The following is an 85983-nucleotide window of genomic DNA, read 5'->3' on the forward strand; positions in this document are numbered from 1 at the left end:
TTTTTTGCACGGGGGAGACCAGGGGATGCGAGAGCTTTTTTTGCACGGGGGAGACCAGGGGATGCGAGAGCTTTTTTTGCACGGGGGAGACCAGGGGATGCGAGAGCTTTTTTTGCACGGGGGAGACCAGGGGATGGGGGAGCGTTTGTTGCACGGGGGAAGCCAGAGGATGCGGGAGCTAGGTTTTTCAACTTTGCCAACCGGATCATTTATTTCCTGGCGATACAAGTCAGCCATATTCCTATAGGAGTCAGCGAAATTCAGCTTAAGTGAAACAGCGCCGACTTTGGAGTAATCTTATGGTTCAGTCAATAATAATCTGGTTTCATGAATACCAGCAAACCCCCCCGGACGAGAGCGCAACGGATTGACTATATCATCGAACAGCGTCAACCGCTAGCCCAGGAAATACAACGGATAGAAAGCCATCTCGCTCAGCTTTCTTGTGCCCTGGGAGAATTAGAACTGTATCGCCAACGGCTGGAGGTATCTTTCGGTGAGAGTGAAATGCAAGAGAAATTAAATACCGTTCATCTATCTTATCTGCTCCAACAGCTTCAAATTGAATCAGAGAATCTGAATAATCTGCAAAAACGCTTCTCTAGTCCTACCTTAAATATTGGTGTTGTCGGATTGATGGGACAGGGGAAAAGTACGTTACTTAAAACCTTGAGTGGACTCACCGATAATGAAATTCCAGCACTAGAAGGAGGCGCTTGTACGGCGGTTCGCAGTACAATTGAAAATTGGCAAGGGGAATCCTTACCTAACCAAGCTTCAGAGGAAACAACGATTCAATTTAATGGGGTTAGCTCTAGTTTATATGGTATTCAAGACCAAATGGTTTTACCTAAACCCAAAACCTCTGTTCAAGTCGAAGTTACGCTGCATTCTGAATCATCATTTTTAAACGAAGTCATTTATCCTTATTATGACGAACTCGGTTTGACGGAGAAACCCCCTAGTTTAGATGAGTTTGCCAATCAGATATTTCCCGAACAAGAACTAGGAGGGGCAAGTGATGAAGAGATGTACAAACGCCTGTGCTATGATTATCATCGAAATCTCAGTCAGTATCGATCGTTGATTCGGTCAGGGAATCCGCGATCGCTAAAAATTAAGGCTGAGGAAATTACCGATTATGTGACGCAAAAACGCGATGGTACTCAGCAGAATAACTTAACCACGTTCAAACACCTAGCGGTGAAAGAGGTTAAGATAGTTTGTCCGTTTAAAAATCCTGATGTTGGCAAAATTGCGCTAGTGGATGTTCCGGGTTTAGGCGACTCCAAGTTAGGCGATGAAACGCTGATGCTAGAAACTTTGGGCAATGAAGTTGATGTGGTTTTATTTATCAAACGACCTGATCCTCAGCGTTATCAATGGCAACGCCTCGATACCCAACTGTATGATAAAGCAGCCCAAGCTCTGAATGATCTAGAAAAACGGTCATTTATGATTTTAAATTATAGTCGGAGAACGGAGAATCTGAGAGCTTGCCAACGTCTTCAGCAAAATATTGATACGATTCAGGTAGTACAAACAGAAATTGCTGATTGCTCTGATCCAGAAGACGCCAACCGAGTATTTAATCAGGTTTTGGATTATCTAACGGTTAATATTCAAGACTTAGATAGGCGATACGCGAGTCGTTGCCAAACTAACCTGCAACAACTGCATGAACAGATTAATCGTGAACTGGAAAAATCGACTCAAGCCTTGGGTTATTATTCGGGAGAATCTCGCCAATTTAGGCGATTATTCGAGCAACTGTCTCAGGAACTTATCCAGGGACTTTTAGAACTGAGAAATCAACTAAAAGAGCAATGTGAAGCGATTGCTCCAGATTTTCAGGTAGCGGTGCAATCGGCGTTGAAAAACTGCCAAATGGATAAAGGGATTCCAGAGACGGATCAGGAGATTATCAGCCGGAGTTGTGAGTTTGAGTTTAAGGAATCCTATCAAGCTATCTACCGAGTTTACATTCGAGAACTGCGAATTCATTTGTCTCGGCATTTTTTACAAGTCGATAAGGGATTGAGGTTGTCGATTGATAAAGTTAAATCGTTGGTTACTGATGTTTTGGTGAATCAAGGCAGGTTGGGTGAATTAACTCCAACTAGAGGGGCGGAGTTTCTCAAAGATATGGCAGATTTACTGGCACAACGGGGAAACCAACTGGAGTTAGGGTTTAGAACGCTTTGGGAGTTCGAGTTTTCATACGGGAGTGTCCTTTTACATTTAATTCGGAAACAATTGGATGAGATACTGCAATCGGATATTGATTTAAGTATTGCGGAAGTTATCGGTATTTTACCTGATCCGTCTAATGCTTCAGATGTGCTAAGAAATTTGGAAAAGTTGCATGAGCAATCGGTTGCGGCTTGTCAGGAGACATTAAATAGTTGGCTGACGGCGCCGAGTCAAGCTCGTTATTATATGGTGCAGGAATTTATTGATTTGGTAATTTATGCGAGAGATATGAAGCGGGAGTGGGAAATTTTTCTGAGTGATGAGGATATTCGCGCAAAGGTTTGGGTGGAATTTAAGGAGTTAGAAACACGGCAGCAAGATCAACAGATGTGGCGTTATGCGGTGGCAAAAGTGGCGAGGATGAATCAGGCGTCAGCGATGGTGTTTTTAAGGTAGGGTTTGCTGAATAAGTCTTGTGGTGAGGGGAGCGAGGCAGAGCCTGGGAAACGATACCGTAGGGTGGGCATTGCCCACCAGCAATACCGTAGGCATTGCCCACCAGCCTTTAGCTGAAGCTATCCACAGTTCCCAACTTAAAATTAAGACTTCAATCAATAAAAATAAGCAATAGACAAGAATTAACGATAAAGCGGGAGACGCGAATGGCAAATTTAGAGCATCTGAGATTACTTCAACAAGGTGCAGTTGGCTGGATTAAATGGAGAAATAAACATCACACCATAGAACCAGATTTGAGCGAGGCTAACCTAGAAGGCGCTAACCTCAGAGGCGCTAACCTCAGAGGCGCTAACCTGAAAGGGGCGCAGTTAGAGTCGGCTAATCTAATCACCGCCAACCTAACAAAAGCCAACCTGAGCCTTGCTTCTCTGAGTCTGGCTTGTATGATTGACGCTAATCTGATCGAAGCTTCCTTAGTCAGCGCTCATTTGATGCAAGCGGAACTCAGTTATGCTGATCTAAGCCATGCTAACTTAATCGGCGCTGATCTCAGAGGCGCTAAGTTGATGAACGTTAATCTGAGTCATGCTAATCTGATTGGCACAGACTTGAGAGAGGCAAACCTGAAAGGCGCAATGCTCAATGAAGCCAATTTGAGACGCAGCAACCTCAGTGAAGCCAGCTTGATTCATGCCCATCTTAACCGGGCTAATTTGAGTCATGCTAACCTCCATGAAGCCGAATTGATTGATGCTTACCTCTACCAAGCTGACTTGGAAAAGGCTAACCTGAGTCAGGCTCATTTGGGTAGTGCTTATCTGTTTGGGGTAAACCTCATCGCCGCCGATTTAGAGGGAACAGATTTGAGATGGGCGAATCTCACAGCAGCAAATCTCCAAGCCGCTAACCTCAAAGGCGCTAGATTGGAAGGCATCCATCTTGACAAAGCAAATCTGACAGGGGCAAATTTAGATGATTGTAACCTAGACGGTGCTAGTCTCCAAGGGACAATTCTGCCCGATGGGACGATTCATAGATAGGGGAGGTATTACATCAGGGTGACAACAATAGCGAAAAGAGCCCCTACAGATTAATCACCTCTTCCCCAATGTCTGATCGAGTGCATCCCAGACACGCTACGATGATTGACAACCGGGATAATTGGGAAACTACTATGCCACGAACACAGCGTAACGATAACTTTGTTGACAAAACCTTCACGGTAATGGCAGATCTAATCCTTAAGGTTTTGCCAACCAACAAGAGAGCGAAAGAAGCATTTGTCTATTACCGAGATGGTATGTCTGCTCAGGGAGATGGCGAATATGCCGAAGCTTTGGATAACTACAAGCAAGCGTTGGAGTTAGAAGAAGATTCCTATGACCGCGGCTTGATTCTATACAACATGGCGTTAATTTATACCAGCAACGGTGAGCATGAGACAGCATTAGAGTACTACCATCAAGCCCTCGACTCTAATCCCCGTCTCCCCCAAGCGCTGAATAATGTTGCTGTCATTTACCACTTCCAAGGTGAGAAGCAGAAGGAAGCAGGAAATGATGAAGCCGCAGAAAAGTTGTTTGAGCAAGCCGCCGAGTATTGGAAACGAGCGATTCGTCTGGCTCCTAATAACTACTTGGAAGCCCAAAATTGGCTAAAAACTAGCGGACGTTCAGCTATTGATATCTATTTTTAGTGATCGTCATTTGTCATTTGTCCTTGGTCATTGACTAGGGAATAATCAAAAATTAACAATCAACAATCATGATTGACCTAGAACAAGTTCGCAAAGTCGCTAATCTGGCGCGTTTGGAATTGACTTCTGAAGAAGAAGAGCAATTTTTGCCGCAGCTTAATAGCATTTTGGATTACTTTCAACAGCTTAGTGAATTGGATACAGAAAATGTTCCGCCAACGACTAGAGCTATTGATGTGAGTAATGTGACCAGACCTGACCAACTTCAACGATATCCGGAGCGGGATGCTTTATTGGCAGAAGCTCCTGACCAAGATGGGGACTTTTTTAAGGTGCCGCAAATCCTCAGTACGGAAGAGTAACGCTGAATTTGTCCTTCGTCTTTGGTTATGTGCCGTTTTTTTTGAGAATAACCAAGGGCGAAGGATGACAAAGGGAAACGGTTTTATGGTCGGGGCGGGTTTAGCTACTCAGAAAAGTTGGTCACTACTACCTTTTCAACAAAACCCGCTCCAGAGTCAACGGATAAGGGGGTGTGTCTCGGGACGAATAAATATTAATTTTTTTTGAAGAATATAAATAAAATGATGAAATAGAGAATTGCATAACAGAAATTGGGGATAATTAAAAAAGCGTTGGAATAGGGAGAAAATATGGCAACTGGAATGCTGGTGAATGGACAATGGACAAAGGAACCTTACCAGCAAGACCCTCAGGGGCGATTTATGCGAAATCCGACCAAGTTTCATAACTGGGTGAGTGCTGATGGTTCTACAGGGTTTAAAGCTGAGTCGGGACGCTACCATCTCTATGTGTCTCTCGCTTGTCCGTGGGCGCACCGCACGCTGATTATGCGGAAATTGAAGGGTTTGGAGGAGGCAATTAGCCTCTCAATTGTTGACCCGTTTATGGATGAGGACGGATGGGAATTTTCTGATGCTCCCGGTTGTATCCCAGATACGGTTCATGGAAGTCGTTATCTGCGAGAAGTGTATCTAAAAGCTGACCCGAACTGTACCGGACGAGTGACAGTCCCAGTGCTTTGGGATAAACAAAAGAATACGATCGCGAATAATGAATCCCGTGAGATTATCCGCATGTTTGATACTGAGTTTGAGGCGATCGCGAAATCTCAGGTTAGCTTCTATCCCGATCATCTGCAAGCAGAAATCGATCGCGCGATTGACAGAATTTACCAACCGATAAACAATGGTGTATACCGTGCTGGGTTCGCCACGACTCAGACGGCTTATGAGGAGGCGGTAACAGAACTTTTTGCAGAACTAGACTATTGGGAAGCAGTTCTATCCCAGCAACCTTATCTGTGTGGCGATCGCATAACGGAAGCCGATTGGTGCATGTTCACCTCCCTGTTTCGCTTTGACCCCGTTTACTACGTGCATTTTAAGTGCAACTTACGCCGAATTAGCGATTATCCCCATCTGGGAAATTATCTCAAAGATCTCTATCAGCAACCGGGCGTTAGTAATACCTGTAACCTTGACCAGATCAAGCAACACTATTACAAAAGCCATCCCCACATTAACCCGACTCGCATTGTACCCAAAGGGCCAGCGATTGATTGGGTGATGGGGGAAGTGTTGAGTGTGTAGGGGCGGGTTTTACAGATACCATTCAGAAGCAAACCGTTAACTTAACTCGCGCCCGCCCTGACTGAGTGTTGAGTCAACTCCCCCAGCTTCAAGCAGCGCCTGTGTTCCCCCATCTCCCTCATCTTCACAAATTTTCACCGATAGGGTGAAATATATTCAGGAGCATACATAATTTAGTATTATTGTCAATACTATTTGTCTTACGATCTTGAGATCGGTAGAGTCTAATTTAAGCCATCGGTGAGGTAGCATCTGAGATAGTCCCAATGGATTGCTCACGGCTCCTGATCCCCAATCACCACCCGACTAGCGAGAGAAGGCAAGCTGCCAAGGCGTTTACACCAGGTTGCACTATGATTTCTAATTTATCTGAACAGTCCCATTATCCAGAAAGTGCCAGTAGCGGATTACAAATTGCCAGAGGATTAAAAGCTAAATCACAAAACTATAAACGATTGCTGGTGGAGGTGTTGAAATGGACAGGAGGACAACCCTTCCTCACCCAGCAGCTTTGTCGATTGATCGCTCAAGCGCCTGATGCACCGTCGAAAGGAGCAGAAGCGCCATGGGTGGAAAACTTAGTGCGATCGCGCTGGATCGAGAATTGGGAGCAGCAACCGGAACTGATGCATTTGCAGACGATCCGCGATCGCTTGCTCAGACGCAAACACCGCAGTCATAAGCTGTTGCTGGTGTATCAGCGCATCCTCCAACAAGGAGAAGCGATCGCTAATGACAGTTCCGAACACAAGGAACTGCGGATGATGGGGTTAATCCTCAAGCATCAAGGGAAAGTTAGGATTCACAATCGCATCTATGAATCAGTCTTTAACCAAGAATGGGTGAATCAGGCTTTAAAAACCATCCAAGCGGATTTAGAACCAGGGGACTCGGAATTTCTCAAAGCCTTAGCAGAATTAGAACGAAAACTCCTGGTTTCCCAAGTGGAAATCTTATCAAAAGCCGATACCGAATCCGAGGATGAAGGTTCGGCGCAAGCCCTTTATGAGGTGCTGCGCGATGTCACCTCTAAAGTCGGCGAATTACTCGGTGCCGATCGCGCTACCATTTTCTTACTTAATGACGAGAAGACAGAACTCTGGTCATTAGTGGCGGAGAATGAAGAAGGGGAATTCCTGGATATTCAAGTGCGAGTCGGGGAAGGAATTGCCGGTCAGGTGGCTCAGACGAAAAAGGTGATCCATATTCCCGACAATGTTTATGATGATCCACGCGCCGCCCTGGTTAAAGAATTTGACAAAAAATATAGTTACCGCACTGAAAACATCTTGGCATTTCCCATCTTAAGTGAAAGCCACGAAGTGATTGCGGTGATTCAGCTACTGAATAAATTACCCACCGATGAGCAATCTGACAAGCGACCCAAAGGATTCACCACCTTAGACTTAGAACGGTTGGCAAAATGTGTGGTTCCAGTGCGGCGGATTCTGGAAAGTTGCCAATCCTGCTATAAGGTAATGAAAAAACTGCGGGCGACAGCAGCGTTAGCCGAAGCCACGCGATCGCTCGATCAGATTAACTTAGATACCAAAGCCATTTTGCAACGGGTAATGAATACCGCCAAGAAGCTGCTGAACGCCGATCGCAGTACCTTGTGGTTAGTGGATCGCGATCGCGGAGACTTATGGACTGAACTTCCAGGTAAAGGAGAGGTGCGCTGTGATATTGGGGTGGGCTTTGCGGGTCAAGTAGCACAAACCCGCCAACCGATGATTATCCCCTTCGATCTCTACGATCATCCCAGTGCGGAAAATGCCAAAAAAACGGATGAACAAACCCGCTACCGTACCTGTAGCCTCCTCTGTATGCCCGTTGTTAGTCCAGATGGGGAATTATTGGGCGTAACCCAACTGATTAACAAGCGCAAACCCGGAGATCATCCAGAGTATAACAAAGACGAGTGGCCCCACGTTCCCAGTTACTTTAAAGCGAGTTTTGATAAAAATGACCGCCAGTCCATGCAAGTCTTTAACGAACGAGTGGGCGTAATCCTGCAATTTGTCAAGACCCATGAGACACTAAAACAGCTTGCTCAAATTGAGCCAAAAGAATCCGTTTATAACACCCTAGCAATTCTCAGTAATTCCGTTGCCGATCAGAGTGATGAAGCGCTCTACAATGCGCTGTATTATATGTTGAGCTTTGTCACCAACTCGATTAACAAACTCTTGGGCGCAGAACAGACCACGATTTTCCTAATGGATGCCGAACAAAGCATCTTTTGGTCATTAGTCTGGAACCCCAGAACCCTAAATGCTCAAGAGATTCGGGTGTCCGCCACCCTAGGAATCGCCAGTAAAATTGTTGAGTCTCGTTCAGTCAAAGCCAGCAAAAACCCCAGTAAACTGAATGATCTGTTAATCCATATTGGCTTAGAACCTGACGCGATCAAACACATCGAAAACCTGTTGTTATTCCCGGTTGTAGACTCGAAAGGGAAAGTGATTGCCATTATTCGGTCATTTAACAAATTCATATTTACCTATGAACCGGGAGGGACGTTATCAGAAAAAATCGAAATCAATGGCTTTACCCAAGCCGATGCCCAGAAATTGCAGGAACGCATGACATCCACGTTACCCATTCTGCAAGGGTTCCAAGCATTTCACCGGGAAATCCGCAATATTCAGGAACAACGCAAGGCGATCGATCCGCTCTATCAAGCCATTAGTTTAGTTAGTAGCAGTAGTGGCGGAAATGCCGAAGAAATCATCCAAACGGTGATGCAAGCGGCAAAACAACTGACCCATGCTGATCGCACCACCCTTTGGTTAATTGATTACCAAACTCAGGAATTATGGACAAAAATTCCCCAAGCCGATGGTTCTTTAATGGAAACGCGAGTACCTTTAGGAGAAGGGTTTGCTGGCAAAGTTGCCCAAACCGGTCAACCGTTAAACATTCCCTTTGACCTCTACGATCACCCCGATTCTGATATCGCCCGCAGAACAGACGCCAAAACCCATTATCGGACATGCAGTCTGTTATGTATGCCTGTTTTAAGTTGTGATGGTGAGTTACTTGCCGTTACCCAACTCGTGAACAAACGTTATGGTGAGGATACGACGGAGTATGATCCATCCAATTGGCCCCAGGTTCCTGACTATTTTAAAGCCAGTTTTGATGAAAATGATCAACGGGACATGGAAATTTTTAACAATCAAGTGGGTGTTGTGCTTCCAGGTATCATTCGTTGAGTGAGTAGAGACGTGGAATGGTGCGTCTGTTTTGAGTTTTGAGTAACCTACGAACAATTTTTACCTGCTAAATTCCTGAGCCAACACTTCTTCGGACATTCCAAAAATGCGTGCCAATCGATTCAGTTCACTATCACTGAAGCCATCACGTACTTCTATTATCTCGTCCACGGATTTTCCTAAAATCCGGGATAACGACTTCAGTTGGCTATCGGGAATATCCTTACCTTGGAATATATCTTTAAGCTGTTGTGGCGCTAATTTGTAAGAAGCACAAAACCGGACAAATTCTCGATTACTGATATCCAGGGCTTGCTGTCTTTCCCGCAGCAAAAACGCGATCGCACGAGTTCCATGTTCCGGACGTTTAGCTCTGTCTAGATAGTCCTGGACGCGCCTGTCGAGATGATTTATGCTAATCCCAGCTTGTTTAAGCAAATCGATACAGGCTAATTTTAAGGCTTTGTTTAACATTTCATTTTCTTCATGGAGTCTTTCGTACTCATTAAAGATTTCGACCATCTTCGTCGCAAATTCTGGCGTACAAAACCCAACTTCCATATCCTCGCAGGAAATGGCAATATAGGAGCGGTAGTGGTTTAGCTGCAAACGCAATGTCTGGTTATTTTGGCGCATAAGTCCAACGTTTTTAGTAAAAAAACCATTCTAGGGGAGTTATTTGACCAATTGTGCCAAAGTATAGTTCATAAGGATAGTGGCGTAGAATGCAAGAGTTTATAATATAGCGCCTCCGCCAAAAAATTGGTGATCTTGCTCTCCCACCTGACTCAGGCTGAATACGATATTTTAGTACACCCTGTTTATCGACATTTTGACATACTACCCCGCTAGACGACTGTTAGCAGGGGTGTTTGGGAAGCGGAGGAAGCTAGGTGAGGGGGTGATGGGGGTGATTCAATGTGTAGGGGCTCTTTTCACTATTACCTTTTCGATTGCACCCATAAGTGACTAAACCCGCTCCGATTTTCGCAGGTTTCCAGACGTCCCGTGAAAAGTCAGCCCCTGCACATTGGTCAGGGCGGGTTTTGTACAAACGTTATTATCAATCGTGACAAGAAAGTCCCATTACCCGCCCCTACATAGGGCTTGCTGAATTAATCGGGAAGCTATACTAATTCAGCAGAACCTACATACTCAATACTTATGCGGGAGAGTCTTGATTGCAGAGACGTTGTAAGGTGGTGGTAAAGTCAGGATAGGAAATGGTTGCCGCTTCCGCACCGTGGATAGTGGTGATCCCTTGGGCGTTGAGAGCCGCGATCGCAAGACTCATGGTGATCCGGTGATCCGTATGACTGTCAACCTCTGTACCAGTTAGGGGGGTGTTTCCAGTGATTTCTAACCCATCGGGGAGTTCTGTAATCTTTGCGCCCATCCGGTTTAACTGAGACGCCATAACCGCGAGGCGATCGCTTTCTTTAACCCGAAGTTCTGCGGCGTCTTGAATTACGGTGGTTCCCTGGGCGAAAACAGCCGCAACTGCCAAAATGGGAATCTCATCAATTAAACGGGGAATTAAATCCCCAGCGATTTCACAAGCGTTGAGGCGACTATAGCGAACTCGGATATCAGCAACCGGTTCTCCCGCCACTATCCGTTGATTTTCCAACTGAATATCCGCATTCATCATCGCCAGGGCGTCTAAAATACCCGTGCGGGTGGGGTTAACACCAATATTTTCAATCAATAAGTCAGAATCTGGAACAATCGCCCCAGCGACTAACCAAAACGCGGCGGAACTAATATCACCCGGAACAATCACCGTTTGTCCCTGGAGTTGCGCCGGACCCGTGACTGTAGCACTGTGGGTTTCTGGGTCAACGGTAATCTTAGCACCAAAAGCCTTAAGCATCCGTTCGCTGTGGTCACGAGACAGGGCGGGTTCTGTTACTGTTGTGTCCCCTTCTGCCATTAACCCCGCTAATAGGATACAGGATTTAACTTGGGCAGAAGCGATGGGGGAATGATAGTGAATTGGCTTGAGGCGTTGTCCCTGAATTGCTAGGGGGGCTAATGAACCATTCCCACGCCCCCAGATTTGGGCACCCATTTGTTGCAAGGGTTGCACCACACGAGACATAGGGCGCGATCGCAAGGATTTATCTCCGGTTACAGTAAAAAAGCGTCCGGGGTGAGAGGCTAAAAGTCCCATCATTAGCCGCAGGGTAGTCCCAGAGTTACCCGCATTTAAGATATCCAGAGCTTCTTGTAATTCTCCCACGCCCACACCCTTAACAATAACCTCTGCGGCGTTAAGTTCAGAGATGTTTGCACCCATAGCTTGGAAACAAACGGCGGTACTGCGGGGATCATCCCCCAGTAGGAGTCCCTGGATGCGGGTTTCCCCTTGCGCGATCGCACCCAACATTAAAGCACGGTGGGAGATAGATTTATCACCGGGAACCTGGAGATTTCCTTTCAGGAACAATCCCGATGGCGGGCGGGTGATGATCAAATCAAGTTGCGTTTCGATTTGCTTCAGGGTGACAACCGTAACGGGCATAGGTATGGAGGGGTTTAACAGAGGGACATAGAATTGTATCAAAGATAATTGTATCGGGGGAATGGGGGAGATGATGAATGATCCATGATTATGTAGGGGCGGGTTTCACAACTATCGTTTTTTTAAGGAGAATTTATGATTAGCGATGAACTCCTGCAAAATAAATTTGTTTTAGGCTATTACGATAAAAATCAGAATCCTTGGTTTGATGTAAATCCGATATTGATTGAAGACTTACAGCGATGGCAAGGGACTCAAGAGTGATTTGTCATTTGTCATTTGTCATTAATTCGTTATTCGTAGGGTGGGTTAGGCGGTGTTAAATTTAGGAGACAACCATTCAATTCAATATCCGCCGGGGAAACATCAATGTCTAAATCTCAGCAATATCCTATCCTTCATACATCCCAGCCTAGTGCTGAATTTTACTCGATTTTCTCAGACACCGAAATCTTAGATATGATTCAAATATTAGCCACCAGACGCGAAATTAGCCTCAAATATTCCTACAAAGGTCAAGGCGCAAACATCTGGGATAAATTTTATCTCAACTATCTGCGTCCACGCTGGTATCGACCCGCTAATCGGGAAATTGACCTGTTAAGAGCTAATTTTGAATTCATCACCCGCAAAATCCAAGCCGTCAACACCGTTAATCTTATCGATGTCGGCGCGGGTAATTCCTATCCGGTTAAAGATTTTATCCGTCGGCTGAATCGCTTGGGCAGAATCAATCGATATATCGCCTTAGACATTAGCGAAGACTTACTCAAGGTATCCCAGCAAAATATTAAAAAATGGTTTGCTAATATTGAGTTTATTGGCGACAGGATTGATATAGAAAATAATTCATTATCCCAAACATTGTTAAACCATCAAATTAATCTAAAAACTGACGATACCGCCCAAATTATTTTACATTTAGGCGTTACTATGGGTAATCATCACCATAGAACGGAAGTCCTGAAAAATTTCAGAGACAGCATGGGAAAGCATGATGTCCTCGTATTCACTAACGAAATTGGTTCTAACTCTGAATGGGATGGAACGGTGAGAGGGGGTTTAAAGTATCATGTGGATCAAGTCTATGCTTGGGTGAAAACTGCGCTGGGGATTCAAGCTGAAGATTGTGAACTGGTGCGAAAGTATGAGCATAAAACCGATAGTATTGTGGCGACGATTAAATTTCGTCAGAACTATCGGATAAATTTCAGGTTAATGGGAGGGGATAGGAGTATTGAAATGGCTGAAGGGGAAGAGATTACGATTTGGAGACAGCATAAGTTTGAAATCCATGAACTGGTGCAAGAAATAGAACAGGCTGGACTCCGACTTGTTCACTACAAGACTGACCAATATTTATCGAATATTATGGTAATTTGTGAAAATGAGCAATAGATTCCTGGAAGTCACAGCTACACAAAAAAAGTCTACCTGCACTGACTAGATTATAAAGGGAGAAATAAATCTGGATAGGGACAAATGACCAAGGACGAATAACGAAGGACAAAAAACGAATGAAAAATCGCCAAAATGCTAAATTTTTCTACCAACTGGCTAAATTACTCAATTCTGGTATAAATCTACAGCAAAGCTTAACCCTAGTGGGAAACGATTTAAACCCAGCGGTTAAACGCTATTTACAAAAAGTCAGTCTCGCCGTGGGTTCGGGTCAAGATTTCGCCACCGCCTTAACCTGTGAACGCGGTTATTTTAACCGTTGGACGATTAGCTTAATCCGTTTAGCTGAATATAGCGGTTCTCTCCCCCAAACCTGTCAAATGATCGCCCAAGACGCTGAAACGCAAGGGAGACAAGAAGGATTATATGGGTCGGTAAAACGTTCAGCTATGGCGACAATTTGGGGATTTTTGGTGTTAACGGCGGCTATTTTTAACCCCAATGCAACCGGAATTATTAAACCGGAATTCTGGTTAAGAGGGTTAGCGATCGCGCTGCTATTATGGGTGATGATTGTCCTGGGATCTCGCTTCTCTAGTCCCTTGTGGCTGCAACTGGTGAGGCGGCTACCTATTTTCGGCAAAATTGTGCAGGCGCGATCGCTCCTGTATCTAGCTAAGTTACGATTACCGTTAAGTTGTGGGGTTTCTCTCCTCACCGCTTTGGATTTACTGCGAGAGCATATCCCAGATACGGTAATGAAAGCCAGACTCTCCTGGGCTACAAGGCGCGTCCGCATGGGTCAACCTTTGAGTCAGAGTCTCCAGGGTAATTTACCCCCTACAGCGCTACAGATGATTAGCACCGGGGAAGAAAGCGGAACCTTAGATCAGACGCTGGAAACCTTAGCCCAACACTATGACAGCGAGTTGGAACAACGACTGCGATCGCTACAAGTTAGTTTACGACTTTTAAGCCTTGTGGTGATGGGGAGTTTGGTGGCGGTGGTGGGTGTGCGAGGGATATCTGTGTTGCTGGATTCTTTCCCAGAGTGAATGTTTCAACGCAGAGGTACGCAGAGGGAAGCGCAGAGGTACGCAGAGGGTTTCGGGGGATTGGTGGAAAGGCGCGATCGCATCGTCTGAGGTCAAGAACTTTATCGTCCTAGAATAGTTAGCTGTAAGAACCATGAACAATAAACCCTAAAAAAATATATAATCCGCCTCGGCCATAAGATAGGCTGTATCTGGACAGATGCAGCACCGTGATGACCAGCGCTTACATCCTGATCGTGGCAATATTACTGTTGGGAGGAGTCCTCGCCACCTTAGGCGATCGCATTGGTACGAAAGTTGGCAAGGCGCGGCTGAGTTTATTTAACTTACGTCCTCGCAAAACGGCGACGGTGGTTACGATTATGACCGGATGTTTGATTTCTGCCTCAACTTTGGGTATTCTATTCGGTTTGAGTGAATCCCTGCGGGAAGGGGTATTTCAACTGGATAACATCCTGCGACAACTTAGACATGCGCGTCGGGATGTGGAAACTCTAAATGCCCAGAAACAGCAAGTAGAGAACGAACTCGCTCAAACCAGAGCCGAGCAAGCTAAAGTGCAACAGCGTCTGAATGAACTCAACAGCAATTTTCAGCAGGCTCAAGCTCAACTGCGAGATATCTCGAAACAGGCAAGTAATCTACGTTCCGAAATTCAGTCGCTGTTGGCTGAACGTCAGCAGTTAATTGAGCAACGAAATCAACTTAAGGCAGAAATTAGTCAGCTTAAAGAGTTAGTGGCTCAACGGGATCAGGAACTGGAGGAAACTAGCCAGCAACTGGCGCTAAAAAACCAGCAACTCCAGCAGAGAAATGAGCAATTGAGGGAAAAAGAGAAGGAACTCGCCCAAAAAGATAAAGTTATTCAAACCATTGCTGAACGACAAGCTCGTCTCCAAGAGGCGATCGCACAACGGGAAGCCCGTCTTCAAGAACTGCAAGCCGAACTCCAAGAGGCGATCGCACAACGGGAAGTTCGCTTGGCTCAACTGGAAGAGGAACTTGCCCAACGGGAACTCCTCATCGTCCAACGCAACCAACAACTACAAGATCAAGAACAACAACTGGCGTTTTTAGAACGGCAAGTTGATATTCTGGAGCAGTATTATCAGAACTATCAAGCCCTGCGTCAGGGCAATGTGGCAATTTTGCGTGGTCAAGTGCTGGCATTTGGCGTGGTGCGTATTGTTGAACCCTCAGCCGCATCTGAGGCGGTTGATCAACTCCTGCGGGAAGCTAATCGAACCGCCACTGACATTATTTTGCCGGGATCTGAGGAACCAAAGGAACCCCTGATTCAAATTACTCAAGCCCAAGCTGAACAGTTAATCGACCAAATTCAAAATGGTGAAGATTATGTGGTGCGAATTCTCTCCGCGGGAAACTATGTGGTTGGGGAAAAACCCATTCAAGCCTTTGCTGATGCAGCGCTCAATCAAGTGGTGTTTGAACCAGGGGAGGTGTTAGCCGCAATTTCTGTCGATGCTTCAACCCTGACGAATAAAGCGATGCAACAGCGCATTGACCAGTTACTCGCCGCCTCTCAGTTTCGCGCCCGTCGGGCTGGAGTCCTCGGTCCGATTCAAGTTGCAGATGGTGATTTTTCTACCCTGATTCGTTTTATTGAACAGTTGGCGGAATCTGAGCAACCTCTGGCGGTGAGAGCTATTGCCCAAAACCAAACCTCTACCGCAGGACCGTTGAAAATGCAGTTAGTCGCGATTCAGAATGGACAGATCCTGTTTAGCACTTAAGTTCAATGGTTATGACTGGCATGCTGGTGGGCGATGCCCACCCTACAGCTCCCAGACTAGGCATTCCTTGTCTCTACTGATGCATTTTGCCATCTGGCAAAACAGCGCCTGTGAGTATGGCGGCTTTAAAGTTAGCCCCCATGACAATTGCCCCTCGCAGATCAGCAACCATCAAAATTGCCTTGGATACATCAGCGCGAATCAAACAGGCTTGAGAGAGATCAGCGCCCCTCATATCCGCCCCTTGCAAGATTGCCCCAATTAAATCGGCATTCTTTAAGCTTGCCCAATGTAAAATAGCTTGGTGCAGCATTGCGCCGTGTAAATCGGCTTGATAAAGACAGGCTTGGGCAAGATTGGCAAACATCAAGCTAGCTTCCCGCAGGTGCGCTCCCGTCAAATTAGCCCGTTTTAAGTTGCATTCAATCAATGTGGCTCTGACTAACTCAGCCCCTGTTAAATTGGCATCGTTGAGTTCAGCTTTGCTTAAATTAGCGACGCTTAAGTTGGCTTGACTCAAATTGGCTTCGCTCAGGTTCGCTCCTTTCAAACTAGCGCCACTGAGATTAGCACCGCTCAAGTCGCTGTGTCTCAGATTCGCTCCATTGAGAATTGCTTCAGTCAGATAGGCTCCCCGGAGTTCAACTCCCTCAAAATCTCGCTCTCCGGCAGCATAACCCTTTAGCAATTCAGCAGCATCCATAAAAATTCCCAGGTCTTAGCCTCTCGCTAACGTCCTAATTCATCGGTGATTTGAGGCAGTTGCACCTGGTCGGGATGGGATTATCCTTGATTTACCCCCTATGAATAGAGTAATCACGATAACTCACCTTAGTAATGATACGCACCCAAGTTAGATACTATATCGTATTTTTGACACTCCTCTGGAACATCTGGTGACGTATCGTTGGGAAATTGGTTGTCAAGCAATCCTCATATAATTTAATCTTTCTCATCTAGAAGATAAAAATAAGTTGAAGCCGCCACTCTTTACCCTGACGAATGAGTTCGACTTGCCGAATAAATTCTCGAAAATAAAATCGGCGCTCAGATTCCGATAAATCTGACCAGAATTGGGGAATGGATACGGTTTGTGCGATCGCGCCTAAATTCACAGGGGGCAGGGAGGCAAGCTGGGAAAGGAGTTGAGACTGTTCCGTGCGGAGTTTATAGGCGCGGATCTGGGCGGTTTCGGTATCCAGGACACCTGTGGCGGTTAAGTGGTTAAGCTGGTCTAATACCGCTTTTTTCTCAGTAATCTGGCTGATTAGAGATTTTTTGACATCATCCAAGTTGGGCAGGTTCATCCCGGCTACGGCACGGGGTAACTCTTGACAAATGGTTTGAATTGTGGTTACTAAAACCTGTTGATAGGGAATACTACGGCATTTAGGGCGCTTGGGACAGTTAACCGGACGCAGGTAAACATATTCCCAGTTCTGGCGGGGGCGAGTGACGCTGGTGACACTCATCTGAGATTGACACTCACCACAGACGACTAAACCGGCTAAGGAACGGGGGGCGCTGGCTGTTCGAGACGGGAGGCGACGGTTGCGACGCAGCAGACGGTCAATTTGGGCGGCTTCTTCGCGGCTGAGAATCGGGCTATGGGTGTCACAGAGAACTTCTCCGTTGCGATAGGCGAGATCACCCCGATAAACGGGGCTGGTTAGCCAACGTTTACCTGTTGCCACTGAGATTTTTTTACTATACTTTTTTTCCAGATACCGCACCGCACCGCGTAATGAGCCGTATAGCAGAAATTGGTCAAAAAAATCTTTGACTAAAGGGGCGGTACTGCGATCCAAAATATAGCGGTCTTTGCCCCGTCGATAGCCGTAGGGGGCTTTTCCCGGTGGAGGTAAGGCGTTGAGACGATTACGGGCATGTCCTTGACGCAGGCGGCGAGAATTGGCTTCTTGCTGGACTTCACTGAGAAGTTTGAGTAAGTTGGTTTGGGAGTTGGTGTCATGGGAGGAGTAGGATTGTTCAGTCGCTATGACAATCACACCTAGGGCTTGGATTTGAGTGAGGCGATCGCTCACTTGTGTAATAGAATCGCCTAGTTCCTCTAAACGGCGGATCAGCAAATAATCAGTCGGTTCAGTTTGACAATCAGCGATGAGTTGTCGCCACTGTTGACGCCCACCCAAGTCTTGATAGACTTGATCCACCTCCCAACCCCAGATCACTGGATCAGGAGGAGATTCTAAGAGGGGATCGCTGTAGAGGTAGGCGACGATTCGCATTTTTGAGTTTTGAGTTTTGAATTATGACGAATGACAAATGACGAATAACTAAACTTGACTTAGTTCAACGATGTTACCATCGGGGTCTTGGGTGAATAAAGCCGCACGACCAGACGCACTCATTTGGATCGGGCAGTTATTTGCTAGTAGCTTGGTTTTGGCGTCATCTAAGCTAGCAACCGAGAAGGCGACGTGAGGGTTGCGCCCCCATCTTTCGGGGTTTTGCCGGTGAGTTGAAAGTGTAGTGTCAACGATGAGGTGGAGTTGAACATCGCCAATCTGATACCAGACACCTGCATATTTTAGCGATCGCTCGACTTTCGATAACCCTAAGATGTTGCCATAAAACTGTTCAGCGTCCTCCAGGTTAGAGACGAGAATAGCCGTATGAAGACATTGGGTAATTTGCATGGGAGTTAGCTGTTGAATGCGATTCTAGCTTTCATTGTGCCGGATAGATGGGTGGATGCCATTGTGTTTGAGTCAGTCATCGTCCATAAGGTGAATAGCACGCTCCTTAAGCAGAATGTCGCCAATTTGGACGCCAGGAAATAAATGTCCGCGTCAAAGCTCAAGTAAGAATCGAGCTTACTAGGTAGTGCTGTGCTTTATGGCGGCTATGAGTTCATCAAGGGTGCAGTTCAACACCTCCATCAACAGTTTCGTTTGCTCAAACGTCAGCTTAGGCTCAACCGAACCTTTTTCCCAAATGGAGATTGTCTTTTGCGTCACTCCGATGGCACTGGCAAGTTCTTGCTGAGTTAAGCCAGCTCTTTGCCGCAACTTCGTTAGTGTGAGTCGAGCATTTTTTTCAGGCATTATACTTTAGAGTATATTGTGGCAAGCAATATACTCAGACATTATCAGCAGATTGCGATCGCGGTGATGCTAAGTCATCAGGCAAATCATCAATCGTCCACTGCAATACTCGACAAAGTGCTTTTACTTGCGGCAAAGTCAGCTTGGCTTCCCTGTACCGTCCCGTTTCCCAGTTACTTACAGTTTGCACAGATACATTGACAGCTATAGCCACATCCCTTTGAGTCAAACCCAACTGATCTCTGCGGCTTTTTAGGGGGGATTCCTGCTCGATTTGTTGTTTTTTGATCATGTTTAATCACGATACACCCTTTAACTCATCTGTTCATGGCTATAGTGTCTCACTTGGAACACCTGTGACATCAAGACCCATCGCCCCACAAACAGTCTGAAGCGAAACGCCTAACTCACGCGCTAGAGCAACCGCTCTGTCAATTCGTGGCAGCTTAATTCCATTTTCCCAATCGTAAATTTGGCGTTCAGAAACTCCGATGCGCCTTCCTAGCTCAGAACGGGTCAGTGCCGCCGCTTCTCTAAGGAGCCTTAATTCAGATTTGCTTTCGTTTGAGTCGGTCATTATAGAACTTAAGTTCCGGAACTTTAGCTCTTGACAAGCTCAATAAACAGGAGCTAAAGTTCATCTTGGTACACAACATCAAAGACCAGACAACTTAAACAGCTCCGTCAAGATACGGCGTGGCTGACTGGTCTTTCCTTTTCAGTGTCTCATCTTAACCAAATATCCATGAAAAAATCCCCAGCGACGGAAGCTCATCGCGTCGCCACAGATATTGCTGCCATAAAATCCGCCCTCCAACAACAGGGCTACACCACCCGCAAGCGACCCAAACAAGCCGCTTGGACAATTATTCCGCTCAATCAGCGCGGAACTGGCAGAAAACCTCAGGAGTGCTATCTGCTGACCTATCAGCCTGCCCCTGTCAGCACCTGGATACTCCACCTCCAAACTCTCTTGACTCTGATTCACACTGCTTTAGCCAAACAACCTACAACGAGGAAAATCTCATGAGTTATAAGGATCAACTCAAACCTTGGTGCATCGTTCATCGCCTTCCCAAACTGCAAAATGCGATTATCCTGCGCTGTCGCCGTCGCAGTGATGCCGAAGCCTACCTGCGTATCTTTCAAGCCAATAACCCCACAGGTAGTTATCAAATTGTATTTGACGTCACCCCAGAAACCATAGCAAATCAGCGCCTAATCCTGAAATCTTACCCCAACAGTTAATCATCAGATCCCCCAAACTCCCCATAACCCATGTTTGGACGAAGGGCGGGTTTTGCCTTTGAAGTTATCGGTAGATACCAAAATTAAACGGCTAAACCCGCCCCTACAACTGACATGCCATGGTATGTCTCTACCTATTGCGATCGCTAAATCTAGTTACTAGACCGATGCTTTAGGGGGATCGAAAACTCGAAAACTCGCCAAATCAGCAAACTGATATCATGACACCTTTATTTCGCCGCCTCCAACCCGCCCAGAAATTCCGCATCAGCCTCGCCACGATCGCTCAATTCTTAAAAATTCCTAAACACCTAATCGTGCGTGTGGAATCCTGGGCATATATCGTCTTTGTTCATCGCCGTGACAAAGGCGGACAATTCATCAGTTATCGCCAATTACGCCATTGGTTCACCGCGATCGCCTGCCAAATTCAACACTGCACCACCTGCCAACAACTGCGGCAATTGTGGCTTGCAATTGAGAGCGATCGCAAACGACACCATAAGCAATACAATCACCAGCATGTCTCCTGGTTATGCAATCTCTGGACACAGCACTGGCAAAGGCTTGGGTATGAACAACCGATGATCTCCTAACCTGGAGACACTTGCATCGCGATATCCCTGGATATTTGCTCAAAACACTCGTTCATTAGGAATTTTAATCTGATCTACAGTGCTATTGATTAAACTCAAAGACTCAATAGCTGGTAATCGTAGATCCTCACGAATCTCGTATACTTGCTCTATAGGGCTTATCTATCGTGTAAAATCATCAGGTATAATCGCACCTGTGAGATCTGTACTCTCAAGCTGAGTATCTGTTAGGTTTGCCGCCGTTAAATCAGCATTTCTTAAGTAAGCACCCCTCAGATCTGCATCAATCAAATTCGCCTCTGTCAAATTGGCATTTTCTAAATTAGCACTTTGCAAATTCGCCCCTTGGAGGTTAGCTTCACTCAGATTAGCCTCTCTCAAATCAACTGTTCTCAGATCCATTTCCCTCAAATCAGCGCCACTCAAATTACATCCAGCACATGCACCCGTTTGCTGCAATTGCTGTATTTCAGGTAGAGACGCGCCATGGCGCGTCTCTACTAACTGCACAGGATTGGTAATCCGAGACGCGATCGCGAAACCCGTACCAATCACCGCCAATACCCCAACTTTCAACACTAACATCGGCGTAATCCCAGACTGGAGTCGCTGAAACTGATCCGAAGTTTGCGAATTCCTCACCACATCAATCGGTAACAATTCCGCCAGCGCCGTCGCCGCATTAGGGAAGCGATCGCTCAATTTAGGGGCGACCATTTTATCCAGCCAAGTGATAAACTGAGAATTCAGACCCGATACCAGAGATTTATAGTTAATTCGACAGTCCTCATCCATTAAATTGCCAATATCAGCGGATTTGGTCTGAGTTAGTAAACAAATCAACGTTACCCCTAAACCATATAAATCAGACGCTTCCGTGAGTTGCCGATTAAACATCTGTTCCGGTGGCATAAATCCTAACGTCCCCTTCACCACACTACTCGCCGCCAAATCATCCCCAAAAGCACGCGCTAAACCAAAATCGACTAAATAAACTTTAATCTGGGGGGAACGCTCGACTAAAATATTTTCCGGCTTAATATCTCGATGGATAATCGGCGGAACTTGCTGTTGTAGGTAAACCAACACCTCCAAGAGTGCGATCGCAATTTGTTTAACTTCCTCTGGGGTAAAGGATTGGGGAACGGCTAAAGAGGGGGCTTGCTTGTATTCCTGAATTAAGCAAAAACCATCAGGAGTTTCAAACGCATCCATGTACTGAGGGATACTGGGACAATCCAATTGTTGCAGCAGGGTAATTTCCCGTTCATGTGCCTCAAAATCTGACCAATTCGCACCCGTTTTGGCAAATTGAAATTGTTTAATCACCACAGGTTGTTCTGTGGAGTGATGAGTGGCTAAATAGGTTACTCGTCCACTACTACGGTTGTGTCCCAGTTCCCGCTGAATCTGATAGCCTTGCTGAGAAAATTCGGCAAAATTGTTATTGGAGTTTTGAATAATAGAATTCATGGCAATAATCAATTTCTTTCTTAGGTTTTGATAAAAGTCGGGTCAGATTGAACTTTGAAGGGAAGTATGTCACCTTTAATTCTCTTGTAAGGGCACCATCCTTGCGCCCTTACAATTTACCTCATCAGACGGTAAATGGCTATAATTAGAGCTAAAATATTAGCAAAATCAGTCCGTTTGAGTCGAGGGCGACCCGATATTATTGAGTAGATTTCAATTGTTAGTTTGTGCAGCGGATCGCCCCGAGGAGGATTCCAATTTTTGGTTTAGGCTAGCGGCTCATTTACTTGTTTCCTCCACCCCACCCATTCAGCCGATTGTCTCTACAGCGATTTTGCCTGCTTCACTAACCGAATAAACTCGGCTCGGTATCCATCTAAATCTGCCCCCTGAGATTGACTAGCCAGCTGCAAAACGTGATCAAAATTTCCATTACCTTTGTACTGAGACTTTCTCAATACCATACCAAATTCAGCAACAGATGCCGAGAATTTAAAGTTATCCGAGGCTTGTGCTAAGGTTAATTCCTGATCCAAAACGGGTGATATAATCAGTTGAGATGTATCCTGATCCGGCTGCTTATACCGTAACTTCACCTGCATTAAGTCATTCGCCGAAAACGACATGGATTCATCGGTTTTCTGTTGAGAGGTGACGAGATCAACATCCGATAACGGCACATCACTCTTCACTCCCAGGGGAATAATTTCATAGAGGGCGGTAACGGAATGACCAGCGCCTAATTCACCCGCGTCTTTTTTATCATCCTGAAACGCTTCATTTTGCAGCCGCCGATTTTCATAACCAATCAGCCGATACCCTTGGACTTTTTCCGGGTTAAATCCCACCTGAATTTTCACATCTTTTGCAATGGTGAGTAAAGTTCCGCCGATTTCATTAACCAGGACTTTATTCGCTTCCAGGATATTGTCGATGTAAGCATAATTGCCATTGCCTTTATTGGCAATTTTTTCCATCTTGGCATCTTGTAAATTGCCTGTGCCAAATCCTAGCACGGTAAGGAAAATGTCTTGCTCTCGTTTCTCTTCAATCAGGCTGACTAATTGCTCATCGCTAGAAATGCCGACATTGAAATCCCCATCGGTGGCAAGAATGACACGGTTATTACCAGATTCGATAAAATTCTCTTGAGCCAGTTTATACGCTAGCTTGATTCCCTCACCTCCAGCCGTTGAACCCCCGGCTTCGAGTTTATCAATTGCTGCTAATATGGTGTCTTTTTGGTTTCCAGGTGTTGGTGGTAGTACTGTCCCCGCCGCCCCCGCATAGACAACGATACTAACCTGATCTTCATCTCGCAATTGGTCAACGAGTAACCGTAATGATTCTTTAAGTAAGGGGAGTTTATTAGCGTCCGACATGGAACCGGAAACATCTAACAAAAAGACCAGATTACTGGCGGGTAAATTTTCAGTGGAAATGCTTTTCCCCTGCAAGCCAATGTGAACTAATTTGTGTTTTGGATTCCAAGGTGCTTCGGCAACTTCTGTAGTGATAGAAAAGGGTTTATCGGCTTCCGGTTGCGGATAATCGTAAGTAAAATAGTTAATTAATTCTTCAAGCCGCACCGCATCGGGTGGTGGAAGCTGACCCTCATTGATAAAGCGCCGCATGTTACTATAAGAAGCAGGATCGACATCAATGGAGAAGGTAGAGAGAGGATTACTGCTAGCGTTTAAAAAGGGATTTTCCGGGATAGAACTGTAGGTTTCGCGGTTAGATTCTTCGGGAACTTGAGGATTAGGGGTATCGGCTTGCGGTGCTAATTTAGTCCCTGGGGGAGGAGCTACCTCTGGCGAGACTTGAATTTGAGCCTGGTTGCTAAGAGATTCAGATGTAGAATATCCTCCATCCTCCCCTTCGCAAGCAACAGTAAGCGCTCCCAATATAGCGGCGAGTCCTAAAGTTGCGATCGCTCTATGTATAGTTTTCATGATTTCCCCTTACAACTGATATTTAGTCGGTTGGATAAAAAACTTAATTGCTAACTATTAGTTTCTGTAACTCCCTAGTTTTACCATCGGTGTTTGTCATACAACCCATGGTTGCCAAAACTGTAACGGTAGCGAAGCCTATCTCGTTCTAATATCAATAGGATCGTTGCGTCAGTTTGGCTTTCTAGAAGGATTACAGCTCTTAATTATGTAGCATATCCTATTTATCTCTCACGGCTTCCCTACTTATGCAAGTTAGTCAAGTGTCCTAGAATACCGATTCACTTACAAGGGGATTGGACGAAGGGTAGTAAGGCTTGCGATCGCGCCAGAGTTGGGGTGTCTCTTTTGATTGCAGCGCTTTTGCTAGTAAGCGAGGTACACAGATCCCCGACTTCTTTAAGAAGTCGGAGATCTTGCTTAGATAGACTGTACTTCATTCACCGGACAAATGACGAATCACTTATTCGCTGCACTAGCCGACGGTAGCGAATGACCCGCATTCGGATCGAAGGAAGGAAATGGTGCAGTTCCACCTAAATATGTGGGTAAAATTCCATCCCATTTCTTAATCATTTCCTCTTGCAATTCTAACTCCCGCAAACGAATCGTTAAAGGTGAAACCGTTGAGGCTTTAATCCGAGAGGCTTCGGCTTCTCCCCTCGCTTCGGCAATTTTTCGCTTGGATTCGGCTTCGGAAACTTCAAGTTGTGCTTTGGCGGCTACGGCTTGCTGTTCAGCTTGGAAACGAGCCGTTATTTGGGCTTCAATTGATTCATCAAATCGAGGCTTACTGACAAAACCTATCGAATCAAATGTAACACCAACCGGACTAAATTTATTATTCAAGCAAGTTTGGACATCTTTGAGTAATTGTGCCTGCTTGTTTCCCACAATTTCTTCAGGTTTCAAGCCAGTGGCTGACTCGTTAAAGCAATTACGGGTTTCGCTGCGAACTAAGGTGGCTTTAAACTGTTCCGGCTCTTTCAGATACTTCCCGTAAAAGTCTTTAATTTTCTGGGTGTTGAAAAAATACGACAGGGAGACATCAGCATTAACTGTTGTACCACCAACACCAAAGCTGATGCTTTCATCAACTGGAGAGCCTTCTTCCGTTGAAGCCGTTAAGATATAATACTGAACGTGGTCTGGAAAAACGACAATTTCTTCAGTATAGCCATTATACCAAACCTTACCTGTACTAATTGTCGCATTTTGTACTCCACGGTTTTCACCATAAAGCTCGACTTTGAGTCCGACATAGCCAGCAGGTATCCGCTTGACGCTGGTTCCAGGAACAGCACCACAACCCGATGCAATAATTGCTAAAGCAACCGTTATTCCAGTAAGTTTTGAGAAACGATGAGGTCGATTTTTCATGGTCTTAAATTCTTGACTAAAATTATCCAAAACCTAAGTGCTATTTGACCCAAGATTGCGTTAATTTTATAACACAAATATTGGTTAAAAGATCACTTTATGGGTTTCTGCATATTGTGCAACTAATGAAGAGATAAAACTGATAATTTATTCAGTTTGTATCCAAAAGTTCAACGAAGGAAACATCACAATCAGGAAAAGCGTCTTTTATCTGCTTGTGTCGGACTTGAGCATTATGAAGTCTCGCGGTAACATGACTGACAGAAGCTCCCGGTACAATGAGTAATCCGACGACGTAATAACTTACGCCCAACCAAACTTTTTGGTCACTGGGAGAACTAACGAGGTTTGCGGCATTACCTAAAAGCCAAAAACAGAAAATAAGTTCTATAGTTCCTACTGCTATCCATTTTGTCAGGGTTTTCATGAGTTTTGAAGGAGATAATCAATTCTGGTATGAGAATGAAGTAACAGCGGCTAGGCTGTCTTCTTTAACAACCAAAACAATGTTTGATTTAATTCTTATCTTAATTATCTCTACTCAGTCATACACAACGAAGGCATGTGTATGAACACTCACAAGTCGGTGTTGCATCCACAGACGTGTATCGGTAGAAGTCACGCGAAAAAAATAGGGGCAATTCGTGAATTGCTCCTACAGATGGTGATTTAATGGTAAGGCAAGGTCTTCTTCGCGCCTTTGTAACAGAAGTTGTCAATCTACAGGCTGATTAATTCGTCTTACTCGCACAAGGATTCTCTTTCCCCGCACAAGGATTCGCTTGAGTTTCAGTCGCACCTTCAGGCTTGGGTTTGGCGGCACAGGGATTCCCACAGCCCGTTGCTAACCCCAGACTTAGAATAGAGGCAATGGTGAGTGATTCACAGTATGGTGAAACCTGAACAAAAAATAATTGCCGCTGATTATACTCTAGTTGTAAAATAAATGATGGAAAGTAGCGATTGGTTAGTAACAGATAATGGAGACTGTCTAGGCTGTAAGGTTCAGGAGAGTGAAACATCTACAGGGTACTATAGACTTTATCGCTTTCTAACCGATGTAGAAGATATTCTGGAAACTATCAAGGATGATCGCCAACGCCTAGAAAAAATTCGCCCGTTAGTCCGCCGTTTACTGACAAGTTCCGATTGGCTACAAGGTGAATATCGCGAGCCCAATCCCGATACAGGGTGGTCTGTCCTGATGCTTTATGATGAGCCAAAATTTCCCTTAACCGTACAGACTGTAGTTTGGTTACCTGGACGAGTCTCTCCGATTCATAATCATGCCGCTTGGGGAGTTGTAGCATTGATCAGTGGTGAAGAAAAAAATACATTTTGGCGACGGACTAGGGATTCAGAAGGTCGCGATCGCATCGAAAACAGAGGTGAACAGGTTCTAGTTCCTGGCGATATTATCAGCTTTATGCCGGATGCGATTCACCATGTAGAAGCGATGGGAGAGGAACCGACAATTACCTTTAATCTTTATGGAGAAACGGATTATCAGCAGCGATTTGAGTTCGATCCGATTACCCACACGGCGAAAAACTTCTAATCTGGCGTGGCACAGCTAAAATAGTGGCATGGATTTGACGGTTAAATCAGGCGCAAGCAACCTATTGTAGGGGCTCTTTCATTGCCGTGCCCCTGCTTTGTGCCTTTTGCTATACAATGTACGTTCTCTAAAATTTGGCTAGGTGATTATCGATGAAACCACCAAGTTCTAATGGTGTCGTGCTTAGAGAGGATTTCTGGATTGACCCCATTCACAGGAGGACAGGAGTCCCGATCAAGAGATAAGTTTTCCCAATAACTGATGTTAGCATTTATCTTTGAAGTTAATGAGTCAGAGTCAAACCGATTAAATACCGTGGTTTTGGAGTCGCGATCGCAAAGAAGTCACCCGCTACCATCATCGATATTCCCCCAGTCGCCGTGAACAGAATTGAGAGGTTATTCGCCATGTCTAATTCCCCGACAAGTTTAATTGTGGCAGAACCGAAAGCAACCTATCAATCCGGTGATGATCAGAATCGCTGGGTGGAGACGCTGGTGGATTGTCCGGGACTCGAAGGACTGTTGACGTACCGCATCCCAGCTGATGTGTCCGTTAAACCGGGGGATATTCTGACAGTTCCATTGAATAGCCAACAGGTGGGTGCAATCGCGATTCGCTTACTGGCTTCTCCCCCTGCTGATGTGCCATTGGCGAAAATCCGGGAGGTGGAGGATGTGATCGGTACGGGGTTTTTTGAGAACTCCTATTGGCGAGTATTGGAACGAGTGGCGCAGTATTATTGCACACCTCTGATATATGTAGTTCGGGGGGCGTTACCGCCAGGATTGTTGATGCGATCGCAGCGGCGAGTTCGTTTGCATCGAGAGGCGATTCCTGATGGTGCAGATACGTTTGTCGGTCGAACAGCGCGTCAGATTTTAGCACTCCTAGACGCCCAACCGGAAGGGGATTACAGTGTCGCCTATCTACAACGCCAGGTAAAAGGGGCGCGGCGCGGGGTGAAGGAGTTACTCAAACGCGGCTGGGTGGAAAGTTATTTGAAACCGCCTCAACCTTCACGCCCCAAGCTAAAGAAAGCCGTCACCCTAGTCGCAGATCGCTTTGACGCTGATTTAACCGAACGACAACGGGAAGTGCTAGATGTACTGCGGCGTCGGGGTGGGGATATGTGGCTCAATGAGTTGTTGCAAGTCTGTCATGCCACGTCTTCTATTGTCAACAAGCTGGCAGAAAAAGGGTATGTGGTGGTTGAGTTGCGGGAAATTCTCCGGACACTGGATCAGCCAAATGTGGCAGACGATCGCCCTAAAGTATTGACAGAGGCACAAACTCATGCATTGCAAGGGATTCAAAGTTTGAATGAGTATAATCAAGTGCTATTGCATGGGGTAACAGGGTCGGGGAAAACCGAGGTTTATCTGCAAGCGATCGCGCCGTTGTTAAGGGCGGGAAAATCTGCCCTGGTGTTAGTTCCAGAGATCGGTCTAACGCCTCAACTCACCGACCGATTTCGCGCCCGCTTTGGCAAAAAAGTGAATGTGTATCACAGTGGGTTATCCGATGGTGAACGTTATGATACCTGGCGACAAGTCTTAAGTGGAGAACCCCAGGTCGTTATCGGGACGCGATCGGCAGTTTTTGTTCCCTTACCCAAATTGGGTCTAATTATATTAGATGAAGAACACGACTCCAGTTTCAAGCAAGACAGTCTTTCTCCTACCTATCATGCCCGTACCGTCGCCCAGTGGCGGGCGGAATTGGAAAATTGTCCTCTAGTTTTGGGTTCAGCTACCCCCTCTTTGGAAACCTGGGTGTCTGTCAAGGGTCAACCCACCAATCTCGACCATAAAACCTATTACCTTTCCTTACCTGAACGCATCCAATCTCGCCCCTTACCCCCTGTGGAAATTGTGGATATGAGACAGGAGTTAAAACAGGGGAATCGTTCAATTTTTAGCCGTTCTCTCCAAGCAGGGTTGCAGCAGTTGCAACAAAAGCAGCGACAGGGGATTTTATTTATTCCCCGTCGTGGACATAGTACCTTTGTTTCCTGTCGTAGTTGCGGCTATGTGATGGAATGCCCAGACTGTGATGTTTCCCTGTCCTATCATTATGCTTATGAGGGGGCGAATCAACTCTTGCGGTGTCACTATTGCAACTATACAACCGCCCATCCTAGTAATTGTCCTGAATGTGGTTCACCGTACCTCAAGTTTTTTGGTAGTGGTACTCAACGGGTGGAACAGGAGTTGGCGAAGGCGTTTCCCGATTTACGGGTGATTCGCTTTGATAGTGATACCACCCGTAAAAAGGGGGAGCATCGAACCTTGTTAACTCGTTTTGCCAATAGAGAAGCAGATTTATTAGTCGGGACGCAAATGTTGACCAAGGGGTTAGATTTAGCGGGAGTAACTTTAGTCGGAGTCGTTGCTGCTGATGGATTATTACACTTATCCGATTATCGGGCAGCAGAACGAGCATTTCAAACCTTAACCCAAGTCGCCGGGCGGGCGGGGCGGGGGGATGAACCAGGTCAGGTGATTGTCCAGACTTATTCGCCTCAGCATCCGGTGATTCAGGCGGTGCAAACTCATGGGTATGAGGTGTTTACCGAGGCGGAATTGGTACAACGGGAATCGTTGAATTATCCTCCCTATGGGCATTTGATTTTGTTGCGGTTGAGTGGGTTAGAGGAGATGGTGGTTGAGAAGGCGGCGGAGGCTTTAGCGGATTGGTTGAGTCAGGCGGGTTCCGGGTATGAGATATTAGGACCGGCGCCTGCGGGGATTATGCGAATCGCCCGTCGTTATCGCTGGCAGATTTTACTCAAGTTTCCCCCAGAGGTGGCGGTAGGATTACCGGATGTGGCGGCGTTGCAGGGGATTTGTCCGCCAGATGTGAGTTTGACGATTGATGTTGATCCGCTGAATATGATTTGACATCCTCACCGCCCTATAAGGACGGTGATTCCCTACCAGTCAAACGCCATTGGTTTGGTTACCAAACCCCTACTGAATGTACTCAAGGGTGGGTTGACAGCTCATCACACACTGCCTCATCCGAGGTCTTACACGCGCTCCCTGTCCGTTTATAGTCGTGGATATGCCCTACCCCGACTCTTTCTATATTTGTGGATGCATTATCATCCCTGTCGTGTTCTTTTCCACAGTTGACACAGACAATTGTCCTGACTGATAAGTTCAGTTTCCCCCAGCGATAACCGCATTCAGAGCATACCTGACTGGTGGGTTCCCATCGGCTAATCACCCGAAAATCCCGGTTGTGCTTATCGGCTTTAGCCTCACACAATAATCGGAACTCACGCCACCCAGCCTGACTGATTGCCCGTGCCAGTTTGCGGTTTTTCAACATCCCAGAAACGTTTAAATCCTCCAAAGCAATCACTTGGTTTTCGTTGATTACTTGGGTGGATAACTTATGTAGGAAGTCCTTGCGTTTATCCCGTATCTGGGTATTAAGCTTGGCTACCTTAACCCGCATCCGTTCACGTCGTTTACTCCCTTTTTGCCGTTTGGCTAACCGTCGTTGGCAACGCTTCAGCTTGCGGTAAAACCGTGAATAGTCTGGACTATCTACTTTCTCTCCATTGCTACAGCAGGCAAAGGTTTTTAGTCCTAAGTCTATCCCGATGGATGGGTTAGGAGCGGGTTTAATCTCCGGTTCCACCTCAACCACAAAGCTGAGGAAGTACCGACCCGCGCAATCCTTAATCACCGTGACTGAACTCGGTTCGGATGGCAAAGGACGTGACCATTTGGTCTTAACTTCCCCAACCTTTGCTAGGTAAACCTTAGCTGCTTTGACTTTGAATCCACCTCTGGTAAACCTGGCAGTTTGGCGGTTGGTTTTTCGCTTAAATCGTGGGGGATTAACCTTGGGTCCTTTGCGCTTACCAGCTCGGGACGAGAAGAAGTTCTTAAACGCTACCCCTAAGTCTGCAACCGATTGCTGGAGAGGAATAGCTGATACTTCGCCTAACCATTCCCGTTCTTCAAATTTCTTAGCTTGGGTGATACAAACCTTCTGCAGTTCACTATTTTTTGGTAACTTCTCTGACTGCTTGCACAAAGCCAAGGAATCATTCCAGACTACCCGTACACAGCCAAACAGCCGCGCCAATGACTGACGCTGACTGGGAGTGGGATAAATTCGGAACTGATACCTAGACTTCATGCTAATATGATAGCATATTGATAATGCTGCTGCCCAGATGAAACAGGTATTGATTAGATGTTCTGATGCTGAGTTCAAACGGCTCAAACAATATTGCGTCCAAACTGAAAGGACGCAAAACGACGTATTGAGGGAACTAATCCGAAAACTAAAGATCGCAAGCAACGAGTCGCCCTAGAAGGGCGAGGCTTTAAACCCTTTATTTCCGGTAAGGGGTTATTGGTCATTCGTCTTTTGTGCTTTGCAGTCCGCGTAGGCGGACTTTGTTTGTGTAGCTGCGATTTCAATCGCCCTAGCAAAAGAGTGTTCCTGTCATCAGATTTGGTATCAAACGGTTGGGGAAATAACTTATTTTGTTTAGGTAGTATTATTAGAGTATAAATTCCCGATAAAGCTCCTTGTAAATGTAACAAAATTAGTAAAATCATTAAGAAAATGGATCATTATATTGCCAAAAAATAAACAATAAAAATATGCTGGATCTATTGCTGATTTCAGCAAGGAGAAGGTTTTATGAATATTTCGTCGAAAGGTGTAGCCCTGATTAAACGGTATGAAGGGCTTAGATTAGAAGCTTATCCTTGTCCTGCGGGAGTTCCTACTATTGGTTACGGCACGATTCGCTATCCAGATGGCAGCCCGGTTCAGATGGGAGACCGGATCTCTGAGCAGCAAGCTGAGTTATTTTTGATTGAAGAGTGTAATGCGATCGCTAAGCAACTGGCAAAACTGGTTACAGTTTCTCTGAACCAGAATCAAATCGATGCTTTGATTTCTTTCTGCTATAACCTAGGTTGTGGGGCTTTAAGTCGCAGCACTTTACTCAAGAAGCTCAATCAAGGGGACTATCCAGGTGCAGCCCAAGAGTTCTCTCGGTGGGTGTACATCACAGAGAATGGGGTGAGAAAATCCCTGGAAGGTCTGATCAAGCGCCGTGCAGAAGAAAAACGCTTGTTTGAAACGGTGGGGGATGAAGGAGAACCTACCTTAGTTGAGCCATCGCCCCAAGAGCAAGTCACTTGGTTGGAGGCGTACCGCAGTAATCAAGGTCAGACAATCATTGCAGCTTGGAAGGATTCAGAACTGGTCGAACTGGTTACCCTAGATCGTGCTGTTAAGGAGGATTTGATTTCAGTTCTTTCACTGTACAAGAATGCACGGAATCTGCATGTTGCTCCACCGGAGAAACGGATTCCTGAAGGAGAAATAATCAAGTTTTTGGGAGCAGAATCCGTAACGTCTAAACCGTTTGCACCTCAACCCGCACTCGATTCGCTCTTAGTTCGTGGGAGTGAGGGCGAAGAGGTTAAGTGGCTACAGAAACGACTACAGGAACTGGGTTGCTATGACGGTGAAATCGATGGTTGTTTTGGTCTAATTACAGACAACGCCGTCAGAGTTTTCCAGGCGCGTGTATTTGGCTCACCGGAAGCTGATGGCAAAGTCGGTCCTCTAACCTGGAAAGCCTTAAGCGGAGACAGTTCAATAGTTCCATCAAAACCATACACAGATCCGGGGGGAGGAACCTATCTGCGTCTGACGAAAACCAATGACATGGATCAATTTGGTCTGCGTAAACTCCATTTAGCCTATATCAAGAATGGACAGGAGGTTGATTCTATATTTGTTTGCTCCGGACTTGAAGGCAAGCAAAACTTCCGAATTGGCAAATATAGCCAGTCCGGCTCCAATGAACCTCTACCTGAAGGCAAGTGGCATATTCATGATATGCTATGGGTTAATGGAAAGGACAACTACAATGCAAGTTGGTCAGACGGACTAGGACCAGTCAAGATTAATTTAGACTACCAGGGTCCTGAGTATACAAAGCGCCGTTATATTCAGATACACATCGATTGGAACCGCTTTAAACGTTATTCCGGTATGGCTGTGTATCCGGGGACAGCGGGATGTATTGGTGTTTATGATGAGGCAGATTTCAAGCGCTTAGCAACCTGGCTACGGGAGAGTGATCCTCGTGATCTCTATGTTGATTGGGGACTAGGCACTTGTCCAAAACCAACCGTTTCCGCCCAACCGGTTATGACATAGCGTCAGTAAAGTTCTCAAAAGAGGATGTCCGAAATCAAGACATGAGTATAAAACGGCTGAGAGTGCAGTGTTTTGATGATTAGGAGTAGAGCGATCGCGTCACACATAAGAGCGATCGCTCTTAACTTAGGGCTTGCTGCACAACGGCAAAACCCTTATCTATCAACTGTGCAGCGACTCGCCCCTACAACCGCCAAAATTCCCACAATCTCTATGAGCTGCAAGATGTGAGGTGAATTCCTTTGGATTAGTACCGCTTGGTTTTCTGTACCCCGTAAATAACTCCTGTAGCAATCGACAGTAAAATTAATAACCACAAAATACCTCCGGGAATAAAGCTGAGGATTCCGAAACCGCGCAAAATATAAACCACAAACGTAACGGCTACAGAAATGGAAAAAATATAAGCATAAATTAGGGTATCCGATGGGGGAAGTGGACTCATAAGATGTCAGGGTTTATTCTAGATGAGTAACTTTATAGAGCCAAAGGCAGAAGGCAGAAAGTTTATGATGGGTACATCGTCATTCCAGCCATCAAGAAAGTCCTAACCTTTATGACGACAGCTATCAAGGAGTCGGACAAAATTAAAGGTGATGGCTAAGGTTGGGAAACAGGAAACTCTTAACCGGGAATACCCAATTTAAATGCACATCAGCTAATCCACTCAAAACATCAAAATTTACCGCCTGATACTAATACCGCTGAGGATACCGATACCAATGGAAAAAAGAACGATCGCCCAGACAACAGCCGAGGGAATTTGCTTAATTACACCAACTCCCGTGAGTAGCAAAACAAATGCGGCGAGTAACAGACCCACACCCAGGGAAATGCCAACAATATACAAAAAGGTTTTTGTGCCTTCATTTGGGGATTGATTCACAATCGAGTTCCTTGAGATTGAGACAACGACAGAATTACCGGACTTATTTTTGCATAGAATGGCACAATCCCCCACTTTAGGGGGATTAACCTGTCCTAGATTCCCTGGCTGTCGAGGAATTAATTTGATTGCGTCGTCAACAACTCCGCAGGTAAGCGCTTGAATGTCAGCCGTTCGTTCTCCACATCGACAAAGATGGTATCGCCATCGCTGAACTGACCCCGGAGGATGGCTTTGGCAAGTTGGGTTTCTAATTCCCGTTGAATCGCCCGCTTCAGGGGACGTGCGCCGTACACCGGATCATACCCCACTTCGGCTAAGTAATCGATCGCGTCTTCCGATAGCTTCAGCGACATTTGCCGTTCGGCGAGGCGTTTCTCCAGTAGCTGCGTTTGTAGGGAAACGATATGGCGTAACTGGTGTTTTTGCAGGGCGTGGAAGATAATCACTTCATCAATCCGGTTCAAGAACTCTGGACGGAAGCTAGTCCGCATCGCATCCATTACCCGTCCCCGCATTTCGTCATAGTGGGTATCATCGCCCGCTAAGTCGAGAATGTACTGCGATCCAATATTGCTGGTCATGATAATTACGGTATTCTTGAAGTCTACCGTATGCCCTTGAGCATCAGTAACCCGACCATCATCAAGGATTTGCAGCATGATGTTAAATACATCATTATGCGCCTTCTCGATTTCGTCGAAGAGAATGACCGCATAAGGGCGTCGTCGAATTGATTCAGTTAACTGACCCCCTTCTTCATAGCCAATATATCCTGGAGGCGCACCAATCAGGCGAGAGACGGCGTGTTTTTCCATGTATTCGGACATATCAATCCGCACCAAGGCGTCTTCGGTGTCGAATAGATAGGCGGCGAGGGCTTTTGCCAATTCGGTTTTACCCACACCCGTCGGACCTAGGAAAATGAAGCTAGCGGTGGGACGATTGGGGTCAGCTAATCCTGCACGCGATCGCTGAATTGCATCGGCTACAGCGGTAACGGCTTCTTCTTGTCCGACGACTCGTTGATGGAGTTCCTCTTCGAGTAGCAGGAGTTTCTCTTTCTCGGATTCGACTAGCTTGCTGATGGGAATTCCTGTCCACTTGGAGATAATTTCAGCAATATCAGACTCGGTGACTTCTTCCCGTAACAGGGACTTACCACTGGTTTGGGTTTCGTTTAACTGTTGTTCAGAAGCTTGCAGCGATCGCTGTAACTCGGCGAGTTTCCCGTATTTAAGTTCAGCCGCCCGATTCAGATTGTATTCCCGTTCGGCTTGAGAGATTTCTATATTGACGCGATCAATTTCTTCTTTAATCCCTTGAATCCGATCCAGAACGTCTTTTTCGGATTGCCATTGGGCGTTTAAGGTGCGTTGTGCTTCTTTTAGATTAGCCAGTTCTTGTTCCAGGCGATCTAAGCGTTCCATGGAGGCTGGATCACTGTCTTTTTGCAGAGACAGTTTCTCCATTTCCAGTTGTAGGATTTTGCGATCGATTTCGTCAAGTTCTTCTGGTTTGGAGGTAATCTCCATTTTCAGTCGGGCGGCGGATTCATCGACTAAATCAATGGCTTTATCCGGAAGGAAGCGATCGCTAATATAACGGGTGGATAGTGTGGCGGCTGCAACTAAAGCACTATCGGAGATTTTAACGCCGTGGTGGACTTCGTAGCGTTCTTTTAACCCTCTGAGGATGGAGATCGTATCCACGACACTGGGTTGATCCACGAAGACTTGTTGGAAACGCCGTTCTAATGCCGCATCTTTTTCTAAATATTTGCGATACTCATCTAAGGTTGTCGCCCCAATACAGCGCAACTCCCCTCTAGCCAGCATGGGTTTGAGTAAGTTCCCCGCATCCATCGATCCTTGTGTCGCCCCTGCGCCGACAACGGTATGGATTTCATCAATAAACATGATGATTTGTCCCTTGGAGTCGGTAACTTCTTTGAGAACCGCTTTCAGGCGTTCTTCAAATTCCCCTCGGAACTTCGCCCCGGCGATTAACGCCCCCATATCCAGGGCGATTAATTTGCGATCCTTGAGGGATTGGGGAACATCGCCAGCGACAATCCGCTGTGCTAATCCCTCTGCAATGGCAGTTTTACCCACTCCTGGTTCCCCAATCAAAACTGGGTTGTTTTTGGTGCGACGGGAGAGAATTTGTACCGTGCGGCGAATCTCATCATCTCGCCCAATCACGGGGTCAAGTTTGCCTTCTCTAGCGGCTTCGGTTAAATCCCGTCCATATTTCTCTAGGGCTTCGTATTTGCCTTCTGGGTTTTGATCAGTCACAGTTTGGTTCCCCCGAATTTGGGTAATCGTCGTTCTCAGCGTTTGTTCGTCTAGTTTAAATTCCTGAAATAGGCTTTTGCCAAAGCGATCGTCTTTAACATAAGCTAACATCAGATGCTCGACGGAGATGTAGTCATCGTTAAATTCTTTGCGGTAGCCATCAGCCCGATCTAACAAGGTATCCAGGCTACGCCCCATATAAATAGAGGAACTACTCCCAGAAACCTTAGGTTGACGCTGGATAAAGGCGTCGGTGGCTTCCCGGATTCGCTGCACCGGGATTTGGGCTTTATTGAGAATGCTAATCGCCAGCCCTTCTTGATCCAGCAGCGCTTTCATCAAATGTTCACTTTCAATTTGTTGTTGCTGGGCGGCTTTAACTACATCTGGGGTATGGGCGAGGGCTTCCCAGGCTTTTTCGGTAAATAGATTGGGATTATTGGGTTGCATAGTCAGTCGTTAACATAGAGAATTTGTTTAACTGACCTTATTGTAAGATGTGGGCTTATCTGTCATTAAACATACTCCTTAACTCATCAATATACTACGGCATGGCAATGCCAACCCTCCTGAAACGACATGTAGGCATAATTTAGGGGCGGGTTTAGGGATAAACGTTGGATGCAACACCGCTAACCTATGTTCAAAACCAGCCCTACCCCTACCTAAAATTGCTAACCTATGTTCAAAACCCGCCCTTAATCCTTGGCATCTCACCCCTCACCCTTATGCCAAACATTATTTATAACCGTCATCCCTCAACGCTAAAATGAATGTAACCGTTAGCGATTACATTTAGAGAGTGCCAGATGTCAATCAGTCCCACCGTTTCTATTCCTCCCTTAGAAAGTGGCGATCGCCTCACCCGAATAGAGTTTGAGCGTCGCTATCAGCAAATGCCAGACAATAAAAAAGCCGAGTTAATTGAAGGAGTGGTTTACGTGGCTTCACCCGTTCGCGCTAACCGTCACGGTAAACCCCATGCTCAAATCGTCGGTTGCTTGTTAGCTTACGAGGCAGAAACTCCGGGTGCATATCTGGCAGATAATACCACAGTACGTCTGGATGCAGATAACGAACCTCAACCCGATGCTTTACTGCGAATTGAACCGGAGGTAGGAGGGAATTCTCGGATTACTGAGGATGATTATATTGAAGGCGCACCGGAGTTAATTGTAGAAGTAGCGGCTTCGAGTGCCTCTTATGATTTAAACGATAAACTGAATGCCTATCGTCGCAATGGCGTACAAGAATATATTGTGTGGCAAAGTTATGAAAATCGCATCGATTGGTTTCGCTTAGAAGCGGGGAGATATGTTTCCTTAGAACCCGATGAAGCAGGAATTATTCGCTCTGGTGTTTTTCCGGGATTATGGTTAGCAGTGAATGCATTGCGCGAGGGAAACTTAGCTGAAGTTTTGGCAGTGTTGCAGCAGGGAATACAGACAGCCGAACATAAGGTATTTGTCCAGCGTTTAAATCCAAAGGTGTAATAATGTAGGGTCGTGTTTAGGGATTAACGTTGAATCAACACCGCTAACTTTTGTGCAAAACCCGCCCTTCATCATTGGTGTCTCACCCATCATTGTGTAGGGGCGGGTTTAATCATTATTGCCGTAGTTTTTTCAGTGTCTTGATCACTTCCTGAGATGACTTCATATCCCCTTGCTCATAAAACACCTTCGCTGCTTTCTGAAAATCGGCAATTGCTCGTGGTTTATCTCCCAGACGACGATAAGCAAATCCGCGACAGGTTAACGCCGTGGCATTATTTGGATTATCCTGTAAGACATAATTAAACGCTTCAATAGCGCCGTGGAAGTCTCCCTGATTCAACTTTTCTACGCCGATATTATGGTACTCTTGAGGAGTTAGTTTATCCCTCGCCACGGATACAGGTTCTGGGGATAAGGGAGTCGCCAGGGAGAGCGTTTTCACCATGTCTAAATCCGCGATCGCACCTTGGTAATCCCCCATCGCCGAACGCACGGTACTGCGTTGGTTATACGCTTCTGTATGATTAGAATCGATAGTTAAAACCTGATTATACGCATTCAGCGCCCCTTGATAATCGCCTAGTTGATAGCGTAAATTCCCTTGAACCATCAACCCTTGAATCAGTTTTGATTCATTATCCTCAACGGCGTCTGGTTCTTCGTTCAACGTATTAGCAATCTGTTGAAAAAATGCCTTCGCCGCCACGGGTTCTAGGCGCATCGCTTGGTCAAAATCCTCAATACTTGACCAATTTTCCCCTAACTGCAACCGCACATAACCGCGATTTAGATAAGCTTGAGCATCATTGGGATTCAATTCCAAGACGTGGTTAAAATCCGCGATCGCCTCCTGATACGCCCCCAAAGCGATTTGATTCATCCCCCGGTTAAAATAAGCCGCCGCTAGATTCGGATTAATCCCTAAAGCGCGATCGCAATCGGCTATGGCGTCTTGATACTCTTCTAGTTCAAACCGGGCAATTCCTCGATTCAGATACCCTTCAGCGAGATTGGGATTAATCCGAATCACTTGATCACAATCTGCGATCGCGCCAGTATAGTCTTCTAGTGTCAACCGCAGCATACTGCGATTTAGATAACCCTTAGCATAATTTACGTCAATTTGCAAGGCTTGATTATAATCCTGCATCGCGCCCCAGCGATCATTAAGCTGAGCCAGAATCAAACCGCGATCGCTGTAGACTTCAGCATAATAAGGATTAATCCGTAGCACCTCATCGAAGTCTCCAATCGCCCCCAAAGCATCTCCCTGACAATAATGACTCATCGCGCGATAACGATAAGCCTCCGCCAAATCAGGATTAATCCGTAAGGCTTGGTTAAACGCCGCGATCGCACGCCGATAGTCCTTTTGCTGAAACCACGCCAATCCTTGGTTAAAAAAGTTGTCGGCTTCAGCTTGCACAGTCTCTATCCCAGTAGAGGGTTTCCTGGATACTTGAGAATTCCCTGATATCATAGTCTCGTCCTGCTGATGCTTGTCGCTACTCATGTCCGTCAACCGAACAGTTTCTCCTTTTCTTGTTTCGCAGGTGCTATAGCCTCATCCGGATTTGTCATTTGTCATACTCGCTTTCCGAAAAGAAGCAAGCTACGTCATTTGTTTACTTCCTTAGTGAAAGAAAGCAGAAACCACTGAACAACTAACAGCTCCCCCCAGAAGGGCGGGCGCGAGTTAAGTTATCGGTTTGACGCCATAAGTTATCCGTCAAACCCGCCCCTACACCCCCGGCTTCCCCGGCTCCCCTCTCACGGTATCAATTTCCTAACACTAAGCGTTTGCCACGTAGAGACGCGCTTTTGAAGCGTCTCTACAATGGTGACGAAAGTCCTAATCGATGTGTCTACTGCTATATCACGTCTTGTCGCATTATTCTCATTAGTCAAACTGTTCCCCGTTCCCTTTGAATTCATAACTCATCGTCTGAAAAATCTGACAAGTTCGGCGGAACCACAACCCGATCAACAGTAACTTTATGGCTTTCCCGTTCACTGTCTAAATCTACAGTAATCGCTTCAAACCGGATTTCTACTGTACCAAAGGGTACAACTAACTGGGTTAATGCTTCTAATTCTCCCGCTTTATTTGGACTTAAATCCATTAACCAACGAGGTCCATCTAACAGGGAGCGACTTTGGCGATCTTGAACCCATAATTTAACACCCAAGCGAGCCGAATCAGGGGTCACTTTAACTCGTACCAGTACAGGTTCCCCAGCCGCTAGTTCCTGAGTCGGGATAAACAGTTCTGGGGTGGGTAATAATGGTGTTTCTAAGTCAAGTTGAGCCATGTCAGCGGTTCTCAGGTGCGATCGTTGTGTCTCAATGGTTCTCGAACCAATTGGTTGAGACTCTGATGGTTCACTCGCCTGGGGTTCATCCTCATCAACCACAATTTCTCGCTCCAGCAATTCCTCACGATTCAAGGGAGGAGGATCTGGTTGGACAGGGGGTTCGAGTTTTGGGATATTCTCATGACTTAGACTCCCTACCTCCTCGGTGTCTTCATCCCACATCGATTCATCAAAGTCATTTAAAGGGGTGTCTTCCTCTGAGGATGGGGGGATTTCTTCGGGTTGAGCAAATAATGGATCAACTTCTGGCTCTGAGAGTCCCCCTTCCAACTCAACGAGGTTCTCCCTAGAAGGTAACTCGATTTTCAGCCATTCTGCCAAATCTGTATCTGTCATTAAAGCATTCAAACGCCCCCAGAATCGGTCATCCAGATTGAGCTGGGTAAAAGCATGATCGACGGCGAGAGGATCTTGATTGATGGCTGCAGCACTTGACATGGCGGCTGTTTTCCACTCGGATAGCTCTGGATTCGATATCTCCTCTTTCTGGAAAGATGAGGGTTCAGGATCGGGTGTTGATGTCCAAACATCGGATATCTCGGTTGACTCTATTGCCGCCTCCTCAGATGTTTCGGCTAACGCGGCGGGATTGTCCTCTAAGGGCTGTGTTTCGGGTTTTGAGGGTTCAGAGGCGTCCGTCACAGTTTCCGTCTGCACTGATGCTTCAGAGAAAGCCTTGCTAGGAATAGGAATATCCTTGTTGGTTTCCCCGTCGGTTGTTTCCTGCACCGGAGACTCAGTGACGGATGAGTCTATAACGAAGTCTTCTGTCGTATCGTCAGGTGCTGAAGGCGTGGTTTCGGTTGTCTGTTTCTCGGCGGGTTCAACTGATGGCGATCGCGCCTCGGTTTCTGGTTCTATTTTCTCAAGGGATTCAGATGCTCTTGCTGTTGTTAGTTTGGGCTGAGAAAACGTAGGCAGCTCCAGGGATTTTGTTAACCCTGGCTGGGATTGGGGTTGGTAAAGCTGTGGGGGTAAAGGTTGATTGGCTGAGGGTTTGTAGATGAAAGGCTGACGGCTTGGCGGATTATTGATTAGCTCAAGAAATGTCTGATTCAGGGGAGTTGACTGTGACTTGGGGTTTAGGATAGAAACCACAGGAGTCGTGTCTTCAGATTTCATCCAACTTCCCGATTGAACAGCAACTAACAATTCATCTAAATCCACTGTCACGGTAAACGGTTGACTGGCTAATGCTGTCCCCGTTGATCTGTACAGGTTAACTTTTCCTAGTAATAAACAGGTTTTGCTGTCTGAGGGAATGTCTAAACTCTGGCTAAATGCTACAGGAAAGGTTGGTGTGGTGATGGGTGTTTGCACATCTACGACAACCTGTCCGGTTTGCGGATGACGTAATTCATAGTGTAGGATGCCCTGAAACTGATGAGTCTCACTCTGGACGGTTGACCTTTGGTGTAACTGATGAATATTTAACCGATCCACCTGTCCCGCGACAGTGAGGGATTCTCCCCGTTGTGCGACTAAGGCTTCCTCCTCTAAGGTTAAAATTAATCCTTGCCAGGGGGTATCCTGGGTATCCTCCTCTGAGGGAAACTCAGATTCTGTGGTGATGGGAATGGGTAATTCTGAAGACTCAGATTCTTCAAACTCTTTAATCACAGGATCAAGTACCTGTTGCAACACTTGCTCTAGCACTTGCAGGGATTGATCCAAGATGGGATTGGAGAGAGGAAATGGGAAAGGGTTAGAGGTTTGTGGTAATGCTACTATCTGAGCTAGGGTAGGCAGCTCAGTTGGCGAGGGGGATGGGGCGGGTTGGGCGATAGGGTGAGATGAGTCTGATGAACTATTATCTGCGATCGGGGATTCTTGTTGTGTGGGGTGAACCTCTTGTGTCTGTTGGCTATGGAGGGAAGCCATCAATGGTGGGTGAAGTTCCTCCGGATGCGTGGACTCACTATTGACCGTTTCACGAGTGATATTATTTTCTTGTTCCTTGCATCCTTCTTTGAAGTCTCTGCCTTCTGCCCGGTTTAAAACCTCACGCGCTTTGGGTGCAACTGATAACTGTACCATTTCCTGCCAAGAATTGCCCAGAAAATCGGACATAATATCACCACAGCAGCGTAGTTCCCACAGACCGGGCTTAAGATAGGTAAAGGGAATAATCACCATTAACCCATCAGGGTTGGTACGGCGCGATCGCTTTTGATACCGTCGCTTGGGTGGTGTTTCATTGGTATCGGTATGAGTCACGCAAATTTCTACGTCTGTATTGGCGCAACTTGAATGAGCCACCACCCGGTATCGACCCACCTCCAAGTCTAGCTTGGGGGATTTAATGGGTAGCCAAGTGCGATCGCCCTCTTTTTGGAGTAGAAATTCCCAATAGTCCATAATGGTTAACGATTCTTAATTAAGTTATGAGTAGGTTATAGTGGGTCAAAATTTGGTTAACTCGTTCTCGACTCACCGCATCAGAATCATCAGCATGGTGAATCCACAACCCCTCTACTTGACTTTGATTGTAATCAAACCTCTGGGACTTTTGGCATATTAGCTCAACGTCTACTCCTTCCACTTGTCGTAAATGAGCAGCCACCTCTCGATAAACGGCTAAAGGTAATCTCGAACAAGATACATAGTATCGTAGTGATTCGTTTGCCACAGGTTGTACGTTTCAATCAATCGTTGACATTCTCCCCTATTAACCTTATCGTGTATAGTGGTGGATTTGTACCCATGACAGCGGCAAACTCCATACTATTCCCAGACAGATCACAAACAGACGCGCCATAGCGCGTCTGTTCTGTCGCAGGTATACCAAAGATCACGCAGGTGGCGGTGGCAAAGAACCTGTAGAGGATTCCGCTTGTGCTGGAGTTCCCGCAGGTTGTTCGCCAACTTGCCTAGCCACCTCTTGACCATATTGCTCTAGCACAACCACTGGCGTCGGACCCCGATTCACCTCAATCCGCTTAACCAGGACTTGTCCGTTGGAAATCCTTTGTCCTTCTTTGACGTAACGACTCGGTTCATTGGGAACCTGAACAATAGCTTGAGGCACATTGCCTACTTGGACTACGCCCTTAACTTCCACTTGCCTAGCCAGTATAGGGTCTGGTAATTTGGGTAGTTCAGGAATAAAGGGAGGTGGCTCAGGAATCGGAGAGCCACTTGCTGTTTGGCTACCGGGTTTCCTCCCATTATCCCCATTGGCACTTGCTCCCCCATCCCCATTGGCACTCGCTCTCCCGGGTGGCGTGGGGGGTTTGGGTATGACATTGGGTCTATTTGGACTTGTTCCCGTTCCTCTGCTTTGATTGCCACCCCCTGGGCGAGCATCACCATTTGTCCCCCTCCTGACTTGAGGAGGCGAGGGGACTTGAGGAACGACAGGTACAGGTCTAGAGCGCACTTCTGCCTGTGGGTTAGGTGATACAGTTACTTCTACTGATGGGATAATAGTAGCAAATGGATCGTTGCGTCCTTTTTCTACTTTTCTCACTTGCTCTTGGGGTGGCACAGACGTGATCAACTCTGATGCGGCAGGAGGTATCTGCTGCGCGTCTACATTAGGATTTGTAAAGGGAACTGCCTCTGGTGGACTTGGTGAGGGGCTTGGCGATGCCCCAGACGTTGGATCGGCGGGAACGTCGCCCACTTCTACACTATCTTCACCTTGACAACCTCCCATAGATAGGGCTAGTACTGTGATCAACCCAACTAATAATTTTTTATCCATGATGATATAGTCCCCCTATATTTTTCCAGAAGACACCACACAGAACACCCCAATTGGAAATAAATTTCAATTATTCTCTCTACTTAACTATTATAGTGAAAGCTTTGGGGGGTTTGTGCCGCCACAGCTACTCGCGATCGCATCATTATCCTTGACCGTTACCGTTCCCCACCGTTCATGAGATTTTTCATGGTGTCGAGTCCTTTTTTCATGCGGCGAGACACTGTTACCACGCTAATATCCAACAGATCTGCCACCTCTTTCTGAGTCAAGTCATGTAAAAAGACAAATTCTAAAACCTCACGAGTCCGTTTTTCCAGGTGAACCAGGGCTTGTTGCAGGCGAATTTGGTCTTCTTGTGCCAATTGAAAACTGCGATATCGTGGATCGGGGACTATATCACCCAAACTCGTTGTGCCGTCTTCTTCATCACCAACAGGTGTATCTAGGCTCAAGGGTTCTCGATTCTGATGCGCCAGCTTAATTTCCTGCCATTCAACTAGGGGAATGTCAAGAGCCGCGGCTACTTCAGCATCAGTCGGTTGACGATTTAATTTCTCTCGTAACTGGCGAATAATCGCGATAGACTGCTGTTGTAGAGCCAGCCAGCGTCGGGGGATACGAACACAACAGCCGCGATCGCGCAAATAGTGCTGAATTTCACCGCGAATGTAGGGAATAGCAAAGGAGCTAAAGGCATTACCCTTAGTTGGAGAAAATCGCTCAATAGCTCGAATCAGTCCAATACAGCCGATCTGTAGTAAGTCTTCGTAGCTTTCGGTGCATTGATTCACCCAATAATGAGCTTCTCGTCTAACTAGTCCAATATTGAGAGACACTAACTGATTTCGAGTCTCTGCCGATTTGGATTGCTGATACTCTCGCAGCAATCGCAGGCTTTGGTGTTTTAGTTCTTGTTCGTGGGTAATCGGGGTCAGCATAGCAAAAGTAAAGGGGGTAGAAGCGTGCTTTTAGTGAGAACCCTTAACTCAAGCCAGCGGTTTATAGGAAAAGTTGCTGCTGGAATCTAGAGGTTCGGATCACTACTATAGGTCAGGAGCATCCTTAGATTAGCCAGTTACAGCCGTTTTTCACTACGGCTACCACGACGCTGGAAAGCCGGGGAAGGGGAAACCCAAATGAACAACGTTTTGGCTAATCTCCAAGATGGCAGTCAGTACACCCTAATATTCCTCGCACTATCAGGCAGAACTCCTTTTTTTAAAAGATTTTCACCTGAAGTCTAGAGTTTTTACAACAGTTTACTATCAAGCATACCCCATTCAGTTAAGTATAACCCACAATCCTGATAGCTCAACAGGAGCGGGGGAGCAGGGGAGAAGAGGAGGATAAATTAACTTTTTTCCCCCATCCTACACCCCCACCCTACACCCAGTCTCTTTCGAGTTCTTACCCCTCCATCAGTGTGGCTAATTTCTTGCCAACCATTTCTGAGCATTCAATCGCTGTATGGTATAAAACACCAGCAGATCCAGAGACACCTTACGTTCGTCAATCATAAATGACTCAAGGGTACTGGGTTTGGCTCCCTTGGTCGCATAGGAGAAGGCTTTCTGCTTTTTTATATCCTCATCGGGGAAATAAACGTTAAATTGACGCTGACCGTTGGCGAAGCGACCAATGACTTGCCAGCAGTCTGGCTGGCTACTTAAACCGGGAATCGGAATTTTTTCCTTGACAAAATTTACCTCTACATCATCGACACCTTGTTCGCCAAAGGCAGTCTTTAACGCGGGCAGGTATTCTTGTTCGATAAATTCCGAGAAGGGTTTGTCTTCAGGTGATGGCGGTTTCTCTTTTTTCGCTTTAGGGGGTTTAGACTTAGCGTCTTGAGCGTCTGGGTTAGATTTGTTTGATTCTGGCATAACGACATTGATATCAGTTATTGCTCTTTATATCTTTACAGAAAACGTCCATTAATTAACCTGTTGCCCATCCCTTTGCTTGCATTCCTGGGATTAACCCCCACTGACAGGGGGAATCAATACAATCTCATCTCCCTGTTGCAAAATCGTATCCGGTTCAACAAATTGGAGATTGATGCCAAAACGAGTCAGATCCCGCCAGGGTTTCAGTTCAGGATGTTCGGTGAGCAGGCAATCCAGAAGGGCTGATACAGGAGTTTGGGCGGGGAATTCCCGTTGAAGTTCAGGGACACCGTAGGCGTCTTGATACGCGGCGAACAGTTTGATGGTGACACAAATCAAAGGTTCTGACATTTTTTTGTACTAGGCTGGGTGACGCACTTTGATGACTGTCTGAGGCAAGACTCCCACCAACAGAGCAAAAGCCTCATTGGGTAATTTAGCAATTGTTTCTGCATCAAAGAAGCCCTCAAACTGCTCTAGCATCTTTTGGGCACGTTGCAGGGGAAGTGGGTTATCAGTAATTTGCATCGTTAATCTAACCCACTGTCGTCGAATCAGATACGCCCGCTTTCGCTCTTCTGATGATTCGGGAGAGAGTAAAGAAATATTTCCTACAGGTAGCACCTGTTGACAATCGAGATCGAACAAGCCTCCCACTCCTGAACCGGGACCTGCAAATTCAGCATGATAGCGCTTGAAGAGAATTAAGCCATTCCGACGCCGAGGATTAACGATCAGCAACTGTTGATCGTGAAGCTGCTGAAGAATTCTCCCTTCAGGTGAGTCTTGGGAGTTTGGGCTTTCTTTATTCATGCCACTAGAGCCTTGAGCGTTGGCGAAACTATTGGGGCGAGTAAGCACCTTCTCTTGTTCGTAAAGAGCTGTTTGGCAACGCTGGTTATTTTCGCTCTCCATTTCAACTCGTATTGCTTAATTTCAAGGGAGCAGGGATGCACCCAGGTTGAACCCACAACTAGGCAACTCAATAGGTTATCAGTCTTTGATAATAACCAACAAGAGCAGTTTTGTTGACCATCTATGTTTAATTCCCCTCTCAAACCAACTCAGATCGGTGTCATTTGTTGCTTCTCGACAAATTTATAACTCTATTTTATGGCATACGGTTACAGGTATAGGTCAGGTCAAGTCCCTACAGATGCCTGAATTGAGACACAATACGCCTATTTATCAAGAAATTTTATGAAGATTCTGTGAAGAAGCGGGAATGTTTTTTAAAGAAATGATGAAGCCCGCTCAGGACCCTTGATTCCCAAAGGCGGCATAATTGGATTGTTTCCCCAACGAAAGCAACTTGCCCCAGGGAGGAGAAATTTCGCCACCCAGACGGGTGGGGAACGGAGGGCAAGTTAGGTTAAACGCTTGTGTAATAACAAACGTTGAGGACAGCGTCGCCAGAGACTGTAACTCGGCTCCATATGATGTAGCTGATAGCCCATTTTTAGGTAAAGTTGCCGAGCTTGATCGTTACTATCTAGGACATGAAGGTAGAGATGGGGAAAACCCCATGCTAAGGACTGACGCTCACAGGCTAGCAGTAATTGAAAAGCCACACCCTGTCGCCGACAGGACTTTCTGACCGCTAAATTAGAAATGTAAGGATAGTGGTGACCTTGAAGTTGCCAGGATGGGGGGGAACGGAGGGCAATTTCGACAGTGCCGACGAGTAGCCCGTCAGCACCATCGACAGAAGTATCAGAGTTGAGGGCAACAAAACAAGCATAATGGGGAGAATTGGTACGCAGCCGATTCCGCAAATCTTCATAAATTCCTAATCGCCAAATTGGATAAACCAAACGCCAGAGTCCCTTTTGAGAGTGAAAGCTATCCGCGAGAATGTCCGAGAGCGGAATCAGATCTTGGTCTTTTGCCCTCCGAATTGTCAAGCGGGAAGCATCAACACTCAGCGTCTGTTGAGCTTCAGAGGCAACTTCGTGGGGCGTCACGAAAGAAAAGCAGGGGTTCACCATCACACAAACCTAAACAGTGCCATCACTACTCCAGTGGGATAAACACTTAAGCTCAAATCATCGTCTTTCGTTTCTAGAACGATAGTATTGTACAAGTAGAGCATTGACGAATCACTTCGCTTTATTCAGCGCTTTCCCAGGGGCATGACACCATCATAAGCCGATCAAGGCGCAGCGCTTTGCCTCCTCAAGGTAGGCTCGATCTCCTAAATTTCATGATTCGCCAAAAATAATGGGAGAAGTGAGGCGCGATCGCACGACTCTCAGGCTCAACCCAAGACCAAGACGTCACAAAAAACATGACAAGTAGGCATCTTGAGGCAGAATACAACCATACGGGAAAACAAAAATTAAAATCAATTGGGGTGTACCACTAACTACCGTCACAACAGCCAAATTGCCGCAGGACAAGTAACATGCTTCCTTTAGCCAGTCGTGATAATCGAACCACACTTCCCCGGAGTCAGAGATTTCTCACCGAGCCAGTCATTGCCAGCCGTAAAAACTTATAACGTGCGTGCAAACTGTTTTTATTCGCAAAAGCTCTGGCAGCAGGAGAGCGGTGCATGAGATCTCAATCCACAAGTAAGCCTAAACTTCTGGTTGTCGATGACGAACCCGACAACCTGGACTTGCTGTATCGAACATTCCATCGCGAGTATAAAGTCTTGCGGGCAGAAAATGGTCCGAGAGCACTAGAAGTCTTGGAAGCCGAAGGAGACGTCGCTGTCATTATCTCCGACCAGCGCATGCCATTAATGAGCGGTACTGAGTTTCTCAGCATCACCGCTGCTCAATACCCAGACATTATCCGGATTATCTTAACAGGGTACACCGATGTTGAAGACCTTGTTGAAGCCATCAATGCGGGTAAAGTCTTTAAATACGTAACCAAGCCCTGGAATGCCGAGGAACTCAAGTCAGTGGTGCGGCAAGCCATGGATACTCATAACGTCCTCAAGTCCCGCACCAGCGAACTCTGTCGGGCGTTGCGTCGGGAAACCCTCCTGAATACGGTGACCAATACCATTCGCAATGCCCAGTATGACAAAAGTGGTAGTTCCCCGCTTAAGGACGTTCTGCAACGGATTGTCGAAACTGTAGGTCACTTGCTAGAGGTTGATGTATGCATCCTCCGTCCCTTTCAGCAAGAGCAGTTGGTCGATGAATGGTTCGTGTATCAACGGCAACTGAGCGACTCAGGTGGGGAAACTTCACGGTTTAGAGACAATGGCAGGCAACCCCTATCACCGAGCCATCCGCCATTAAACCTAGCACAAGTGCAACCCAACTCCTGTACCATACAAACCACAGGTGAAAATGCAGATGGTACGGCGTCGCTACCCCCACTTTTAACTCAGACGGTTTGGCAAACCAATGAAGTCACCGTTATTCAAGATGTATTGACTGATGAACGATTTAATCAGGATAGCCCTGAGAGCAAAGCACGGATACAGGCTTATAAACACGCTAATATTCGCTCTAGCTTAGTCGTTCCCTTGATCAGTCAACAGGAATTAGTGGCGGTCATGGCTTTACACCAATGTGTAGAACCTTATAGCTGGCAAGATGACGAAATTCAGCTCGTTGTGATGGTGGCTGACCAAGCCGCCATGGCGATTTCCCAGGCGCGGGCTTATGAACAGCTACATGCATTAGCTACCCAGCAAACCTTAATCAATACAATTACCAGCGCTATCCGTTCGACCCTTGACCCCCAAGAAATTTTCACCGCGATTACTCAACAATTAGGCGTTGCTCTCAAAGTTGATGGTTGTGTTCTTTCCCTGTGGAGTGAAGATGATGAGTTTGTACAGTGTGTGGGCTTGTATGATGGGAAATCTACAAAAGTGGTGGGAACGTCGGTTAATCATCAATATCAATCCCCAGACAATAATCAAGTCCCTCTAGCTCATTCTTTTGCCCCCTCAACTCAACTGCCCTCGTCAGCCGTTCCTATTGTCGGCAATCCAGTATTGCGGCAGCTTCTTGATACTCAAGCCCCAGTGGTTCTCAATGATTTGGCAGCCAATTCCCCAATGAGTGGATCTGACCTGCCCCTGCGCCAAAATGCCCGTGCCCTGTTGGTGGTGCCTTTATTAGTTGATGGCAAAATTATTGGTAGTATTAGCCTGCGGCAAACGGATACCCCACGCCACTGGTTACCATCCGAAATTGAACTTGCCCAAGCTGTGGCATCCCAAGCCGCAATTGCGGTTCAGCAATCGCGACTTTATCAAAAAACTCGACAGCAAGCGGAGCGGTTAATGGAATTAGACCGCCAGAAAACGGAATTTTTCCAAAATGTTTCCCACGAATTCCGCACACCCCTGACCCTGATGATTGGACCACTGGAATCGGCAATTAACCAACATCAGGGATTACCTTATGAACAAAGTGCGATCGCTCTGCGGAATTCGCGCCGCCTGTTGCGATTAGTCAATCAGCTATTGGATTTACAGCGATTAGATGCTGGACGGATGCAACCCAGCTTCCGTCCCTGTAATTTAATTGAATTTATTAATCAAATTGTTGAAACCTTTAGACCTTACTGCGAGAAAAAAAATATCAATCTCTTGACCCAGCTCATCCATTGTCCTGAGATTTATTTAGATGTAGAAAAGTTTGACAAAGTATTGTATAATCTTCTGTCAAATGCGATGAAGTTTACTAATGCTGGGGGAAGCATTACCATCACCGTAAAATCGACGGAAAATAAAGTTTGTCTGAAAATTTCCGACACGGGTATTGGTATTAGTAAAGAACAACTTCCTTTTTTATTTGAACGGTTCCGACAAGCAGAAGGATCAGTAAACCGCAGTTATGAAGGTAGCGGTTTAGGATTAGCTTTGGTGAAAGAATTGGTAGAACTCCATGGGGGACAAATTGAGGTTTCCTCAGAACAGGGAAAAGGCACAACATTTACCATTCTTATGCAACAAGGAAAGGCTCACCTCCCCTTAGACCAAATTGTGAATGTTGCCACTGAAATCCAGTCAAGCCGCGCCTCTGTGGAACTGGCGGACTTGGAAATGGAACCATTGGGGGAACAACAGGAGCAAGGGGAACCGGAAGCGGAACAAGTTGGAGAAACCCCTTCTATTATTAAATCTATTTTACCTGGAAGAACGTCTGTCTCGCGTATTTTGGTGGTCGATGATAATTCCGATTTAAGGGCTTATGTGGGGAGTATCTTAAGGCAATCCGGCTATCAGGTGTGGACAGCACGGAATGGCGAGGAGGGATGGCAGATGACGCAGAAGTGCTATCCTCAACTTATTGTGACTGATTTGATGATGCCAGTGATGTCAGGACTGGATCTGATTCATACAATTCGGGGTTCACAGGAATTTAAAGGAATACCAGTTATATTGCTAACGGCAAAAGCAGATGAAGCCAGTCGGATTGAGGGAACGGAAAAGGGTGCAGATGCCTATCTATCGAAACCATTTAATGACCGGGAATTATTGGCAGAAGTCCGGAATTTGTTAGCGCTAAAAGAACAAGAACAGCGCGTGGTTGAGTTAAATCGATATCTAACCGAGTCGGTACTGAAACGCTTTTTACCCCCAGCTATGGTACAAAAAGCAGCACGGGGGGAATTGGTACTGGATTTACATCCAGAACCCCGCTTGGTTACCTCTTTGTTTAGTGATATTGTTGGCTTTACCGAGTTGTCGAATACCTTGCGATCGCGCCGAATTGCGGAGTTGCTTAATGAGTATCTGGCAGCGATGACTCGTGCAGTGTTTGATAATGGGGGTACGGTGGATAAGTTTATGGGGGATGGTATCTTAGCAATTTTCGGCGCTCCCGAAGAATTGAGTCCTCACGAACAAGCCCGACGGGCAATTGCGGCGGCACGACAAATGCTGCGATCGCTGGATCAGCTGAACCAACAGTGGCAAGCTAGAGGGCTGGTGGGCAATGGGGGACCCCCGCCTGTACGATTCCGCTGTGGTATTCATCAAGGAACCGCTGTAGTGGGCATGTTTGGCGGAGATGAACGAACAGACTATACCGCGATCGGTCCTTCGGTGAATATCGCCGCACGACTACAAGAAGCCGCTGAACCGAATTCAATCCTGGTTTCGGCGTCAGTTGCAGATTGGTTAGACGATGATGCGATCGCAAAATATCGTTCTCTTAAGCTTAAAGGTGTCGATGAGACAGTCTTAACCTTTACCGTCAACCCTGTATCAGTGAATTCCAATTCACCCGATAATAGGAGAAGCTAGTGCGGGGAAGTTGGAGAGCAGGGGGAGCAGGGGGAGCAGGGGAAGTATGAGCGCCATCGGTTTGGTTCCCAAACCCCTATCGGTAGAAATCCCTGTGCGTTCAAACCGGGGAGGATGTCAAATCCTAGATTAGGAATCTTTCGAGCGATTCACTACGTCTATTTTTGAATGTAGAAATTTTCGGCTACTACGCTAACTATGAAACCTTTACGATGGCTCAACATTGGAGTTCTAACGACGGCATTTCTACTCACCGTCGGATCTTCAAATTCCCTAAAGGCAGGCACATTTGATAGTCAAGAAGTAAATTCTGATAATTTTATTGCCGTTGCTGCCCCTTTCGGGGATGATCAGTATCAATTGCTGATTATCGAGCAGCGCTCAAACCAACGCGCGTGCTGGCAAGAGGTGGGAAGTAATCCCGCGATCGTTGATCCGTTACTTCTTAATTTTGACTTTACAGGCATTTGCGGACGTAGCACCGATAGTAACGGCTATTCGATTCGCATGGAGGGTCAAGATTTAGGATTAGACTATTTGCTGAGAATTGTCGAGCGTAATGGCGAGTTAGTCCTCGTTGGTACAAATCGGATGAATCGTCAAGCCCCCAAGGTGGAAATTGGCACAACCCAAGGCTTGAGTAATGGCAATTTCCTGAAAATTCAACTCAATCCCGGTTGGCGGTTCACTCGACGTGCCTATCAAGGTCGAGAATTAGGTCATATCTATCTAACTAGCGATACGGCGGCTCCCGTTGCACCAGCAATGAGTACTCCCCCAAACCCACTACCGCCAGCAGCACCCGAACCTGCACCTGTACAAACCGAGAGGGAGTTTATTTTTACTAAGCCAACCGAGGAAAATACTCCACCATCAGTCACCGTACCAACCCTAGAAAATCCAGCAACCAGTCCTCAAACCCTACCCCCTCCTTCTTCCAATCAGACTGTGCCAGTTTTGGAACAGTTAAGGTGAGTTCTGTGTAGGGGCTCTTTTCACGACTATCGTTTCTTGCCTAACCCAGATGTGACTAAACCCGCCCCAATACTGTTCGCTGCAAGTTTTAATGTTACTTATTCTCCCCCAGCTCCCCCAGCTTCCCCAGCTCCCTCTGCTAATCCCTAATCCTCTTTGACTCTCCCCCTTTATAAATTAAGGGGAATTCTAAGCGGATGTTCCGCGATGGGTTGAAACCACATCGCTACACTTTTTCCTCTTAGCTGACCAAAGAAAAATTCTTTGGGGTGCAGTCAAAGACACCCTAGACAGTCCGCTCAGAACGATACTGAGCCTTCCGCTTACTTTCCTCAAAATATTGGCACTACCGTTAGCATCAGCGTTGATGTACCAGTTGAGAGCAGTTCGATATAAACCGCGTTTTACTCGTTTACCTGAAGGCTTCCAATCCTTGGGTCTTTCACCATATTGAGGAAGATAATCGCCATCGACAAACGAGGCTTTGGAGGTATAACTCTCCTCAGTTTCTACGAATCGAATTCCATATTGTTCACACAATTGGGCAATTCTATCTTTGAGTCGAGCCGTAGGAATCTGTACCCATTTCTGGTTGTTTCTGGAGCCAAGATTAGATAATTGTTTCTGACCTTGGTTCCAACCAAAAACGATAGTTCCAATCTTGTGGGACAGACAGTGATTAATTACTATCCTCGCTGCTTTATTAACAGCATCACGCATTTGACGGTTCCGGCGTTACGTGAGATGCGCTAATTTTTTAGACCAAAACCCTTTTGGTTCTCCCTGCTTAATCGTGGCAACTTTTTTGTTGTACCAGCGGTTTAAGGACTTGATGTGTTTCCCATCAACAATAAAACTGGTTCCTCTACTAGAAACACAAGTTAGCCAATTATCAAGACCTGGGTCAATACCTAAGGCGTTATCGGGATTAAGATATGTTTCTACAGTACTCAACTTGTATACAAACTCGGCATAGAAGCAACGATTCCTGGGAAAGATTCGCAGTTCTCTGATGTTTTTAAACTCTAAATTACTCGGCATGAGAATTGTGAAAGAGTCAATCCCAGACCAGGCTTTGACCTGGCTCCCAAAAGGAATTCGGATGTTGCCATCTATCAGCCTCAAAGCTTGTTTGGGATAGCTGACAACGTTTAATCCACCTCTACGGTATTTTGGGGGTCTGGGCTTTTCTATTAACTTTTCTTGCCTAAACAGTTTATTGAGTGCCTTAAAAGATTTGAAGGACTCAAATACACTATGGCAAGTTTGTTGAGCAGCTTGAGAGTACATGGCTTGAAAGTGTCGATTACTCTTTAGCTGTTCATCCAACTCCGCTTTGGTGACATATCGATGCGCCTTAAAATATACTTGGCGAGCATAATATACAGCACAGTTAAACACTTTGTTTGATTCACTACAAATATACTCAAGTATGGCTTGATTATCTGGGGCTGCATGAATTAATACTTGTTGACATCCAAACAATAAAATCACCTCCTTTGATGTTATTGATTGTATCATGAATACTAACAAAAAAAGCGGGATTTATCCCGCTGTCTGCACGACTCGTTCGTTTCATCCCCCGCTTAAAAGACGGGGGCTTTCACCATCACTTATCCTGTAACTGCGTTCTTTGTCGCCTACGCCGCTGAGGTGGTGATTGGCGACGAGCTTGTAAGGAAACGACTTGAGCCTCACTACTTTCTCGGGCTACCCGAATCAACAATCCAGCAGAACACAAATTGGCAATCATGGAACTACCCCCATAACTAAAAAATGGGAAGGGTAAACCCGTGGTGGGGAGAACACCTGTGGCGACGCCAATATTCAACAGCGATTGACCGACAATTAAAATCATCGCTCCGATCGCGACCAACCGATGTATGGGGTGACGGGTTTTCAGTGCCACGATTGTTGCCAGGGTAGCATAAGCCACGATCAGCAGCAGTAACAATGTAGTGCCCACAAAGCCAAATTCTTCCGCGAATACGGCAAAAATAAAGTCGGTATATTGAATGGGTAAATAAAATAGCTTTTGTTGGGATAGACCAAACCCTGAACCCCATGTACCCCCTGATCCCACCGCCAGCAGACTTTGAATCAATTGATAGCCGTCATTCATCGGATCAGCCCAGGGATTGAGAAACGACATCACCCGACGCCGCTGATATTCTTTGATGCTGATACTAATTGTTGCTAGTAATACGCCCCCTAAAGCGGTACCTCCTAAGTGGGAAAATGGCAACCCCGCCGCGAGTGCTATCAACCATAAAGTCATACCGCATAGCGCCGTTGTACTCAGATTTGGCTGGAGCAAAATTCCCAACAGCACCAGGGCAAACATCCCTAACCAGAACAGGCGTACTCGCAGGGAAATCTGTTGCCATTGCCCAAAGATGCAAGCACTCTGGAGGATCAGAAACGGTTTAATTAATTCCGAGGGTTGTAGGGGAACAGGACCCAGGGATAGCCAACGGGTTGCGCCATTAACTGTCGTCCCGACACCGGGAATCAGGATGATCAGGATCAACCCCAATAACACCAGCATTATCCAATGGGCAATTTTCAGGATATACCGTAAAGGCGATCGCACAAAAAAATTAAAAGCGATCATGCCTAGGGTAATCCAGATGAGCTGTCGTTTGAAGTAGTATAAACCATCCCCAAACTCAGCATCGGCACTGGGATAAGATGCGGAGAACAGCACCGCTATGCCTACAAATAGCCACAGAAAGGTTAACCAGCGCAATAGGCGGGCATCAATTGCCCAGTCCTTAGCCGAAGGATGAATCCATGAAATCAGATTGCGTAGAGTCACTAATCGTCAATGATTACTCTAAATAAGGGTAACGCAAACAGACACTTACACCCAGCTTCTGTGAGGAGAATACCTTGAAACAACCACGTAGCAGGAATAAACCTTCTGCCTTTTGCTATACCTTCGACAATCTTCAATCAAAAAGGGGTCATCATGACCCCTCCACCTTTGCCGTAGAAGCTATTTTTTAAAGCAACCCCGTATTCGTACCGGGTTTGCCAGTGGCTAGCTTTACCTTGATAATTTTGCCGCCCATTTTCATGATCCGCTGTTGTTCCCGAAACCAGTTGTCGTAGGGAACTAACTTGGTGAAATAGGTGTTTTGCAACTCCCGTTGGGTTCGGGTTCGGGTTTGGCTAGGGACACAAGCGGTCACCTGAAACATTCGCATGATTGAAGTTCTCCTAATTAAAACTCAAAAACTTTAAATTTAAATCAGGTTTGGGACTCAACTGTCAATACCAGATTGTCAAAACTCATCTGCTTAAGCAAAAAGTCAGACTTGCCTTCAACAAGCTAGCACTCACAATTGACTTCCCAAACCTTGAAAAAATGACCGACTACAGGTTCACAACGGAACGTTCAATAATTCCCTAGCTCAAGCCAGAGCAAATGTAGTCGAAGTAAACACCCATTTCCTTACCAGCATCAGCACCAACCAGACTGGCGGTAACTTCTTTCATGGCTTGGATGGCTTGTACAGTTGCACCAACGGGAACACCTAAAGAGTTATAGGTTTCCTTGAGTCCATTCAGTACCCGCTCATCCAGGATGGAGGGATCACCCGCCAACATGGCATAGGTGGAGTAGCGCAGATAGTAGTCCAAGTCCCGGATACAAGCAGCGTAGCGGCGAGTGGTGTACATATTGCCACCCGGACGAGTGATATCCGAGTAGAGCAAAGACTTGGCAACAGCTTCTTTAACGATAGTTGCTGCGTTAGCACTAATTGTGGTTGCCGCACGCACCCGCAATTCACCCGTGGCGAAATAGCCCTTGAGCTTGTCCATCGCAGAGGCGTCCAGGTATTTTCCTTGAACGTCGGAAGAGTTGATAACAGAGGTAATTGCGTCTTGCATCGATTCTATTTTCCTTATTTCACCTAGTCTCTCAAATCCTTAAGACAGACGCGCACCTTCCCGGTGTGGAAGCGTCATGCTACGTCTTTCCCAGTAGGATAGGGTCTACTGCATTGCTCCGATTACATAGTCGAAGTAGGAGCCAGCTTCAGCCGCATCTTCCCCAGTCATCATACCGGTAGCAGCGCTTTTCATGGCACGAACGCCTTCGACAACAGCGTCAACGGGAGTTCCTAAAGACTTGTACATTTCGCGCACGCCGACTAAGCCAATTTCTTCAATTGGGGTAACATCGCCAGCGACAACACCATAGGTGATCAGGCGCAGATAGTAGTCCAAGTCACGCAAGCAAGTTGCTGTCATTTCTTCACCGTAGGCATTACCACCGGGAGAAACAACATCAGGACGCTTCTGGAATAACTGGTCTCCAGCTTGCTTAACGATGCGCTCACGAGAGTCTGTCAGCGCTTGAGCAACCCGTAGGCGACGCTCAGCAGACATAACAAACGACTTGATCCGGTCTAACTCACCAGGGCTTAGGTAACGAGCCTCGGCATCGGCATTCACGATTGACTTCGTGACTATACTCATTTACAGGATTCCTCCTCCAAGAATGTAACCAGGTGTGCTTAAACTGGCTTATTGTAACTGTTGAAACGCTGAAACGCTTCCCAATGGGCTAGGATCTCCAGCTCGGACGGCTGACTCTGCTCAATCTTGACATCGATCGATTAAGTCGTTTCAAGATTGGTGAGAGTAGCTAGCGATACATTAGGTCAGTGATACAGCTCTCTTCCGCAAATATTCTGCGATAGATTGTTCACATTTTTCCTATGTTCGCAACATTTTGTAACATTTGTCCTCAGATTTAGGGGTTGGGAACCCCTGAGGTGTAGAGACGTAGCATGCTACGTCTCTACACCTCATTGCACGTCTAGGACATTGACCTAATCCCTAATCAGAGATAGATTTAATGCTCCCTAAGTAATTGCCAGCAGGCAACGAGGGAACGCGAGGATAGGGAACTACATACTCCCCAAAGAAACGAGCATACTCTGAACTGTCAACCATGGCAACCACCGCCGCATTAAGTCCTTGCTCAGCCATCAATTTGGTGTAGTCCTGAATCTCCGTTTGAGTCGCAGGAGTCCGTCCCAGTAGGTGACGGAACAACAACTCGATGACTTTAGCACTAGGATAGGGCGAGTAGAAGCGCTGACGATAGCTTTCACTACAGGCCAACCCCTTGACAAATTCGCGCACAGAAATGTCACCCTGGCTTAGTTGACGCTCTAAGTCAGGCTGTCGATAGGATGGGGGAATTTCACCCGTCCAAATATCCATCACCTGAGCGTAAATTGCCTCAATCACCTGAGCCGTTTCGCCCGGATTTCCGGGGTTCAGGCGAAAAATCCGTGCCGGTTTACGATTGGCAATTCCGATGGCGGCTTGAACCGACGGATTATCGTCCTTTGGTACAGAACGACTGAGTTCCACAAAATCAGGCTTAGCCGTCGCCGCCATATCCGCGATCGCTTTACCCGTCAGGGGCAGTTTTGCCCCATCCACTCGCGAACTGACTGGCTCAAAGCTAGGAACAACCAGTTGATTATTCTGCTTGGTCAGCTTGTTATAGAGTTTCTCCGTATTGGGGAAGTTCGCCGCCGGTAAAGTGGGGAAGCGACGATAGGGAACCGTATCTTCACCAAAGACTTGAACATACTCCATGCTGTTAACCATGACACCGATAAAGCCTCGGATACCCTGGGACGCCAGAATCTGGTTGTACTTTTGGATTTCCTTTTGATTCTCCGGTGCCCGACCCAAGAAATGCTTCGTTCCCAACTCAATTACCTTGGTGTTGGGGTAGGGCGTGTAGAACTCTTTGATGTAGAGTTCAGAGCAACCTAAACCTTCAATAAACTCCTTGAGGTTAATTTCACCGTTCCCCAGCTTGCTTTCCAGGCTAGAAAACTGACCTTTGACCACATAAGGTTCAACATCGCGCTCAAAGATTTGTCGATACGCGGCACGAATCAGAACCTTCACCCCTGGCTTATCATTGAGATCCGTCAGCTTAAAGATCTTAGTCTGCTGGCGCTTCGTACTCACGCCCTGATTAATCCGGAATTGAATATCCGGATCAGTCCGCGTTTCGGTCACCTCTCCCATCGCCACATAGGTGGGAGTTGCCGGTACTTCTGGCTTGGTACCCACATCCTCACGAATCGCACCCGGTCGAGTCGATCGCAATTGTAGACCCCCAGGTGTCAGATAGCGCTCGTAGGGAACCGTATCTTCCCCAAAGGCTTCCTCGTATTCTTTGCTGTCAATCAGCATATCAACCAGGGCGTAGAAGCCTTTTTTGGCACAAATATCAAAGTATTTGTTCGTCTCCACTCGCCCGTAAGTGGGGCGTCCCAGCAGACGACGGTGGATATATTCCACAGCCTTCATCACGTACAGGGATGTCCAGTACATCTTGCGGAAGACATCCGATTTCGCCAAGATGCGGATAAACTCCCGGATAGTAATCTCGCCATTTTCCAGCTTAATCTCCGCCACTTTCTGGCGTTGACCATCATAGACATCCCGCCCAAAGACTTGGCGATAGCAGGCGCTAATTACCTTTTGGGTCGAGCTTTCGGCAAATGTGACACTAGCCGCCTTAGTGATAGGAATCTGGTCTAAGCGGAAGACTTTAGCCCCCAGAGAACCTGGAAACTCACCCCTTGCCCGAGGATTACTGTTTTGGTTATTAGTAGCAGGTCCGCGATGGATCAGGATGCGCTTAGTATCCTTACCAAAACCAGCCGGTTGGGTGTTGGGATCGCGAGTTTCTTTGGGGAAAATTGCTCCAAACTGAATCTCTAGTGGGTCATTACCTGCACCGTATGGGTGTTGATCCGGTAACGGCTGCTCATACTTGGCAAAGGTGGTGATAAATTGGGGCACCTTGCGGAAGGGGGCGCTGTATTTGAGCAAGTCTTGCTGCATTCCCCAGTTGCGGCATTCCTGAGCCTCCTGTCCCAATCCCCGCAGGTAGGGAACGGTTTCTTCGCCAAAGTAATCTGAGTATTCCTGAGAATCGACCAAGGCGTCCACCAGCGCCGCTAAACCGCCATTGGACACAATCGAGAAGTAGGTTTGAACTTCTTCGCGAGACGACGGACCGCGACCCAGGAAATGGCGGAATGCCAGTTCTAAAGCACGACTGTTGATAAAGGGTTCATAAAATTGCTTGCGGTATAGGGGTGATTTACCCAGGCGACGCACAAACTCCTTCATGGAGAGGTCACCGTTTTTCACCTGAGATTCCAGGTACGAGATGGATTGGCTGTAGGCGCGGCTAATGTCACGCTCAAAGATTTGCCGATACGCCGCCTTGACCACTTCGTTTTTTTCTAACGCCGATAGTCCTGTCTTCATCACGAACTTCGGACGCCGTTCTGCTGCATTAAAGTAGCTTTGGGGCAGTTGTAACCCTTGCTGATCTGGCGAAGGACGCTGCCGTACTTTATCGGCTGGATTCGGGGCTTTGAATTCGTTAATCAGAATCTCAAAGTACTGACCAACCAGTTGAGCCGCTTCCGCATCGCGCTTAAAGTATCCCAGAGATGCTGCTCGCATTTCTTGAAGTGCCAGCAATGTGGCATCTCCAGAGCAGGCATTTTCGATAATTTCCCGTAATCCTCGGACGTTGACGGTAATAATGTTGGGGTCACCTGCAACGATTGAGTAGGTGAGGTAGCGCAGCATCCAAGACAAGTCCCGCAGGGATTTCTGCATATTGCTTGGACCGTAACGGGCGACGTTTATCGGTCGAAATCCCGATGGGGCAGGACCGCCACTTGAGGCGCTAAAGATGTTCCGGAATCCTTCAAAGAAACCCCCGCCACTTTCGACATAAGTCGCGGTTCCCAATTCCATCGTGCGTCTGACATCGCCTGTACCCATCGCACTGGCTGCCATTGCTGCCATTGCCATTTCTGGTGCGGGTTCTTCCCGTGGCTTCTCTAAATACGCCATCGGGGAACCGCCGACAAAAATCCGGTTAGCCGCACGGGATACAATCAAGTCTGAGTTTTGGGTAATCAGACTGGCAATATCTATCCGTCTGTTACCGGATTTGAAGTATTCGGACAGCTCACTCAGCTCTCCTTTGCCCAAGAACCGATCTTGCTGTTCGGCTTGGATAATGTTGCTAATCGGTACGGTTTGATAAAGTTGCGGACGCGCAACTGAGCTTCCACCACTTGCCTTAACACTCATTTATTTTCTTTCCGCTCCCATCGACAATTGCTACTGACTGTGTTAAGCCTGACCAGGGGATTTATGTAGGTCGCTTTCGTTTACATGAGGCTCAGCACATTAAGATTCTTCCCAGACCCAATTGCTCATGAGCTGGGATATTCTCTGTCACCTTGCCCTAAATCAACCAATGACCTAGCTCAACCTAGTCAGCATCTAGATTAAAACGTTTCTGATCTTCTTAACGGCTTTATTAAGAAGTGTATAGAATACATGCCAAAATTTTACCGTGTAATAACAGAGTCATCATAGTGGAGTGAACCCGATCGCTGAGAAAAAGCATAAGTTTTGTTACATTAGTTCGGGTTGATGGTTCTCATATTCCCTGTTCCCCGGTCAACCATCTGTCATATCCGTTATCACAACTAATAAATGACCAATGACAAAGGACAACACCAGCATTGCTGTAGCCCGGTTGTATGACGCTTACCCCTTTCCCCCAGAACCCCTGTTGGACGAACCGCCACCTGGGTATAACTGGCGCTGGAATTGGTTAGCCGCCTATAATTTCTGCACGGGTCAAAAACCGTCAAGGCAGGATATTCGGATTTTGGATGCTGGCTGTGGTACAGGGGTAGGTACTGAATATTTGGTTCATCTCAATCCCCAAGCCTCAGTTGTGGGTATCGATTTGAGTGCTGGGGCTTTGCAGGTGGCGCAGGAACGGTGTCATCGCTCTGGGGCGAATCGGGTTGAGTTTCATCACTTGAGTCTCTATGATGCCCCAACATTGGCGGGAGAATTTGATTTAATTAACTGTGTGGGCGTATTGCATCATTTGCCTGATCCGATTCAGGGTATTCAGGCATTAGCTCCCAAGTTAGCACCAGGGGGCTTGATGCACATTTTTGTCTATGCTGAATTAGGTCGCTGGGAAGTTCGGCTAATGCAACAGGCGATCGCACTCCTGCAAGGGGAACAGCGTGGGGATTACCAAGATGGTGTGCAAGTCGGACGTCAGGTGTTTGATTCATTACCAGAAAATAATAGAATTGTCAAGCGAGAAAAAGAACGCTGGTCATTGGAAAACCAACGGGATGCTAATTTCGCGGACATGTATGTGCATCCCCAAGAGATTGACTACACCATTGACACTCTATTTGAGTTGATTGATGCGTCGGGGTTAGAGTTTATGGGCTTTTCTAATCCCGGATATTGGCAATTGGATCGTTTATTGGGGAAAAATCCAGGGTTAATGGAACGGGCGAGTGGGTTGAGCGATCGCGAAAAGTATCGTTTAATTGAATTGTTAGATCCAGACCTGTCCCATTACGAGTTTTTCCTGGGACGCCCGCCTCTACCGCAGGTCGATTGGTCACAGGATGAGGAGTTATTCGCCGCAATCCCAGAACGTAATCCCTGTATGGAAGGGTGGCCCAGTCAATGTCTATTTAACTACGACTATCAGATTATCAATTTATCAGATGCCGAGTTTGCTTTCCTACAGGCGTGTGACGAGAACAGCAGCCAACAGCGCACCGTGGCAGAGATTTTAAGGGATGTAGCATTAGGATTAGATGGAGTGCGATCGCTCCAACAGCAGCAGCTTGTTCTCTTAAGTCCCATGACACTGACTTAAGCCCTGAACTTAAACTAGAACCATAATCCATCCTCAAGCCATTGGTAACTCAAGCCAAGGACTTCATGTTTAGACTGATAGAGCAATTTATACAATGGCTGGGTCAACCGCCTCAGCCGCCTGTTGAACAGCCAAAGGGTGTAGAACTATCTCCACAACCCAAACCAGAGGAGTCTCCCCTTGATGATGTTGATGAACAAATTGCTGAGAAATTAAACGTTAGTGAACCGTCTCCTGAATCGGCGAATCCTGAAACTCTGCAAGAACAACTCAATTTCTTAGCTCAAGGGAAACTCTCCTTGTGGCCCCCCCATCAAGAGTATATTGGTTCAATTGTGATTAATCGTCCCCTTATTTTAGATGGACAAGGGGCAACCATTTGTACAAATCACGGACCCGTGGTGTCTATTGAGTCCGATAGAGTCAGCTTGTGTAATCTCAGAATAGAGTTCACTGGAGAAGTCGGAAGCTGTATAGAAGACCAGTGTGCCATTCTCGTAAAATCTGGACAAGGCTTACAGCTTGATAATGTCGAAGTACGAGGTTCAGTGATGGGATTACCAGAAGAAGAGGGTGAGTGGAACTATCCAGAATCATTGCATCTGGGTCAACTTTCCCATGGAAGAGAACATGATTTGTTCTTGCGAATTATTGTGCCAGTGAACTGTACAATTTCAGCTAATATATCTGGACTGGCATTTTTACCTCGTCACCTTACTCCAGGACAAAACGAGATTCGCCTCCATATAGATTCTCTGCCAAAAGATACGTTAATTAACGGTAGTATTTTTCTGGTTTCAGCATCTCTGAAACGCCGCATTACATTAACCGCTCATATTCTGGCTTTGCCGGATGATAAAGTTCCCTCGACTCAGAATAAAATTGTTTGGCAACCTGATAAATATTCGAGTGTCTCTGTTCAAGAAGATAGGAAAAGTAGGGAAGATCAGGAAGTATTGTCAGAGTTAAGTTATAGCCAACCATCTGCCGATGTTGATGTACCTCAAACCGATGATGAATTTCCCACTGAAGTCCAACCAAGCCAACCTTTACGAAAGCAGAAAATACGCCCAAATCAACAGCCTAAAGAGGGGCTTTTTCCACCCAGACAACATAGTCAGTCTGTAACTGTTGAACCAAATTATGATAGTTCTGTGGAGTTGACTCAATCACAGATTCCAGATTTATTTGCTCAATCTCAAAACCTTGTTCAGAGTCAGCCAGATTCTCTTGACTCAGGGAGTATTCCAGTCAAGGAACATCAGATAGGTCGTGCTTTCTCGATACCGAACTCAGACAATAAGACAACACCAGAAATTGAGGAGAAACCTTCACAACCACAACCCAAGGTTTCCTCAGTATTTTTAGACCAAGAAACAGCATTCAGCCAAGAGCCATCTCAGGAAGCGCCGTCTTCATCTCGTTCCGTGCGATCGCAACCCATCAATAACCCGCTATTTCAGCAAAAGTCTACTTCTAGTATGCCTCTAGATGAACCGGACAAGACTGGGGATTCATCGTCATCTAGCGACGATTCAATCAACACAAATCCTAGCAAAAGTCAATCTCAAGATACACTAGACTCAGGCAATAAGCCAGAATCATCTGCCAATAATATTGCGCCCAGTCAATCTGTATCAGGCAAAAGAAAAATAGTTCAGCAGAATACTATTTCATCGATTTTCGGAGGTGATTCCGAGAAAAAACAGCCCGACGAACAAGAGGAAGGTGGGGAAGGTGGGGAAGGTGGGGAAGATGAAGGATGAAGAGTCAATGACTACTGCCCATAGCAGAGAGTAGAGACACGCCATGGCGTGTCTCTACACGAGAGGATTATGTCCTGGAATGGGTAGCGAGCTTACTGGGGAGCATTACGCAGTAAAATCGTTAAGGTTTAAATGCCGAACAGCTTACTACATTTTGCTGATAATTTTTTGCACAATCTGCATTCCCGTTACAGCTTGCCAGCCAAACAGTCCTAAAAGCACCGCATTCAGGGCAATATGGCTATAGCGAGCCCACATTTGACCTTTTTGCATGAATGGTGTAAAGGACGCCGACATGGCAATGAGGGCAGTCATACTTAAGCCAACCAGCAAGTGGGGACCGAAAAATAACTTACCGTTGTTGATGTAAGTCACTGCCATTCCGCCAACGGTGCTAATCACCATAACGGCTAACAGGATTGAACCAATTTGATGGTGCTTGATATTGTATTTACCCTTGATTAGCTCTTTGCGGAGTTCACCTTCTGCCGTTCTCGTCTGTTGAATTTTGATCCCCAGATACAGGGCATAAATGGCAGTTGCCAGCAGGAGCCACATCACTATAGGGTGAAAGAATTGGGAGTAAACTTTAATCGGTTCTGGGATGTCGAAGTTCATAAGCTTCTTAGAGGAGTTTCAATATAGTGACAAAAGTTAACATAGCATAGCTGCTGTTTCCTCTAAAGTCTGATAACGAAACTGACTTCCCTCCCAAGAGATAGATCTAACTAGTCTGATTGGCACTAGCGTTGACCATTCCCCTGGAATAGCTATGATCCAAAACACTGATGGCTTACTGCTGAAAGCCGCCCAAAGTGGCAACTTGACCCAAATCAAAACCCTGCTGAGTCAGGGGGTGAATATCGATGCGACTGATCGCGATGGCACGACTGCCTTGATGATAGCCGCTCAACGGGGTTATACCGAAATTGTGCGATCGCTAATCGCGGCGGGTGTCAATATCAACCTGCCACGAAAACGGTACAGTTTAACCGCACTCATGCTTGCTGTCGCCGCCAATCAGGTGGATGCAGTAGAAACCCTAATCGCCGCCGGTGCTGATGTTAATGCCAAGAATGAAGATGGTAGCACTGCGCTGATGGTGGCGGCACATAAAGGTCATCTCAAACTGGTACAACGCCTACTCAAAGCAGGTGCTGATGTCAATATCCAAGACAAAGATAACGATAACGCCCTGAAGCTAGCGGCGGAAAGTGGTCAGATTCAAATTGTCAACACCTTACTCGAAGCTGGGGCAGATGGCACACTGAGTTCAGAGGCATTGCTTCTGGCGGCTAGTGAGGGTCGTACTCAGATGGTGAGCCGATTACTCGAGGGTGGGTTTGATGTCAATACTCGAAACGTTGATGGCAGAACCGCGCTCATACAGGCGGCGGAGTTAGGCTATTTACCGATTATTCAGCTATTGTTGGCTCATGGTGCTGATGTCAATCTGCAAGATGAGGACGGTGAAACCGCGCTGACTTTAGCGGCAGATCAAGGTCATAGGTCGGTTGTCCAGGCTTTATTAGCGGCGGGTGCAGATGTGAATCAGCACAATCTCAGGTGTGGAACTGCCTTGATGGCGGCAGCAGCCGGGGGTCATTGTGACATTGTTCGGGCATTACTGGATGCGGGGGCACAGATTAATGTCCAGGATGCTGATGGGGAGACAGCATTACATTTAGCCTCTGTAGAAGGGCATGGGGCGGTTGTGGAGGCGTTACTCCAGCGCAACGCTAGCGTACACCTCAAAAATAAGCTGGGCGACACGGCGCTGCTTCTAGCCGCTTTACATGGTCACACAGATATTGCGATCGCGCTGTTGCAACATGGCGCTGACGTGAATGCAACTAACCAAGCCGAAACCCCACTTACCCTTGCCCTATCTCAGGGATATTCAGAAACCGTCAAAGTATTGCTCAAAGCTGGGGCAAATGCCAATTTTACGGACATCAAAGGGAAAACCCTGTTAATGAAGGTGGCTGATCAAGGGGATAGTGAACTGATACGCTCGGTATTAGAAGCGGGCGCGGATGTGAATCAGCGAGATAGTGCGGGGGCGACAGCCTTAATGTGGGCAGCCCATCGGGGTTATATCCCAGCCGTGAAATGTTTACTCGAAGCCGGTGCTGATGTCACCCTCAAAAATCGGGGTGGTTATACGGCGATGATGATTGCTGAATTTAATGGGTATCCGGAAGTCGTGGGTGTTCTTAAAGCCGCAGGGGCGGCTGAGTGAGGAATCAACGGATAATCCAGAATTTTCATCCCTCGGTCAACTAATGTGAGTTTGTAGGGGCGGGTTTAACTATTATCATTGTTTGCCCCCCTGATGTCATTAAACCCGCCCCGTTTGAATGACAAATAACAAATGACAAATAATAAATGACAAATAACAAAAAGATTTTACCCTTAGGTTTATTGTCAATAACTTTAATCAGTTGGCTCGTTGGATATCAGCTATTCATACCAAGGATAACCCTGGCTCAACGTCAACGCTTTCTGTGGTTAGATTTATATCAAACCAACTCATCATCCAACAATAACACTGAACCCCCAGCGCGGGGAAGAACGGGAGGAAGTCGTGGTTCCGTTTGTCCCATTTCTCCAGCCTACAATCCTTTAGCCATTCCCTTAGTTTGGAGTAATCGCCCATTATTTATGTGGCGACTTAAAGAGGGAGAAGAGATTGGCAAACTTGAACTGTGGCAGCATGTTACCCAGGATGTGGTGTGGAGTAAACAAGTGAGTCCATCAGAGGATATGCTTTTGTATGATGGGGAAGCGCTGCAACCGGGAGAGCGTTATTTTTGGGTATTATTTAATCAGGACTCTGTTCCCCTTTATCGGCTAGCCTTTCAGATGGTGGATCAACCAACACGCGATCGCATCTCTTCTGATTTGATGACTATAGAGGCACAATTGCAAGACGATAGAGCATCAACCGAGGAGATAGCTTACGCTAAAGCCCAGTATTTTGCCACTCGTCAGATGTGGGCGGATGTGTTGCAACAGGCGTACAGTGTGGAAAATCCGTCAATGGCTTTGACTGACTTTCTTCAGATGACTCGTCAGCAGTTTTGTTCAGGTTAAACTCGTTTTATTAATATGAATTAAAGCATATTTATAAACAGGTAAAAAACCTTAAGCGGCTATCGATATGACGGCTATTAGGTTAAGCTCAAGAAAAATGTGATTGAATTTCGTCGTCAACGCTACAGAAATTAGGAGTGGGGGTTGTATTGCACCTGCGCGATCGCGTTTTGCCAAAATCTTCTCACAGCTATAGATAATTAAGCTATGGATTGACTGACCTGTTAAGGATAATGGCATGACTAGGATACCACCGATTATAGAACGGGCTAAAAATTGTGCGGATTATCAGCCAAGTTATGGCTAAAACTGGCAATAAGACCCATCACCCCTAATAAAAATTTAGGGACTTGGTTACCAAGCCCCTACTCACCCTCACCGTAATTATGGGTATTCAACCGGACATGATATTACTTCCCCCAAACTCCGATCACAAGTTAAAGTTGCTCGGCAGTTGCTCAGCCGGACCCTCTGTTGAACCAGAAATTGCTTTCCAAGCCGTTAATCCACCTTTGAGGACAGATACAGATACAAAACCCGCTTCCCGCAGTTTTGCGGCGGCTTGATTGCTTTGTTGATCATTGTCACCGTAGACGTAGATCTCACGTTGCGGTTCGAGACTGGATATGGCACGATCAGTTAATTCGTCCATCGGCATCGGCACCGCACCCCTGATCCGAGCTTGGTTAAAGGCAGCGCGATCGCGAACATCCAAAATTGTCAAAGCAGGTTCACCCCATTGTAGGCGGGATTTGAGTGCTTGAGCGCTAGACTCTGGCATCTGCTGGGGTGATGCTGGGGTAGGAATTGCCTCAGCCACATTTTCTTTTGCCTGGGAGATGGGATTTGTTGTTTGTGGGTCTGACATAATAGTTGTGTGGTGATAAATCTTAATCACTTCACCATAATCAGATTTGCCTCCTGTAAACCTCTTTCTTTAGACGTAAGGTTTCACTCATCAGTGCGGTCTGATGAGTGAAAATGCTTAACAGTTTTCGCTCCAGTTCCCTATCCGTCTTTAGGATACTTCACGCTTCCTTGAGCAAATAGCTTGCGGCTAACTCATTTGGACTTATATTTTCATAAGGTTCAAAGGGTTGATGAATCCAGGGATTGGCGGATAAATAGTCTACATAATAATCAGGAGTGATCAGGGAGTGAGCTTTGTACCACAGAACCGCCGTGCGAATCTCTAATTCATTCCCATACCGTTTCTCTAGCCAATGCATCGATTCCCGCAGGCTAACGCCAGAATCCACTAAATCATCCACAAGTAGCACACGATTCCCTAATGTTTCCGTTATCATCGTCAGATGGTGGGAAAAGGTGATTTCACCTCGGACACGGTTTTGGGAACCCCCATAAGACGATGCTGAAAGAATCGCTAAGGGTTTGTTGTAAATTCGGCAGAGGATATCCCCAACCCGCAGTCCTCCTTTAGCAATGCAGACAATTTGGTTAAACTCCCAGTTGGCTTGATAAATCTTGACGGCTAGGAGTTCAATTTTTTTATGGTATTCTGACCAAGAGACATAAAGGTCTGACATCAGCAGCATCCAGTAAAGGGTAAATCGGGATACCATGGTTCCCTTAAATCCCAAATTAAAATAATTTTAGCTTGATCGGCGATTCATCTCACACCATAATCTTTGTTGGTGTGAGATGAATCGCCTGTGTAGAGTGTGAGTTATAATTGAACTTAAGGAGGTGATAAAAATTGAAGCGAAGCAAAGACACATTTAAACTGAATTACCAGTATAGAATTGTGCCGGATAGGCAACAAACTTATCGGCTAAATGAATGGCTGTACAAGTTGTGCCGGATACACAATCTGATGTTGGAAGAACGGTTTAACTGGTGGGAGCGATTACGCTCACCTGTCAATGCTTGTCCAATTTTTGTAACTTATTTACCAGAACTCAAAGACCAGCCAACCTATTACTCGCAGAAACGGGCAACCCATTGGTCAAGGGAATCGAATAAACACCTGTACGAAGGGGTTCATTCCCAGGTAATCCAGGAAGCAATTAAGCGGGTAGAAGATACGTTTAATCGGTTTATTAAAGGCGATTTAAATGGGAAGCGAAGCGGAAAACCTCGCTTTAAATCAGTGCGGCGATACCGGACAGTTTCTATCCCTAAACTAAAAGCTGATTGCCTGAGTTTTACTGTTAACCCGCATCGGCGCAAAAATGGCGGTACAGGACGGGATCTTGCCTATATCAACCTACCCAAGGTGGGTCAGGTAAAACTAATCTACCATCGCCCAATCCCAAAAGGATTCACTATCAAAGCGGCGCTAGTTTCCCACAAAGCAGATGGTTGGTATATTTGCTTAACCCTAGAGGATAAATCTATCCCCTTCTTTAAGCCACCAGAGATAGAAGCAACAGAAGAGAACTCCATTGGATTGGACGTTGGTTTGGGTAGGGGCGAAGCATTTGCGCTGACAACTTGTGCAACTAACCGCTCACTAAACTCCGCAAATGCTTCGCCCTTACAAACGGCATCGGATGGGGAAATTGAGCCTATTCAACAACATTACCGCCAGTCCGAGGCGAAGTTGGCAAGGTTGGCTAACCGCAAAGATGGGAAGCCGCATAAGTCGGCATCACGGCGAAAGCTGGCGAAAAAAATATCGAAGCATCACCAAAAGTTACAGCGGAAGCGAAAGCAATTTCATTATGAATCTGCGACTCGACTGGTGAGCCGGGATGAGAAGGTGTTCTTTGTCGAAGACATCAAGCCAGGGAACTTATCCCGAAAAAACAAGCCAAAACAGGACAAAGATGGGAAATATTTACCAAACGGACAAAGCGCTAAGTCAGGTTTAAACAAATCAATCAATGACGCTGGCTGGGGTCAATTCCTTTCAATTCTCAATTACAAACGGCGATTGCCTGGTAAATTGGTGGGTAGGGGCGAAGCCTTTACGGAGAAAAGGTAGTAATGAATTGCATAACTTGTATTCGTAAATGCTTCGCCCGTACACCTCATAACACAAGCCAGGTATGCTCTTGTTGTAATCGCGTTGAACAAAAAGATTTATCAGTACGAATTCACCACTGTTTATGTGGGTTTGTGCTGGACAGAGATTGGAACGCTGCCATTAACATCAAGAAAGTGGGCTTTTGCATATTCCCCACTATAAAACGCCGGAAGCGTCGTTCTCTAGGGCGGCGACAAAGGAAGCCTACACCGTACCCCTAGGGTCGGTGTAGGAGGATGTCACCGACATAAATTATAAATGTGAAGTAAAAAAATACTAAGTCCATCCTTTTGTCCCCCTTCCCTCTTGATTGACTACTTAGTTGTTTCGGTTAAAAGTGTAATATAAGTTACAGTACAACTAGATTTTGGGAGACATTTAAAAATGACCTACCGAATTTTAAGCTTAGATGGTGGTGGCATTCGCGGCATTATCTCAGCCGTTATCTTAGCAGAAGTTGAACGAGTTCTCGACCAACCTTTAAACCAATATTTCGATTTGATTGCCGGCACATCTACCGGTTCAATCCTCGCCTCAGCTATCGCCATTGGACGCAAAAGCGAGGAGATTATTAGGCTATATCGAGAGAAGGGGGCAAGAATTTTTCCCTATCAAGGTCGCTTTTCCCGCCAGCGGTTGGGATTAGTGTTTCAACACGGTCTTTCAGCACCGCTCTACCCAGACGACGGCTTAATTAAAGTGTTGCAAGAAGAGTTTGGATCAACAAAACTATCGGATATTGAGAACCCCCTCCAACTGATGATTATTGCCTACGATACAATCGGGCGAAAACCCATTGTGTTTAAAAGTTGGCGTGAAGACCAAGATTTTTTCAATATTCCTTTATGGGAAGCCTGCGTCTGTTCCTCATCTGCACCAACCTATTTTCCGGCTCACCTTTTACAAACATCGAGTCGAGAATATTCTGTAATCGATGGTGGCGTTGGCGCCAACAATCCGGCTGCGGCAGCTCTGGCAGAAGCGCTACGATTAAATTATTCAATTCAAGATATTTCTGTACTCTCAATTGGCACTGGCAATTCTGGCCGTCCATTTCCCTGGAAGGAGACACGCGGCTGGGGATTGGCACAATGGGGATGGCAAGGACGCCTAATTGACGTATTATTTGATGCGTCTTCTGATATTCACGATTATATTACCCGGCAGATCATGACTTCTAAGGACTTAGGTAATCCAGACGTTCAGCGCTACCTGCGCCTACAACCCGATATTATGAGTTTTGAAATCGACAACGCCAGTCCGGGAAATATTGCCAATCTTACCATGTTTTCCCGAGATTACATTGCGGAAAACCAACAGGTGCTGAAGAATTTTTTAATAAGTAATAAGTAGAGACATGCCATGGCACGTCTGTCATCAGCAGGCTCTCTTTAGTCACTGTAGGGGCGGGTAGGGACTCAATAGCTTGTTGCCAACAACTGAGCAACTTGCACCCGCCCTAGCTTATCTTAAAATATAAAATAATTGAGTAATGAAACCCAAAGCCCGTAAACAATTCGCGCAACATTGGCTGCGTAGTGAAAAAGCCCTAAATCAAATCATTACAGCATCAGACTTGCAGCCAAGGGATCGCCTGCTGGAGATTGGTCCGGGAACGGGTGTGCTGACGCGGCGACTCCTGGCGGAGGTGGAGTCATTGGTGGCTGTTGAGATTGACCGGGATTTGTGCCAACTTTTGGCAAAAAAGTTAGGTCAAAAGGAAAATTTCTTACTATTACAAGGGGATATTCTCTCCCTTAACTTAGCCGAACATATCGCCGCCTTTTCTCATTTCCATTATCCGAATAAAGTCGTTGCTAATATTCCCTACAACATCACAGGACCAATTTTGCAAACGCTCTTGGGAACCATCGCCCAACCCGTTGCTCCCGCCTTTGAGTTAATTGTACTATTGGTGCAAAAAGAAGTGGCGCAACGATTATGTGCTAAACCAGGTGGCAAGGAATTTGGCGCGTTATCGGTGCGGGTGCAATATCTGGCAGACTGTGAATGGATCTGTGATGTCCCAGCCAAAGCCTTTTCCCCACCGCCCAAAGTTGACTCAGCCGTAGTCTGCTTGCATCCCCGAATTGTAGAACCCTCAGCCGATAATCCCCAAAAGCTAGAAACCTTAGTCAAGCTGGGTTTTGCCAGTAAACGGAAAATGTTGCGAAATAACCTCAAATCTGTATGCGATCGCGATACAATTAACCAATTACTGGAACAATTAGATAGTCATCCCCAAGCGCGTGCTGAAGACTTGAGCGTTACTCAATGGGTTACTCTTGCCAATCGCTTAAATGCGGGAGTAGGGGAAGCCGGGGGATAAGGTTTGTCGATTTCCGATAACGAGACTAAACCCGCCCTGCACGAGTGACTCATTTAATGTAATTTATAATGCATAATTCATAACTCATAATTCCCCCATGCGTTCCTATTCCCTAATCGCCCCTGCCAAAATTAATCTGTATCTGGAAATACTAGGCGATCGCGCCGATGGGTATCATGAACTGGCGATGATCCTGCAAAGCATTGAACTCGCTGATCAAGTTAACATCCGCGCTATTGGTACTCAAACCATTCAAGTTCACTGCGATCACCCGCAAGTTCCCCGGGATGAAACCAATCTGGCTTATCGGGCTGTGGAATTGATGAGTCAAGAGTTTCCCGATTGCTGGGCGCAGTTTGGGGGTGTGGAAGTCACGATTCAAAAGAATATTCCCGTCGCGGCTGGATTAGCAGGAGGGTCTACGAATGCTGCAGCCGTTTTGGTAGGATTGGATATGCTCTGGCAACTTGGACTTACGCAGCCAGAATTACAAGAGTTAGCCGCGAAACTGGGTTCAGACGTGCCATTTTGTCTAGCTGGGGGAACCGCGATCGCAACGGGGCGAGGCGAAGAACTTGATCCCTTACCCAGTCTGGATTCTTTCTATGTGGTGTTAGCTAAGCATCAGAACTTAGCTGTTTCCACAGCTTGGGCTTATCAAACCTATCGGTCTGAGTTTGGCAACTCTTATAGGCGTTCTGATCTAGCATCCAAATCAATAGCAACTGAACCTTTAAATACCCCGACTCGCGTACATTCAGGTTCTATGGTTCAAGGTATTATAAATAAAAATGGATCAAAAATTGGTCAACTGCTATACAATGATTTAGAAAAAGTTGTGCTGCCTAACTATCCCCAAGTCTTGCAACTGCGGCAAGCCTTTGAAAATAGCGGTGCATTAGGCACAATGATGTCCGGTTCAGGACCTACGGTATTTGCCCTTTGTCAGTCCCAGGAACAAGCCCAAGAAATTTTACAACAAGTTCAGTCAGCGATTCGGTGTCCAGATTTAGGGTTTTGGGTGAGTAAGTTTACCAGTCATGGGATTCAGATTATCTCCCCCCAGAAATCCTTATTTATCGGAAATAGAGAATAGGAAAGTAGAGACGTAAGGCGTGGAACATCTGGGAATAGGGGAAGAGCCAAATTAAAATTGTTTAAATTTGTCATTTATGATCACATCACCACAACTTCCCCCTTTTGGGGGACGATCTGGAGGCGGAAATCTTGATACCAAAGACAATAGGCTCGGATGCTTTCGTCGGATCAGACGCAAGAGCTGATCTGAACAAGGGAAAAATCCGACAACCATTGCCGTGTAAAGAATTTGGAGAATAGAATTATGAATACCCAAAACGAAGCCCGGAAACTTGCTACTCAAGAGCGTCTCGCCGACGAGCAATTGAAACAAAACATGCTCAACCGTGCAGAAGAAGAGGTTGAAGTTCCCTCTGCTGATAGCCCGACTCAACAGCAAACGCGGGAATCAGCAACCCAGCAGCGCGAGAAAGATGAACACTTGCAACAGACAATGCACAGCCGCGCTCAAGAAAATACACCATTGGGTTCGTAGTCAGGGATGCGAACCCTAGATTTTGTTGGGTTTCCTAGATCAACCCAACCTACAACCTATTCCACCATTGAGTAGGCTAAGCCTTTTTGCACTAAGATATAGCAGTAGACACACCGATTAGGACAAGGGAACTGTTGTTCCAGACGTTCCGGCGGAACGTCTGGAACAAATGATACCAAATCCGGGGAACGCTACCCCCGTTATAAACCAGTCCGCGCAGGCGGACGAAAGTTTGTGTAGCAGCGATTTCAATCGCCGTGGCAAAAGGGGGTAATAAAGGCGGATTTGGTATGATGTGTCCCAACCGCTATGGCGGTTGCTATAAGTGTTGACCCAGTTCCTGTCGCAGGCGATAGAGAATCATATCCGGTTCAACTTGATTGAGAATATCTTGAATTACACGACTCGCACCCAAAGGTCCCCAAGTGCAGCCTTGTTCTAAATAGACTTGCGCCGCATGACCAACCGTGTATGCCCCATACCCGGCAATCCCAGCTTGAGTAACAGCAACTCCAGCATAAGCCGTGATTCCGCCAATACTATCTACTGTACTGACAACAGCCGAGGCACTTTTGCCCATTCCCAACAGTGCACTACTTCCCAGTTCACCCAAAAGCAAGCCCCCGGAACTAATTAATATTTTGCGCCATAGTTTTCCTGCTTCATAACTCGTCATCGGTAAACCGTAGAGTCGGGATAAGGAACGAATCAGTGCCAAGTCTGCTACAGTTCCACCTAAAATATCCAAGACACCAATCGGATTGAGCGCCACTGCCAGGGCTTTATACTTAGCAAAGCGCCAGATTAAATCTTCGGCTTCCGTTTTACGTTGTGCAACAGTTTTCTGGGCAATGTTAACTTGAGCAGTTCGGGCTTGAAACAGGGCATTGAGTGCCAACAGCGATCGCCCTTCGCGATTGAGTATCTTTAAAATAGCTTGCTTCAACTCATCCACCTGGGGCGGTAGGGTTTCCCATTCATAACTGACGTTTCCATCAGGCAATTCCACTCGCACTTGTATGGGTGACGGTTCTGCGGCTACCCTGACGATCTCCTCAGGTGATAACATCTTTTGTAAGCGGCGATCGCGGGGACTGCCTGTACCTAGTTCTTGCAGTTGCTGGTAAATCGCGTCTCTATCTTGTTCTGGATACAAATCAATCTTGTTAAATACGAGAATCAGAGGCTTTTGGGCTTGACGCAGTTCAGACAATGCCTGATACTCCGTGCGGGTAATATCCCCAGCCACCACAAATAAAATTAAATCCGCCTGGGAAGCCACCTGTCGCGCCATCTGCGCCCGTGCTTCTCCCTGAACCTCATCCAATCCCGGCGTATCAATTAACTCTAAGAGCACTTTCCCCTCACCACCGGGCGTCCAATGTACCGACTTGGGCCACTGCGTTACCCCATGCAGGGGACCCGTTTGTAAGATTTTTTGACCCAGCAAAGCATTGACGACAGCGGATTTACCGCGACTGACTAAACCAAAGGTGGCAATGCGAATCACACTTTGGTCAAGTTTGTCCAAGCTAAACTGCAATACCTCCAGTTCATTTTGTAATGCTGCTTGCAGTTCCACATCCGGATGTGGGCGGCGGTGATGCAGGTTGTTGTACCAGGACAAGGTATGCCGCAAACTCGCACGAGCGCGGTGAATATAGTAGTCCTGGTGGTTTCGGCTGGGTTTAGGGGCAGAGGATGGTGATTGACTCAAGGTTAAATGGGAAAGGATGGGCTACAGTTCTATTTTCGTATAATCAGCGCTAGATGTTTCGGCTACGACTCAGGATTCTTTAACGTAATCGCGGAAGTCCTCACCCTCAGCAGATCCTTCGCAGGCTCAGGAGGGTGAGGATGGACACCGGGAAATTTCGTTCCTCAATTTCCAATCTTCTGGACAAGCTTAGCCTAAATGGTATATAGTGCTAAGAGGAGGTAAAGGCGATGGGACATCAAGCTGTCAAAGTTAGGCTATATCCGACAACTGAACAACAAGTGATACTAGCTCAACACTTTGGCTGTAGCCGTTGGTGGTGGAATCATGCACTCAATTTGTGCATTGAAACTTACCAGGCAACAGGTAAAGGTTTGACCCGTTCAGCATTGAATGCCTTCTTACCTAAGCTCAAAAAACAGGAGGATACTGAATGGTTGTCTGAATGCTACTCTCAGGTATTACAAGCTACTACACTCAACCTAGTGGCTGCCTATAAGAACTTTTTTGAGGGTAGGGCTAGATACCCTAGGTTTAAGGCAAAAAGAAATAAGCAGTCCATTCAGTATCCCCAGTCAGTAAAAGTTGTAGATGGTTGCCTCAAATTTCCTGGTCGCGTGGCAAAAGTCAAAGCTAAAATACACCGACCAATTGAGGGGACAATCAAAACAGTAACGGTTAGTATGACTCCATCGGGGAAATACTATGCATCCGTTTTGACCGAAGTAGAAGGGGATAACCCACCCGCTAGCACTGAGCGAAGTCGAAGTGAAGGCAAAGTAGCTGGGATTGATTTAGGGTTAAAGGATTTTGCTATTGTCAATGATGGTGTCAAGACCTCTAAATACGCTAACCCCAAGCACCTAGCCAAACATGAGCGCAACCTTAAGCGCAAGCAACGGAAATTAGACAGAAAGGAGAAGGGAAGCAAATCAAGAGATAAAGCCAGAAAGCTGGTGGCTAAGGTTCACGAACGAGTTAGTAATGTCCGTCAAGACTACTTACATAAGCTATCCAGAAAGCTTGTTGACGAAAACCAAGTCATTGTAGTCGAAAGCTTGAATACTAAGGGCATGGTCTGTAACCATAAACTAGCTGCATCTATTTCTGATGTAGGCTGGGGGATGTTTGTCAACTTCTTATCTTACAAGCTTGAATTTGAGGGCAAAGTATTGGTAGAAATTGACCGATGGTTCCCTAGTTCTAAACTCTGCTCAAACTGCCATTATCAAGTGGCTGAGATGCCCTTAGAGGTTAGGTCATGGACTTGTCCTAGTTGTGGAACTCACCACGATAGAGACGGCAACGCTTCAGCAAATATCAGAGCGGAAGGCATCAGGATTTTATCGGTCTCAGGGACTGGGACTGCTGCTGATGGAGGGGATGTGAGACCGAAGCTTGGACGTAAGTCTAAGTTGACGCAATCCCCAGTGAGATCAGAAGCTCAGGCTTCTACGAAGTAAGCCTGAGTAGTTCACATCCCTTGCTCAACGATTAAGCCACCATTCAAGAAAACTTTCCCTAAGTCCAGAATGCTCATTATTTTTTCAGCATAGACCGCTTCTCCTTGCAAATATTCATGATTTATGCTATTTGTATCAGGTGTCACGGCGATGATCTGGAGCGGATTTAGCAGGAACATCGATTCACGCACATCTTCCACAATCACACCCGCCAAAATCTCCTCAACCTCCACAATCAGCGCTTTAGAACTTGGAGTTATCGCCGCTAAGGGCAAATTCAACACCGGGCGAATATCCACTAAGGTGACAATTTCCCCGCGCAGATTCATGTTTCCCACAATATGAGGGGGACAACAAGGAATGGGAGTCACTTGTTGGATTTCGGTAAACTCCCGCACGATTCCTAAATCAATCCCGAATAACTGATGATTTAAGACAATAATCGTTAACGATTTTACAAGGGTTAAATCTTGGCTCTCGAATGGAAGCTTTAGATTATCGGCTCGTTCTCGGAAAATTTCTCGTTCTTCCGGCGTCGCATTCGGGGCAAATACGGCTTGTTTGGCGAGGATTTCTTCACTAAATTGACTCGATGGAGTTTCTTGGGTGAGATAGTTCTCGACTAGGTTAAATGTGTGGCTGTCTATCGAGCTTAACCAATTTTCAGGATCACTTAAAATAAGGATATCACCAGCGTGGCGTGTGAGTCCACCAATAACGCCGTTTTCCGTCACAGTTTGATGCGGAGCAAGTTCAGTTGTAATTTCATCTGGGGCTATCGTCAGGACTTCACAAACCTGATTGACAATAATTCCAAGTTTGGTTTTTTCTCGTCTTAGAACGATAACACTGTCAGTTAAACGGTAGTCCGATGATTGTAAGCCTAAACTCTGATTAAAATCGGTAACTGGTATCATTTCTCCACGCAAATTAACCACGCCAATCATTTTACGCGGAGCTTCTGGAATGGATACAAACTCTGGGAGCGGAAAGACTTCTTCTACGTAAGCTGTGCTGATTCCATACAGCCGATCATTTAAACCAAAGATAAAATAGGAATTGTCTTTCATAGAGAATCTTGTTCAATAATATTTAATGAGGATTCGACTTGTTCAATCAGTTCAGATGCCGTTAAATTACCCAGTTTTTGCAGGTGAGTATCTGGCGGTAACTGCTTGAGCAGATTCAATGCCACATGCTGCATTTTAATCGTATTTTTTTTTAGGTCATCTTCAAGTGTTTCCGGATGAAAGGCTAAGGTATAATCGTCTTCCGTATCCAAAGTTAGTGGGCTAGGAACATCACCCACAGGCGTATAAACTAAACTCTCAGTCTGACGTTGATAAACCAGGGATTCGGGAAAAACGTTGGTTTGAAACTGCTTTAAAACTTGACCATACAGTTCAGAATGACCAGTAATCAGATATCCTAAGGGTTGGAGCGCATGGTAAAACTTATCCAAAACTTGGGCAATGGCGGAGGATTCAAAGTAAATAAAGACATTTCGACAAATAATTAAGTCAAAATCCTGTAAATCTAAGTTAGGTTGCGGTAGAGGATCTTTAACTAAATTGAGCTGTTGCCATTTGACTAAGGGTTTAATTTTGGGTTCAATCTGGTAGTGATTGTCAATGAATTGAAAATAATTCTGTTTAATCTGCGGCTCAATACTTCGCAATGACCAAGCTCTGTAATTTCCTTGTTTTGCTTTTTCTAAGGCATCTTGATTAATGTCTATACCAAAAATTCTTAAATTCCAGGTTTTGATATCAGGAATTAATTCGTTCAGCAGAATCGCCAGGGAATAGGGTTCTTCTCCCGTTGAACATCCCGCACTACAAATACGTAAGGTTTTATCTCCCTGATGACGCTGGATCAGTTCAGGCAAAATTTTAGTTCTGAGCAAACTACACTGTTCTTTATCTCGAAAAAAGTAACTTTCCAGATTAGTCAGCAAAACAACCAAATTTTTCCACTCTTGCTCAGCTTCCCAAGTGGGACAATTCAGCAACAGGTAATAATCTTCAGGAAATGTTAGTTTAATCTCCTTCATTCTAGCGAATATTTTCTCTTGTAAAGCGGCTTGATCTCGCTCTCTAATGATTAAACCAGTATGGTGAGCAATTAAGCGAATAAAGGCTTGTTTTATTTTAGGACTTAACCAGTATGGTGTTGACACATTCATTACCTAATCGGTTTACCGTACAATCGACTGTTTTTGTAAAAGTTCCAGCAACATCGGCGCGATCGCGCCCAAGGGTAAGACTTCCCTAGCCGCCCCTAAATCAATGGCTTCTTTGGGCATCCCGAAGATGATTGAGGTGGCTTCATCTTGAGCAATGGTTAACCCACCAGCTTGGGCAATTGCTAACATTCCTTTTGCTCCATCTCTACCCATTCCTGTTAATAATATTGCTGTACTTTTCTTGCCGTATACTTTGGCGACAGACTCAAATGTTACCGTTACTGATGGACGATGCCCGTCTAAAGCAGGTTTATCTGAGCAAACAAAATCACCCTGATTATTTAACTCTAAATGATGTTGTTCTGGGGGAAAATAAATGATTCCCGGTTGAGGTTTATATCCAGATTGGGCAATCTTGATCGGTAATTTGCACGTAGCAGACAACCAATCGATTAACCCCTGTAAAAAACCTTGACAAATGTGCTGAACACAAATTATTGGAACGGAAAAATTAGCTGGAAGTTGAGAAAGGATTTCCTGCAACGCCGGAGGTCCACCAGTTGATGTGCCAATGGCAATTATTTTAGGTTTCGGATATGATTTTGCTGGAGCAAACGTCAGATATTGCAGATTTATCGGCTTAGGTTTAACTAAAAGCTTGGGTTTTTTCTTAAATACTCTAACGCCAGACAGGACAATAATTTTATTAATTAATTCTCGATTAAATGCCTGATTATTCATGGTTAATCCAGCAATCGGTTTGGGACAAATATCGACAGCCCCTGCTTCGAGAACATCAAAGATATGATGGGTATCTTCATGCTGTACTGAAACACTTAAGACTAGAATCGGTTTAGGATAGTGACTCATCACTTCAGTGGTGAATTCCAACCCATCCATCTGAGGCATGTGCAAGTCAGTACAAATCACATCGGGTTGAACTTTAGGAATTAGCTTCAACGCTTCTAACCCATTTGGAGCTTCTCCGACTACCTCCATTTGGGGGAATTCATTCAGAATTCGTCTGAGAATCACTAAAGATATTTTGGAGTCTTCAACTAATAAAACTTTAATCGTCATTGTTCATTATTTATTCGGTTATATCCTCGGTTTTTGTAGTAATCGCTTTAGCGATAAAGGCACTCAAGTGCCAACTACGTACAAACTTAACTCAATTAAACAAGGTTTTTGTAGTAATCGCTTTAGCGATAAAGGCACTCAAGTGCCAACTACGTACAAATCCAACTCAATTAAACAAGGTTTTTGTAGTAATCGCTTTAGCGATAAAGGCACTAAAGTGCCAACTACGTACAAACTTAACTCAATTAAACAAGTCGGCTTAAGGTTTCTAAAAGAAATGCTTGGTTAAACTTACCTTTAATAATGTAAGCATCCGCTCCTGCTTGGGCACCCCGTTGTTGATCTGCTTCTGAATCCAAAGTGGTTACCAAAATAATCGGTAAGTCTTGATACTTTGGATGCTGGCGAATTTTTGCCGTTAGCGATAACCCATCTAAATGAGGCATTTCTACATCAGAAACCACCGCATCAAAATGACGGCTTCTGAGTTTTGTATAACCCTCTAATCCATCGACAGCAATCACCACTTCATATCCCGCTCGTTCTAAAAGTCGTTTTTCTTGAGTACGAACCGCAAGGGAATCTTCGACTAAAAGAATGGTAGGTTTAGCTTGCACAACCGTCTTAGTTTGAACAGAAACCGTTGAGGGACTTTGTTTTTGCAGCGATTTAATTAAATCAGCCGGATTGAGAATCATACAAACATCCCCCGTGGGGAGAATAGTTGCACCCAAAACATTTCGCACCCGCTTTAATAACAAACTTTGAGGTTTGAGGGGGATTTCTTGGGTATCCAAAAGGCGATCCACGAAAAACCCAGAGAGTTCCTCTCCAACCTTAAGCAGAATACACGATCGCAACTCAGAAATCGGCGCTTCTTTTTTGGCGGTAAGGGCGTAGCTTGGTGAGTTTGACAGTTCCAATACATCAGCGAGATTGGCGACAGGAACCCTTTGATCCATCCACTTTAAACTCTCGCGCCCATCAATGGTTTCTATTTCATCAGGAGAAAGGAGTAAACTGGTTTGGACAAATTCAATGGGGAGAGCTTGGATAATTCCCTGAACCTCAACAAATAACGCATTAACCGTTGCCAAACTTGTGCGAAGCTGGATACGGAACCTACTTCCTTGATTGGGAGTTGATTCGATCGCGATCGCGCCTTTGAGTCGTTCAATATTTGTCCGTACCACATCCAAGCCAATCCCCCTACCAGAAATTTCGGTAATAAAGGTTCGCGTGGAGAATCCTGGGGCAAAAATGAGTTCATAAATTTGGCTGGAATTCATCCTTTCCAGCTCATCATGTTGGTAAAGTTTGCGTTTAATCGCCGTCTGCTTAATTTGTTCTAAGTCAAGCCCGCGCCCATCATCGGCGACTTCGATGACAATCATATTACCAATTAAATTACCCCGGAGCCAAATTTTTGCCACTGGAGATTTACCCACTTTCTCGCGTTCCTCAGGTGTTTCCACCCCATGATCAATCGCGTTGCGAATCAGATGGGTTAAAGAATCTTTAATATCCTCCAGAATATTTTTATCCGCCATCGTGTCTCCCCCTTCAATCACTAACTCTACCTGTTTAGCCTGTTTCCGGGCTAAATCCCGCACCACACGCGGAAACAACTGGAAAATGGTAGACAGGGGTAATCGTCGGAGGGTTTGAATTCTCTCCCGTAAATCCTCAGCAATTAAATCCAAATTGGTGGTATTATCCTGAGTAGCGGTTCGCAAGGCGTTAATCTTTTGGTCTAAGCGTTCTTGGAATGGGTTAATTTCATTGGCTATCGCCTCACCGGATCGGGCTTGACGATAAAAGGCTTTCCATTCTTGCCAAAGTGTCACCAGTTCCTCAACTTCTGATGCTGTGTATGCAATGCGAAGTTTAGTTACATTCAGTTCCTCAGCTTGCGCCATTAAAGTATCCAACTCACGAGTGGGAACGCGAATTGTATCGATACGGTAGGCGTCACTAATTCCTGGCGTTTTGGGTATCGAGGGTTGAGGGGGAAGGGGTTTAATCGGAATCGGTACAGCATCAGGTAAGCTAGGGGGAGAAACCTCTAGTAACTGATTGAGAACCTCCACAGTATTTACACCCGTTGGTTGACCCGTCACCGCTTCCTGTACCAGCTTACCCATTGCATCCAATCCTTGATACAAGCGATCGCTAATATCTGGGGTTAAAATTGTTGGCTTGAGTTTAATCCCCCCTAAAATCTCTTCAATGTGGTGAATTAAAGCTTCAACGGGTTCAACGCCTGCGCTTCTGGAGTCTCCTTTTAAACTATGAGCTTCTCGCAGTAATTCGTCTAAAATGGTTTGATTATCAGGATGCTTTTCTAATTGCAGTAATCCCGTTTCTAGTTTCTGTAAACGTTCAAAGCTGGCGAGTTTATAAACGTCCCGCAGTTCCTCATCTTCAATCAACGCAGCGCTGAGGGGGCGCTGCGATGGGGAGGATTGGACATCAGGTAAACCCACAATCGTCAGGGAAGCCGGGGGAGAAATGGGCGGAGTAGCTGATTTGGAGACAGTTACCACAGGGGGTAATTGCGCTGACGCCTCAATGGCGACGATTAATTGGTTGAGCACTTGCGCCGTATCTACTCCCTGGAGTTGACCCGTTACCGCTTCATCAACTAAGCGACCGATTGCCTCTAATGCATCATAGAGGCTTTCACTGACTTTGACAGTAAAACCAAGCTGTTTAGATTTGATGCGATCAAAAATTTCTTCGATATGATGGGTTAGGGTTTCTACCGATTCGACACCAACGCTACGAGAATCCCCTTTGAGACTATGGGCTTCCCGCAATAATTGATCTAAGGTAGCTTCATCATCAGGATCTTTTTCTAAATACAGTAAACCAGCTTCCAAAATCTGCAACCGTTCGGTACTACAGAGTTGATAAACCTGTCGTAGTTCTTGATCTTCGATAAAGCTAGGGGCGAGTTGAGGGGTAGGAGTGGGTTGAGTGAAGTGAACATTATTAGTAAAACCCGCCCCGACAAACCGGGCTTCCTCTTGAACTGGAGAAGCCACAGCCGGTTGTTGGCAATGTTCGAGTACAATAATTAATTGTTCCAATACCTGAGTCGTATCCACTACACTCGGTTGACCCGTTACCGCTTCTTGAACTAACTTGCTAATAGCATCTAATCCTTGATGTAAGGTTTGGCTAACTTGGGGGGTAAAAGCCGTGGGTTGGGATTTGAGGCTCTCGATAATTTCTTCTAGGGGATGAGCCAAAATTTCCACGGTTTCCACACCAACGCTACGAGAATCGCCTTTGAGACTATGAACTTCTCGCCGCAATTTCTCCCAGATGGCTTCGTCTTCTGGATTTTGGGCTAAATCACGTAACCCAGTTTCTAGGCTTTGCAACCGTTCATCACTAGCGAGTTGATACACCTGTCGTAATTCATCATCGTCGATATAGCTTTCTGCTATTTCTGCTAATTCAGAGGATAGACATTCTTCTTTTGGAGTATCCTCCTGAACCGGAGAAGCCACAGCCGATTGTTGGCAATTTTCCAGCACCAGCATAAATTGTTCCAGCACCTGAGTGGTATCCACTAGACTGGGTTGACCGGTTACGGCTTCTTGGACTAATTTGCTAATAGCATTTAATCCGTGATGTAAGGTTTGGCTAACTTGGGGGGTAAACGCGGTGGGTTGAGATTTGAGGCTCTCGATAATTTCTTCAAGGGGATGAGCCAAAATTTCCACGGTTTCCACGCCAACACTACGAGAATCACCCTTAATAGTATGGGCTTCCCGGCGCAATTGTTCCCAGATAGATTCATCTTCTGGATGTTGTGTCAAATGACGTAATCCAGCCTCTAGGCTTTGCAACCGTTCACCACTAGCAAGTTGATACACTTGTCGTAATTCATCATCATCGATATAGCTTTCGGCTAATTCAAATGATAGAGGTTCCACCGGAATGTCTCTACCTGCGCTCATTTCCTCTCCCTCTAGACGTTCCACCTTCACGTCTCTACCTACGGCTTTCTCTGCTGGCTCAACAGCCATTTGTTGAAATTGATCCAGTATCTCAGCTAAATTGACACCACTGGGTTGACCGGTGACAGCTTCGGCGACGAAAAGACGAATTGCATCTAATCCGTGATCAAGAACTTGACTTACCGAGGGCGAAAAAACCAGCTTTTGGCGTTTAATTCGTCCCAGAGTCCATTCCATGCGATCGGCAAGGGTTTCTACAGCCTCAACGCCTAAACTTTTGGAGTCTCCTTTTAGGCTGTGAACGTCTCGCAGCAACTGTTCTAAAGTTGTCTCATTTTCTTGGTTTTTTTGTAGATGTTGCAAACCGACAGCGAGTTTCTCTAGACGTTCTTTGCCCGCCGTTTTATACAAATTTCGCAGTTCTTCATCGTCTATCATTGTCATTGTAATTCGTCATTTGTCATTCGTCCTTAGTTAGGGAACAGAGATCGGGTTTGTCGGGGCGGGTTTTACTATTATCGTTTCTTACCCTGACATGTAACTCAACCCACCCTGACTGAATGTTCCAGTGGTAGCATGGTAATACAAAGTTGATTTCATAGATATAATTTTCTCTCCCCATACTTCCAGACGCGCCATGGCGCGTCTCTACATTGCTCCCCCTACTTCCAGTCGCGCCATGGCGCGTCTCTACATTGCTCCCCCTACTTCCAGTCGCGCCATGGCGCGACTCTAAATTGCTCACCCTTCTGCCAGTAGCGACATGGCGGGTATCT

Annotated in this window: 72 protein-coding genes and 1 pseudogene; 31 read left to right on the forward strand and 42 right to left on the reverse strand. The window is 46.1% G+C overall.

Annotation, left to right across the window (positions count from 1 at the left end):
• Window positions 1-327 precede the first annotated feature (327 nt).
• The 6 genes from RIM23_RS20085 (at window position 328) to RIM23_RS20110 (ending at window position 9179) form a co-directional block, all read left to right on the forward strand.
• A complete protein-coding gene (locus RIM23_RS20085; RefSeq protein WP_446368875.1) occupies window positions 328-2649 on the forward strand; it encodes a dynamin family protein in 2322 nt (773 codons plus the stop codon).
• A 206-nt stretch (window positions 2650-2855) separates the two neighbouring features.
• Window positions 2856-3692, forward strand: a complete 837-nt coding sequence (locus tag RIM23_RS20090; protein WP_446368876.1) for a pentapeptide repeat-containing protein — start codon at window positions 2856-2858, stop codon at window positions 3690-3692.
• A gap of 134 nt (window positions 3693-3826) precedes the next feature.
• Complete coding sequence (locus RIM23_RS20095) at window positions 3827-4348, forward strand: photosystem I assembly protein Ycf3 (RefSeq protein WP_446338657.1); 522 nt, start codon at window positions 3827-3829, stop codon at window positions 4346-4348.
• A 68-nt stretch (window positions 4349-4416) separates the two neighbouring features.
• Complete coding sequence (gene gatC, locus RIM23_RS20100) at window positions 4417-4710, forward strand: Asp-tRNA(Asn)/Glu-tRNA(Gln) amidotransferase subunit GatC (protein WP_446368877.1); 294 nt, start codon at window positions 4417-4419, stop codon at window positions 4708-4710.
• 291 nt (window positions 4711-5001) lie between these two features.
• Complete coding sequence (locus RIM23_RS20105) at window positions 5002-5961, forward strand: glutathione S-transferase family protein (protein WP_446368878.1); 960 nt, start codon at window positions 5002-5004, stop codon at window positions 5959-5961.
• Window positions 5962-6314: 353 nt separating this feature from the next.
• A complete protein-coding gene (locus tag RIM23_RS20110; protein ID WP_446368879.1) occupies window positions 6315-9179 on the forward strand; it encodes a GAF domain-containing protein in 2865 nt (954 codons plus the stop codon).
• A 60-nt stretch (window positions 9180-9239) separates the two neighbouring features.
• On the opposite strand, the gene RIM23_RS20115 is transcribed toward RIM23_RS20110, so the two are convergent.
• Together RIM23_RS20115 and aroA are read right to left on the reverse strand one after the other, a co-directional pair.
• Entirely contained in the window at window positions 9240-9815 is a 576-nt protein-coding gene (locus RIM23_RS20115) for a hypothetical protein (protein WP_446368880.1), read from the reverse strand.
• Between the two features lie 526 nt (window positions 9816-10341).
• Window positions 10342-11703 (reverse strand): 3-phosphoshikimate 1-carboxyvinyltransferase, encoded by a 1362-nt coding sequence (aroA, locus tag RIM23_RS20120; RefSeq protein WP_446368881.1) that lies wholly within the window; start codon window positions 11701-11703, stop codon window positions 10342-10344.
• 135 nt (window positions 11704-11838) lie between these two features.
• On the opposite strand from aroA, the gene RIM23_RS20125 reads away from it, so the two are divergent.
• The 4 genes from RIM23_RS20125 (at window position 11839) to RIM23_RS20140 (ending at window position 15913) form a co-directional block, all read left to right on the forward strand.
• Window positions 11839-11967 carry a hypothetical protein gene (locus RIM23_RS20125; protein ID WP_446368882.1) on the forward strand — a complete coding sequence of 43 codons (129 nt, stop codon included), beginning with the start codon at window positions 11839-11841 and terminating at the stop codon, window positions 11965-11967.
• Window positions 11968-12072: 105 nt separating this feature from the next.
• On the forward strand, window positions 12073-13101 hold the full coding sequence (locus RIM23_RS20130) for an L-histidine N(alpha)-methyltransferase (protein WP_446368883.1): 1029 nt from the start codon (window positions 12073-12075) through the stop codon (window positions 13099-13101).
• A gap of 119 nt (window positions 13102-13220) precedes the next feature.
• Entirely contained in the window at window positions 13221-14159 is a 939-nt protein-coding gene (locus RIM23_RS20135) for a type II secretion system F family protein (protein WP_446368884.1), read from the forward strand.
• A 212-nt stretch (window positions 14160-14371) separates the two neighbouring features.
• Window positions 14372-15913, forward strand: coding sequence for a DUF3084 domain-containing protein (locus RIM23_RS20140; RefSeq protein WP_446368885.1), 1542 nt, complete (start codon window positions 14372-14374; stop codon window positions 15911-15913).
• Between the two features lie 73 nt (window positions 15914-15986).
• Here RIM23_RS20140 and RIM23_RS20145 read toward each other — a convergent pair whose 3' ends face one another.
• From RIM23_RS20145 to RIM23_RS20155, 3 genes are all read right to left on the reverse strand, one after another.
• Window positions 15987-16616 (reverse strand): pentapeptide repeat-containing protein, encoded by a 630-nt coding sequence (locus RIM23_RS20145; RefSeq protein WP_446368886.1) that lies wholly within the window; start codon window positions 16614-16616, stop codon window positions 15987-15989.
• Between the two features lie 253 nt (window positions 16617-16869).
• The gene (locus RIM23_RS20150; protein ID WP_446368887.1) at window positions 16870-18162 is read right to left on the reverse strand and encodes a recombinase family protein; all 1293 of its coding nucleotides are present in this window, start codon (window positions 18160-18162) and stop codon (window positions 16870-16872) included.
• A 48-nt stretch (window positions 18163-18210) separates the two neighbouring features.
• A complete protein-coding gene (locus tag RIM23_RS20155) occupies window positions 18211-18573 on the reverse strand; it encodes a VOC family protein (RefSeq protein ID WP_446368888.1) in 363 nt (120 codons plus the stop codon).
• A gap of 12 nt (window positions 18574-18585) precedes the next feature.
• On the opposite strand from RIM23_RS20155, the gene RIM23_RS20160 reads away from it, so the two are divergent.
• Entirely contained in the window at window positions 18586-18717 is a 132-nt protein-coding gene (locus RIM23_RS20160) for a hypothetical protein (RefSeq protein ID WP_446368889.1), read from the forward strand.
• A gap of 36 nt (window positions 18718-18753) precedes the next feature.
• Here the strand turns inward: RIM23_RS20160 and RIM23_RS20165 are convergent, their stop codons facing one another.
• Genes RIM23_RS20165 through RIM23_RS20175 form a run of 3 tightly spaced genes read right to left on the reverse strand, consistent with a single transcriptional unit; the run spans window position 18754 to window position 19558 of the window.
• On the reverse strand, window positions 18754-18981 hold the full coding sequence (locus RIM23_RS20165) for a helix-turn-helix transcriptional regulator (RefSeq protein ID WP_446368890.1): 228 nt from the start codon (window positions 18979-18981) through the stop codon (window positions 18754-18756).
• A 34-nt stretch (window positions 18982-19015) separates the two neighbouring features.
• Window positions 19016-19273 (reverse strand): helix-turn-helix transcriptional regulator, encoded by a 258-nt coding sequence (locus tag RIM23_RS20170; protein WP_446368891.1) that lies wholly within the window; start codon window positions 19271-19273, stop codon window positions 19016-19018.
• Window positions 19274-19312: 39 nt separating this feature from the next.
• A complete protein-coding gene (locus RIM23_RS20175; protein ID WP_446368892.1) occupies window positions 19313-19558 on the reverse strand; it encodes a helix-turn-helix transcriptional regulator in 246 nt (81 codons plus the stop codon).
• Between the two features lie 168 nt (window positions 19559-19726).
• On the opposite strand from RIM23_RS20175, the gene RIM23_RS20180 reads away from it, so the two are divergent.
• The 3 genes from RIM23_RS20180 to RIM23_RS20190 all read left to right on the forward strand — a co-directional run bounded on the left by RIM23_RS20180 (window position 19727) and on the right by RIM23_RS20190 (window position 20825).
• Window positions 19727-20011 carry a hypothetical protein gene (locus tag RIM23_RS20180; RefSeq protein WP_446368893.1) on the forward strand — a complete coding sequence of 95 codons (285 nt, stop codon included), beginning with the start codon at window positions 19727-19729 and terminating at the stop codon, window positions 20009-20011.
• On the forward strand, window positions 20008-20229 hold the full coding sequence (locus tag RIM23_RS20185; protein WP_446368894.1) for a hypothetical protein: 222 nt from the start codon (window positions 20008-20010) through the stop codon (window positions 20227-20229). The genes RIM23_RS20180 and RIM23_RS20185 overlap by 4 nt, the downstream gene beginning before the upstream one ends.
• A gap of 221 nt (window positions 20230-20450) precedes the next feature.
• Complete coding sequence (locus tag RIM23_RS20190; RefSeq protein WP_446368895.1) at window positions 20451-20825, forward strand: hypothetical protein; 375 nt, start codon at window positions 20451-20453, stop codon at window positions 20823-20825.
• A gap of 162 nt (window positions 20826-20987) precedes the next feature.
• On the opposite strand, the gene RIM23_RS20195 is transcribed toward RIM23_RS20190, so the two are convergent.
• From RIM23_RS20195 to RIM23_RS20210, 4 genes are all read right to left on the reverse strand, one after another.
• Window positions 20988-22298, reverse strand: a complete 1311-nt coding sequence (locus tag RIM23_RS20195; RefSeq protein ID WP_446368896.1) for a serine/threonine protein kinase — start codon at window positions 22296-22298, stop codon at window positions 20988-20990.
• Window positions 22299-22621: 323 nt separating this feature from the next.
• Window positions 22622-24253 (reverse strand): vWA domain-containing protein, encoded by a 1632-nt coding sequence (locus RIM23_RS20200; RefSeq protein ID WP_446368897.1) that lies wholly within the window; start codon window positions 24251-24253, stop codon window positions 22622-22624.
• A 459-nt stretch (window positions 24254-24712) separates the two neighbouring features.
• Entirely contained in the window at window positions 24713-25633 is a 921-nt protein-coding gene (locus RIM23_RS20205) for an SPFH domain-containing protein (protein WP_446368898.1), read from the reverse strand.
• A 151-nt stretch (window positions 25634-25784) separates the two neighbouring features.
• Entirely contained in the window at window positions 25785-26060 is a 276-nt protein-coding gene (locus tag RIM23_RS20210; protein WP_446368899.1) for a hypothetical protein, read from the reverse strand.
• A 522-nt stretch (window positions 26061-26582) separates the two neighbouring features.
• Between RIM23_RS20210 and RIM23_RS20215 the strand changes: the two genes are divergently transcribed.
• Window positions 26583-27191 (forward strand): cupin, encoded by a 609-nt coding sequence (locus tag RIM23_RS20215; RefSeq protein ID WP_446368936.1) that lies wholly within the window; start codon window positions 26583-26585, stop codon window positions 27189-27191.
• Window positions 27192-27474: 283 nt separating this feature from the next.
• Here RIM23_RS20215 and RIM23_RS20220 read toward each other — a convergent pair whose 3' ends face one another.
• The gene (locus RIM23_RS20220; protein ID WP_446359254.1) at window positions 27475-27600 is read right to left on the reverse strand and encodes a hypothetical protein; all 126 of its coding nucleotides are present in this window, start codon (window positions 27598-27600) and stop codon (window positions 27475-27477) included.
• Between RIM23_RS20220 and priA the strand changes: the two genes are divergently transcribed.
• Complete coding sequence (priA, locus tag RIM23_RS20225) at window positions 27599-30094, forward strand: primosomal protein N' (protein ID WP_446368900.1); 2496 nt, start codon at window positions 27599-27601, stop codon at window positions 30092-30094. The two genes, RIM23_RS20220 and priA, sit on opposite strands and share 2 nt — an antisense overlap.
• Before the next feature lie 82 nt (window positions 30095-30176).
• Here the strand turns inward: priA and RIM23_RS20230 are convergent, their stop codons facing one another.
• On the reverse strand, window positions 30177-31349 hold the full coding sequence (locus RIM23_RS20230; protein ID WP_446368901.1) for an RNA-guided endonuclease InsQ/TnpB family protein: 1173 nt from the start codon (window positions 31347-31349) through the stop codon (window positions 30177-30179).
• A gap of 513 nt (window positions 31350-31862) precedes the next feature.
• Here RIM23_RS20230 and RIM23_RS20235 point away from each other — a divergent pair.
• Entirely contained in the window at window positions 31863-33401 is a 1539-nt protein-coding gene (locus RIM23_RS20235) for a glycoside hydrolase family protein (RefSeq protein ID WP_446368902.1), read from the forward strand.
• 247 nt (window positions 33402-33648) lie between these two features.
• Here RIM23_RS20235 and RIM23_RS20240 read toward each other — a convergent pair whose 3' ends face one another.
• The 3 genes from RIM23_RS20240 to clpB all read right to left on the reverse strand — a co-directional run bounded on the left by RIM23_RS20240 (window position 33649) and on the right by clpB (window position 37034).
• Window positions 33649-33846 carry a hypothetical protein gene (locus RIM23_RS20240; protein WP_446338679.1) on the reverse strand — a complete coding sequence of 66 codons (198 nt, stop codon included), beginning with the start codon at window positions 33844-33846 and terminating at the stop codon, window positions 33649-33651.
• 237 nt (window positions 33847-34083) lie between these two features.
• Window positions 34084-34287, reverse strand: coding sequence for a hypothetical protein (locus RIM23_RS20245; protein WP_446338680.1), 204 nt, complete (start codon window positions 34285-34287; stop codon window positions 34084-34086).
• A gap of 119 nt (window positions 34288-34406) precedes the next feature.
• On the reverse strand, window positions 34407-37034 hold the full coding sequence (gene clpB / locus RIM23_RS20250; RefSeq protein WP_446368903.1) for an ATP-dependent chaperone ClpB: 2628 nt from the start codon (window positions 37032-37034) through the stop codon (window positions 34407-34409).
• Between the two features lie 359 nt (window positions 37035-37393).
• Between clpB and RIM23_RS20255 the strand changes: the two genes are divergently transcribed.
• Window positions 37394-38077, forward strand: coding sequence for a Uma2 family endonuclease (locus tag RIM23_RS20255; protein WP_446368904.1), 684 nt, complete (start codon window positions 37394-37396; stop codon window positions 38075-38077).
• Window positions 38078-38192: 115 nt separating this feature from the next.
• Here RIM23_RS20255 and RIM23_RS20260 read toward each other — a convergent pair whose 3' ends face one another.
• The 9 genes from RIM23_RS20260 to RIM23_RS20300 form a co-directional block, all read right to left on the reverse strand.
• Complete coding sequence (locus RIM23_RS20260) at window positions 38193-39593, reverse strand: tetratricopeptide repeat protein (RefSeq protein WP_446368905.1); 1401 nt, start codon at window positions 39591-39593, stop codon at window positions 38193-38195.
• Window positions 39594-40011: 418 nt separating this feature from the next.
• On the reverse strand, window positions 40012-42813 hold the full coding sequence (locus RIM23_RS20265; protein WP_446368906.1) for a hypothetical protein: 2802 nt from the start codon (window positions 42811-42813) through the stop codon (window positions 40012-40014).
• Window positions 42814-42832: 19 nt separating this feature from the next.
• On the reverse strand, window positions 42833-43084 hold the full coding sequence (locus RIM23_RS20270; protein ID WP_446368907.1) for a hypothetical protein: 252 nt from the start codon (window positions 43082-43084) through the stop codon (window positions 42833-42835).
• 162 nt (window positions 43085-43246) lie between these two features.
• A complete protein-coding gene (locus RIM23_RS20275; protein WP_446368908.1) occupies window positions 43247-44161 on the reverse strand; it encodes a hypothetical protein in 915 nt (304 codons plus the stop codon).
• A 158-nt stretch (window positions 44162-44319) separates the two neighbouring features.
• Complete coding sequence (locus RIM23_RS20280; RefSeq protein WP_446368909.1) at window positions 44320-45102, reverse strand: RNA polymerase sigma factor SigF; 783 nt, start codon at window positions 45100-45102, stop codon at window positions 44320-44322.
• 489 nt (window positions 45103-45591) lie between these two features.
• Window positions 45592-46047: a DUF2996 domain-containing protein gene (locus tag RIM23_RS20285; RefSeq protein ID WP_446368910.1), complete on the reverse strand. Its 456-nt coding sequence runs from the start codon at window positions 46045-46047 to the stop codon at window positions 45592-45594.
• A 93-nt stretch (window positions 46048-46140) separates the two neighbouring features.
• Window positions 46141-46401: a MoaD/ThiS family protein gene (locus tag RIM23_RS20290; RefSeq protein WP_446335889.1), complete on the reverse strand. Its 261-nt coding sequence runs from the start codon at window positions 46399-46401 to the stop codon at window positions 46141-46143.
• Window positions 46402-46410: 9 nt separating this feature from the next.
• Window positions 46411-46965, reverse strand: a complete 555-nt coding sequence (locus RIM23_RS20295) for a hypothetical protein (protein WP_446368911.1) — start codon at window positions 46963-46965, stop codon at window positions 46411-46413.
• Window positions 46966-47417: 452 nt separating this feature from the next.
• The gene (locus RIM23_RS20300; protein ID WP_446368912.1) at window positions 47418-48014 is read right to left on the reverse strand and encodes a GNAT family N-acetyltransferase; all 597 of its coding nucleotides are present in this window, start codon (window positions 48012-48014) and stop codon (window positions 47418-47420) included.
• A gap of 590 nt (window positions 48015-48604) precedes the next feature.
• Here RIM23_RS20300 and RIM23_RS20305 point away from each other — a divergent pair.
• Entirely contained in the window at window positions 48605-52276 is a 3672-nt protein-coding gene (locus tag RIM23_RS20305; protein ID WP_446368913.1) for a response regulator, read from the forward strand.
• A 198-nt stretch (window positions 52277-52474) separates the two neighbouring features.
• On the forward strand, window positions 52475-53251 hold the full coding sequence (locus RIM23_RS20310; RefSeq protein ID WP_446368914.1) for a DUF3747 domain-containing protein: 777 nt from the start codon (window positions 52475-52477) through the stop codon (window positions 53249-53251).
• A gap of 189 nt (window positions 53252-53440) precedes the next feature.
• On the opposite strand, the pseudogene RIM23_RS20315 reads toward RIM23_RS20310, so the two are convergent.
• The 6 genes and pseudogenes from RIM23_RS20315 to RIM23_RS20340 form a co-directional block, all read right to left on the reverse strand.
• Window positions 53441-54736 (reverse strand): annotated as a pseudogene (locus tag RIM23_RS20315) (RNA-guided endonuclease InsQ/TnpB family protein).
• Between the two features lie 124 nt (window positions 54737-54860).
• Window positions 54861-56069, reverse strand: coding sequence for an FtsW/RodA/SpoVE family cell cycle protein (locus RIM23_RS20320; protein WP_446368915.1), 1209 nt, complete (start codon window positions 56067-56069; stop codon window positions 54861-54863).
• A gap of 187 nt (window positions 56070-56256) precedes the next feature.
• The gene (locus tag RIM23_RS20325; RefSeq protein WP_446335895.1) at window positions 56257-56460 is read right to left on the reverse strand and encodes a phycobilisome linker polypeptide; all 204 of its coding nucleotides are present in this window, start codon (window positions 56458-56460) and stop codon (window positions 56257-56259) included.
• Window positions 56461-56662: 202 nt separating this feature from the next.
• Window positions 56663-57148, reverse strand: a complete 486-nt coding sequence (apcB, locus tag RIM23_RS20330) for an allophycocyanin subunit beta (RefSeq protein ID WP_446335896.1) — start codon at window positions 57146-57148, stop codon at window positions 56663-56665.
• A 105-nt stretch (window positions 57149-57253) separates the two neighbouring features.
• Window positions 57254-57739 (reverse strand): allophycocyanin subunit alpha, encoded by a 486-nt coding sequence (apcA, locus tag RIM23_RS20335; protein ID WP_446360384.1) that lies wholly within the window; start codon window positions 57737-57739, stop codon window positions 57254-57256.
• 363 nt (window positions 57740-58102) lie between these two features.
• Entirely contained in the window at window positions 58103-61420 is a 3318-nt protein-coding gene (locus tag RIM23_RS20340) for a phycobilisome rod-core linker polypeptide (protein WP_446368916.1), read from the reverse strand.
• Between the two features lie 418 nt (window positions 61421-61838).
• Here RIM23_RS20340 and RIM23_RS20345 point away from each other — a divergent pair, with 418 nt between their 5' ends.
• Both RIM23_RS20345 and RIM23_RS20350 read left to right on the forward strand, forming a co-directional pair.
• Window positions 61839-63038, forward strand: coding sequence for a class I SAM-dependent methyltransferase (locus RIM23_RS20345; RefSeq protein WP_446368917.1), 1200 nt, complete (start codon window positions 61839-61841; stop codon window positions 63036-63038).
• Window positions 63039-63103: 65 nt separating this feature from the next.
• Window positions 63104-64804: a hypothetical protein gene (locus tag RIM23_RS20350; RefSeq protein WP_446368918.1), complete on the forward strand. Its 1701-nt coding sequence runs from the start codon at window positions 63104-63106 to the stop codon at window positions 64802-64804.
• 147 nt (window positions 64805-64951) lie between these two features.
• On the opposite strand, the gene RIM23_RS20355 is transcribed toward RIM23_RS20350, so the two are convergent.
• Window positions 64952-65422, reverse strand: a complete 471-nt coding sequence (locus tag RIM23_RS20355) for a DUF4079 domain-containing protein (RefSeq protein WP_446360380.1) — start codon at window positions 65420-65422, stop codon at window positions 64952-64954.
• Window positions 65423-65576: 154 nt separating this feature from the next.
• Here RIM23_RS20355 and RIM23_RS20360 point away from each other — a divergent pair, with 154 nt between their 5' ends.
• Together RIM23_RS20360 and RIM23_RS20365 are read left to right on the forward strand one after the other, a co-directional pair.
• Window positions 65577-67046: an ankyrin repeat domain-containing protein gene (locus RIM23_RS20360; protein ID WP_446368919.1), complete on the forward strand. Its 1470-nt coding sequence runs from the start codon at window positions 65577-65579 to the stop codon at window positions 67044-67046.
• 146 nt (window positions 67047-67192) lie between these two features.
• The gene (locus tag RIM23_RS20365; protein ID WP_446368920.1) at window positions 67193-67900 is read left to right on the forward strand and encodes a hypothetical protein; all 708 of its coding nucleotides are present in this window, start codon (window positions 67193-67195) and stop codon (window positions 67898-67900) included.
• 51 nt (window positions 67901-67951) lie between these two features.
• On the opposite strand, the gene RIM23_RS20370 is transcribed toward RIM23_RS20365, so the two are convergent.
• The 3 genes from RIM23_RS20370 to RIM23_RS20380 all read right to left on the reverse strand — a co-directional run bounded on the left by RIM23_RS20370 (window position 67952) and on the right by RIM23_RS20380 (window position 69447).
• Complete coding sequence (locus RIM23_RS20370) at window positions 67952-68140, reverse strand: hypothetical protein (RefSeq protein WP_446368921.1); 189 nt, start codon at window positions 68138-68140, stop codon at window positions 67952-67954.
• Window positions 68141-68330: 190 nt separating this feature from the next.
• Window positions 68331-68768, reverse strand: a complete 438-nt coding sequence (locus tag RIM23_RS20375) for a rhodanese-like domain-containing protein (RefSeq protein ID WP_446368922.1) — start codon at window positions 68766-68768, stop codon at window positions 68331-68333.
• A gap of 160 nt (window positions 68769-68928) precedes the next feature.
• Entirely contained in the window at window positions 68929-69447 is a 519-nt protein-coding gene (locus RIM23_RS20380) for a phosphoribosyltransferase (RefSeq protein ID WP_446368937.1), read from the reverse strand.
• Window positions 69448-69617: 170 nt separating this feature from the next.
• Between RIM23_RS20380 and RIM23_RS20385 the strand changes: the two genes are divergently transcribed.
• From RIM23_RS20385 to RIM23_RS20410, 6 genes are all read left to right on the forward strand, one after another.
• Complete coding sequence (locus RIM23_RS20385; protein ID WP_446368923.1) at window positions 69618-70847, forward strand: RNA-guided endonuclease InsQ/TnpB family protein; 1230 nt, start codon at window positions 69618-69620, stop codon at window positions 70845-70847.
• Window positions 70848-70849: 2 nt separating this feature from the next.
• Window positions 70850-71110 carry a zinc ribbon domain-containing protein gene (locus RIM23_RS20390; RefSeq protein WP_446368924.1) on the forward strand — a complete coding sequence of 87 codons (261 nt, stop codon included), beginning with the start codon at window positions 70850-70852 and terminating at the stop codon, window positions 71108-71110.
• Window positions 71111-71273: 163 nt separating this feature from the next.
• Complete coding sequence (locus tag RIM23_RS20395; RefSeq protein WP_446368925.1) at window positions 71274-72242, forward strand: CBASS cGAMP-activated phospholipase; 969 nt, start codon at window positions 71274-71276, stop codon at window positions 72240-72242.
• 139 nt (window positions 72243-72381) lie between these two features.
• Window positions 72382-73218 (forward strand): 16S rRNA (adenine(1518)-N(6)/adenine(1519)-N(6))-dimethyltransferase RsmA, encoded by an 837-nt coding sequence (gene rsmA / locus RIM23_RS20400; RefSeq protein WP_446368926.1) that lies wholly within the window; start codon window positions 72382-72384, stop codon window positions 73216-73218.
• A 97-nt stretch (window positions 73219-73315) separates the two neighbouring features.
• Entirely contained in the window at window positions 73316-74314 is a 999-nt protein-coding gene (gene ispE, locus RIM23_RS20405) for a 4-(cytidine 5'-diphospho)-2-C-methyl-D-erythritol kinase (protein ID WP_446368927.1), read from the forward strand.
• Between the two features lie 246 nt (window positions 74315-74560).
• Complete coding sequence (locus RIM23_RS20410) at window positions 74561-74791, forward strand: hypothetical protein (protein ID WP_446368928.1); 231 nt, start codon at window positions 74561-74563, stop codon at window positions 74789-74791.
• A 56-nt stretch (window positions 74792-74847) separates the two neighbouring features.
• Here RIM23_RS20410 and RIM23_RS20415 read toward each other — a convergent pair whose 3' ends face one another.
• Both RIM23_RS20415 and RIM23_RS20420 read right to left on the reverse strand, forming a co-directional pair.
• Window positions 74848-74970, reverse strand: coding sequence for a hypothetical protein (locus RIM23_RS20415; protein ID WP_446368929.1), 123 nt, complete (start codon window positions 74968-74970; stop codon window positions 74848-74850).
• Window positions 74971-75110: 140 nt separating this feature from the next.
• Complete coding sequence (locus RIM23_RS20420) at window positions 75111-76508, reverse strand: GTP-binding protein (RefSeq protein ID WP_446368930.1); 1398 nt, start codon at window positions 76506-76508, stop codon at window positions 75111-75113.
• 230 nt (window positions 76509-76738) lie between these two features.
• Between RIM23_RS20420 and RIM23_RS20425 the strand changes: the two genes are divergently transcribed.
• Window positions 76739-77971, forward strand: a complete 1233-nt coding sequence (locus tag RIM23_RS20425; protein ID WP_446368931.1) for an RNA-guided endonuclease InsQ/TnpB family protein — start codon at window positions 76739-76741, stop codon at window positions 77969-77971.
• 11 nt (window positions 77972-77982) lie between these two features.
• On the opposite strand, the gene RIM23_RS20430 is transcribed toward RIM23_RS20425, so the two are convergent.
• From RIM23_RS20430 to RIM23_RS20445, 4 genes are all read right to left on the reverse strand, one after another.
• On the reverse strand, window positions 77983-79041 hold the full coding sequence (locus RIM23_RS20430) for a chemotaxis protein CheW (RefSeq protein ID WP_446368932.1): 1059 nt from the start codon (window positions 79039-79041) through the stop codon (window positions 77983-77985).
• Complete coding sequence (locus tag RIM23_RS20435) at window positions 79038-80150, reverse strand: CheR family methyltransferase (RefSeq protein ID WP_446368933.1); 1113 nt, start codon at window positions 80148-80150, stop codon at window positions 79038-79040. Before RIM23_RS20435 ends, RIM23_RS20430 begins: the two co-directional genes overlap by 4 nt.
• A gap of 18 nt (window positions 80151-80168) precedes the next feature.
• The gene (gene cheB / locus RIM23_RS20440) at window positions 80169-81236 is read right to left on the reverse strand and encodes a chemotaxis-specific protein-glutamate methyltransferase CheB (RefSeq protein ID WP_446368934.1); all 1068 of its coding nucleotides are present in this window, start codon (window positions 81234-81236) and stop codon (window positions 80169-80171) included.
• Between the two features lie 245 nt (window positions 81237-81481).
• Window positions 81482-85651 carry an Hpt domain-containing protein gene (locus tag RIM23_RS20445; protein ID WP_446368935.1) on the reverse strand — a complete coding sequence of 1390 codons (4170 nt, stop codon included), beginning with the start codon at window positions 85649-85651 and terminating at the stop codon, window positions 81482-81484.
• Window positions 85652-85983 lie beyond the last annotated feature (332 nt).

Source organism: Coleofasciculus sp. G3-WIS-01, from assembly GCF_040223135.1.
Classification (GTDB): domain Bacteria; phylum Cyanobacteriota; class Cyanobacteriia; order Cyanobacteriales; family Coleofasciculaceae; genus Coleofasciculus.

Coding starts and splice junctions, on each gene's coding strand:
- RIM23_RS20135 (WP_446368884.1), top strand. CDS start 13,221: ATGAAAAATCGCCAAAATGCTAAATTTTTCTACCAACTGGCTAAATTA.
- RIM23_RS20200 (WP_446368897.1), bottom strand. CDS start 24,253: ATGAAAACTATACATAGAGCGATCGCAACTTTAGGACTCGCCGCTATA.
- RIM23_RS20345 (WP_446368917.1), top strand. CDS start 61,839: ATGACAAAGGACAACACCAGCATTGCTGTAGCCCGGTTGTATGACGCT.
- RIM23_RS20305 (WP_446368913.1), top strand. CDS start 48,605: ATGAGATCTCAATCCACAAGTAAGCCTAAACTTCTGGTTGTCGATGAC.
- RIM23_RS20090 (WP_446368876.1), top strand. CDS start 2,856: ATGGCAAATTTAGAGCATCTGAGATTACTTCAACAAGGTGCAGTTGGC.
- RIM23_RS20240 (WP_446338679.1), bottom strand. CDS start 33,846: ATGAGTCCACTTCCCCCATCGGATACCCTAATTTATGCTTATATTTTT.
- RIM23_RS20445 (WP_446368935.1), bottom strand. CDS start 85,651: ATGACAATGATAGACGATGAAGAACTGCGAAATTTGTATAAAACGGCG.
- RIM23_RS20125 (WP_446368882.1), top strand. CDS start 11,839: ATGATTAGCGATGAACTCCTGCAAAATAAATTTGTTTTAGGCTATTAC.
- RIM23_RS20085 (WP_446368875.1), top strand. CDS start 328: ATGAATACCAGCAAACCCCCCCGGACGAGAGCGCAACGGATTGACTAT.
- RIM23_RS20390 (WP_446368924.1), top strand. CDS start 70,850: ATGAATTGCATAACTTGTATTCGTAAATGCTTCGCCCGTACACCTCAT.
- RIM23_RS20325 (WP_446335895.1), bottom strand. CDS start 56,460: ATGCGAATGTTTCAGGTGACCGCTTGTGTCCCTAGCCAAACCCGAACC.
- RIM23_RS20410 (WP_446368928.1), top strand. CDS start 74,561: ATGAATACCCAAAACGAAGCCCGGAAACTTGCTACTCAAGAGCGTCTC.
- RIM23_RS20355 (WP_446360380.1), bottom strand. CDS start 65,422: ATGAACTTCGACATCCCAGAACCGATTAAAGTTTACTCCCAATTCTTT.
- RIM23_RS20195 (WP_446368896.1), bottom strand. CDS start 22,298: ATGAATTCTATTATTCAAAACTCCAATAACAATTTTGCCGAATTTTCT.
- priA (WP_446368900.1), top strand. CDS start 27,599: ATGTCTAATTCCCCGACAAGTTTAATTGTGGCAGAACCGAAAGCAACC.
- RIM23_RS20145 (WP_446368886.1), bottom strand. CDS start 16,616: ATGGATGCTGCTGAATTGCTAAAGGGTTATGCTGCCGGAGAGCGAGAT.
- RIM23_RS20280 (WP_446368909.1), bottom strand. CDS start 45,102: ATGCTGACCCCGATTACCCACGAACAAGAACTAAAACACCAAAGCCTG.
- RIM23_RS20375 (WP_446368922.1), bottom strand. CDS start 68,768: ATGTCAGACCCACAAACAACAAATCCCATCTCCCAGGCAAAAGAAAAT.
- RIM23_RS20365 (WP_446368920.1), top strand. CDS start 67,193: ATGACAAATAACAAAAAGATTTTACCCTTAGGTTTATTGTCAATAACT.
- RIM23_RS20150 (WP_446368887.1), bottom strand. CDS start 18,162: ATGCGAATCGTCGCCTACCTCTACAGCGATCCCCTCTTAGAATCTCCT.
- RIM23_RS20430 (WP_446368932.1), bottom strand. CDS start 79,041: ATGAAAGACAATTCCTATTTTATCTTTGGTTTAAATGATCGGCTGTAT.
- RIM23_RS20115 (WP_446368880.1), bottom strand. CDS start 9,815: ATGCGCCAAAATAACCAGACATTGCGTTTGCAGCTAAACCACTACCGC.
- RIM23_RS20370 (WP_446368921.1), bottom strand. CDS start 68,140: ATGCCATTATCCTTAACAGGTCAGTCAATCCATAGCTTAATTATCTAT.
- rsmA (WP_446368926.1), top strand. CDS start 72,382: ATGAAACCCAAAGCCCGTAAACAATTCGCGCAACATTGGCTGCGTAGT.
- RIM23_RS20170 (WP_446368891.1), bottom strand. CDS start 19,273: ATGATCAAAAAACAACAAATCGAGCAGGAATCCCCCCTAAAAAGCCGC.
- RIM23_RS20155 (WP_446368888.1), bottom strand. CDS start 18,573: ATGCAAATTACCCAATGTCTTCATACGGCTATTCTCGTCTCTAACCTG.
- RIM23_RS20215 (WP_446368936.1), top strand. CDS start 26,583: ATGGAAAGTAGCGATTGGTTAGTAACAGATAATGGAGACTGTCTAGGC.
- RIM23_RS20210 (WP_446368899.1), bottom strand. CDS start 26,060: ATGAAAACCCTGACAAAATGGATAGCAGTAGGAACTATAGAACTTATT.
- RIM23_RS20380 (WP_446368937.1), bottom strand. CDS start 69,447: ATGTCAGACCTTTATGTCTCTTGGTCAGAATACCATAAAAAAATTGAA.
- RIM23_RS20105 (WP_446368878.1), top strand. CDS start 5,002: ATGGCAACTGGAATGCTGGTGAATGGACAATGGACAAAGGAACCTTAC.
- RIM23_RS20110 (WP_446368879.1), top strand. CDS start 6,315: ATGATTTCTAATTTATCTGAACAGTCCCATTATCCAGAAAGTGCCAGT.
- RIM23_RS20130 (WP_446368883.1), top strand. CDS start 12,073: ATGTCTAAATCTCAGCAATATCCTATCCTTCATACATCCCAGCCTAGT.
- RIM23_RS20180 (WP_446368893.1), top strand. CDS start 19,727: ATGAAAAAATCCCCAGCGACGGAAGCTCATCGCGTCGCCACAGATATT.
- RIM23_RS20360 (WP_446368919.1), top strand. CDS start 65,577: ATGATCCAAAACACTGATGGCTTACTGCTGAAAGCCGCCCAAAGTGGC.
- RIM23_RS20095 (WP_446338657.1), top strand. CDS start 3,827: ATGCCACGAACACAGCGTAACGATAACTTTGTTGACAAAACCTTCACG.
- RIM23_RS20290 (WP_446335889.1), bottom strand. CDS start 46,401: ATGTCAGAACCTTTGATTTGTGTCACCATCAAACTGTTCGCCGCGTAT.
- RIM23_RS20235 (WP_446368902.1), top strand. CDS start 31,863: ATGAATATTTCGTCGAAAGGTGTAGCCCTGATTAAACGGTATGAAGGG.
- RIM23_RS20165 (WP_446368890.1), bottom strand. CDS start 18,981: ATGCCTGAAAAAAATGCTCGACTCACACTAACGAAGTTGCGGCAAAGA.
- RIM23_RS20425 (WP_446368931.1), top strand. CDS start 76,739: ATGGGACATCAAGCTGTCAAAGTTAGGCTATATCCGACAACTGAACAA.
- RIM23_RS20275 (WP_446368908.1), bottom strand. CDS start 44,161: ATGGATAAAAAATTATTAGTTGGGTTGATCACAGTACTAGCCCTATCT.
- RIM23_RS20255 (WP_446368904.1), top strand. CDS start 37,394: ATGTCAATCAGTCCCACCGTTTCTATTCCTCCCTTAGAAAGTGGCGAT.
- apcA (WP_446360384.1), bottom strand. CDS start 57,739: ATGAGTATAGTCACGAAGTCAATCGTGAATGCCGATGCCGAGGCTCGT.
- RIM23_RS20285 (WP_446368910.1), bottom strand. CDS start 46,047: ATGCCAGAATCAAACAAATCTAACCCAGACGCTCAAGACGCTAAGTCT.
- clpB (WP_446368903.1), bottom strand. CDS start 37,034: ATGCAACCCAATAATCCCAATCTATTTACCGAAAAAGCCTGGGAAGCC.
- gatC (WP_446368877.1), top strand. CDS start 4,417: ATGATTGACCTAGAACAAGTTCGCAAAGTCGCTAATCTGGCGCGTTTG.
- RIM23_RS20265 (WP_446368906.1), bottom strand. CDS start 42,813: ATGGACTATTGGGAATTTCTACTCCAAAAAGAGGGCGATCGCACTTGG.
- apcB (WP_446335896.1), bottom strand. CDS start 57,148: ATGCAAGACGCAATTACCTCTGTTATCAACTCTTCCGACGTTCAAGGA.
- RIM23_RS20395 (WP_446368925.1), top strand. CDS start 71,274: ATGACCTACCGAATTTTAAGCTTAGATGGTGGTGGCATTCGCGGCATT.
- RIM23_RS20340 (WP_446368916.1), bottom strand. CDS start 61,420: ATGAGTGTTAAGGCAAGTGGTGGAAGCTCAGTTGCGCGTCCGCAACTT.
- cheB (WP_446368934.1), bottom strand. CDS start 81,236: ATGACGATTAAAGTTTTATTAGTTGAAGACTCCAAAATATCTTTAGTG.
- RIM23_RS20205 (WP_446368898.1), bottom strand. CDS start 25,633: ATGAAAAATCGACCTCATCGTTTCTCAAAACTTACTGGAATAACGGTT.
- RIM23_RS20185 (WP_446368894.1), top strand. CDS start 20,008: ATGAGTTATAAGGATCAACTCAAACCTTGGTGCATCGTTCATCGCCTT.
- RIM23_RS20230 (WP_446368901.1), bottom strand. CDS start 31,349: ATGAAGTCTAGGTATCAGTTCCGAATTTATCCCACTCCCAGTCAGCGT.
- RIM23_RS20260 (WP_446368905.1), bottom strand. CDS start 39,593: ATGAGTAGCGACAAGCATCAGCAGGACGAGACTATGATATCAGGGAAT.
- RIM23_RS20220 (WP_446359254.1), bottom strand. CDS start 27,600: ATGGCGAATAACCTCTCAATTCTGTTCACGGCGACTGGGGGAATATCG.
- RIM23_RS20175 (WP_446368892.1), bottom strand. CDS start 19,558: ATGACCGACTCAAACGAAAGCAAATCTGAATTAAGGCTCCTTAGAGAA.
- RIM23_RS20310 (WP_446368914.1), top strand. CDS start 52,475: ATGAAACCTTTACGATGGCTCAACATTGGAGTTCTAACGACGGCATTT.
- RIM23_RS20190 (WP_446368895.1), top strand. CDS start 20,451: ATGACACCTTTATTTCGCCGCCTCCAACCCGCCCAGAAATTCCGCATC.
- RIM23_RS20295 (WP_446368911.1), bottom strand. CDS start 46,965: ATGGAGAGCGAAAATAACCAGCGTTGCCAAACAGCTCTTTACGAACAA.
- ispE (WP_446368927.1), top strand. CDS start 73,316: ATGCGTTCCTATTCCCTAATCGCCCCTGCCAAAATTAATCTGTATCTG.
- RIM23_RS20350 (WP_446368918.1), top strand. CDS start 63,104: ATGTTTAGACTGATAGAGCAATTTATACAATGGCTGGGTCAACCGCCT.
- RIM23_RS20140 (WP_446368885.1), top strand. CDS start 14,372: ATGACCAGCGCTTACATCCTGATCGTGGCAATATTACTGTTGGGAGGA.
- aroA (WP_446368881.1), bottom strand. CDS start 11,703: ATGCCCGTTACGGTTGTCACCCTGAAGCAAATCGAAACGCAACTTGAT.